117 protein-coding genes and 2 pseudogenes (1 of these 119 only partly in view) are annotated in these 112,746 nt (G+C 62.9%); 82 read left to right on the top strand and 37 right to left on the bottom strand.

Going from position 1 to position 112,746, the window contains the following annotated elements; translation table 11 throughout:
- From ACMAUO_RS20625 to ACMAUO_RS20605, 5 genes are all read left to right on the top strand, one after another.
- Positions 1-9,953: the 3' portion of an MBG domain-containing protein gene (locus tag ACMAUO_RS20625; protein ID WP_420358825.1), read on the top strand. 607 nt of this gene lie to the left of the window's left edge; 9,953 of the gene's 10,560 nt are visible here — the last part of the coding sequence; its start codon lies beyond the left edge, outside the window; its stop codon occupies positions 9,951-9,953.
- Between the two features lie 12 nt (positions 9,954-9,965).
- Entirely contained in the window at positions 9,966-11,741 is a 1,776-nt protein-coding gene (locus tag ACMAUO_RS20620; protein ID WP_420358783.1) for a ShlB/FhaC/HecB family hemolysin secretion/activation protein, read from the top strand.
- 388 nt (positions 11,742-12,129) lie between these two features.
- Positions 12,130-12,939, top strand: a complete 810-nt coding sequence (locus tag ACMAUO_RS20615) for a hypothetical protein (RefSeq protein ID WP_420358782.1) — start codon at positions 12,130-12,132, stop codon at positions 12,937-12,939.
- 134 nt (positions 12,940-13,073) lie between these two features.
- Positions 13,074-13,913 carry a phage Gp37/Gp68 family protein gene (locus tag ACMAUO_RS20610; protein ID WP_420358781.1) on the top strand — a complete coding sequence of 280 codons (840 nt, stop codon included), beginning with the start codon at positions 13,074-13,076 and terminating at the stop codon, positions 13,911-13,913.
- A 48-nt stretch (positions 13,914-13,961) separates the two neighbouring features.
- On the top strand, positions 13,962-14,228 hold the full coding sequence (locus tag ACMAUO_RS20605; protein ID WP_420358780.1) for a hypothetical protein: 267 nt from the start codon (positions 13,962-13,964) through the stop codon (positions 14,226-14,228).
- 42 nt (positions 14,229-14,270) lie between these two features.
- On the opposite strand, the gene ACMAUO_RS20600 is transcribed toward ACMAUO_RS20605, so the two are convergent.
- The 4 genes from ACMAUO_RS20600 to ACMAUO_RS20585 are packed head-to-tail and all read right to left on the bottom strand — an operon-like array spanning position 14,271 to position 19,908.
- Positions 14,271-17,465, bottom strand: a complete 3,195-nt coding sequence (locus ACMAUO_RS20600) for an error-prone DNA polymerase (RefSeq protein ID WP_420358779.1) — start codon at positions 17,463-17,465, stop codon at positions 14,271-14,273.
- Positions 17,437-17,685, bottom strand: a complete 249-nt coding sequence (locus ACMAUO_RS20595; protein WP_420358778.1) for a hypothetical protein — start codon at positions 17,683-17,685, stop codon at positions 17,437-17,439. The genes ACMAUO_RS20600 and ACMAUO_RS20595 overlap by 29 nt, the downstream gene beginning before the upstream one ends.
- Entirely contained in the window at positions 17,685-19,217 is a 1,533-nt protein-coding gene (locus tag ACMAUO_RS20590; RefSeq protein ID WP_420358777.1) for a DUF6504 family protein, read from the bottom strand. Before ACMAUO_RS20590 ends, ACMAUO_RS20595 begins: the two co-directional genes overlap by 1 nt.
- Positions 19,108-19,908: an ImuA family protein gene (locus tag ACMAUO_RS20585; protein ID WP_420358776.1), complete on the bottom strand. Its 801-nt coding sequence runs from the start codon at positions 19,906-19,908 to the stop codon at positions 19,108-19,110. Before ACMAUO_RS20585 ends, ACMAUO_RS20590 begins: the two co-directional genes overlap by 110 nt.
- A gap of 139 nt (positions 19,909-20,047) precedes the next feature.
- Here ACMAUO_RS20585 and ACMAUO_RS20580 point away from each other — a divergent pair, with 139 nt between their 5' ends.
- A complete protein-coding gene (locus tag ACMAUO_RS20580) occupies positions 20,048-20,692 on the top strand; it encodes an SOS response-associated peptidase (protein WP_420358824.1) in 645 nt (214 codons plus the stop codon).
- Between the two features lie 908 nt (positions 20,693-21,600).
- Here ACMAUO_RS20580 and ACMAUO_RS20575 read toward each other — a convergent pair.
- Entirely contained in the window at positions 21,601-22,383 is a 783-nt protein-coding gene (locus tag ACMAUO_RS20575; RefSeq protein WP_183010745.1) for a hypothetical protein, read from the bottom strand.
- 779 nt (positions 22,384-23,162) lie between these two features.
- Positions 23,163-23,750, bottom strand: coding sequence for a hypothetical protein (locus ACMAUO_RS20570; RefSeq protein WP_420358775.1), 588 nt, complete (start codon positions 23,748-23,750; stop codon positions 23,163-23,165).
- 419 nt (positions 23,751-24,169) lie between these two features.
- On the opposite strand from ACMAUO_RS20570, the gene ACMAUO_RS20565 reads away from it, so the two are divergent.
- The 3 genes from ACMAUO_RS20565 to ACMAUO_RS20555 are packed head-to-tail and all read left to right on the top strand — an operon-like array spanning position 24,170 to position 25,755.
- Positions 24,170-24,622 (top strand): antitoxin PaaA2 family protein, encoded by a 453-nt coding sequence (locus ACMAUO_RS20565; protein WP_420358774.1) that lies wholly within the window; start codon positions 24,170-24,172, stop codon positions 24,620-24,622.
- Positions 24,619-25,443 carry a hypothetical protein gene (locus ACMAUO_RS20560; protein WP_420358773.1) on the top strand — a complete coding sequence of 275 codons (825 nt, stop codon included), beginning with the start codon at positions 24,619-24,621 and terminating at the stop codon, positions 25,441-25,443. Before ACMAUO_RS20565 ends, ACMAUO_RS20560 begins: the two co-directional genes overlap by 4 nt.
- 3 nt (positions 25,444-25,446) lie before the next feature.
- On the top strand, positions 25,447-25,755 hold the full coding sequence (locus ACMAUO_RS20555) for a type II toxin-antitoxin system RelE/ParE family toxin (RefSeq protein ID WP_420358772.1): 309 nt from the start codon (positions 25,447-25,449) through the stop codon (positions 25,753-25,755).
- 326 nt (positions 25,756-26,081) lie between these two features.
- On the opposite strand, the gene ACMAUO_RS20550 is transcribed toward ACMAUO_RS20555, so the two are convergent.
- The 8 genes from ACMAUO_RS20550 to ACMAUO_RS20515 form a co-directional block, all read right to left on the bottom strand.
- Positions 26,082-26,918 (bottom strand): hypothetical protein, encoded by an 837-nt coding sequence (locus ACMAUO_RS20550; protein WP_420358771.1) that lies wholly within the window; start codon positions 26,916-26,918, stop codon positions 26,082-26,084.
- Between the two features lie 258 nt (positions 26,919-27,176).
- The gene (locus tag ACMAUO_RS20545; RefSeq protein WP_420358770.1) at positions 27,177-27,440 is read right to left on the bottom strand and encodes a hypothetical protein; all 264 of its coding nucleotides are present in this window, start codon (positions 27,438-27,440) and stop codon (positions 27,177-27,179) included.
- 214 nt (positions 27,441-27,654) lie between these two features.
- Positions 27,655-28,017, bottom strand: a complete 363-nt coding sequence (locus ACMAUO_RS20540; RefSeq protein ID WP_420358769.1) for a hypothetical protein — start codon at positions 28,015-28,017, stop codon at positions 27,655-27,657.
- Between the two features lie 24 nt (positions 28,018-28,041).
- Positions 28,042-28,293: a hypothetical protein gene (locus tag ACMAUO_RS20535; protein ID WP_420358768.1), complete on the bottom strand. Its 252-nt coding sequence runs from the start codon at positions 28,291-28,293 to the stop codon at positions 28,042-28,044.
- 24 nt (positions 28,294-28,317) lie between these two features.
- Complete coding sequence (locus ACMAUO_RS20530) at positions 28,318-28,587, bottom strand: host nuclease inhibitor protein (protein ID WP_420358767.1); 270 nt, start codon at positions 28,585-28,587, stop codon at positions 28,318-28,320.
- Positions 28,588-28,604: 17 nt separating this feature from the next.
- A complete protein-coding gene (locus ACMAUO_RS20525; protein ID WP_420358766.1) occupies positions 28,605-28,772 on the bottom strand; it encodes a hypothetical protein in 168 nt (55 codons plus the stop codon).
- 38 nt (positions 28,773-28,810) lie between these two features.
- Entirely contained in the window at positions 28,811-29,035 is a 225-nt protein-coding gene (locus tag ACMAUO_RS20520) for a hypothetical protein (protein WP_420358765.1), read from the bottom strand.
- Positions 29,036-29,110: 75 nt separating this feature from the next.
- The gene (locus tag ACMAUO_RS20515; RefSeq protein WP_420358764.1) at positions 29,111-29,680 is read right to left on the bottom strand and encodes a hypothetical protein; all 570 of its coding nucleotides are present in this window, start codon (positions 29,678-29,680) and stop codon (positions 29,111-29,113) included.
- Positions 29,681-30,100: 420 nt separating this feature from the next.
- On the opposite strand from ACMAUO_RS20515, the gene ACMAUO_RS20510 reads away from it, so the two are divergent.
- From ACMAUO_RS20510 to ACMAUO_RS20430, 17 genes are all read left to right on the top strand, one after another.
- Positions 30,101-30,463 carry a hypothetical protein gene (locus ACMAUO_RS20510; protein WP_420358763.1) on the top strand — a complete coding sequence of 121 codons (363 nt, stop codon included), beginning with the start codon at positions 30,101-30,103 and terminating at the stop codon, positions 30,461-30,463.
- Positions 30,464-30,594: 131 nt separating this feature from the next.
- Entirely contained in the window at positions 30,595-31,275 is a 681-nt protein-coding gene (locus ACMAUO_RS20505) for a hypothetical protein (RefSeq protein ID WP_420358762.1), read from the top strand.
- Between the two features lie 494 nt (positions 31,276-31,769).
- Complete coding sequence (locus tag ACMAUO_RS20500) at positions 31,770-31,991, top strand: hypothetical protein (protein WP_420358761.1); 222 nt, start codon at positions 31,770-31,772, stop codon at positions 31,989-31,991.
- A gap of 199 nt (positions 31,992-32,190) precedes the next feature.
- Entirely contained in the window at positions 32,191-32,349 is a 159-nt protein-coding gene (locus tag ACMAUO_RS20495) for a hypothetical protein (protein ID WP_420358760.1), read from the top strand.
- 51 nt (positions 32,350-32,400) lie between these two features.
- Positions 32,401-32,724 carry a hypothetical protein gene (locus ACMAUO_RS20490; protein WP_420358759.1) on the top strand — a complete coding sequence of 108 codons (324 nt, stop codon included), beginning with the start codon at positions 32,401-32,403 and terminating at the stop codon, positions 32,722-32,724.
- Positions 32,725-32,760: 36 nt separating this feature from the next.
- On the top strand, positions 32,761-33,351 hold the full coding sequence (locus tag ACMAUO_RS20485) for a hypothetical protein (RefSeq protein ID WP_420358758.1): 591 nt from the start codon (positions 32,761-32,763) through the stop codon (positions 33,349-33,351).
- A 134-nt stretch (positions 33,352-33,485) separates the two neighbouring features.
- Positions 33,486-33,728 (top strand): AbrB/MazE/SpoVT family DNA-binding domain-containing protein, encoded by a 243-nt coding sequence (locus ACMAUO_RS20480; RefSeq protein ID WP_420358757.1) that lies wholly within the window; start codon positions 33,486-33,488, stop codon positions 33,726-33,728.
- A 1-nt stretch (position 33,729) separates the two neighbouring features.
- Positions 33,730-34,059, top strand: a complete 330-nt coding sequence (mazF, locus tag ACMAUO_RS20475) for an endoribonuclease MazF (protein ID WP_420358756.1) — start codon at positions 33,730-33,732, stop codon at positions 34,057-34,059.
- 10 nt (positions 34,060-34,069) lie between these two features.
- Positions 34,070-34,324 (top strand): hypothetical protein, encoded by a 255-nt coding sequence (locus ACMAUO_RS20470; RefSeq protein WP_420358755.1) that lies wholly within the window; start codon positions 34,070-34,072, stop codon positions 34,322-34,324.
- 27 nt (positions 34,325-34,351) lie between these two features.
- Complete coding sequence (locus ACMAUO_RS20465; RefSeq protein WP_420358754.1) at positions 34,352-34,540, top strand: hypothetical protein; 189 nt, start codon at positions 34,352-34,354, stop codon at positions 34,538-34,540.
- A 33-nt stretch (positions 34,541-34,573) separates the two neighbouring features.
- Positions 34,574-34,837 carry a hypothetical protein gene (locus tag ACMAUO_RS20460; RefSeq protein ID WP_420358753.1) on the top strand — a complete coding sequence of 88 codons (264 nt, stop codon included), beginning with the start codon at positions 34,574-34,576 and terminating at the stop codon, positions 34,835-34,837.
- A complete protein-coding gene (locus tag ACMAUO_RS20455) occupies positions 34,827-35,126 on the top strand; it encodes a hypothetical protein (RefSeq protein ID WP_420358752.1) in 300 nt (99 codons plus the stop codon). The genes ACMAUO_RS20460 and ACMAUO_RS20455 overlap by 11 nt, the downstream gene beginning before the upstream one ends.
- Positions 35,127-35,334: 208 nt before the next feature.
- Positions 35,335-35,880 carry a DsrE family protein gene (locus tag ACMAUO_RS20450; protein ID WP_420358751.1) on the top strand — a complete coding sequence of 182 codons (546 nt, stop codon included), beginning with the start codon at positions 35,335-35,337 and terminating at the stop codon, positions 35,878-35,880.
- Positions 35,881-36,567: 687 nt separating this feature from the next.
- Entirely contained in the window at positions 36,568-36,726 is a 159-nt protein-coding gene (locus ACMAUO_RS20445; protein WP_420358750.1) for a hypothetical protein, read from the top strand.
- 126 nt (positions 36,727-36,852) lie between these two features.
- Positions 36,853-37,326 (top strand): Ros/MucR family transcriptional regulator, encoded by a 474-nt coding sequence (locus ACMAUO_RS20440; protein ID WP_420358749.1) that lies wholly within the window; start codon positions 36,853-36,855, stop codon positions 37,324-37,326.
- 326 nt (positions 37,327-37,652) lie between these two features.
- Positions 37,653-37,922, top strand: coding sequence for an HU family DNA-binding protein (locus ACMAUO_RS20435; protein ID WP_182973625.1), 270 nt, complete (start codon positions 37,653-37,655; stop codon positions 37,920-37,922).
- Between the two features lie 3 nt (positions 37,923-37,925).
- Positions 37,926-38,741: a hypothetical protein gene (locus ACMAUO_RS20430; RefSeq protein ID WP_420358748.1), complete on the top strand. Its 816-nt coding sequence runs from the start codon at positions 37,926-37,928 to the stop codon at positions 38,739-38,741.
- On the opposite strand, the gene ACMAUO_RS20425 is transcribed toward ACMAUO_RS20430, so the two are convergent.
- Positions 38,694-39,815, bottom strand: coding sequence for a hypothetical protein (locus ACMAUO_RS20425; RefSeq protein WP_420358747.1), 1,122 nt, complete (start codon positions 39,813-39,815; stop codon positions 38,694-38,696). The two genes, ACMAUO_RS20430 and ACMAUO_RS20425, sit on opposite strands and share 48 nt — an antisense overlap.
- A 9-nt stretch (positions 39,816-39,824) precedes the next feature.
- Positions 39,825-41,111, bottom strand: coding sequence for a hypothetical protein (locus tag ACMAUO_RS20420; RefSeq protein ID WP_420358746.1), 1,287 nt, complete (start codon positions 41,109-41,111; stop codon positions 39,825-39,827).
- Between the two features lie 193 nt (positions 41,112-41,304).
- On the opposite strand from ACMAUO_RS20420, the gene ACMAUO_RS20415 reads away from it, so the two are divergent.
- The 3 genes from ACMAUO_RS20415 (at position 41,305) to ACMAUO_RS20405 (ending at position 44,176) form a co-directional block, all read left to right on the top strand.
- Positions 41,305-41,985 (top strand): hypothetical protein, encoded by a 681-nt coding sequence (locus ACMAUO_RS20415; RefSeq protein ID WP_420358745.1) that lies wholly within the window; start codon positions 41,305-41,307, stop codon positions 41,983-41,985.
- 103 nt (positions 41,986-42,088) lie between these two features.
- Entirely contained in the window at positions 42,089-43,411 is a 1,323-nt protein-coding gene (locus ACMAUO_RS20410) for a site-specific integrase (protein ID WP_420358744.1), read from the top strand.
- A gap of 210 nt (positions 43,412-43,621) precedes the next feature.
- The gene (locus tag ACMAUO_RS20405; protein ID WP_420358743.1) at positions 43,622-44,176 is read left to right on the top strand and encodes a hypothetical protein; all 555 of its coding nucleotides are present in this window, start codon (positions 43,622-43,624) and stop codon (positions 44,174-44,176) included.
- A 325-nt stretch (positions 44,177-44,501) separates the two neighbouring features.
- Here ACMAUO_RS20405 and ACMAUO_RS20400 read toward each other — a convergent pair whose 3' ends face one another.
- A complete protein-coding gene (locus ACMAUO_RS20400; protein WP_420358742.1) occupies positions 44,502-45,641 on the bottom strand; it encodes a GGDEF domain-containing protein in 1,140 nt (379 codons plus the stop codon).
- Between the two features lie 499 nt (positions 45,642-46,140).
- Between ACMAUO_RS20400 and ACMAUO_RS20395 the strand changes: the two genes are divergently transcribed.
- Positions 46,141-47,064 (top strand): replication protein RepA, encoded by a 924-nt coding sequence (locus tag ACMAUO_RS20395; protein WP_420358741.1) that lies wholly within the window; start codon positions 46,141-46,143, stop codon positions 47,062-47,064.
- A 722-nt stretch (positions 47,065-47,786) separates the two neighbouring features.
- On the opposite strand, the gene ACMAUO_RS20390 is transcribed toward ACMAUO_RS20395, so the two are convergent.
- Both ACMAUO_RS20390 and ACMAUO_RS20385 read right to left on the bottom strand, forming a co-directional pair.
- A complete protein-coding gene (locus tag ACMAUO_RS20390) occupies positions 47,787-48,536 on the bottom strand; it encodes a hypothetical protein (protein WP_420358740.1) in 750 nt (249 codons plus the stop codon).
- A complete protein-coding gene (locus ACMAUO_RS20385) occupies positions 48,533-49,186 on the bottom strand; it encodes a ParA family protein (RefSeq protein WP_415528733.1) in 654 nt (217 codons plus the stop codon). Before ACMAUO_RS20385 ends, ACMAUO_RS20390 begins: the two co-directional genes overlap by 4 nt.
- Positions 49,187-49,685: 499 nt before the next feature.
- Here ACMAUO_RS20385 and ACMAUO_RS20380 point away from each other — a divergent pair, with 499 nt between their 5' ends.
- The gene (locus ACMAUO_RS20380; protein WP_420358739.1) at positions 49,686-50,111 is read left to right on the top strand and encodes a hypothetical protein; all 426 of its coding nucleotides are present in this window, start codon (positions 49,686-49,688) and stop codon (positions 50,109-50,111) included.
- Positions 50,112-50,237: 126 nt separating this feature from the next.
- The gene (locus ACMAUO_RS20375; protein WP_420358738.1) at positions 50,238-55,364 is read left to right on the top strand and encodes a helicase-like domain-containing protein; all 5,127 of its coding nucleotides are present in this window, start codon (positions 50,238-50,240) and stop codon (positions 55,362-55,364) included.
- A 157-nt stretch (positions 55,365-55,521) separates the two neighbouring features.
- On the opposite strand, the gene ACMAUO_RS20370 is transcribed toward ACMAUO_RS20375, so the two are convergent.
- Complete coding sequence (locus ACMAUO_RS20370) at positions 55,522-57,273, bottom strand: AIPR family protein (RefSeq protein WP_420358737.1); 1,752 nt, start codon at positions 57,271-57,273, stop codon at positions 55,522-55,524.
- Between the two features lie 362 nt (positions 57,274-57,635).
- Between ACMAUO_RS20370 and ACMAUO_RS20365 the strand changes: the two genes are divergently transcribed.
- The 18 genes from ACMAUO_RS20365 (at position 57,636) to ACMAUO_RS20280 (ending at position 70,620) form a co-directional block, all read left to right on the top strand.
- On the top strand, positions 57,636-59,150 hold the full coding sequence (locus tag ACMAUO_RS20365; protein WP_420358736.1) for a DNA cytosine methyltransferase: 1,515 nt from the start codon (positions 57,636-57,638) through the stop codon (positions 59,148-59,150).
- 23 nt (positions 59,151-59,173) lie between these two features.
- Entirely contained in the window at positions 59,174-59,476 is a 303-nt protein-coding gene (locus ACMAUO_RS20360) for a hypothetical protein (protein WP_420358735.1), read from the top strand.
- A 211-nt stretch (positions 59,477-59,687) separates the two neighbouring features.
- A complete protein-coding gene (locus ACMAUO_RS20355; protein ID WP_420358734.1) occupies positions 59,688-61,565 on the top strand; it encodes a ParB/RepB/Spo0J family partition protein in 1,878 nt (625 codons plus the stop codon).
- Positions 61,565-61,849: a hypothetical protein gene (locus tag ACMAUO_RS20350; RefSeq protein ID WP_420358733.1), complete on the top strand. Its 285-nt coding sequence runs from the start codon at positions 61,565-61,567 to the stop codon at positions 61,847-61,849. Before ACMAUO_RS20355 ends, ACMAUO_RS20350 begins: the two co-directional genes overlap by 1 nt.
- A 429-nt stretch (positions 61,850-62,278) precedes the next feature.
- Positions 62,279-62,482, top strand: a complete 204-nt coding sequence (locus ACMAUO_RS20345) for a hypothetical protein (RefSeq protein WP_420358732.1) — start codon at positions 62,279-62,281, stop codon at positions 62,480-62,482.
- A 587-nt stretch (positions 62,483-63,069) separates the two neighbouring features.
- Positions 63,070-63,723: an LPD29 domain-containing protein gene (locus tag ACMAUO_RS20340; RefSeq protein WP_420358731.1), complete on the top strand. Its 654-nt coding sequence runs from the start codon at positions 63,070-63,072 to the stop codon at positions 63,721-63,723.
- A gap of 71 nt (positions 63,724-63,794) precedes the next feature.
- Positions 63,795-64,418: a hypothetical protein gene (locus ACMAUO_RS20335; RefSeq protein ID WP_420358730.1), complete on the top strand. Its 624-nt coding sequence runs from the start codon at positions 63,795-63,797 to the stop codon at positions 64,416-64,418.
- 75 nt (positions 64,419-64,493) lie between these two features.
- Positions 64,494-64,799: a DUF5983 family protein gene (locus tag ACMAUO_RS20330; protein ID WP_420358729.1), complete on the top strand. Its 306-nt coding sequence runs from the start codon at positions 64,494-64,496 to the stop codon at positions 64,797-64,799.
- A 4-nt stretch (positions 64,800-64,803) separates the two neighbouring features.
- Complete coding sequence (locus tag ACMAUO_RS20325; protein ID WP_420358728.1) at positions 64,804-65,244, top strand: hypothetical protein; 441 nt, start codon at positions 64,804-64,806, stop codon at positions 65,242-65,244.
- Positions 65,245-65,567: 323 nt separating this feature from the next.
- Positions 65,568-65,792: a hypothetical protein gene (locus tag ACMAUO_RS20320; protein ID WP_420358727.1), complete on the top strand. Its 225-nt coding sequence runs from the start codon at positions 65,568-65,570 to the stop codon at positions 65,790-65,792.
- A gap of 83 nt (positions 65,793-65,875) precedes the next feature.
- Positions 65,876-66,853, top strand: a complete 978-nt coding sequence (locus ACMAUO_RS20315; protein WP_420358726.1) for a hypothetical protein — start codon at positions 65,876-65,878, stop codon at positions 66,851-66,853.
- 120 nt (positions 66,854-66,973) lie between these two features.
- Positions 66,974-67,906, top strand: a complete 933-nt coding sequence (locus ACMAUO_RS20310) for an ArdC family protein (protein ID WP_420358725.1) — start codon at positions 66,974-66,976, stop codon at positions 67,904-67,906.
- A gap of 4 nt (positions 67,907-67,910) precedes the next feature.
- A complete protein-coding gene (locus tag ACMAUO_RS20305; protein WP_420358724.1) occupies positions 67,911-68,294 on the top strand; it encodes a hypothetical protein in 384 nt (127 codons plus the stop codon).
- 200 nt (positions 68,295-68,494) lie between these two features.
- Positions 68,495-68,674 carry a hypothetical protein gene (locus ACMAUO_RS20300; protein ID WP_420358723.1) on the top strand — a complete coding sequence of 60 codons (180 nt, stop codon included), beginning with the start codon at positions 68,495-68,497 and terminating at the stop codon, positions 68,672-68,674.
- Entirely contained in the window at positions 68,671-68,892 is a 222-nt protein-coding gene (locus tag ACMAUO_RS20295) for a hypothetical protein (protein ID WP_420358722.1), read from the top strand. Before ACMAUO_RS20300 ends, ACMAUO_RS20295 begins: the two co-directional genes overlap by 4 nt.
- A gap of 4 nt (positions 68,893-68,896) precedes the next feature.
- Positions 68,897-69,679, top strand: a complete 783-nt coding sequence (locus tag ACMAUO_RS20290) for an N-6 DNA methylase (protein WP_420358721.1) — start codon at positions 68,897-68,899, stop codon at positions 69,677-69,679.
- Between the two features lie 27 nt (positions 69,680-69,706).
- On the top strand, positions 69,707-70,105 hold the full coding sequence (locus ACMAUO_RS20285; protein WP_420358720.1) for a hypothetical protein: 399 nt from the start codon (positions 69,707-69,709) through the stop codon (positions 70,103-70,105).
- Entirely contained in the window at positions 70,102-70,620 is a 519-nt protein-coding gene (locus tag ACMAUO_RS20280; RefSeq protein ID WP_420358719.1) for a hypothetical protein, read from the top strand. Before ACMAUO_RS20285 ends, ACMAUO_RS20280 begins: the two co-directional genes overlap by 4 nt.
- Positions 70,621-70,665: 45 nt before the next feature.
- Here the strand turns inward: ACMAUO_RS20280 and ACMAUO_RS20275 are convergent, their stop codons facing one another.
- Positions 70,666-71,178: a hypothetical protein gene (locus tag ACMAUO_RS20275; RefSeq protein ID WP_420358718.1), complete on the bottom strand. Its 513-nt coding sequence runs from the start codon at positions 71,176-71,178 to the stop codon at positions 70,666-70,668.
- A 380-nt stretch (positions 71,179-71,558) separates the two neighbouring features.
- On the opposite strand from ACMAUO_RS20275, the gene ssb (ACMAUO_RS20270) reads away from it, so the two are divergent.
- Together ssb (ACMAUO_RS20270) and ACMAUO_RS20265 are read left to right on the top strand one after the other, a co-directional pair.
- Entirely contained in the window at positions 71,559-72,050 is a 492-nt protein-coding gene (gene ssb, locus ACMAUO_RS20270) for a single-stranded DNA-binding protein (protein WP_420358717.1), read from the top strand.
- Positions 72,051-72,125: 75 nt separating this feature from the next.
- Positions 72,126-72,359 carry a hypothetical protein gene (locus ACMAUO_RS20265; protein WP_420358715.1) on the top strand — a complete coding sequence of 78 codons (234 nt, stop codon included), beginning with the start codon at positions 72,126-72,128 and terminating at the stop codon, positions 72,357-72,359.
- On the opposite strand, the gene ACMAUO_RS20260 is transcribed toward ACMAUO_RS20265, so the two are convergent.
- Positions 72,324-73,172 carry a hypothetical protein gene (locus ACMAUO_RS20260; protein WP_420358827.1) on the bottom strand — a complete coding sequence of 283 codons (849 nt, stop codon included), beginning with the start codon at positions 73,170-73,172 and terminating at the stop codon, positions 72,324-72,326. The genes ACMAUO_RS20265 and ACMAUO_RS20260 overlap by 36 nt on opposite strands.
- Between ACMAUO_RS20260 and ACMAUO_RS20255 the strand changes: the two genes are divergently transcribed.
- Both ACMAUO_RS20255 and ACMAUO_RS20250 read left to right on the top strand, forming a co-directional pair.
- Complete coding sequence (locus ACMAUO_RS20255) at positions 73,095-73,799, top strand: DNA/RNA non-specific endonuclease (RefSeq protein ID WP_420358823.1); 705 nt, start codon at positions 73,095-73,097, stop codon at positions 73,797-73,799. The genes ACMAUO_RS20260 and ACMAUO_RS20255 overlap by 78 nt on opposite strands.
- Complete coding sequence (locus ACMAUO_RS20250) at positions 73,796-74,047, top strand: hypothetical protein (RefSeq protein WP_420358714.1); 252 nt, start codon at positions 73,796-73,798, stop codon at positions 74,045-74,047. The genes ACMAUO_RS20255 and ACMAUO_RS20250 overlap by 4 nt, the downstream gene beginning before the upstream one ends.
- Here ACMAUO_RS20250 and ACMAUO_RS20245 read toward each other — a convergent pair whose 3' ends face one another.
- Positions 74,048-74,323, bottom strand: coding sequence for a WGR domain-containing protein (locus ACMAUO_RS20245; protein WP_420358712.1), 276 nt, complete (start codon positions 74,321-74,323; stop codon positions 74,048-74,050). It lies immediately after the preceding gene.
- Positions 74,324-74,931: 608 nt separating this feature from the next.
- Here ACMAUO_RS20245 and ACMAUO_RS20240 point away from each other — a divergent pair.
- The 13 genes and pseudogenes from ACMAUO_RS20240 (at position 74,932) to ACMAUO_RS20180 (ending at position 86,681) form a co-directional block, all read left to right on the top strand.
- Positions 74,932-75,900, top strand: coding sequence for a DUF3991 and toprim domain-containing protein (locus tag ACMAUO_RS20240; RefSeq protein ID WP_420358710.1), 969 nt, complete (start codon positions 74,932-74,934; stop codon positions 75,898-75,900).
- Positions 75,897-76,934, top strand: a complete 1,038-nt coding sequence (locus tag ACMAUO_RS20235; protein WP_420358709.1) for a hypothetical protein — start codon at positions 75,897-75,899, stop codon at positions 76,932-76,934. The genes ACMAUO_RS20240 and ACMAUO_RS20235 overlap by 4 nt, the downstream gene beginning before the upstream one ends.
- The gene (locus tag ACMAUO_RS20230; protein ID WP_420358708.1) at positions 76,897-78,957 is read left to right on the top strand and encodes an ATP-dependent helicase; all 2,061 of its coding nucleotides are present in this window, start codon (positions 76,897-76,899) and stop codon (positions 78,955-78,957) included. Before ACMAUO_RS20235 ends, ACMAUO_RS20230 begins: the two co-directional genes overlap by 38 nt.
- 190 nt (positions 78,958-79,147) lie before the next feature.
- Positions 79,148-79,684 (top strand): DNA glycosylase AlkZ-like family protein, encoded by a 537-nt coding sequence (locus ACMAUO_RS20225; RefSeq protein ID WP_182987454.1) that lies wholly within the window; start codon positions 79,148-79,150, stop codon positions 79,682-79,684.
- Complete coding sequence (locus tag ACMAUO_RS20220) at positions 79,677-81,020, top strand: DUF1173 family protein (protein WP_420358707.1); 1,344 nt, start codon at positions 79,677-79,679, stop codon at positions 81,018-81,020. The genes ACMAUO_RS20225 and ACMAUO_RS20220 overlap by 8 nt, the downstream gene beginning before the upstream one ends.
- Positions 81,017-81,466: a transcriptional regulator gene (locus ACMAUO_RS20215; RefSeq protein ID WP_420358706.1), complete on the top strand. Its 450-nt coding sequence runs from the start codon at positions 81,017-81,019 to the stop codon at positions 81,464-81,466. The genes ACMAUO_RS20220 and ACMAUO_RS20215 overlap by 4 nt, the downstream gene beginning before the upstream one ends.
- 52 nt (positions 81,467-81,518) lie before the next feature.
- A complete protein-coding gene (locus tag ACMAUO_RS20210) occupies positions 81,519-81,764 on the top strand; it encodes a DUF2312 domain-containing protein (RefSeq protein WP_420358705.1) in 246 nt (81 codons plus the stop codon).
- A 41-nt stretch (positions 81,765-81,805) separates the two neighbouring features.
- Positions 81,806-82,153, top strand: coding sequence for a hypothetical protein (locus ACMAUO_RS20205; protein WP_420358704.1), 348 nt, complete (start codon positions 81,806-81,808; stop codon positions 82,151-82,153).
- 46 nt (positions 82,154-82,199) lie between these two features.
- Positions 82,200-82,853 (top strand): HD-GYP domain-containing protein, encoded by a 654-nt coding sequence (locus ACMAUO_RS20200; RefSeq protein WP_420358703.1) that lies wholly within the window; start codon positions 82,200-82,202, stop codon positions 82,851-82,853.
- A 371-nt stretch (positions 82,854-83,224) separates the two neighbouring features.
- Positions 83,225-83,722, top strand: a complete 498-nt coding sequence (locus tag ACMAUO_RS20195) for a hypothetical protein (protein ID WP_420358702.1) — start codon at positions 83,225-83,227, stop codon at positions 83,720-83,722.
- The gene (locus tag ACMAUO_RS20190; protein ID WP_420358701.1) at positions 83,719-84,411 is read left to right on the top strand and encodes a hypothetical protein; all 693 of its coding nucleotides are present in this window, start codon (positions 83,719-83,721) and stop codon (positions 84,409-84,411) included. The genes ACMAUO_RS20195 and ACMAUO_RS20190 overlap by 4 nt, the downstream gene beginning before the upstream one ends.
- A 307-nt stretch (positions 84,412-84,718) precedes the next feature.
- A pseudogene (locus tag ACMAUO_RS20185) lies at positions 84,719-85,381 on the top strand (transposase).
- A gap of 121 nt (positions 85,382-85,502) precedes the next feature.
- Positions 85,503-86,681: a hypothetical protein gene (locus ACMAUO_RS20180; protein WP_420358700.1), complete on the top strand. Its 1,179-nt coding sequence runs from the start codon at positions 85,503-85,505 to the stop codon at positions 86,679-86,681.
- 299 nt (positions 86,682-86,980) lie between these two features.
- On the opposite strand, the pseudogene ACMAUO_RS20175 reads toward ACMAUO_RS20180, so the two are convergent.
- Positions 86,981-87,109 (bottom strand): annotated as a pseudogene (locus tag ACMAUO_RS20175) (transposase); the annotation flags it as partial.
- Positions 87,110-87,659: 550 nt separating this feature from the next.
- Here ACMAUO_RS20175 and ssb (ACMAUO_RS20170) point away from each other — a divergent pair.
- The 11 genes from ssb (ACMAUO_RS20170) to ACMAUO_RS20120 all read left to right on the top strand — a co-directional run bounded on the left by ssb (ACMAUO_RS20170) (position 87,660) and on the right by ACMAUO_RS20120 (position 95,590).
- Positions 87,660-88,220 (top strand): single-stranded DNA-binding protein, encoded by a 561-nt coding sequence (gene ssb, locus ACMAUO_RS20170; protein ID WP_420358699.1) that lies wholly within the window; start codon positions 87,660-87,662, stop codon positions 88,218-88,220.
- Positions 88,221-88,265: 45 nt separating this feature from the next.
- Positions 88,266-88,526: a type II toxin-antitoxin system Phd/YefM family antitoxin gene (locus ACMAUO_RS20165; protein WP_473965187.1), complete on the top strand. Its 261-nt coding sequence runs from the start codon at positions 88,266-88,268 to the stop codon at positions 88,524-88,526.
- Positions 88,516-88,803 carry a type II toxin-antitoxin system RelE family toxin gene (locus ACMAUO_RS20160; protein WP_420358698.1) on the top strand — a complete coding sequence of 96 codons (288 nt, stop codon included), beginning with the start codon at positions 88,516-88,518 and terminating at the stop codon, positions 88,801-88,803. Before ACMAUO_RS20165 ends, ACMAUO_RS20160 begins: the two co-directional genes overlap by 11 nt.
- Complete coding sequence (locus ACMAUO_RS20155) at positions 88,803-89,204, top strand: hypothetical protein (protein WP_420358697.1); 402 nt, start codon at positions 88,803-88,805, stop codon at positions 89,202-89,204. Before ACMAUO_RS20160 ends, ACMAUO_RS20155 begins: the two co-directional genes overlap by 1 nt.
- Before the next feature lie 380 nt (positions 89,205-89,584).
- On the top strand, positions 89,585-90,379 hold the full coding sequence (locus ACMAUO_RS20150; protein WP_420358696.1) for a hypothetical protein: 795 nt from the start codon (positions 89,585-89,587) through the stop codon (positions 90,377-90,379).
- A complete protein-coding gene (locus tag ACMAUO_RS20145) occupies positions 90,379-90,981 on the top strand; it encodes a vWA domain-containing protein (protein ID WP_420358695.1) in 603 nt (200 codons plus the stop codon). The genes ACMAUO_RS20150 and ACMAUO_RS20145 overlap by 1 nt, the downstream gene beginning before the upstream one ends.
- Positions 90,982-91,246: 265 nt before the next feature.
- Positions 91,247-91,741, top strand: a complete 495-nt coding sequence (locus tag ACMAUO_RS20140) for a hypothetical protein (RefSeq protein ID WP_420358694.1) — start codon at positions 91,247-91,249, stop codon at positions 91,739-91,741.
- A 587-nt stretch (positions 91,742-92,328) separates the two neighbouring features.
- Entirely contained in the window at positions 92,329-93,003 is a 675-nt protein-coding gene (locus tag ACMAUO_RS20135) for a hypothetical protein (protein WP_420358693.1), read from the top strand.
- Between the two features lie 53 nt (positions 93,004-93,056).
- Positions 93,057-93,329 carry a hypothetical protein gene (locus tag ACMAUO_RS20130; protein ID WP_420358692.1) on the top strand — a complete coding sequence of 91 codons (273 nt, stop codon included), beginning with the start codon at positions 93,057-93,059 and terminating at the stop codon, positions 93,327-93,329.
- A gap of 3 nt (positions 93,330-93,332) precedes the next feature.
- Entirely contained in the window at positions 93,333-93,458 is a 126-nt protein-coding gene (locus ACMAUO_RS20125) for a hypothetical protein (protein WP_420358691.1), read from the top strand.
- Positions 93,459-94,936: 1,478 nt separating this feature from the next.
- Positions 94,937-95,590 (top strand): hypothetical protein, encoded by a 654-nt coding sequence (locus ACMAUO_RS20120; RefSeq protein WP_420358690.1) that lies wholly within the window; start codon positions 94,937-94,939, stop codon positions 95,588-95,590.
- 191 nt (positions 95,591-95,781) lie between these two features.
- On the opposite strand, the gene ACMAUO_RS20115 is transcribed toward ACMAUO_RS20120, so the two are convergent.
- The 3 genes from ACMAUO_RS20115 to ACMAUO_RS20105 all read right to left on the bottom strand — a co-directional run bounded on the left by ACMAUO_RS20115 (position 95,782) and on the right by ACMAUO_RS20105 (position 98,165).
- Complete coding sequence (locus tag ACMAUO_RS20115) at positions 95,782-96,423, bottom strand: hypothetical protein (protein ID WP_420358689.1); 642 nt, start codon at positions 96,421-96,423, stop codon at positions 95,782-95,784.
- On the bottom strand, positions 96,411-97,193 hold the full coding sequence (locus ACMAUO_RS20110) for a hypothetical protein (protein ID WP_420358688.1): 783 nt from the start codon (positions 97,191-97,193) through the stop codon (positions 96,411-96,413). The genes ACMAUO_RS20115 and ACMAUO_RS20110 overlap by 13 nt, the downstream gene beginning before the upstream one ends.
- 87 nt (positions 97,194-97,280) lie before the next feature.
- Complete coding sequence (locus ACMAUO_RS20105) at positions 97,281-98,165, bottom strand: hypothetical protein (protein WP_420358687.1); 885 nt, start codon at positions 98,163-98,165, stop codon at positions 97,281-97,283.
- Between the two features lie 475 nt (positions 98,166-98,640).
- On the opposite strand from ACMAUO_RS20105, the gene ACMAUO_RS20100 reads away from it, so the two are divergent.
- Positions 98,641-99,066: a helix-turn-helix domain-containing protein gene (locus ACMAUO_RS20100; RefSeq protein WP_420358686.1), complete on the top strand. Its 426-nt coding sequence runs from the start codon at positions 98,641-98,643 to the stop codon at positions 99,064-99,066.
- 341 nt (positions 99,067-99,407) lie between these two features.
- Here the strand turns inward: ACMAUO_RS20100 and ACMAUO_RS20095 are convergent, their stop codons facing one another.
- The 3 genes from ACMAUO_RS20095 to ACMAUO_RS20085 are packed head-to-tail and all read right to left on the bottom strand — an operon-like array spanning position 99,408 to position 101,265.
- A complete protein-coding gene (locus ACMAUO_RS20095; RefSeq protein ID WP_420358685.1) occupies positions 99,408-100,628 on the bottom strand; it encodes an RNA-guided endonuclease InsQ/TnpB family protein in 1,221 nt (406 codons plus the stop codon).
- A 57-nt stretch (positions 100,629-100,685) separates the two neighbouring features.
- Entirely contained in the window at positions 100,686-101,030 is a 345-nt protein-coding gene (locus ACMAUO_RS20090; RefSeq protein WP_420358684.1) for a hypothetical protein, read from the bottom strand.
- The gene (locus ACMAUO_RS20085; protein WP_420358683.1) at positions 101,020-101,265 is read right to left on the bottom strand and encodes a type II toxin-antitoxin system prevent-host-death family antitoxin; all 246 of its coding nucleotides are present in this window, start codon (positions 101,263-101,265) and stop codon (positions 101,020-101,022) included. The genes ACMAUO_RS20090 and ACMAUO_RS20085 overlap by 11 nt, the downstream gene beginning before the upstream one ends.
- A gap of 147 nt (positions 101,266-101,412) precedes the next feature.
- On the opposite strand from ACMAUO_RS20085, the gene ACMAUO_RS20080 reads away from it, so the two are divergent.
- Genes ACMAUO_RS20080 through ACMAUO_RS20070 form a run of 3 tightly spaced genes read left to right on the top strand, consistent with a single transcriptional unit; the run spans position 101,413 to position 105,638 of the window.
- Positions 101,413-101,685 carry a hypothetical protein gene (locus ACMAUO_RS20080; protein ID WP_420358682.1) on the top strand — a complete coding sequence of 91 codons (273 nt, stop codon included), beginning with the start codon at positions 101,413-101,415 and terminating at the stop codon, positions 101,683-101,685.
- Positions 101,682-104,882, top strand: a complete 3,201-nt coding sequence (mobF, locus tag ACMAUO_RS20075) for a MobF family relaxase (RefSeq protein ID WP_420358681.1) — start codon at positions 101,682-101,684, stop codon at positions 104,880-104,882. The genes ACMAUO_RS20080 and mobF overlap by 4 nt, the downstream gene beginning before the upstream one ends.
- 33 nt (positions 104,883-104,915) lie before the next feature.
- Complete coding sequence (locus ACMAUO_RS20070; RefSeq protein ID WP_420358680.1) at positions 104,916-105,638, top strand: hypothetical protein; 723 nt, start codon at positions 104,916-104,918, stop codon at positions 105,636-105,638.
- A 17-nt stretch (positions 105,639-105,655) separates the two neighbouring features.
- On the opposite strand, the gene ACMAUO_RS20065 is transcribed toward ACMAUO_RS20070, so the two are convergent.
- The 7 genes from ACMAUO_RS20065 to ACMAUO_RS20035 all read right to left on the bottom strand — a co-directional run.
- Positions 105,656-105,910 (bottom strand): hypothetical protein, encoded by a 255-nt coding sequence (locus tag ACMAUO_RS20065; protein WP_420358679.1) that lies wholly within the window; start codon positions 105,908-105,910, stop codon positions 105,656-105,658.
- Positions 105,907-108,159: a type IV secretory system conjugative DNA transfer family protein gene (locus ACMAUO_RS20060; RefSeq protein ID WP_420358678.1), complete on the bottom strand. Its 2,253-nt coding sequence runs from the start codon at positions 108,157-108,159 to the stop codon at positions 105,907-105,909. Before ACMAUO_RS20060 ends, ACMAUO_RS20065 begins: the two co-directional genes overlap by 4 nt.
- 541 nt (positions 108,160-108,700) lie before the next feature.
- On the bottom strand, positions 108,701-109,069 hold the full coding sequence (locus ACMAUO_RS20055; protein WP_420358677.1) for a hypothetical protein: 369 nt from the start codon (positions 109,067-109,069) through the stop codon (positions 108,701-108,703).
- On the bottom strand, positions 109,066-109,314 hold the full coding sequence (gene icmT / locus ACMAUO_RS20050) for an IcmT/TraK family protein (RefSeq protein ID WP_420358676.1): 249 nt from the start codon (positions 109,312-109,314) through the stop codon (positions 109,066-109,068). The genes ACMAUO_RS20055 and icmT overlap by 4 nt, the downstream gene beginning before the upstream one ends.
- Before the next feature lie 46 nt (positions 109,315-109,360).
- On the bottom strand, positions 109,361-110,482 hold the full coding sequence (locus tag ACMAUO_RS20045; RefSeq protein ID WP_420358675.1) for a type IV pilus twitching motility protein PilT: 1,122 nt from the start codon (positions 110,480-110,482) through the stop codon (positions 109,361-109,363).
- 351 nt (positions 110,483-110,833) lie between these two features.
- Positions 110,834-111,970 carry a secretion/conjugation apparatus DotM-related subunit gene (locus tag ACMAUO_RS20040; protein WP_420358674.1) on the bottom strand — a complete coding sequence of 379 codons (1,137 nt, stop codon included), beginning with the start codon at positions 111,968-111,970 and terminating at the stop codon, positions 110,834-110,836.
- On the bottom strand, positions 111,967-112,746 hold a 780-nt coding region (locus ACMAUO_RS20035; protein WP_420358673.1), incomplete at its 5' end, for a type IV secretory system conjugative DNA transfer family protein. The genes ACMAUO_RS20035 and ACMAUO_RS20040, both read right to left, overlap by 4 nt.

Genomic DNA, 112,746 nt, shown 5'->3' with positions numbered 1-112,746 from the left:
TGGAGAATCTCGGCCTGCTAGGGGGCGAGGTCGTGCGTAGCAGTAGCAGTAATGGCTCCATCGGTGGGCTTGTCGGCAGAAACCAAGGCTCGATCAGTAACGTCTACACCACGGGAACTGTTTCCGGCGCCGGCGACGGTCGTAATAACGTCGCGGGGCTTGTCGGATACAACCAATCAGGATCGATTAGTGCAGCCTACGCCACAGGAACGATTTCCGGGGGTGACGGCAGTTATGTCGCGGGGCTTGTCGGAAACAACGTTGGCACGATCAGCGATGCCTACGCCAAGGGAACTGTTTCCGGGGGTGACGGCAGTTATGTCGGGGGGCTCGCCGCAAACAACTCTGGTACGATTAGTGGCGCATACGCCACGGGCGCGGTTTCCGGTGGCAACGGCAGCTATACCGGAGGATTGGTTTCGGTCAACTCCGGTGGCGCACACATTAACGATGTCTTTGCTGCGGCGGTATTTCCAGACGATAGCAACAGCCATGTCGGCGGGCTTGTCGCACTCAACGAGCCCGGGGGCACAATTACCAACGGGTATTTCGATACAAATACATCCGGAACGAAAACCGGCATCTATTTGAATTTTGATTCCAACAACCCCAGCGCTAGTGGCTTGACCACTGCTCAGTGGGTCGCAGGTAACTACAGTTTTGACGATGGTTCGCATTGGGTATCTGGCTCGCCTTATCCAGTTCTGGCCGCGTTGCCGTATGACGTTGTTACCGTCAACAACAGTTCTGTTTATGGCAGTGCCCCTGGCAGCGGGGGATGGTCGAACAATGCCGATGGCCTAACCACCCCCGTTCAAGGGTATCAGACATTGGCCACGTCAACGTCATCGGTCGGCTCCTATGCAGCGTGGGGAGCGGGTGCGACCAAGGCTGGATATCAGATCACATACTCTGGGACGGACACTGTAACCCCGGCTAGTTTGGTCATCACGGCAGGAAATCTGTCCAGCGTCTATGGAACGACACCGAGCCCTTCGGCCACGAATTACTCATCCAGTGGCCTCGTCAATGGCGATACGATAACGTCTGTCCGGATCACGACGGCGGCGACCGGAGCTGTGCCAGTCGGTGTTTATCCCGCCGGGGCGGTTGCTGTCCGAGCAACCATGGCCCAGGGAGTGGGCCTCTCGAACTATGCGATCTCATACGTACCAGGCACGCTCACCATCAATCCGGCCTCGTTGACGATCACCGCGCTCAACCAAACCAGCGTTTACGGCACTACACCAAATCTCGGAACCTCAGCGGTTTCATCGGTCGGCCTGGTCAACGGCGACACCGTCTCCGCCGTCACCTTGGCAACGCCGGCGAATGGCGCCAGCAATGTCGGCGCCTACGGCATCACCGCCAGCGGGGCGACCGGCACTGGTCTGTCGAACTATACCGTCACCTACCGGGGCGGCACGCTGACGATTGACCCGGCCGCGCTGACCGTCACGGCGCTCGATCAGGCCAGCACTTACGGGCAGACGCCCGCGCTCGGCAGCTCGGCTTTCTCGACGGCCGGCCTGGTCAATGGCGACACCGTCTCGGCCGTCACCCTGGCCACGGCCGCCGGCAAGACCAGCGCCGTCGGCACCTACGGCATCACCGCCAGCGGGGCGGCCGGCAACGGCCTGTCGAACTATGCCGTGACCTACCAGGGCGGCACGCTGACGATCGATCCTGCCGCGCTGACTGTCACCGCGCTCGACCAGACCAGCACCTACGGCAACAACCCCGCCCTCGGGAGCCGCGAATTCTCGACGGCAGGCCTCGTGAATGGTGACACCGTCTCGTCCGTGGCACTGACCACAGCGGCCACGGGCGCCAGCAGCGTCGGCACCTACGGCATCGCCGCCAGCGGGGCGACCGGCAGCGGCCTGTCGAACTATGCCGTGACCTATCGGGGCGGCACGCTGACGATCGATCCGGCCGCACTGACCGTCACCGCGCTCGACCAGTCCAGCACTTACGGGCAGGCACCGGATCTCGGTACCAGCCAGTTCAGCACCAGCGGGCTGGTCAACGGCGACACCGTCTCGGCCGTCACCCTGGCAACGCCGGCGACTGGCGCCAGCAATGTCGGCGCCTATGGCATCACCGCTACCGGCGCGACCGGCACTGGTCTGTCGAACTATGCCGTGACCTACCGGGGCGGCACGCTGACGATCGATCCGGCTGCGCTGACTGTCACCGCGCTCGATCAGGCCAGCACTTACGGGCAGGCACCGGATCTCGGTACCAGCCAGTTCAGCACCAGCGGGCTGGTCAACGGCGACACCGTCTCCGGCGTCACCCTGACCACGGCCGCCACGGGCGCCAGCAGCATCGGCACCTACGGGATCGCCGCCAGCGGGGCGACCGGCACTGGTCTGTCGAACTATGCCGTGACCTACCAGGGCGGCACGCTGGCGATCGATCCTGCCGCGCTGACTGTCACTGCGCTCGACCAGACCAGCACCTACGGCAACAACCCCGCCCTCGGCACATCTGCGTTCAGCACGACCGGTCTGGTCAATGGCGACGCCGTCTCCGCCGTCACCCTGGCCACGGTCGCCACGGGCGCCAGCAATGTCGGCGCCTACGGCATCACCGCCAGCGGGGCGACCGGCACCGGTCTGTCGAACTATGCCGTGACCTACCAGGGTGGCACGCTGACGATCGATCCTGCCGCGCTGACTGTCACCGCGCTCGACCAGACCAGCACCTACGGCAACAACCCCGCCCTCGGCACATCTGCGTTCAGCACGGCCGGCCTGGTCAATGGCAACGCCGTCTCCGCCGTCACCCTGGCCACGGCCGCCACGAGCGCCAGCAGCGTCGGCGCCTATGGGATCGCCGCCAGCGGGGCGACCGGCAGCGGCCTGTCGAACTATGCCGTGACCTACCAGGGCGGCACGCTGACGATTGACCCGGCCGCCCTGACCGTCACGGCGCTCGATCAGGCCAGCACCTACGGCAACAACCCCGCCCTCGGGAACCGCGAATTCTCGACGGCAGGCCTCGTGAATGGTGACACCGTCTCGTCCGTGGCACTGACCACAGCGGCCACGGGCACCAGCAGCGTCGGCACCTACGGCATCGCCGCCAGCGGGGCGACCGGCACCGGTCTGTCGAACTATGCCGTGACCTATCGGGGCGGCACGCTGACGATCGATCCGGCCGCCCTGACCGTCACCGCGCTCGACCAGACCAGCACCTACGGCAACAGCCCCGCCCTCGGCAGCTCGGCCTTCACCACGGCCGGCCTGGTCAACGGCGACACCGTCTCCGCCGTCACCCTGGCCACGGCCGCCACGGGCGCCAGCAGCGTCGGCGCCTATGGGATCGCCGCCAGCGGGGCGACCGGCACCGGTCTGTCGAACTATGCCGTGACCTATCGGGGCGGCACGCTGACGATCGATCCGGCCGCACTGACTGTCACCGCGCTCGACCAGACCAGCACCTACGGACAGACGCCCGCACTCGGCACCAGCAAGTTCAGCACGGACGGGCTGGTCAATGGCGACACCGTCTCCGCCGTCACCCTGGCCACGGCCGCCGGCAAGACCAGCAACGTCGGCACCTACGGCATCACCGCCGCCGGCGCGACCGGCGCCGGGCTGGGCAACTACACGGTCAGCTATGTCCCGGGCACGCTGACGATTGACCCGGCTGCGCTGACTGTCACCGCGCTCGATCAGGCCAGCACCTACGGGCAGACGCCCGCGCTCGGCAGCTCGGACTTCACCACGGCCGGCCTGGTCAATAGCGACACCGTCTCCGCCGTCACCCTGGCAACGCCGGCGACTGGCGCCAGCAGCGTCGGCACCTATGGCATCACCGCCGCCGGCGCGACCGGCGCCGGGCTGGGCAACTACACGGTCAGCTATGTCCCGGGCACGCTGACGATTGACCCGGCTGCGCTGACCGTCACCGCACTCGATCAGGCCAGCACCTACGGCAACAGCCCGATCCTCGGGAACAGCGCGTTCTCGACCGTGGGCCTCGTGAATGGTGACACCGTCTCGTCCGTGGCACTGACCACAGCGGCCACGGGCGCCAGCAGCGTCGGCACCTACGGCATCGCCGCCAGCGGGGCAACCGGCAGCGGCCTGTCGAACTATGCCGTGACCTACCGGGGCGGCACGCTGACGATCGACCCGGCTGCGCTGACCGTCACCGCGCTCGACCAGTCCAGCACTTACGGGCAGGCACCGGATCTCGGTACCAGCCAGTTCAGCACCAGCGGGCTGGTCAACGGCGACACCGTCTCGGCCGTCACCCTGGCAACGCCGGCGACTGGCGCCAGCAATGTCGGCGCCTATGGCATCACCGCTACCGGCGCGACCGGCACTGGTCTGTCGAACTATGCCGTGACCTACCGGGGCGGCACGCTGACGATCGATCCGGCTGCGCTGACTGTCACCGCGCTCGACCAGTCCAGCACTTACGGGCAGGCACCGGATCTCGGTACCAGCCAGTTCAGCACCAGCGGGCTGGTCAACGGCGACACCGTCTCGGCCGTCACCCTGGCAACGCCGGCGACTGGCGCCAGCAATGTCGGCGCCTATGGCATCACCGCTACCGGCGCGACCGGCACTGGTCTGTCGAACTATGCCGTGACCTACCGGGGCGGCACGCTGACGATCGATCCGGCTGCGCTGACTGTCACCGCGCTCGATCAGGCCAGCACTTACGGGCAGGCACCGGATCTCGGTACCAGCCAGTTCAGCACCAGCGGGCTGGTCAACGGCGACACCGTCTCCGGCGTCACCCTGACCACGGCCGCCACGGGCGCCAGCAGCATCGGCACCTACGGGATCGCCGCCAGCGGGGCGACCGGCACCGGTCTGTCGAACTATGCCGTGACCTACCAGGGTGGCACGCTGACGATCGATCCTGCCGCGCTGACTGTCACCGCGCTCGACCAGACCAGCACCTACGGCAACAACCCCGCCCTCGGCACATCTGCGTTCAGCACGGCCGGCCTGGTCAATGGCAACGCCGTCTCCGCCGTCACCCTGGCCACGGCCGCCACGAGCGCCAGCAGCGTCGGCGCCTATGGGATCGCCGCCAGCGGGGCGACCGGCAGCGGCCTGTCGAACTATGCCGTGACCTACCAGGGCGGCACGCTGACGATTGACCCGGCCGCCCTGACCGTCACGGCGCTCGATCAGGCCAGCACCTACGGCAACAACCCCGCCCTCGGGAACCGCGAATTCTCGACGGCAGGCCTCGTGAATGGTGACACCGTCTCGTCCGTGGCACTGACCACAGCGGCCACGGGCACCAGCAGCGTCGGCACCTACGGCATCGCCGCCAGCGGGGCGACCGGCACCGGTCTGTCGAACTATGCCGTGACCTATCGGGGCGGCACGCTGACGATCGATCCGGCCGCCCTGACCGTCACCGCGCTCGACCAGACCAGCACCTACGGCAACAGCCCCGCCCTCGGCAGCTCGGCCTTCACCACGGCCGGCCTGGTCAACGGCGACACCGTCTCCGCCGTCACCCTGGCCACGGCCGCCACGGGCGCCAGCAGCGTCGGCGCCTATGGGATCGCCGCCAGCGGGGCGACCGGCACCGGTCTGTCGAACTATGCCGTGACCTATCGGGGCGGCACGCTGACGATCGATCCGGCCGCACTGACTGTCACCGCGCTCGACCAGACCAGCACCTACGGACAGACGCCCGCACTCGGCACCAGCAAGTTCAGCACGGACGGGCTGGTCAATGGCGACACCGTCTCCGCCGTCACCCTGGCCACGGCCGCCGGCAAGACCAGCAACGTCGGCACCTACGGCATCACCGCCGCCGGCGCGACCGGCGCCGGGCTGGGCAACTACACGGTCAGCTATGTCCCGGGCACGCTGACGATTGACCCGGCTGCGCTGACTGTCACCGCGCTCGATCAGGCCAGCACCTACGGGCAGACGCCCGCGCTCGGCAGCTCGGACTTCACCACGGCCGGCCTGGTCAATAGCGACACCGTCTCCGCCGTCACCCTGGCAACGCCGGCGACTGGCGCCAGCAGCGTCGGCACCTATGGCATCACCGCCGCCGGCGCGACCGGCGCCGGGCTGGGCAACTACACGGTCAGCTATGTCCCGGGCACGCTGACGATTGACCCGGCTGCGCTGACCGTCACCGCACTCGATCAGGCCAGCACCTACGGCAACAGCCCGATCCTCGGGAACAGCGCGTTCTCGACCGTGGGCCTCGTGAATGGTGACACCGTCTCGTCCGTGGCACTGACCACAGCGGCCACGGGCGCCAGCAGCGTCGGCACCTACGGCATCGCCGCCAGCGGGGCAACCGGCAGCGGCCTGTCGAACTATGCCGTGACCTACCGGGGCGGCACGCTGACGATCGACCCGGCTGCGCTGACCGTCACCGCGCTCGACCAGTCCAGCACTTACGGGCAGGCACCGGATCTCGGTACCAGCCAGTTCAGCACCAGCGGGCTGGTCAACGGCGACACCGTCTCGGCCGTCACCCTGGCAACGCCGGCGACTGGCGCCAGCAATGTCGGCGCCTATGGCATCACCGCTACCGGCGCGACCGGCACTGGTCTGTCGAACTATGCCGTGACCTACCGGGGCGGCACGCTGACGATCGATCCGGCTGCGCTGACTGTCACCGCGCTCGACCAGTCCAGCACTTACGGGCAGGCACCGGATCTCGGTACCAGCCAGTTCAGCACCAGCGGGCTGGTCAACGGCGACACCGTCTCGGCCGTCACCCTGGCAACGCCGGCGACTGGCGCCAGCAATGTCGGCGCCTATGGCATCACCGCTACCGGCGCGACCGGCACTGGTCTGTCGAACTATGCCGTGACCTACCGGGGCGGCACGCTGACGATCGATCCGGCTGCGCTGACTGTCACCGCGCTCGATCAGGCCAGCACTTACGGGCAGGCACCGGATCTCGGTACCAGCCAGTTCAGCACCAGCGGGCTGGTCAACGGCGACACCGTCTCCGGCGTCACCCTGACCACGGCCGCCACGGGCGCCAGCAGCATCGGCACCTACGGGATCGCCGCCAGCGGGGCGACCGGCACTGGTCTGTCGAACTATGCCGTGACCTACCAGGGCGGCACGCTGGCGATCGATCCTGCCGCGCTGACTGTCACTGCGCTCGACCAGACCAGCACCTACGGCAACAACCCCGCCCTCGGCACATCTGCGTTCAGCACGACCGGTCTGGTCAATGGCGACGCCGTCTCCGCCGTCACCCTGGCCACGGTCGCCACGGGCGCCAGCAATGTCGGCGCCTACGGCATCACCGCCAGCGGGGCGACCGGCACCGGTCTGTCGAACTATGCCGTGACCTACCAGGGTGGCACGCTGACGATCGATCCTGCCGCGCTGACTGTCACCGCGCTCGACCAGACCAGCACCTACGGCAACAACCCCGCCCTCGGCACATCTGCGTTCAGCACGGCCGGCCTGGTCAATGGCAACGCCGTCTCCGCCGTCACCCTGGCCACGGCCGCCACGAGCGCCAGCAGCGTCGGCGCCTATGGGATCGCCGCCAGCGGGGCGACCGGCAGCGGCCTGTCGAACTATGCCGTGACCTACCAGGGCGGCACGCTGACGATTGACCCGGCCGCCCTGACCGTCACGGCGCTCGATCAGGCCAGCACCTACGGCAACAACCCCGCCCTCGGGAACCGCGAATTCTCGACGGCAGGCCTCGTGAATGGTGACACCGTCTCGTCCGTGGCACTGACCACAGCGGCCACGGGCACCAGCAGCGTCGGCACCTACGGCATCGCCGCCAGCGGGGCGACCGGCACCGGTCTGTCGAACTATGCCGTGACCTATCGGGGCGGCACGCTGACGATCGATCCGGCCGCCCTGACCGTCACCGCGCTCGACCAGACCAGCACCTACGGCAACAGCCCCGCCCTCGGCAGCTCGGCCTTCACCACGGCCGGCCTGGTCAACGGCGACACCGTCTCCGCCGTCACCCTGGCCACGGCCGCCACGGGCGCCAGCAGCGTCGGCGCCTATGGGATCGCCGCCAGCGGGGCGACCGGCACCGGTCTGTCGAACTATGCCGTGACCTATCGGGGCGGCACGCTGACGATCGATCCGGCCGCCCTGACCGTCACCGCGCTCGACCAGACCAGCACCTACGGCAACAGCCCCGCCCTCGGCAGCTCGGCCTTCACCACGGCCGGCCTGGTCAACGGCGACACCGTCTCCGCCGTCACCCTGGCCACGGCCGCCACGGGCGCCAGCAGCGTCGGCGCCTATGGGATCGCCGCCAGCGGGGCGACCGGCACCGGTCTGTCGAACTATGCCGTGACCTATCGGGGCGGCACGCTGACGATCGATCCGGCCGCACTGACTGTCACCGCGCTCGACCAGACCAGCACCTACGGACAGACGCCCGCACTCGGCACCAGCAAGTTCAGCACGGACGGGCTGGTCAATGGCGACACCGTCTCCGCCGTCACCCTGGCCACGGCCGCCGGCAAGACCAGCAACGTCGGCACCTACGGCATCACCGCCGCCGGCGCGACCGGCGCCGGGCTGGGCAACTACACGGTCAGCTATGTCCCGGGCACGCTGACGATTGACCCGGCTGCGCTGACTGTCACCGCGCTCGATCAGGCCAGCACCTACGGGCAGACGCCCGCGCTCGGCAGCTCGGACTTCACCACGGCCGGCCTGGTCAATAGCGACACCGTCTCCGCCGTCACCCTGGCAACGCCGGCGACTGGCGCCAGCAGCGTCGGCACCTATGGCATCACCGCCGCCGGCGCGACCGGCGCCGGGCTGGGCAACTACACGGTCAGCTATGTCCCGGGCACGCTGACGATTGACCCGGCTGCGCTGACCGTCACCGCACTCGATCAGGCCAGCACCTACGGCAACAGCCCGATCCTCGGGAACAGCGCGTTCTCGACCGTGGGCCTCGTGAATGGCGACACCGTCTCGGCCGTCACCCTGGCCACGGCCGCCACGGGCGTCAGCAGCGTCGGCACCTATGGCATCACCGCTGCCGGCGCGACCGGCAGCGGCCTGTCGAACTATGCCGTCACCTATCGGGGTGGCACGCTGACGATCGACCCGGCCGCGCTGACCGTCACCGCGCTCGACCAGACCAGCACCTACGGCAACAGCCCCGCCCTCGGGAGCAGCGCGTTCTCGACCGTGGGCCTCGTGAATGGCGACACCGTCTCGGCCGTCACCCTGGCCACGCCGGCGACTGGCGCCAGCAATGTCGGCCACTATGGGATCACCGCTGCCGGCGCGACCGGCACCGGGCTGTCGAACTATGCCGTGACCTACCGGGGCGGCACGCTGACGATCGATCCGGCCGCCCTGACCGTCACCGCCCTCGATCAGACCGGCACCTACGGGCAGACGCCCGCACTCGGCAGCTCGGCCTTCACCACGGCCGGCCTGGTCAACGGCGACACCGTCTCCGCCGTCCGCCTGACTACGACCGCCACGGCCGCGAGCACCGTTGGGACCTATACGATCGCCGCCAGCACCGCGACCGGCGATCGTCTCGGCAACTACCACGTCAACTACCGCCCTGGCGCTCTGTCCGTTGTGATGGCGCCGTCGTCCGCGACGGCAGGGCTGTCCGCCGATCTCCGTTCTCAGGGCGTCGACTCCCTAACTGGCATCGTTAGCCAAGGGTTGAATACGGCTTTCGTTGCCGACCACGTCAGCGCGATCGCTACCCTCTCCGGAATCTCGTCCGCCCACGAGACTTCAGGAAGCTCGACGGTTGTGTGGCCACACGAGAGCGCGGGTCCTGACGAGGTCCAGACACCAGAAGCCAGATCGACGGTCAGTCGACCCGCCGAAGAGGCACGCTCTGCAGCGCCGGCGCGCGCGCTTCCCCGGACGGCATTGCGCGCACATCTGCCGGCCAGACTCACATCCCGGAATGACGGGAACATCCTCACCCCACCCGTGTCTGCTCGCAATCAGATCGCGCGGTAAGGAAACAAACTTATGCCGAATCTAAATCGGGCCTTATTGGCGACATGCGCGGTTATCAGCCTTGGAGGGCTCGTTAGTAATCGCGCCTTTGGTCAAGCCTATGAACGCGACAAACCAAAAAATCCCGCGCCGCTATCGACGCCCGATCAGATTCAAGAGCCACCACGGGAGAGCGACGTCCTGCCCGACACCAAGAAGGTCGTTGTCTCCCGACTGGCCGGGATAGCGTTCTGGGACAATCCGGAGAAGATGCATAAGGATGGGGTAACCCTGCGCGCCAATGGTATTTGGCACGATCCAAGCCTCGACCTTCTCGATACAGCTTCCTTCCAGAGCGAAATCGCAAAATATCTCAATAAGCCGCTCACACTTGCTGATATTAATAGCATCGTCTCTAAAGTGAGCGACCTGTATCGGACGCACGGACGCCCCTTCGTCTATGTTGCCATTCCGCCCCAGTTTCTTGGGAGCGGTGTGGTTCATTTCGTCATAATGGAATACCGGCTCGATAAAGTTTCCGTAAACGGGAACCACTGGTTTTCAAGCGAGCAGATTTCCCGAATGAGCGGGCTGAGATCGGGAAAGATACTCACGCTCTCCGACGTTCGGTACGGAATCGAGCGTCTCAACGATAACCCGTTCCGGACAGTAAATGCCGTCTTCTCCCCGAGCACAGAAAAGGGCGAAACTAACGTATTACTCCAGACAACAGACCGGTTCCCGTTGAATTTGTACGGCACCTTCGACACGGGAGGATTGCCAACCCTCGGACGGGAGGAGTGGGAGGTAGGTGGAACATGGGGCAATGTTTTCGGTTTAGGCCACACTTTGTCCTATCAGCTTACCCATTCAGTAAGCGAGCTTTACAATAGTCATTCGATCAATTACTCCGCGCCACTTCCGTGGGGCGACCAGATCCATGTCTTCGGATCCTATGCCTGGAACCGCCCCCGGGAGACTCTGAACGGGACCGAATTTGTCGAGAACGGCCACTCCGGACAGGCGAGTTTTCGTTATGTCCACGACTCACATCCGATTGAGGTATTCGGCCAAAAAGCGACATTGTGGCAGCAGATCTCGGCGGGCTTTGATTATAAAACGACGAATAACTCAATCGAATTCGGGGGAATTTCAGTCTACGCCACCAACGCTGAGACTGTTCAGTTCCCAGTCGCTTACCGACTGACGTTACGCGATCCCTTTGGCGAGACCCAACTCCGGAACCAGGCGACATTCAGTCCTGGCGGGCTCACGGACGGCAACCACCGACACAGTTTTTCTCTTCTCGTTCCTGGTGCGAGCCCCCGCTATATTTACGATACCATGACGCTGGCTCGGACGACCTGGCTTCCGTGTGATCTTTCGTGGACGGTACAAGCAACGGGGCAGATCTCAACCACCAATCTGATGTATGCAAATCAGATCGGGCTCGGCGGGCTCTATACGACAAGAGGATACTTCACGGACACGATCCTCGGATCCGAGGGGGTGACCGTTGCGAATGAGGTCCACTCGCCGGCTTGGCACCTTCTCCGGGATCAGGACCTTGAGCAGATCGGGGTCTTCTTTGATTACGGCCACGTCTCCCAGGTGCGCCCGATTCCCAATCAGGTCAATTCGCTGGACCTCTCGAGTGTTGGATTGGATCTTCACCTTCAGGAATCCAGTTACGTCAACCTGTCATTCAATATCGGATGGCGGCTACGCTCGTTGCCCACCGTCAAACGCAATGAAGGCTACGGAAACAAGGGAGCGTTCGGTAATATTTCTATCACCGTAGGGTATTAATGAATGCGGTTACCCCTGACTGGCGGCCTTCTTCTTTTGTTCATCTTCGGCGAGTTGCGCCTCTTGGCGCTCAAGTTCGCTTTCAATTGCGCGGCGGATGAACTCAGCCATACGTCTTGGGCCCACCAACGCTTCAATCCTTTCCCGAAGAACGTTCGGAAGTCGGACATTTGTGGAGCGAAAGTTGAGTGGTGGGCGTCCCATGTGCGGACGCTATGCCCCAGCGCCCGTTCCGTCAATCTTCCATAAACGGCACCGTTTATTGACATGGATAAACGGTGCCGTTTAATCTCTCCATGTCTTCACTCTGCGGCCTTCAGGACAGAAGGCTCACCTGCCAGCATCGCGGCCCATGGCTATCCGTGCGGCTATCCAAAGGAATCTTCGTATGCGTCTTCAGAGTAATCCGCTCCTCCTTCTTGCCGGCTCGGTTTTCCTCCTGAGCGGTTGCGGCGGCTCCACACCAGCACCTGAGCCTGTTTTGCTTAGCCAGTTCAGCGCGAACACGGACCGCTTCACCGTCGTCAGCGCCGTCGGCAAACCCGACGGCTCTATTCAGAAGGATGGGCGCAACTGCGACATTTACCGGCTCTATACGACCGGGCTGACGTCGGGTGGCCGCGCCGCGGTCAAGGCCGCAGAGGTGTTGACGAGTGTCGCCACATTGGGCGTCGCGCAGATCGGCTGGGCGATCGGCAAAGCGGGCACGCGACCGCAGGTTCACACCGTCCTTTTCTGCTTCGCGAGCAACGACAAACTTGTCGATATCTACGACAAGGATCCGACGAACACGTCTATTGCGGTCCATCGTATCGTGAACCGTGAAGCGTACAGTGCGCCGGTCGTAATGCAGGCGGCTTCGTCGCCGAGTACGATTGCCGAGGTTGCGGCATCACCAGCGCCACCCTCCTCGCCGGATACGGGCCCGACGACGGATCGTGAAGGGGCGGGCGCTACTGTCACGACCGATCCCTCAACGGGCGCCGAGGTGATTCACGAAAAGCCCGTGGCGCCGAGAGAAGCCGCCGAGGCCGGATCGATCAGTTTGGGCAACGTATCGCAGGAAGCAACAACCGGGGTCGCACAAGTGCCCACGGGAAAGGTGGTTGTGAAGGCCGACGCGACTGCTGACGACCTCAATGACGTCAGCGCGCGCCAGTCGGAAGTCGCGAATAAGGCGGCGTTGCACAGTCGGTGACTGGCGAGGCTACTGCCTGCCGGTAGCCGGGGTTCGGGGAGACACAGAGGCGATCTGCTCTCTCCGATCTTTGCCACTCCGCCAGCATCGAGACGGCGAAAATACGACATGCTCTTCTTGATCGAGAGATTTCAATGGGAACGAATTCGGGTATCGAATGGACAGACCACACTTTCAATCCGTGGGTAGGCTGCACGAAGATTAGTGCTGCTTGCGATCACTGCTATGCTGAAGGGTGGGCGAAACGTGCTGGGCATCCAGACCTATGGGCAGGTAAACGCCGCCGCACCTCAGAGAAGAACTGGAACCTGCCCTTACGCTGGAACCGGGAGGCGCAGGCCTCAGGGGTCCGCGCCCGCGTCTTCTCTGCCAGCCTTGCGGACGTGTTTGACAACCAGGTTCCGCCTGACTGGCGGACCGACCTATGGAATCTCATTGCCGCAACCCCGGGGTTGGACTGGCTTCTCCTGACTAAGCGGCCACAGAACATCTCAGGGATGCTCCCGCCTTGCTGGCAGGATGAGCCATGGCCCAATGTCTGGCTGGGCACGACGATCTGCAATCAGGAGGAGGCCGACCGAAATGTTCGCCATCTCACTACAATCCCGGCGGCGTTGCGCTTCCTCAGCATTGAGCCGCTGCTGGGTCCACTGACCTTCCGCTGGGCACGATGGGTCGACCAAGAGGCCACGTTGCGGAAGTTCGGTCGGCTCGGCCATCTCGAGGGGCTCCGGGGGATTCACTGGGCAATCGTAGGCGGTGAATCGGGCCCGCACGCGCGCCCGATGGATCTCGCGTCGGCCAGGGCGCTTCGCGACGAGTTTCAGGAGGCCGGAACCGCATTCTTCTTCAAGCAATGGGGGGAGTACGACGCGAGCGGCGTCCGCGTCGGAAAGAAGCGTGCCGGCCGGCTGTTGGACGGCCGCATTTGGCAGCATGTGCCTGGGCCTCGTTCGCTGACAACGTTGCCGTGAGGGACCGGGCGGTGATAAGAACATACAGGGAACAATGGAGCCACCCCCGTGACAGCCTCGGTCGAGACAAAGATTCTTTTCCAGCCGTATCGATGGAAGAGCCAGAAGCGTGGTCCTGACCGCCTGGAGGCGGCTCCTGCCATCGAATGCAAAATTATCGGTGACGGGTTACGCAGGATCGAAAAGATTCGCGCCGGTGGCACCGGCTTCGCGGGTGCGCAGCTCGTGCGCATCTCGGTGGATGTCGAAGCCGGAGATTACGGCGAACCCGAGTTTCTTGACGAGGCCGGGCATGTCCCGGCCCGGGACGAGTGATTGCCCTTTCGATCACTACGCGATCGATTGCAGGATACCCTGCTACCGGAAGTCCCGAGCGCGTTGGAGGGTTCTGTCCGAAGCAGGGCCGTCTTCCCGCCCGATCTTGCCGAGGTCGGCCGTGAGGTCCTCGAACCGCACGGCGACGACGTGGATGACGTCGCCTTCCCGTTGAAGGAGCCCTTGTACGGCGATCATGGCGGCGCCGATGACGATCCGCCGCTGCGCCTCCATCCGGTCCTTCCAGACGACCAGGTTAGCAGTGCCCGTTTCGTCCTCGATCGTCATGAACAGGACACCTTTCGCTGTGCCTGGGCGCTGCCGCATCAGCACGATGCCGGCGACGGAGACACGGCGACCGTCGCGCAGCGCGCCCAAGGCGCCACATGGCGTCAGCCCGCGGCTAGCCAAATTCTCGCGTAGAAACGCCACCGGATGCGGGCGAAGGCTCAACCCTGTCGTATGGTAATCTTCGACAACCTCGCCCCCCTCAGAGAGATCCGGCAGGACGAACATCGGCTCCACAATTTCCGGCTCCGGCCGGTTGCGTAGAGCGTCCGCAGCGGCAAACAGCGGCAACGGGCTGTCGGCCAACCCCTTGATCTCCCAGAGCGCCGCGCGTCGATTCAGACCCAGGCTGTGCAGCGCGTCCGCCTCGGCAAGGCGTTCGATCGCCGAGACCGGGATGTCGGCCCGCCGCCAGAGGTCATCCACGCTCTCGTAGGGCGAGGTCCGGTTTGCGATGAGCTGCGCCGCATGGTCGTTGGAAAGTCCCTTCACCAGGCGAAAGCCCAGGCGGACAGACTGCCGTGGGGCGCCGGGTCGGCCTTCGAGTGTGCAATCCCAGCGCGACCGGTTGACGTCGATCGGCCGGACATCCACCTCATGCTCGCGGGCGTCACGAACGATCTGCGCCGGCGCGTAGAAGCCCATCGGCTGGCTATTCAGAAGCGCGGCGCAGAACACATCGGGGTGGTGGCATTTCAACCAGGCCGACGCATAGGCCACCAGTGCGAAGCTGGCCGCGTGGCTCTCCGGGAAGCCGTAGCTGCCAAACCCTTCGAGCTGGCTGAATGTGCGCTCGGCAAATGACTGCTCGTAACCCCGGTCGACCATCCCCTGCACAAGCTTGTCGCGGAACACCGAAACACCGCCCGTGAATTTGAAGGTGGCCATCGAGCGACGAAGCTGGTCCGCCTCTCCGGGCGTGAAGCCCGCGCAATGGATCGCGACCTGCATCGCCTGCTCCTGGAACAGCGGCACGCCAAGGGTCTTCCCGAGAATGGCTTCGAGGGCTGGCGAGGGGCAATCGGGGTCTTCCAGTCCCTCGCGCCGACGGAGATAGGGATGAACCATGTCGCCCTGGATCGGCCCAGGCCGGACGATCGCCACCTGCACGACCAGGTCATAGAAGGTCTTCGGCTTCAGGCGCGGCAACATCGACATCTGCGCCCGGCTCTCGATCTGGAATGTGCCGAGTGTGTCCGCCCGGGAGATCATGGCATAGGTCCTGGCATCCTCGGGCGGGATGGCGGCGATATCCATCCTGATCCCGAAGCGGTCGTCGAGCAGCTCGAAACACCGACGCAGGCACCCCAGCATCCCGAGGCCGAGTATGTCGACCTTCATGAAGCGCAGGACGTCGATATCGTCCTTGTCCCAGGTGATGATCTGCCGGTCCTCCATGGCGGTCGGCTGGACCGGCACCAACTCGTCGAGCCTGTCGCGAGTCAACACGAAGCCGCCCGGATGCGTACCGAGCTGCCGAGGAAAGCCGATCAACTGGCGGGCCAGATGCAACGTCAGCGCCAGTCGGCGATCGCGCAGGTCGAGATTGATTTCCTGTGCCCGGGCCCGCAGCAGATCGGGATCGTCCAGCGCGGAGCCGAGATGCTTGGCCATCTGCGCGGTCAGATCGTCCGCAAGTCCGAGCACCTTGCCGACCTCGCGCAGCGCGCCGCGGGGCTGGTAACGCATCACCGTCGCGCACAGAGCGGCGTGGCTCCGCCCGTAACGCCGATAGATCCACTGGATCACCTCCTCCCGTCGGTCGCTTTCGAAATCGACATCGATGTCGGGCGGCTCGTTCCGCTCGGCCGACACGAACCGCTCGAACAGCAGGCCGCTGCGGACGGGATCGATCGCGGTGATGGCCAGCACATAGCAGACCGCGGAATTGGCGGCCGACCCGCGCCCCTGGCAGACGATACCGAGCGAGCGTGCGTACTGAACGATCGTGTTCACGGTCAGGAAATAGGGCGCGTAATCCAGCCGGCCGATCAGATCCAGTTCGTGTTTGAGCTGCGCCAGGACACTCTTCGGCGTGCCGGCAGGATAGCGGCGCGGCAAGGCTTCGCGGACCAGGCGCGTGAGTGTCGCCTGCGGGGCTTCGCCGGCGACGTCGCTCTCAGCCGGATACTGATATTTCAGGTCTGCCACGCTGAAGCAGCACCGCATGGCGATCGTGCGCGTGGCCGCAAGCGCCGGCTCAAACCCCCGGTAAAGGGCCACCATTTCGTCCGGCGATTTCAGGTGCCGATCCCGGAAGGGTTCACGGTCTGCCCCGAGCTGATCGAGCGACGTTCCCACCCGGATCGCCGTCAGAACATCCTGCAGAATATGGCGCTGCGCGTCGTGGTAGAGCACGTCGCCGATGACGACGGTCGGCACACCCGCTCTGCCCGCGAGATCCGCCAGTGCATGAAGGCGCGCCAGATCCCCGGGGCGCCGACGCAGGGTCAGCCCAAGATAGGCGCTGTCGATCCTGCCCTTCCGCTCCTGGTCCCCGAGGCAGCTCAGGGCGCGGGTCACTTCGGCATCCGCCATATCGGGGAGCAGGATGACGACGAGCCCGGCGCCGCCCGCCTCCAAATCCTCCCACGTCAGCGTGAACACCTGCCGCTCGCCCCGCTTGTGCCCAAGCGTCAGCAGACGGCACAGTCGACCCCAGGCGGCCCGGTCGGTCGGATAGGCCAGGAGTGCGGTCCCCTCGGCAAGGTCGAGCCGTACGCCCGGGACCAGGCGCACGCCATGTTCCTCGGCTGCCACATGCGCGCGGATGATCCCGGCAACCGAATTATGGTCGGTCACGCCCAGAGTGTCGTAGCCGAGCGCGGCCGCACGGCCGAATAACTCGTCCGGGTGGCTCCCGCCCCGCAGGAAGGAGAAATTGGTCGCCACCTGCAGTTCGACATAGGGGGCGGCGCTGTCAGGCATCGTCGGGCTGGCGGTCGGCATTCGGATGCCGATGCCGGCTGGTATCAGGTAGCGCTGCGCCGGCGCTGCAGCGCACCAGTCGGAAGCCGCAGCGGCGCAGATGTTCGACCAGGCGCTCCGCGACGATGCGGGCCATCAGCTCGTCGGCGTCATGGACACGCCGTCGGCCGTCATAGCGCAGCGCGTGGCTCAGGGCGTCCGCGATCTCGGCCGGATCCGCCGGCTTCAGCTCTTCCCCCATTAGAGCATCCCATGGACGAACCAGGAGAGGTCGCCCGACCATTCATGGACCCCGTCCCCATGGCGGAACAGCCAGAAACGGCCTCCCTCATCGTCCTCGACGACCCAGTAATCGCGGACCGCGCCATATTCGTCGGCGTCGTGCCACCATTCGCCATGGATCCGCTCCGGGCCATCGGCCGCCCGCACCCGATGGCGCTCGCCGCGCCATACGAACAGGCGGGGCGGGTCGGCCGGTAACGTGCTCAGCACAAGGATCGGTTCGGGCGTCGGAAACAGCCGGGCAGGGCGCTGGGCGTTCCATTGCCATGCAATCGGATTCCTCTTCCGCCCGCTCGCGTCGGGCAGCGCCACCCGAACCTGCGTGCGCTCGGGGAGATGTGACCCGGCCTCAGCGAGGCGATAGATCTGCTCTATACCCTCGCGATTCCGCAGCCGATCGATCAGGCAGCCAAGATCCGCCGCCCCGTGTTCCGCAGCCAACAGCCCTCGCATGCGACCGTCGGCCGGGATCGGCTCGATCCGGACAACGACGAGCTGCATTGCCTCGATGCCGAATCCCGGCTCGATCGTCTCGATCCGTTCCCGCAGCAGCCGGGCAATATGCGCTGCTTCATGGACCGGTGCGGCCAGACCGACCCGACAGACCTGCACCGATGCGTCCACGCGCTCGCACCTCAGATCGATCAGCCGGGCACCCATGCCCCTCCGCACCAGCTCCTGCGCGGCATCGTCGACCAGGACGTCGATCACCGTGGCGATCGCCTCGGCCGTCCCGATCGGCTCGACGAAACTGCGCCGAGGCGCAATCGCATCCCTTGGGCGCAGCGGCTGGATCGGCTCGAAGACGGTGCCCATCGCCTGGTCCAGACGCCGCATGAGGTCGGCACCAAAGCGCCGCGTAAGGGGCGCTCTCGGGGCGGCCTGGAGAGCGCCGATCGTCCGCAGGCCGAGCCGTTGCAGGCCCTCCTCCGTCTGGCCGGCCAGGCGCAGGCCTCCGACCGGCAGTGCGGCCAATGCGGCGCCCTGGCCGCCGGCCGACAGGATGATGCGGTCATTCCGCCCGTAGCGGGCAAGCGCATGCGCTGCGCCCGGCGTCTCGGCGAGGGAGAGGCGACAGGTCAGCCCCAACGACGCCAGACGACCGGCCAGCGTATCGAGCATCGGGGCTTCGCCGCCCTGCAGGTGATCGCATCCCGTACTGTCGATCCAGATCCCATCGGGCGCATCGATCGCAACCAGGGGCGACAGCCACAGGCACCATTCGGCAAGGCGCTCAAGAGCATCCCCATCGGCGTCTGCATCGAGCAGGGGCGCAGACAGGTCCGGAACCAGCGCCCGAGCATGCGTCAACGCCATCCCGGGCACGACCCCGGCCGCCCGCGCGACGCGGTCCGCCGCGGCCACGACATGCCGGCGTCCATCATGCGTATGCAGCGCCAGTCCCGACTCTGCCGGCTGGTCCTGATTGCGCCGGCGCCATAGATCCGTGTGCCAGTACGGGAGCCAGAGGGAGATGATGCGGCGTGACATAAGGCGGAATCTCACAGGACCAGGACGCGGAACGGCCGCCGCGCTGACGCAGCAGTTCGATCGTCCAGCGCTCGGGACCAAGGGCGGGAAGAGACGGTGAAGCAGAGAACGGCAGAACGCACGGCTCTCCACGGACCCTCCAGCGGGTCTGGCAGGCACTTGGCGGCAGCCGGCCTGTATCGGACGGCGCAGACTCGCGGTGCAGCAGAAAGCCGGTCGTATCGCCTGCCTCTGATGCGAGCTGCAGCCGCCGAGAGGCCGTCAACGAGAGAGGCGCGTCCATATCTGCCACCACGGCCGCCACTGCCCGTTCGCGCAGAATATCCTCACATAGGCCGGGCACGTTTTCGGGCCTCGTCTCGATGCAGATCACCCTGCCGGCGTCCAGTCCGGCCGCCCGGATGCCGGCCAGATGCAGATCCAGGTAGCGTCCGGAGATCCAGACGATCTGTCCCTCGGTGTCCGCCAGGATCGAGGCTATGAAGCGGGATGGCTTGGCCGCCACACGCAGGTCGCTGCCGGCGCCGTAGAATTCATGCACGACGCCACATGGCAGGCCGCCTCCGAGGTGCCGATCGACGTCGGCCAGGCCGGTGCGAAGATGGCGTGCTGCGTCGGATATCTTGGATCGGCGTTCGATCCGCGCGATCTGCTCGCGCAGCAATTCCATCGTCTCTCTGTGCTGGTTCATCGCCGCTCGCTCCCGCTCCCTCAGGATCGGCCGGATCATAGGCAGGAACAAAAAGGGAACACAAGCGATTCATTCGATGGACGGCGACGCCGGAAGTACGCTCTGCTCGCCCAGGGCCGCAGTCGGGAGAGGTGGGACGATGTGCAACCTTTACGCCATGGAAAGCGCGCCATCGGCGATCCGGGCTGCCGCAGCCGCGATGACCGATCGCACTGGCAACCTGCCGGCGATGCCCTCCATCTATCCCGATTATGCCGCCCCGATCGTGCGGAACGGTGCGAACGGCCGGGAACTGGTGATGGCCCGCTGGGGCATGCCCTCTCCGGCCTTCGCGCTGAAGGGTCACAAGGTCGATCGGGGCGTCACCAATATCAGGAACACGGAATCACCTCACTGGCGCCGCTGGCTTGGCCCGGCGCATCGCTGCCTGGTGCCGTTCACGGCCTTCGCGGAGAACGGCCTTCTGCCTGATGGGCGGATCCAGCCGGTCTGGTTTGCTGCCGCGGAAAGTCGCCCCCTACGGTTCTTTGCCGGCCTGTGGACGTCCTGGACCTCTGTTCGGAAAGTGCGCGAAGGCGAAATTACCGCCGACCTCTTCGGCTTCCTAACGACGGAAGCCAACACTGTTGTGGCGCCCGTTCATCCGAAGGCGATGCCGGTCATTCTCGAGACGGCCGATGAGATTGCACTTTGGCTGGAAGGAGACTGGGAGGCCGCGTCTGTACTTCAGCGTCCCCTCGATCCTGATCACCTGATGTCACTGCAAGCAGGCTCCGCCTTGTGAGGGGCGGACTGTGCCTTTTCGGGCGCAGCCGACCAGCCAGAACGCTGCGCAACCTACCTCACGTTCGGAATCTCTTTCCTGGAAGGGCACGCATACGCTACGGCTATACAGCATAGTCCGTGAAGTGGAAAATTATGGAAGCGTTAATAGGTCCAAACGGTAGAATATGGCACCAAAATAGTAATGAATTTTTAAGATATATAGGATACTTTGGTGGCGATTTCGATCCGATTTCGTATTCTATACGGAATCTCGGGTTCGTTGCCATCGGTATGTTTGCGCGTTATACACGCGTTCGCTTTCGGCCTGCCTTGTTTCCAAAACCTTGCCTGCAGCGAGTGCTGGAGATCCTTCTCTATCATTCACCGGCGAGCATCGTCCTCGAACGTGCCGGTACATCCTTCGTGCCGTTGGAGGTTCTTCATAACCTCAATGACGCCGTTGCCCGCCTGCGCACCCTCCAGGAAGCCACTCCTGACGACGACATGCCTTCTGCGTCACCCGCTATCATACGCCTGTCGCTGGACCGGCTGCGGGATCCGAAGAGGGCGAGTATGAGATCGGCGTTCGAAACGTGGAAGAAGGCCCGGCGATACGCCAGGACCCATAATGTCGCTCAGATCGCCGCAGATCCTCTGTTTGGGGGCGGCGGAGTAGCGTGGATGCCTGGCCAGGATCGCTGCCTGATTGAGGCATGGCCACAGACATATGGGAAGTATGGCAAGCTGCCTTACGACAGCTTGCTTGGCCGCGACGTGCGCGACCTTCCCGACGGCAGGTACCTGCTGCCTACGACGCGGAGCTATTTTAACGTTGCTCATGACCAGTCTCCGCGTCTGGAACTCATCGAGGCACTGGTCACGCACCCCGATGGTTCCAAATTCTGGTCTCGCTACGAGAGGCTGCTTTTACCCTGGCGAACCAGCATGTCGGACACGTTCGTCAGTTCCATGCCCCTGCTCAGGCTCGTCAGGAGTCTTTAAATTATTCCGAATATAGCGCGCCAGGTCTCCCGGCGTTTCCCATATGAGGTTGCAGTCGAAAGTGCGCCAGGGACTGACGATACGCATCCCCGGCTGGACGACGGGATGGCCGTAGAGGGGTAAGAGCACGCGGGTCAACGCACCTTGCTCCACCATGCCGATGGTGAAATCCGGTCCCCACATCGCGAGCGAAATGCTTCTCATCATACCGATGGTCAGAACCGGAAGCCGCTTGCGGCGATAGTAAGGATGGCACCACAGACCGCCGGCAAACACGACCCGTCCTGCAATATCGGCTGCCACTGGCGCAGCGGCTGTCCACTTCTCATTCGGGCTCATCTGCGTGGCCGGGTCGCGATAGGCGAAGCGACCGGACTCCCATTCTTCACGGAGTGTGCTTGTTGGCCAATCATAGCGGCGCAGAATCAATGTTACGACCGGCTCTCCATCCGCCTGTCCCTCCACGTAAATGATGTTATCCGGATTTATATCCGAGATGGCAGGATCGTAGATTGGTGAAAGCGGCTCCCATGTATCGAGATTCTTCCGATTGACCTCAACCAGCCGGGTCAAATCACGTCCCATACGCCACGATATGCCGAGATGGCGAGCCGCCTCCGCAATCTGGAGGAAGAACCGACCGATTTCGATTTTGGGGCCATGGTTTATTTCAACCGCATCCAGAAATGGACGAAGTACTTCTGACATAGTTAGCCTCTTTTACGGGCGGAATTGCCCGAAAAGAACGCTACTTATTTATTAATGATATCACCTTGACTGCTCTCATTTACATTTCAGGCGTTTATTTTTTATTAACTATTGATGGCGCAAAAGCGCCAGAAAGAGCATTGGGTGGGTAAGCAATGTGTAAATCGATAGACGAAATTGCCAGGGGTGTCCGTCCTCAGGAGCCCCGCCTATCGCCGTCGTCGGCGATGGCCCGCGTCCTGCGTGACCTTTATCGGGGCCTGCCGCCGTGGGCACATTGCGAGGGTCGCGCGATGCCCGGTGGTACCGGGCGAACAGAGGAAGCGTTGCGCCAACGTGGTTTAGTCACCGGCTTCGGTCGAAATCTCACGCTGACAGAGGCGGGGCGTCAATGTGCCGCGCGGCTGGCTCAGACGGGAATTAACCAACCCTCGCATGATGGATCGCAAATAAACAGGCGGCTCAGATTTGGTTGATGGGACTAAACGGAAAGCCGAGCGTATCGCTGCCTGGCGCCCGGCGCCGTTCAGGACCTTCGCGGAGAACGGCCTTCTGCCTGACGGGCGGATCCAGCCGGTCTGGTTTGCTGCCGCGGAAAGTCGCCCTCTACGGTTCTTTGCCGGGCGGATGCTTCAGCGCCCTCTGGATGCGGCCCATTTGAGACGTCTCGAATCAGGACCCGCCTCTTGACCATGACCCGGCGCGCCAATTTGGACACACATCCGCTTTTTCTCGATCGGGTTGCTGGTTGACTACCGACGCGGCTACCTCGCGCCTGCTCAGCGGCTATCGGGCAATGGTTTCAAGGAATCTTCTGGATAGCGACCGCCCCTCGCGCGAAAATCCATCCACGTCTCATATCCGAGAGGGCTGATCCCAAGCAGCTCGGGCGATGTGTGCAACACTTGCAGCAGCCCGAGCCGGAGCAAGGGCTGGATCGTGCGATCTCCGAACTCGTCCGTGAGATTTCGCGAACCTCCGACGATCAGTCGCCAGCCCGGTGTCCCGCGAACCGTCGTGATCGGTTGCAGACAGCCGCTTGATTCTACTTGCCCATCCTCGCCCAGAATGAACAGGCAGCACGTCCAGAAGGCGTTGCGAGGGCGAGGCGGAATCAGCAACCAGCCTATCGGACCATCATGTCCTGATCCGGACGGAACAGTCGACGCAAATGTTTCATCAGCTTCGTGCGCGGCGATGAAGCCTTCTCGAAACGCGCGTTCCAGCGCTCTCGCGACAGCACCGGCCGTATCTACCGAGAAACCTTCCCGCCGGTCATTGCGATCCTTCGCAACGATCCCTCGGGCAATGTCCCGGAACTGCGCGGTTCGGTAAGCGTCCCTTCTGGGACGGCGGCTCTCAGCCATGCCCCTCACCATGACATTTTGACCAGACGCATCGTAAGTCGCCCGCAAGCCTCGCGGTCAAGATCGAAATAAGGTTCATTGAAAAGCGAGGATCTTCCTTGGGGTTCGGGTGCCAGACCGGCGCAGCGACGGGAAGCGCCGCAATCGCCATTTCACTTGTGTCCTCAACGATCATCCGTGCAGTCGCAAAATTGCCGCCCTTGGCCCCTGTACCGAGCGGCGCTGAGGGCATCGGTCAGTGCGATGTTCTTCCCGGCCTGATTTGTGGTCCAGGCGGCAAAGTTCAGGGCGATCATGCGGGCCACAACGTGCATGCTTCAAATGACAAGGGGACGGGTTTCATAGATTGCGTTTGCATGTTTTATAGATTCTATGCACATTGAACCAAGATGTTATCACCCCCCTATAAGGAGTCAGTCATGCAGACCATGACGCTTGAGCAGCTTCGCGCCGCAAGCGATTCCGGCGGAGTGGACGGCGTGACCCTGAAAGGGCGGGGCGGGGCGTTCCTCGTGCAGATCGCCACACGCAGCGGGGCCACCGCCTTGCTGGCGAAGGCCCGCAGCAACGAGCCGCGCCGGTTCGGTAATCCCGTTGCCGCCTTGAACGTCCTGCGCGACGTGGGCATCACCTTCGGCCAGTTCGACGCCAGCGAGTGGAACCCGGCCGAGAAAGAGGAAACCGCCGGCAACCGTGGCCGGGCCGAAGCGATGCGCAAGGCGCACCAAGCCGCCGCCTACACGGGATGGCTGGCCGCCGAGATTCAGGACGCCATCGACGACCCCAGGCCCAGCATCCCGAACGATGACGTCATGGCGGGGATGGATGCCCACATTGCACGCCACAAGGCAGAAGGAGGGCAGCGCGTATGAGCTTCGATGTCTTCGCCGCGCTCGCTCAGCCCGGCGCCTCCGTCACCGTGCACAACGTCCGGCTGATCGATGTGCAGCCGGCCGAAGGCGGCCATGAACTGCTAACCATCGAGCATGCCAGCACCACGCGCGAACTGATCGGCGGCGGGCCGTGGAACCAGGAACACAGCCGCCGCAATGTGGGGAGGTTCGGCTACATCGTGCCGGCGCCGCCCTTCGGCCGCGAGATACCGGCCGGCGCGTGCTACTTCCGCGACTACATCGACCAGAGCCTGCAGCGCGTGCCCGAGTTGGACAGCCACGAGCGGACGACCCGTGACGACGGACCCGCTTTGGACGTCATCGGCTGGCGATGCGATGCACGGCCGAACGGATTCCGCGCGCCTGTCGGCATCATCCCCGGCGAGGCCGGGCGCTTCGTGCCTGATGAAACTGTGGCCGTTACACTGCGCGTGCCGCCGGAGTTCGTACGGGCGTGCCGGCGCGTGCAGATGACGCCCCAGGAGCTGCTCCGCAGCTTTGCGGGCGATCTCGCCGGCATTCAGAACTTCGTCGCGTGCCCACGTGCAGACGGCTACGGCAGCAACGGCAGTGATGAACGCGAATACGCCGGTGCCTGGCTGCATCGAGCGCACGCCGTAAACGCTATCGACCTGGACGAGCACGACGCCCGCCAGGCCGAGGCCGAAGAGAAGCAGCTCCAACGCGACGACTTCGCGGCCCTGCTGGACGATTTCGAGAACTACGGCGGCAAAGCCGATGAGCTGTTCGCGACCGTTCAGGCGCTTGTCGATAAGCAGGCCGAGACGGACGCCGATTGATCGATGGCGAAGGTCAAGCCCCCTTTCCGCATCGTATGGCGTCCGATGGCTGAGGTCGATCTGGACACCATCATCGACGCCATCGCCCAGGATAACCCGACCGGGGCGGAGACGTTTGGCCAGGAGCTGCGCGGCAAGACCTTGCCGCTTGCGCAGCAGCCGAAAATGGGCCGCACCGGCCGGCCGGGCTTGCCCGCCTCCGTGCATGAGCTGGTCGCCCATCGGAATTACATCGTGTTTTATCGCGTGCTGGACTGCGCCGGCACCGTGGAGGTTTTGCGGGTGAAGCACGCGGCGCAGCAAATGCCGTGACGCGGTGACAAGTGGATCTCGCCGGCGAGGTCTAGGTGTCCGATGGCAGAGAGAGGACCGGCGACCGCTCCCATCGTGGACCGCGCGTGGCAAACTGGACCATCTGTAATATCGTGCCGTCCGGTCTGATAATGTGGCGCTGCCCATGATATTCGAACGACAGATTACCGTTCGTGGTCCTGCGGGCAGTCACGGTGACTGTGCGCTGGTCAGGCCCACAAAGCGTGATCCTCTCCGCGTCATCTACGAGTTGAGTGGCGCTCATGGCCGTCTCCGCGGGGCTAAGTTGTCTCACGGGCTATTTTGTTGTCATTTTGGCATCGGCATTACGAGCGCATATGCGCCCAAATATCTTCAATAGACCGGATGGAGATGACAAGACCGTTCACGCACAGACCGGCAGAACCATACATCCGCCGTGTCTTCTTTTCTCGGATCGAGGCGCTCGCCAGCCCAGCCGAAATAATCCCTTCAAGAGCTGCGGTACTCGCATCGCAATCGCGAACGTAATAATCTCTTCCGCCGTCCTCATTTACCAGAACAAGGCCGCGTTGACCCATCCGCTCGCGCCATGTAGCCATGACCTGCCCTCGACCAATGCGGCCGCAGGCTTCGGCATTCTCCAAATCGTCCAATTCAGGGCACATCAAAGAGAGCTCGACCTCACACGAATACTCGCCGAAATTGATCGACGAAATATGAGCGAACCCGCAGGATCTCCACCACTTTCTCAAGGCTCCGCACGCATCTCGCAGGGAGCATTGAACCTGAGTTCCACTCAGCTCGCCACCGAGTTTTTCTTCGAGCGATCGAATCATCGTGTTGGCCTCACGCAGAGCGGCATGTCGCTCCTCGACCTCCCGCGCAACGGCGGACGGAACACTCATGAGCGTCGCGAGATCAGCCCATTTATGTTCAACGACGCTCATGGCCGGCGCAATATCGATAAGGGGAATATCCAATCCGTTCTCGGACTTGCGGGACTCGATCTGATCCCGGATGAACGCAAGGGCATGCAGTCCTTCTGTTACGAGACGAGTTGCTTTTCCGAGAGATTCCCGGTCGAGGGAAAGCTGCTCACAGCCAGTCGCGTGCACTCTAAAAGCAGGGGGCATAGGGTCGATATCCGCAAGCTCGGGTGTTTCAGTGAGAGGTTCGGGCAATCGGGACGATGCTCCCTCCCGGGTTAGGTGGATTTTGGCGCGGACGCGATTGCGTTCTGCACCTGCTGGTCATTCCAACCGGTAAGCTGGATCAGCCAGTGGCGGAGTGCAGCCTTCTCAGTATCGAGCTGTTCCACCTGGGCGACCAGGCTGGCGATTTCATCGCAATGGCACCCGTGCGGGTTTCGGCATTCGCCCCGCGGCCCCCGGTCATCACACGACCACATAGGATTATCGGGCATCAATGGCCTCCGGGGGTTAGGTGTTAGCGCCGCGCATCAAGGGGCCGAGCAAGGCCCGCCTCGCGTCGCGTAGGGCCATCTGCATGGCTATCCGGGTCGGGTCGAGGTCGTCGCGCCACAGGGCGCCGCGCACGACGCGCTCCAAGTCCGCCTTTCTCTGCTTGGCCACGCGCGGCGGGCAGATCGTCGGCATGTTGCGCAGCGCTTCAACCAGAACGGGCTTGCTGTCAGTCAGCATCCGAGAGGCCCGGCGGAGTTCACGGTGTTCGAAGCGGGTCATGGGTCTCTGTCCGGGGTTATCTTGACACGCCATGGCGATATGCCGCGACTTGAGCAAAGCCGATAACTATGGCTCCGGCGACTGCGAGGCCAATTGCCCTGGTGCGGCTCTGACCTTTGTCGGGCAGCTCGTATCTGCGGCCGCAGACGAATACGGCTGCGGTTCCAAGGAGTAAAAGAAGTGCAGCAGTCTTGAATGATCGGACTCCGCGCGATTATTTGTCACATCCACTGGTATCTAGTCCGCCTCCGGCACTCGCGGGCAGCAACACGCTGCCCTCCCGCATCCTATGGAGAACTTCGGTTATTGATTTCTTCAGCATCGTCGGGACCATAACATGAGGCTTAGGATCTGCCTCGACAATCAGCGCCCTGGCAACGTCGAGATAAAGCCAGCCTTCCGGTGTGGCGTGGATTGCAATTCGGTCAATAGTTTTTCCGGCAATTTCGCTGTCTACATCGCCTATTCGTTCGAACACCAAAGAATTAACGCAGTCTACTGACACAGCCCGAGATGCCTGACGGCGGCAAACGAGACCCGTCGCGCCATCTCGCTGTGGTTGAGTAGCTTCACCCATCAAATCTCTCCGGGGGCTACGTTGTCAGGACGGGTGCGACGCCGTGAGCGGTTGACTGGATGCGGCCTCCTGCGCACGCATGTAAGAGAGCATTGCGCGATCGCCGAACTCACCGACGGCCATAAATCCAACCCAAAGCGCCACGCCCATGATAACGAACCGCGCCTTACTCTTGCTGCTCAGCGAGCCAGAAGCAGCTTCTTCCCTATACTGCCTCCTCACCATAATCGCGCTCAGAACAGCGCCGATGGCGCCGAGAAAAAGATCAATACCCATAGTTTCTACTCCGGGGTTTGGGTGTCAGGTGCGAACCGGCCAGCCATTGCGACCTTCCAGTCGCATTGCAATCAAGTCGCGGAAGTAGCGCCATGCCGCTTGCGCTGCGTCTTCTGTGTCTGCCTCGGGGACGCCGGGAACCAAGAGAGCCTTTCCGTCATAGGCGTGGCGGGCATTGACCTCAACAATTTCACGGAGTTTCTTCGCGCTCCGGGCCTTTCCGAGAGGAAGAGCGCCTTCGGGCAACGCTGTTCCAAAGTCGATTTCGCCAGAGCGGAAGCAGTATGCATGCATAGTTATGGTCTCCGGCGTTAGGTAGACAGTTTCGGAAAGGCGACGCTCTCGCGGAACTCCCATGAGGCGACGCTGACTAACGCGCCTTCGCTCCACACTTCTTGTTCCAGTTCATACACATCTCCTTCCGGCGTCACGGCGAACCATTTATCGTCCTCGCGCCAGACCGATTTGAACGCCTCCATGGCATGAGCCTCCTTTTGGAATTTTCCCACCGACCGGGTTAGGTGGGCGCTGCCAGGGCCGCGCTGCCGGAATCAGTCAGCGCGGCGCTCTTCCCGACCTCGCTTGTGGTCCAGGTGGCCAAGCCCAAAGCAATCACGCGGCCCACAACGCTCGGGTGGATCGGACCCATGATCCGCCACGACGCATACCCCGTCTTCCGCATCGTGACGGCGCCTTGCTGGATGGCAGCAAGCGCCTTCTTCTGATTCTCGGTCAGCGTCATCCCTGCGGCTCTCCGGCATTAAATGGACGGAGCGTGGTCAAGAGCCACGCTACCCTCGGCGTTAAGGGCCATAGCTCAAAGAACCTGAGCCTCTTCGGTGATCACGATCCGCTGGCGGGACGTGCGATCTTCCCCACCGTTGATCATGTAAAGCGTACCCGGCTTTAGGACCGCCGTATCGACGATCCTGAAGGAGGGAATAGTATCGCCCATCATCCCTTGTTGTCGCGTCTCATGATCGACCGAAAGGACGACATCCCCGGCGGTCCCGGCAAGATGAGGTGTGACCGTTGACTTGTATTGACCGGTCGAGTTCTCCGCCGTTACACCATCAAGTGTGATGACGTCCTGCGAATACAGCTGCTCCACCTGGCCGTGTTCCGACAGGGCTTTTGCGAAACTCGAAGAACTGTCGTCAACCGATTGATTGCGCCCGTTCGCCTGCGGCTGACGCTTCATGATCGTTCCAGAGGCCGACCACTCGCCGTGGTCACCTCTGACAAGATAAATGTTCGTCGTGATTTTGATCATTTTCCCCGCTCCGGTGTGTGGGAGATTCGCCTCCTGTGCGGCGGACGGTGATGGGGATGCGGCCGAGGTTCCAACGGCGACGGCCGAGATGAACAGAACGGACAAAATACGCATGCAGAAATTTCCTTCCAAATGGTTGAACACTCCAACCGGGTCAGTGCGGCCGCAGACCCGAATCATGCGGGTGTCGGCATCGGCATTGTGCACGGGTCGTTTGTGACTGCTGCTCAGCGCGCCGCGGCAGGGAGCATGTCCAGCTTTTCGATCCAGTCGGTGCTCACGGCAAATGGCTTCCTTTAGGTGGCTTAGTGGACCTTTAGTCCTGCGATATCTTTATCTACGAATAGACATAATACGCGCCATTGACGGAAGCAAGGTTTTTATCTACGTTTCGCCAAAGTGCAGACGAAAGGGCCGTCCTTGCGACCAGACGCCAAAGCGGTTCAAGAACCTACCAGATGGGCGTGCGTCACCCTGCACTCGTCGCTGCCGTCAGAGGCTGAGCAAATAGCCGGCGCTAGGGCGTGGGGCGCGGTGAGAGACTGGCTGGGCGAAATCGGCGTGTCGAGAATCTTCACTGATGACGTACGTTCCGTCCGCCGCACCACCAATTGGCGCGCGAAACTGCCAATGCGGGAAGCATTGATTACCGCCCTTTCTGTAACACCAAGTCCTCTGAACCATGTTTTTTTTAAGTCGCCGCTCTGTATCGGGTTTAGCGAAAAGCACGCAACCGAGGTTATACACAATATTTGGAACCAACAGGCACTCGTTTTCGTCCAGTCGCAATTTGCACTTTATCGGGTGGGAGACGACATATCCGAACTTATCGAAGCTGTGGGGCGTGACGCCAAAGCAGCAAGGCAGCGCCGTTACCGTGCGCTTAGACCCGACTAACGAGCATAGTTGCGAGAGTTCCGCCTCCGACTGCCGCTCAGTCGTCCTATCGCAAGTTCGAAAAGAACTGGATGCTCTTAGTAAAAGCTGCTTTCTCGACTAGAGACAAATACCCCTGCAAGGATATGTTTATGGATATTAAGAAACTTACGCTCGGTGATTTCCTGTGCTCTGGTGAGCAGCAAGATACTGCAGTGCATCCGGACATCTTTTCTTTCGGGGCGCCAGGGTTTAAGGATCTTGTTGGTTCTGAAATTATCGCATTAAAAAAAGGGTATGCAATCCATCACCTTAATACGTCCCACGGCGATGTTGCTCTTCTTCATAATAACAAACTGGTAGGCTACTACGCGGGTGAGGTTATTGCGATTTCTGAGGATTACCAAGGCCGTGGCCTCAGCGTCCCGATGATACTAGAAGCGGTGAAGATGCGACCGAGTCCGCAAAAGCGAAATTTATCCCCAGCCGGGCGGGCGGCCCTAACCGCTGCCTGGAAGGCCGCTCACAATCAAACAAAAAATCAATGGTTGAAGGAACATAAAATGACCCAAAAGCACGTCATGAAAACAATTACGAGAATAGTTCGCGCAGAATTTATACCAGGATCGTCTATTGTCAGTATATTTTTCCGAGGAATATTCCAACTCGTAGAGTGTTTTATTGCGCTCTATGTCTCTATGATTCTTTTCCAACAACTCGTATTAACGGGTCTGGCCCACGTCACATATATTGCCTATCTCCTTCTTGCGATTATTATCATGATTCTGATTTACGCACTTGGACAGCCACGTGAACTTCCAAGAGATGATTGACGGTGACACCGTCGGTTATCTATGCGGCATGGGCGGACGCCCGATGTCCCGACGAATTCTTCATGCGAACTGTGGCAGACTCGGCGAGTCCAAGTAAGGAATAAATCATGCCAATTCTCCTCACCACGAGTTCAGCAACCGTGCCGGCGGACATATCGGCGGCATTGCGCGATCTTACCGCCGCCTGCCGAGCATGGCCGTCGCCCCTCAACCTTCATGGTGGACCAGGCGGCGGCCCGGTCTTTCTGCCGCCAGGCGTAGGACGCGCCAACGAGGTGTGCGGTCATATTCTCCGCCCTCACCAATGCGACCAGTGGCTTTACGTGTTGGGCGCCTTCGCCCTGTTGGGCCTTATTTCGGTGCCGATGTGGCTGGTGGGGACGAACCGACTGATGCGGTCGTGCACGCGGTTGATCGTACAGACTATCAATCGCGGGCGCGGGGTGACGCCGCACGGATAGGGCTCTGGCCGATCCACATAAGGAGCGAAAACGATGCCCGACATGAAAATGACCGATGAGCCCGATGTCGAGGCGTTCGCGGTCGCCACGCCGGATGGACAGAGCACCGATGAATGGCAGGCCGCATTTCAAGATTTGCTCGACCAGGCGAAACGGGGGCGCTCTCGCACCGATGCCAACTTCTTCGCGGCCCCGCACGGACCCGGCGGCACAATGAGCAATGTGTCTCTGTATTTACACCTGAGGTCCAAGTAAGGAGCAATCTGCGAACGCCCTGGGCGCGCGAAACGGGGGAGCGCATCAAGTCAATTTGCGAGCGCGCCCAGCGCGCAATTCTGGCTAAACAGGACAATGATATGAGGGGGATCGGTATATGACTGGTGACACTGAATCGACTTCAGCACTTACTCCGCCATGTGCAAATGACCCTGCTACGCAAGCGGCTCAAGACATAATGGACGCGACCAGCCTTGATGAAGAGGCAGAGGCAACTAAATGGTCTGGCGACCAAATGCTTTTTTCTGAGAAGCACAAGGAGGCCAACGAATTGCGCGCGCGCGCTTTCAAGACTGATGCCCTGGCGGCCAAGGCCACGAGAAGGCTTAGTAAATAATGGCTGACAAGCAGACAACCGGGAGTGGGATATTCATGCCGCCCCATTACTATGACGATTGCTCGTGGCAGCATTGGCCACCTGAAAGACGCGCTGCGTTCGATAAGCTCTGTCGAACTGTTCATACAGGCGGTGATCGAGGAGATGACGTCAAGGAGAAGGGCGATGACTGACAACCAGACGACCCCACCCCAGAGGCACGGAACTGAACTGGCTATCACCATTCTCGGTACCCTAGCCGTCGGTGGTGGTCTGATATTTCTCTCGGCCTGGTCCGGCTTGAATTTTGTGGGCTTCGGCGGGGCAATGCTCATGGTCGCGGGGGTTGGGCATGCGGGCCGCCTTGCAAAGCGAATGATCAAAAGGGACGCATGACGTGGCTGACAAGCAGGCGACCGGGAAGGAACGAGCATGAAAAAAGTAAACCTCGCGATCGCCCTTTTCTTGCCTCTCTCCACTTGCGGGTGCCATGCGGGGACACCGGTAATCGGCGCGTCGCACCAGGCACAGGCCGCCACTGGAAGAACGAAATTCTCAAGTGTGACGTTCGATGATTCGATCATCGCCAAGGCGTTCGCCGGTAGCGATAGGGCCCGCCCAGATATATCTCGCACGCTGCACAATGCATATTCAGGCTTCGTGCCCCTCTCGAATGATATGGTTTCGGCCATTCAGAGAGCCATCGACGCCAATCCTGCCGGTGTTTACCACACGAAGTCACTGGTTTTTGGGAATGTCCGGAATCCCGGCGTTATGCAGATTGGTATGTCTCTTGACGTGGTTGGCATCCAAACTGCTTCGTCAACTATGCAAATACCCGATGTCCACACGATTGCACTAGCCTCCGATGTCGCCAGCATCGCTGTTGGACAAGCATTCCTGACCGCGATCGATACAACAAAAGTTTTACCCGCCGCCGAAAAGCCGGTCATAGGTATGCATGGCCATCGCGTTTGGGTTCTCGCTATCCCTGAACTCCCAAACGCAGTGAGAAGCCCTTAAAGGTAGCTGTGAAGCAGGCGACTGGACGCGCGGGCGAGATTTTGGAAACAACGTGCACGCCCGATGTCGATACGACGTTGACACACGGAGCGCTGGAAGCGTAGTATCAACACAGTTGGTACTAGGAGTTGAGCATGAGGGCCGTCGTAAAAAAATGGGGGAATAGTGCGTCTGTCCGCATCCCCGCCTCTGTGATGGCCGCCGCGGGCTTGAAGCTGGATCAGCCGGTTGATGTTCGCGAGGAAAGCGGGCGTGTGGTTATCGAGCCGGTCAGCCAGATCGAATATGACTTGGCTGAACTCCTGTCGGGCATCACCCCGGGCAATATCCATGGCGAGGCCGATTTCGGCGCACCGGTCGGCCAGGAGCGCCTCTGAGATGGCGGCCTATGTGCCAGACGCCGGTGACATCATCTGGCTCGAGTTCTCGCCCCAGGCGGGTCATGAGCAGGCGGGCCATCGCCCGGCGGTCGTCCTATCGCCGGCAACCTATAACCGAATTGGGCTGCTTTTGTGCTGCCCCCTCACGACCAAGCAAAAGGGCTACCCTTTTGAGGTGGCAGTCGACAACGATCGTCAGAGCGCGGTGCTCGCGGACCAGGTGAAATCGCTCGATTGGCGAGCACGAGGCGCTAAGCGGAAGGGGCGCGTTTCTGAAATGGAACTTGCCGAAGTCCGCGCGAAGGCTCGGGCCCTGATCGGAAAATAAGGAGGCCGAGATGGCTGACACCCAAACGACCCGCAGGAAGGCTCTTATCCGCTCGGTGATCGTTTTCGTTCTTGCGCCTGTGGCCGCGAGCATCGCCCTCATCGTGGGGGTATTGCATATGACAACATATGTCGGCCCAGATCTCCGACAGTTCGACCCCAAGACGGAGATGGCATTGCGCAACTTCGGCCTGGCTGTTCTTGGCCTCGTCGGCGTCTATCTGGCGGGCCGGTGCATCGCAGCCTCACGCCGAAGAGGGAACTGACCATGCCTGACAACGAGGAGCATTGATATGCTGTCAAGAAAATTGGCGACAATGGCCGGCGTGGCCACCGCGATGGCCACGGGGATAGGCGTTGTGGCACTGGCCGGCGCGATTACGATGGCTGCGCGGCATCAGGCAATCGGGGCAGAAATCTGCGCAGCGGCGATGATCTCAGCCGTGTTCATCGTGAGTCTGATGACGGCGCGGTTTGGCTAGGCTGCCGGCAGGCAGAAGAGGCGACGCACAGTAATGACCAGTGACAAGCAGACGACCGAGAAGGCATTCCCGCGCGTTGGGCCGAAAGACTTTACGATGGGCGTGCTCTGGGTATTGGTGATTTCTGGCGTAGGCATCGTTGGCGTCAATTTGCTGTACCATGTACGCGCCCCGGCATGGGAAGCTGGTGTGCTGTACTCAATTTGGACGCTCGCACTTGTCGCGATGGGCGTTCTGACACCTTTTTACGTGATGACGCACATGCGGAAGAAATCGGAGCATCGCGGTGGCAGGTGACAACCATACGACCGATGGCCGTTCTTCGGTCGACGCCAAATCCGCCTTCGCGGAAGCCCTTGGGCTGTCGCGCGAGGTGATTGCGCGCGCTGAGGCGGGCGACCAAGACGCGATGAAAACGGTCTACGCAGCGTCCGGCCGTGGGGACGTTGAGAGCCAGCCAATGCCGACCGACGGCGTGGCCGGTCATCTGGCCCTGGCAGTCACGAATGCTGCCGACGGCACCACTACCGTGTGGATCACCGCCCGGCCGGCCACACCCAGCGTCCCAAGGAGCGCGAATGACTGACAAGCGAACGACGGATGAACATGTGAACTCCGATCAGGCGAACGCCGAGCAGCCCGTCTCAGAAGGACGTGCTCTCACCATATCGAAAGTATGCGCAGCGATATCGGTCATCTCCGCATGTGTGTCGGCCTCCGTCTTTTTTTGGAATCTTTGCCGCTGAGATACTAATCCCGGGGCGACAATCAGACGACCCATGAAAGGTGATTCTATGAGGAACGCTACCCGCCTGATCCTCGCTTCCCTGTGGCTCGTGGGTGGTTGGGGCGGGATGGCCCAGGCGCGAACGGGTGACGCCGTTGTCCCGGCCTATGGTACCATTCATGCGGCCGATGGCCTCGCTAACCGCCCCGATCCGTCATTGCGGTACCGGGTCGCATTCGACACGACGCGGGCCCCGGCCGATCCGGAGCAGATCAATCCAGCGCTGGAGCGGATCGCTCGCTTCATGAACCTCCTCGCGGCCGAAGGAGTACATCCCAAAGCCGGCGACGTCGTAGCGATCGTCTACGGGGCGGCCACACCGTCTATCCTCTCCGACGCGGCGTATCGGGCGCGTTTCGGTCGGGACAACCCCAACACCGCTCTGCTGCGCGCGCTGGGCAAAGCGGGGGTCTCGATCGAGGTGTGCAGCTACGCTCTGTCGGGACAGAAGATTGCACGGGATGCCGTCGCCGACGGGATCCAGGTCGATGTGTCCGCCATGGTCACCCTGGCCAACTTGCAGTTGAGGGGCTGGGCCGTAATCTCGGGATAGAGGCTGCTTTCCGCTGGCCGCTACGCGCGCCGGCATAGGAGGCTGGAGTGGATTACGTAACGTCGACGGTTGCACTGGCCGAGATGGCGATCGCCACGATCATTCTGACGCCATTTCACCTCCTGAGGCACATCCGGAAGCAAACGGAGCATCGGAATGGCAAGTGACGGTCATACGACGGTGACGAAGTTTCCCCAGCCAGCCGATCGGATGGCAACCGTGTGCATGCCGTGGCATGCACGCGAAATCAGAGCTAATTTTATACGGGCAGCGAAATGCTTCGTGTGCGGGCGGGATGTCGCCGCTCCCACACAGGCTTGCCGATCGATTTGCCTTTATTGTGCAATGGAGAGGGGTCAAATCGAGCCTGTGGAGAAGGAACCTCCAGAATGGAGAGGAAGGTGTAAAGGCATGACCGACAGCCAGACGGCCAGGAGACCGGAGCAGTGAGCCTCGCCCGCGCCATTCTGATCCGCCGGGAGCGCCAGCGCCAACGGCGGGACGGAGCCAGTCGAAAGGAAAGGCTCTCCGTGTCGCCTCTCCTTCGGAACACTTTTGCCGCCGACAAGCAGCTTCAGCGAGCATGGAGGGCGGAAGGCGTGCCCTTTTGGAAGCGCCTGCTTCGGGCCTTCTTGATTCAGGGATGACGGCCATCGCAGACAAGCAGACAGCCGGAGAACCGACACAATGAATGTGGAAACCGTGCCTGATGACTGGATGCACAGATGGTTTGATCTGCCAACCGGCCTTGTCTGGGCTGTAGGGATGGCGATGGTGGCTGTCTGGCTGGGCTTTGTATGGTGCTGGCCGAATATCCAGAAACTACGCAGGAAAGCTGGTGACTGACATGCATACGACCGCCCTGCCGGGCCGGTGGCGCGAGCGTGGTCCACCCAGCCGGAACTGCCGGGCATCACCCGGGATGACGACACGCGCCACCGCGTGCCTCGCGAACAGAAGTGAGAAGTATCTTTGTCCACGCAATTGCATGTTCTGACCGCCAAAATCGCCGCCGCCTATGTCTCTCACGTCAGCACGCCGCCTGACGCACTGTCGCCCTTGCTGACATCGCTCTATGACACGCTCGCTGGCCTGGGCGCGGCGGTCGAGGTTCCGCCAGCGCTCACCCCGGCGGTGCCGCCGAAGAAGTCGGTGTTCCCGGACTACATCATCTGTCTGGAGGACGGCCGGCCGTTCAAGACCCTCAAACGCCACCTCCTGAGTGCCTACAACCTGACCCCGGACCAATACCGGGCGCGCTGGAACCTGCCGGCCGATTACCCGATGGTGGCGCCGAACTACAGTGCTCACCGGACCCGGCTGGCCAGGGCCGCAGGGCTCGGCCGCACGGAGGCTCCGCCAGCGGAAACCCCACCCGATATCGTCGAAGGCGTGGTGGTCACCAGAATTCCTGCCGCCAGGCGCGGCCGGCGGCGCAAGGCTTGATCGCGCCGCCTGACAGCAGGCCAGATCGCCGCACGTCCTCGGCGGGGCGCTACAACGGTTCGCGAGCAGATCGGTGATGCCCTGTTCGCCCGGAGGACGCCGGCTCCACTGCCCGTGGATATGTGCATCGTCCTGCGGACCGCGCTCTGCCCGTGGACAGTCCGTGGACAACGTGACGTTGCCCACCGATTGCCCACCGGCGCCACGCTCGACACACATCTCCACCGGCACACCAGCAGCAGGATCTTGTATTTATTAACTTGGCGTTTACCAAGATGCCGCAGCCTTAGGCTGCGGCATCTCCTGTCCCAATTCCGAGCAGAGCCATGAGCAAAGCATTTATCGCCGCCGTCCTTCAGGATTCCCTCGACTGCACCGGCGTTGCAGCCGCCAGGGGCGCCGACGCACTCCTGGGCGCGATCGTCGCCGAACTGCAGCACGAGGGAAGCTTTACGTTACCGTCCTTCGGAACATTCACGGTGCGCGAGACCAACGCGCGCCAGGCGCTCAACCCCCGCACCGGCGAGCCCGTCTCGGTCGAGGCAGGGCGGACGGTCCGCTTCAAGGCCAGCCCGCTGCTCAAGAAGGCGGTCTGATTGATGCGAGGGACCGGGAGTGGGCCGACAATCCCCAGCCCGCCTCTGGTCCTGGTCGTCCGCCCGCGCTGCGCGCCTGACGCACCGCAACTCGCGCGGATCCTGATCAATCAGGAAGAGAGCCACGTCCGCGACGAGACCGGCGCCATCGTCTCCGCGCAGCTGACGATCACCTATCGGCGTCTCGCCGACCCGCCAGCCCGGCACGCGTACCCGACCCGGCGGTTCCTGGCGTGCTACGCTCAGCAGTGGGACGGGCGCGGCCGTGTCGGCCTCACCTCGCACCGCCCCACAGGGGGCGCGGTCTTTCTCGACCTGGAGGGGCTGGAGGGCAACCGCATCGGCTCTTGTCTGATGAATCTCGCCGTCACCTGGGCCCGGCAATGGCCCGACGCCGAGGTGAACCCGATCACCCTGCTTGCGCACCAGGCCCGCGGCGACAATACGATCCGGCGCAACCGGTTCTACGAGCAGTTCGGCATCGTGTTCGCCTATACGGACGATACCAGGGCAGCGGGTACCGCCAGGGAGATGCGTGCCGGCGAACTGCAACCTTGGGAGCACCTTCCGGAGAATCTGTCGGTGCTGCCGCTCGAGGCGGCGTTCGACGAGCAGCAGCGCGAACTCGCCACCTTGCGTCAGTCCCAGCAGACCATGCAGCTGCGCGACCGGGCTCTCCGTGGTGAGCTCCAGCGCGCGCTGGCGCATCCACTGCGCTTCGCCGCCCGGCAGATCTGGTATCGTCACGCTCCGCTGCTGGTCGGCGCGGCATCACTCGCGGTCCTCGGCGGCCTCTCCCTGCTGGCACGGGTGCGCTGACCCGCCGCAGCCTCCGGGCCCCCGGAGGCCGAGGGCGTCCAGTCGGCTACCCGCATTGCGCACCGCCTGATCCGCCGCCGCGATCGCCGCTTCGAGATCCGCATAATCCGGCTGCCAGCGCGCCAGCGGTGACAAGGTAGCCGGCACCGACGCGTCCTCGGCCAACGCTTCCTCGACTGCCGACGCACGGATCCGGCCGCCGGCGCGCCGCGCCCGACGCGGTAGGGCCACCTCCGCGGCCAGCGGCGCCAGGCCCTTCAGCCCGAACAGCCGGCGCGCGCTGCGATGCGTGACCTCGACCACGACGCCCTGGTCAGCGAAGCGGTCGAGCAGCGCCAGCGCGTTCTTCGGCGCCATCCGCAAGCACCCGGCCAGGGTGCCGGCCGAGATCAGCGGCGCGGCCGCAATCAGATCCAGCGCCGCCGGCGCCCGCGAATTGCGGCGTCGGCCGGTCGCCACGATCTGGCGCGCCTGACGCCACGCCTGTTCCAGCAACCCGAGCTGGCGCAGTGCGTCACGCGCCTCTGCGGCCAGCGCCTGCAGGAAGAGCGGCGCCCACGCGGCAAAGCCCCACGGCACGTCCGCCTGCAGCGCTGCTGCCCCGGTCAGCGGCAGTGGTGTCCGCAGCAGGGTGGTGCCGAGATGGCGGACGATCGCGGTGCGCATCGCCGGCCGCGCGTGACCGGCCTCGAGCCAGTCATGCAGCCCGCGGGCGACCCCCAGCAGCGGGCTTTCCGTCAGCGCGCCACGCGCGAGGACTGCCATCGCCTCCTGCACGGCGCCCTCCTGGTCGAAATCAGGAGACACCAGCCACTGATATTGCGCGAAGGCATAGCGGGCCGCCTCGAACACCCCGCCACGGTCCGCGTCGCCGAGACGCAGCGGCAGATGCTCGATCACCGCGGCCAGATGCCACGGGTCGATCGCATAGCCGTCGACCGCGGCCTGCCGGCGCACCGCATCCAGGCGCATTCGGTGCAGCGCCGCCGGCAGCAGCGGATGGCCATGCAGCGCCTGGTCGAGGCGGCCGAGGGCGAAGGCGGCGCCGCCGATCGATGCATTGAGTGTCATCATCTTGACCGCTCAAGGCCGTTGCAGGTTCGATGACGGGCCAAAATCCGAATGGCTATCGTCCGGGCCGGGTACGGGCGGCTGGTCAATCGGCGGTGCGCATCCGCTTTGCGCGACGCCGCATTCGTACAGCAACTCACAGGCGATTTGACGCCGGCTCGCGACGCAGCCCCAGACCAGGCTTGGCAGCTGCTCGCTGATGATCCCGGTGAAGGCCGTCAGTTCCTCGCGCGGCAGCAGCAGGCCAATCGTGTCGTCGGAACTGGAAAGCGCCGCCGTGAGGACGTCGGCAAACGGCGTACTACCCTCATAAGCATTCCCGTCTGTCGCCAGAGCGCGCTCCAACGGCACCGACCATGGTGCGCCGGCGCGGCGATTCATCCACTGGACATAATGGCACCAGCCGCCGCGCAGCGTTGTCGCGCCCGGCGTCATCCAGCCGCGCACTGCGGTTGCCAGGAAGACATCGCATTGCAGGTAGGAAAACATGCGGGTGAACAGCGAGCCTTCGCCGCGGCGAAGGACGTCTTCGCGAACCTTTTTGTTCTCTTCAAGCACGTTAGTAATATACTGCCGATCGTGTCCATCGCAGATCCACGATTTGAGCGCCTTGATCGCAGCCATCTGGGCGACTTGTGTGCGGTACTCGGACCAGTGCGCCTGCAGCAAGGTCAAGACGTTGCGTCTGTCCGAGAGGACCATTCCCGCGCTTTGGTCTGCCCCGTGTTCGGCATACTCGACGTTTACTTCGCTCATTGTGACAGCGAAGCTCAAAGCCTCGGCGCTCTCCGGTAACGCGATGCCGGTATTCCCTCTGACTTTGTGCGTGAGTGACAGGCGTCGCCAGTTATGGTGCAGCCCTGGTCGCTTGGCCTGGAACAGCGTGAGCTTGATCCTGCCGTCCTGAAAGGGCGTCACAATGCCGAAATCGTAGCCGGTTTCCGCCTCCTGGCTTTTGCTCTGATGCACCCAATAGCGCTTGCGGGTTGCTGCGTCGTCGGGCGCCTTACCCGCCGCCTCCGTGGACGCCAGATAGGCATCGTCGAGCACGCCGGCATGCCAGAAGGAACTGGCGAGCAGGCCGTAGAGGGCCTCGGTCTGCGGCTCCTCCAGAATGCCATGCCTCCCCAGCTGGCAGGTCTGGGTGAGCACAGAAAAGCGGGCCGCATAACCGACGAGTGCTTCGCCCGGTGCGTCCGCCAGCCAGGCCGCCATCCTCTCTCTGAACGAGGCGCCCTCCGGCGGCGGAGGCACCGCACGATCATAGGCTTCCGCCAGGGCAAGGAGAGGGTGCGGCATGGAGGCGGGTCCGTCAGCAATTGCGCACGAAGAGTACGCTATCAAGCCGTTTAGGTAAATCTCGGCGGACACTCCAAAATCCGCCCCCTCCCCCGCGCCTACTTCCGATAATGTCCCTTGTCGGAAGTAGGTGGCAGGCCGGGCCGTTCGCTGCTAAACCACGCTGAACCGCCGCAAGGGAGGCCCGCAGCCGATGCCGAACACACTTCTGCCCTCCATCAGCATCCGGGGCCTGGCCTACCAATCCGGGCTGGACGCGATCCGGCTGGCCGCCGTTACCGCAGAGGCCAGCCTGAACGCCGAGCTGGCCTGCAAGCGCCTGGAACTGGACGCCTACGACGCCAGGCCCGGCTTCATCGGCGAACGTGAAGACGGGCATATCCTGTGGGAGCTGGATCAGGTGCTCGAGATGGACATCGCGCGCCTGGAGGAAGCGCTGCCCGAGCTGCGCCGCGCCTTCGCCCTGTCGGCCTATCACTACTGGGAGACCGCCGTTTACCGCTGGCATCACCAGGAGCACGGGGATGATGCCAAGAAGAGGCTTGGACCACACGATGACCTCGTCGAAGAGATCCGCAGGCTCGCGCAGAACGCACCGGATCTCTCGTTCAGGGTCCACCCCGACCTCGAAGCCGTCGCCAAGCTGGCGAACGTCATCAAGCATACCAGCGCCGATTCATGGCAATGGCTGATCGGGCAGTGCCCGGAACCATTAAAGCCCCTGTTCCCCGCACCCCCGGCGCCCTCGGACCGGCACACGCCGGTGATGCTGACAGTCGCCCAACTCGCCTGGGTGTTCGAGGTGGTCAGCCAGTCAGGCCCGGCCGGCTACCCCGGCGGTGCCGGCGCGCCGAGGACAACCGATGCTCAGTGACATCCGGATCCTCGGCTCCCGCGCCGCTGCCCGACGCACGGTCGCCGCGCGGGTCGATCGCCTCACCCGCACCCGCCTCGACCTCGACCAACTACAGCAGGCGGTGCGGGCCCTCTCGGTCGCCCGCTTCGATCCGCCGCTCCCGCTGATCCTGGCCGGCATCGAGCAACCGGACGGCAGCTACACCGCGGACCGGCCGCTCGCCCCTGCCCTGCCCCACGCCGCCGCCGCCCTCGACGCCGCACGCGAGGCCGTTGGCGATGTCCCGGCCGGCCACGAACTGCTGATCGCTCTGGAGATCGACCAGGGCGCGCCCAGCTTTGTCGCCTGGCTCCGCCGCTGCCCGCCGGCCGGGGCGGTGCCCGACCTGGACGACAAGATGCCGCCGGCACCGGTCGGCCAGCCGGCCGCCAGCGTCGCCCAGTGGTTCGCCCTCGCCTCCAGCCAGGCGGTACCGAACCATGACGGCAGCCTGGGCACCGCCCGCAAGGCGGTGGAGGCCTTCGTCCAGCGCGGCAAGGCCGACAATACCCGCCGCGCCTACCGCGGTGCCGTGCGCGCCTGGTGCCAGTGGGCCGCCGGCCACGCCCTCCCTGCCCTGCCCGCGCGGGCCGAGGATGTCGCCGCCTATCTGGCCGACATGGCGCTGCGCAAGCGCACGCCGCGCACCATCGACCTGCATCGCGCCGCGCTGCGCTATCTCCATCACCTGGCCCGGCTCGCCATTCCCACGAGCCATCCGCTGGTCGCCGCCACTCTCGCCGGCATCCGCCGCGAGGCGCCGGGCGCCGGCCCACAGCAGAAGACGGCGCTGACCTGGACTCCGCTCACCCGGGTGCTGGAAGAGGTGCAGGGCGACGATCTGGCCTCGATCCGCGACCGCGCCGTCCTGCTGCTCGGCTTCGCCGGCGCCTTCCGGCGTTCGGAGCTGGCCGGCCTCACCGTGGCCGACGTCAGCGTCGACGATGACGGCATGGAGATCCGCCTGACCCGCTCGAAGGGCGATCCCAACCGGGACGGGGTGCGGGTCGGTATTCCACGCGGCGTCACCCGCCACTGTCCGGTTCGCGCCTACGAAGCCTGGCTACGGGCGGCCGCAATCACCGAGGGCGCCGTGTTCCGCCGGGTATGGCTTGCCCCAGACGCCACGGCAGGTGCTCCCTCCCCGCGCCCGAAAATCGGCAGCGCCGCCCTCTCCGATCGCGCGATCGCCGAGATCGTCCGCAAGCATTGTCAGGCCGCCGGGCTGGAGGGCAGCTTTGCCGGCCACAGCCTGCGCCGCGGTGCCATCAGCACCGGCGCCGCCGACGGCTACGACCTCCTCGAGCTGAAGCACTTCTCGCGGCACCAGAGCCTGCGCATGGTCGAAACCTATATCGACGCCGCCAGCATCAAGCAGCGTCATCCTGGGCGGAGCAGGTTTTGATCTTTCGCACGAAGGGGGCCACCACGCGCCTAAGGCGTTAGTGTCAGTAAGCCCCTCTTCCACCCGTTACCGCGGTAAGGGCTATTTCTTCGCATCCCTGTAGTAACACGCCGAACGCTCCGGCGGATGGGTAAGCGACTTGGAAGCCCGCGCCGCCACGCGATTCGAACTTGCTTTCAGTTCCACATCTGGTCCAGACGTGGGCCACGCATGGAACTGAAAGTGACCCAACGCATGAGCACCCCAGAAGCCCTCCCCAACGGCTTTCCGACCAGATCTCCCGAACAACATCGCCAACATCTCGTCGAGGCTTTAGCGGAACTGCGATTGATGCCGTTCGACCTCGCGGCAAAGATGGAGAAATTTGGCGACGACAGAACGCCTCAAGCGATTAACCGAAGCATTCAACGCATGCTCTCCGGAGAGACGAATGTTTCCCCTGAAATGACCGTCATCGTTTCTATGCTGCTTCGGCAGCAGCAGCGTCTCAAGGAGCGCCATCCCGATCTTAAATGGGAGGAGACGCCGCACGGTGCCTACCATACCAACGTCGAGAACTGGCACGTCTATCTCTCACCACAAACCCGAGGGCGTTGGATCCTTTCATGTGCAGCCGGTCAGAACAGGAGTGATTACAGTCCGCCGTTCGGTCGCTGGCTCGACACCCTGGATGAAGCGAAACACAAGGCCCTCGTGGAAATTGAAGAGGGAATGAACGATCTTGCTGAGCTAAATCACGAGCGTCGCAAGCGTGGGATAGATTAGATTCAGACGCAAACACCGTTCGCGCTTTCCATGCCAGCCGGCCGAGCCTGAAGGCAGCTCCGCCGGCCACAGGCTGCGTCGCGGCGCCATCAGCACTGGCGCCAACGACGGCTACGATTTTCTTGAGCTGAAGTGCTTCTCCCGCACCAGTGCCTGGTCGAAATCTATATCGATTCCGCCAGTATCAAGCTGCGTCATCCTGGGCACGGTCGATTTTAGCCGCGCTCGGAAGCCCGGGTAAAAGCTGACTGGACGGCGATACTGATTGAGCACGTGACGCCGGAGGCGTGCGACCGCGCTCTGTGCGCCTGGGGCCTGACCGGCGTTACGGCCCCGCTTCGCCCCTTGCCCGTTTGGCCGCATAGAGCGCGGCATCAGCGCGCTCCAGGAGCACCTGAAATGAAATCGACATCGGTCGTCCCACGGCTATGGCCGTTCCGACGCTCAGCGTCGCGTTAATAGGCCCACCCGGTAGCAGCCGCGCATCGTGCCGGAACGCAGCCGTGAGGCGGTCCGCGATCAAGCGGACGTCATCCTCAGCCGTGAGGGGAAGAATACCCAGGAACTCGTCACCGCCGATCCGATAGATCGTCTCGCTATCCGGCAGCACACGGCGAGCGACGTCGGCGGCCATTCTGAGCAGCTGGTCGCCGGTCGCATGCCCGTGGGTGTCGTTGATCGACTTAAAATGGTCCAGATCAAAGGTCTGGAGCGCAATATCGCCCGGGCAGCCGCCCCGGCGCGCCAGCCATTCCTCCAGGGCGCGTCGGTTTCCCAGATCGGTCAACGGATCCCGCCTGGCAAGGCGGAGGTGCTCCGTCGCCTGACGCTCGCGCGGCAGCGCGATCAGCCGGGCGGTGACCAGCAACACCTCGATCATCGCCTGCGCGTTGAATGCAAGGACCGCCCACAACGCGGTCGGTTCCGCACCGAGCGGTTTCGGTAGCCAGGCCGCAAAAGGCACGCGCGTCCATTCGAGCGCCGCGTAAATGCCAAGCACCCAGGCTAACAGTCTCGCCGCAGGAATGGCCGTGCCAGATGCCAGCGAGACGTCGCGGGCGGCCAAGGCATTGAAGCCTCCCACCAGCATGATGCGTGACATCGCACAAACGACGTCGCTGGTTCTTCCGGGTTCAATGACGAAGGATAAGGCGGCCGTCGCTAAACAGCACAGCATCGCGGCCCCGATCCGTGACCGGTACCCGACCTGAATGCGAATGGCCAGCCATCCAAAACCGTAGGCCAGAGTCAGCAAGAACGCCCCAACCGGGATCCCGGCCTCACCGGGCAGGATCCACGGCGCGGTCAGAAAGAGCCCCCCTGCCCCGCCGATCAGGAAAGGCGCCGCCAGCCAGCGAGCTTTGGAAGAACGCCTGCGGCTCACCCCCGACACGAGAAACGCAAGCCCGATCAGCAAGGTGACTGCCGTGCTGTAACCGATGATAGCCGGGGCGTAGGCGGTCATGTGGCGTTTGGTTGCTGTGTTATGACGGACATTCTGGCGTCTTCATGACTTACGAACGGCCGTTTGCGCAACCAAACTCGATAGCCGAACAGGATGCCCATAAACCACACCGGGTCATTGCATCACCCGAGCCCCCGCCCCACGAGGACAGCAAGGCGCTACCGCCGGACGAGTGAGCCGCCCAATCTGCCGTCCGCCCCAAGAGTCCACGCCGGACCTAAAACTGTGCAGCGCTTGATGCGAATCGGAAGGGTGTGGGCTTTTGGGGCGAATAACTCTGTGGCGGCCACGTCGTTCATGTGGACTTTCAGGGCGCAACCTGAGGACTTTTAGGGCGGGCTCTTATCCGGAAATGCCTAAAACGCAGTAGCTTAACCAGCTTCGTCCCGTGGACTTTTAGGGCACAAACTAATAAATAGATTCAAATAATCTCCAAATAGCTCTTCGCCCCTAAAGTCCACGGCGACATAATCGTGCGTTACCCTCTAAAGGATGAGACATGGGACGTGTCCACAACCTGATTGAGCAGCATGGACGGCAAGGGGCTCTCTCCTTCGTCGAAGATCGCAAAGAGGTTGACGTCGCTTTTGATTTTATGAGCGACGAGACAGGTGGTGTTGGGTTTCTTTTCAGCGGGTGGTGTCAGGCCGCGCTACCACACAGAAAGCAGCCCGACGACCACGTTTGGGTAATCGAGACCGACCACACAAAATTACTGGTCGAACCAGGCTCCCTACACACAAGCAAGGGCGTTGTCCGGGTCGGAGTTCCTTATGGTTCGCGCGCCAGGCTCATTCTCCTCTATCTGCAAACCGAGGCTATAAAGACAAACAGCCGTGAGATCGAACTCGGTCGGAGCCTAAGAGTATGGCTCGGGAAGCTGGGGGTCTCCATCGGTGGCAAGAGTATGAAGGAGGTCAGAGATCAAGCTCTTAGGCTTTCAAGATGCCGGATGACATTCCAGGTCGCAAAGGGCAAACAAACAGGTATCGTCAATCAAAATATCGTCGACACGGCTCTTTTCACTAATGACGATACAGGTGCTCTACTTGAGACTGTAAAATTGTCGGAAGGTTTTTTTGAGCAGTTAAAGCATCACCCCGTACCACTGCAAGAGTCTGCTATCCGTGCCATCTCGAACAATAGCCAGGCACTTGATATCTATTGCTGGCTTGCCTATAGGCTCCATGCTCTACCATCCGATTGCCAGATTTCATGGCCCGCGCTGTACGCCCAATTCGGGCGCAGTTATGCACGGCTGAGAAAATTCCGTGAAAACTTTCTGGATAGCTTGAAGATTGCCCTCGCGGTTTACCCGGAGGCCGACGTTACGGCCAATGAGCACGGATTGATACTGCGGCAATCGCATCCTGCCGTCCCAAAGAGGCTTGCCAGAAAGGCGGGCCTGTTAATTTCTGATTAGCACGCTAATCAACGGTCGGCGGATCATGAATCCGATTAAAGTGAGTCCTAAATAGAGCGCGAGTATCGTCCTCACCGCGCCCCAAAACCCCACGCGGGATGGCCTCCACAGCATTGCAATGGGATATCAGACTAGGGCGCAGTTTCCGGCGCTTAGGTCTGTCATGCGATCAAGCTACGCCCTAAAAGCCCACACCATATAATTGGCGGCACGTTGCCGACGACGGTAACGCGAGACCTGCCCTCCGCCCTCAAAGTCCACGGATTGATAGTGGCTCACGGCGCAAGGCATTTCGACTTGAAGATATCAAACTCGCTCAGATATCTGCCCTAAACTGCGGATCGCCCCAAAAGTCCACAGCTCCCAAACCGCCGGCGGCATCAGATCGCTACCATCAAACCGCGTCTGCTTTGTCATGGCGCCCCAAGAGGCCACACACTGATTAATCTCGCAAAGTGCGCATTCAAGGCGCCCCAAAAGCCCACGGGACTCGCTCCCGTCGTCTTCACCTGAGGGGAGCCCGACGGTGCCGAGCGCAATGCACGCCAGCAATACCCATCTTGACCCCTCGGCGCCGCACCTGGGCTTTTAGTCTTGCTTCCCTACCGTCACCCGCACAGCGATGGCGTCCGAGGAGGTTCCAATGTCCGCCCCGCTGAGAGTGGTGGTGGTCCCTCCGGCGGACTGTGACTCAAGGCCTGGTGTTGTTGCCCGTCGAAGTCTTATTCCGACCGCTTCTGAAGCTTCGCGAGTATCTGAGATATTTCGCGCAACTCCCGGCTCAACTCGAAATACTCCGCCGAAATCTTCCGTCGCCGGGAATTCAAGCGGGCTCGCTGAGAGACAAGTTTCTCAATATCGATTACGCTTCCCTTCCCTCCACCGTCAGCCCTCGCCTTCTCTCGAAATTCTTTTCGAAACTTTAATAGTCTGGGCCGACCTACTTCAGGCCGAATTAATCCATTCGACTTCGCGGCTTCGAGCTCGATATCCGTCATACTCGTCAGGACATAGGCGGCCGAATAACTCGCAGGTAGCTGCTCCTCCGGCACTTTTCCGGCGTGGACAAAGCGAGCCACGCTACGCAGCATCGATGCAACAGTGTCGCCAAATGGCAAGATCTTCTCAGAACTGCCTTTGAGGCGATCTCTCTGCTCTTCGCTAAGGGACGCGTCGAGATTCAACAGCGCGTTTCCCATGGCAAGGGACGCGTGGCCAGACTTTATGAAATTTCTATAGATGATCTTACGTTGTGTTATCAGAACGCGGAGCTTCGCTTCGTCCTCAATCAACCCTGTGTCACCAAAGACCTCCCGTAGGGTCGTCAAAAGTCCTTCGTCGATCTCGATTAATTCGTTTTGTGCGACACTGCGCATATCGGACGCCATAATTTCCGACGCCTTCTCCGCAGTGAGCGGCTCATCATTACCTTTGAGTTTGCGAGCCGCATTTCTGGAGATCTTCACGTTCACAGGTCCACCTCATGCTTAATCAAGTCCCACAAAAGTTCGACGTCCTTGGACCCTCGCGCGTCCTTGATGTCGACGGCTGTGAGCCCGCCATCGTTATGAACATGCATGTCTTCAGCCACGGGTATTTCGACAGGCAAGACCCGAGCAAATTTTGCGATCTGCTGCCTTGCTTGCCTAAAGCTCTTCGTCTGACGATTAACCCTAGAGAACACCACAAACGACCTTATGCCGGCTTTCTTTAGCGAGAGCAGGTATGGCGTATTGCTTGATATATCGTCGTGAGTTGATCCGGTGGGCACTAAAACTATATCAGCCATCTCCGCAAGGCCTAGGAATGCGTCCGCGTTGTTCTCCAGTGCTGGAGGTGTGTCGATGATGACGATTTCATGTTCGTCAACGACGTCCTCCGCTCCCCTCCACTTGTTCAGAGGCATCGCAATGACGGGGAAGTCTGCAACGCTAGGTATTACTTTCTTCGTCTCGTGCCGTGCGCTCGACCACTTTGAGAAAGTCTGCTGCGGATCGAAATCGATCCCGGCCACGTCAAGTCCTTCCCGTGCGGCGCACACCGAGATGCAGCGCGATAGAGTAGATTTTGACGTCCCCCCCTTCACGCTCGCGATAAGAATGGTCTTTGCTTCTGAAGCCATTGCTAACCCCATAATTCTGTGCGCACGGGCGGTCATTTTTACACATGTAAAAAGTCCAGACAGCCATTGACGCACGTGGCACCGGTGAACCTCGTGGGTCATTTTTACATGTGTAAAAATGACCTGCCTGGATACGTAAATACAGGTCCACTTGCGGTGTCAACGTGAATGCGTCGACCCGCGTTCGTTTTTTTCTCGTGCCCGCCGATCTGAGAAAACGCCGCACCGACAGGAGCCCTCTTGTCGTTGCCTCTATACACCCCCCCTACCCCGGCACATTCGATTGTCGCAGGAGGGGAATGAAAAAGCGGGGAGAAGAGAACGGAAGGAATGGACACGCACCACATGGTGGGGAGGGGATCAATCGGGTGGGTCCTCGCCATGCTCGCCGGCTACGCCGCCTGCGCGTGCCTGCGGTCCCGGCGCAAAGCGCCGCCGTATGATCCCCTCCCCACCATGTGGTCGCGCGAATGGGTCAAGAGAGAAAAGGACCCAGACAGTGACGCTCCATATCCTCGCCCATGGCCTGCCCGATCCAGACGGACCCGCACGACCGGTCGCCGGCCGCCAGTTCGAGGCGCTCAGTGAGCTCGAGACACTGGCCGGTGTGACCGACCGGGTGGCCTTCTGGCGCCGGTTCAGCCACCTGCCCCTGCAATATCGCGTGCGGCGGGGCCAGGAGGTCCTGCATCAGAGCGTCCATGAGCGGATCGCGAAAGGCGAGCTGACATCCGAAGAGACCCCGAAGGAGCGGGCCCTGCGCGCGCTCAAACGGGCAACGACGGCTTTCATCGAGCCTAGTGATCCGACCGCGCAACCGCTGCCGGACGTCGTCGACGCACTCGCCCGATCGGCCGACGCGGCACGCGACGCCGGCGCGACGGCGCTCGAGATCATCGATGCCAGCGAGGGGCTGGAGCATTAGAGCCTCCCCGCCCCTGCCCTCAACACCCTGACCCATCATAGCGGCCACCTCCAGGTGGCCGTTCGTCTTTTCGCGCCCCCGGCCAGCTCGCTGCGCCGGGCGATCGCGCATGCCCGGAGCCCTTCCATGGCCGATTTCGGAACCCAGTTCAGCCTCTTCGACAGCACGCCCCTCAGCGGGAAAGATACCTGCCTCTATTGGGGCGACCTGGAAGGAGAAGACGCCGACGCCGCGCCGGTCGCGCTAGCCAAGGCTCTCGCCGAAGCACCGGCCGTCGTGCCGCAGCGCGATTTCCGCCTGACGGGCCTCCGTGGCCTGGCCATGGGTTGGCAGGCCCGCGCGCGGGATAACGTGGCCGCCATCCGGCTGCTGGGAGAGCTTGAGCGAGACGAGCGCAACGCGACCGCGGCCGAGCAGCAGATCCTCAGTCGCTTCGTCGGCTTCGGCGCCGGCGATCTGGCCAACAATCTGTTCCCCCGCGCAGGCGACACCGTTGGCCGCGGCTGGGAAGAGATCGGCGTCGAATTGACCGCCTGCACCAGCGAGACCGAGCGCGCGGCGCTGGCGAGGGCGGTGCAATACGCCCATTACACCCCGGAATATATCGTGCATACGATCTGGGACTTCCTGCTCGCGCGCGGCTTCCAGGGCGGCTCCGTGCTCGAGCCCGGATGCGGCACCGGGCTGTTCATCGCCACGCGACCCGCGAAGCTCGACGGCAGCATCGCATTCACCGGCATCGAGATGGACGCCGTGACTGCGCGGATCGCCCGGCGCCTGTATCCCCGGCAGTGGATCCGCCAGGAGGATTTCACCAAGGCGAAGCTCGACAGCGGATACGACCTCGCGATCGGCAATCCGCCGTTCTCCAACCGGACCGTCCATAACGCCGACGACCGTGCCCTCTGGGGCTTCAGCCTCCACGACTATTTCATCGCCCGGTCGATCGAGGCCCTGCGGCCAGGCGGGATCGCGGCGTTCGTGACCTCGCGTCATACGCTCGACAAGAGCAGCACGACGGCAAGGGCACACATGCAGGGGATGGCAGACCTGCTGGGTGCGGTCCGGCTGCCGGCAACGGCGATGCGCGCCGACGCCGGAACCGACGTCGTGGTCGACGTCCTGGTCTTCCGTCGTCGCGGAATCGGCGATCTGCCGGGCGATGACCGCTGGCTGGAGAGCGCGGAGATTCCCGACACCGATCTCGGCGAGGGCGCTCTGCACGTGAACCGCTACTATCTGGATCATGGCGAGCAGGTCCTCGGACGGCATGCCTGGACCACGACCCAGTTCGGGCCGGACTATACCTGCGAGCCAATCGCCGGCATCGCCCTGGACGAGGCGCTGCCGATCGCGCTCGGCCGCATCGCACCGGACGTCCGTTTCCCGGCACCGATCGACGGTCGGATCGTGGCGCCGGCGGCCGACGGCCGCCAGATCGGCACCGCAGCGGATGGTGCCGACCTGAAAGAGGGCAGCTACTTCCTGGAAGGCAGCGTGCTGCACCAGATCGTCGCCGGACGATCGAGCCGGGTCCTGATCCGGAAAGGCGAGCAGAAGGAGGGCCTGTTCCAGAAGCACGCGCGCATCATCGAGGCGCTGATTCCGGTGCGTGACGCTGCCCGGCGCGTGCTGCGCGCCCAGATGGAAAGCCAGCCGTTCGCGAAAGGGCAGGGGGACCTGAAGCGCGCCTATCAGGCGTTCGTGCGGCAGTTCGGACCGATTAACCTGACGAAGACGACGGTGCGGGTGAATGAGACCTCAGGCGTCGAGACCGAGACGCAGCGGCGCCCGAACCTGCAGCCGTTCTACGATGACCCGGATGTGTGGCTGGTCAGCTCGATCGAAGAATATGACGAAGCGACGGAGACGGGCAGGCCCGGTCCGCTGTTCACCGATCGCGTCATCCATGCGCCGGTGGAGCCGGAAATCCATTCCGCTCACGACGCCCTGGCGGTCTCCCTGCACGATACCGGCCGCGTCGACATTCCGCTGATCGCGGAGCTTCTCGGGCGGTCCGAGAGCGACGTGGTGACGGAACTCGGCTCGGCGATTTTTCTCGATCCCGCCTTTACCTTCCCGGGCCGGGATTCCTACGTCACGGCCGATGCCTATCTCAGCGGACCCGTGCGGACCAAGCTGGCGAAGGCTCGCGAGGCCGCCAGCCATGACGGCCGCTACGCCCGCAACGCGACGGCGCTGGAGGCGGTGCAGCCCGAAGACCTGCGGCCCTCCGATATCACCGCCCGACTGGGCGCCCCCTGGCTTCCGGTGAGCGACGTCACGGATTTCGTTCGCGAGGTGCTCGGGGTGGAGACACGGATCCACCACACCGCGCAGGTGGCGTGCTGGAGCGTCGATAAACTGCCGTTCGCCGGAAAGGCCGAGGCGACGTCGGTCTGGGGCACGGAGCGCCGCCACGCGGGCGAACTGCTGGAAGACGCGCTGATCCAGGCCAGTCCGAAGATCTACGACACCTGGACCGACCAGGACGGCGAACATCGTGTGCTGAACACGCAGGAGACGGAAGCGGCCAAGGAAAAGCTGGCGGCGATCAAGAGCGCGTTCTCAACGTGGGTGTGGCAGGACGCCGAGCGCGCGGATCGCCTGGTGCGGCTCTACAACGACACCTACAACAACCTGGTCGCCCGCAAATTCGACGGCGCGCATCTCCGCCTGCCGGGCGCCAGCACGACGATCCGGCTGCGCGAGCATCAGAAGCGGGTCATCTGGCGGATCATCGCCACGGGGGGCACCTACATCGCCCACGCCGTGGGGAGCGGCAAGACGTTCTCGATGTGCGCGGCCGTGATGGAGCAGCGCCGCCTCGGTCTGATCTCGAAGGCGATGATCGTCGTGCCCGGGCATTGCCTGGCGCAGATGGCGCGCGAGTTCCTGATGCTCTACCCGACGGCGAAGATCCTGGTCGCCGACGAGACCAATTTCGTGAAGGAGAAACGCCAGCGGTTCCTGGCGCGCGCCGCGACAGGGAATTGGGACGCGATCATCATCACCCACGATGCGTTCAAGTTCATTCCGGTCGAAGCCGCGTTCGAGCGGCAGATGATCGAGGCGCAGATCGCCTCATACGAGGAACTTCTCGACCAGGTGGACGGCGAGGACCGTCTCTCGCGCAAGCGCATCGAGCGGATGAAGGAGGGTATGGAGGCGAAGCTCGAAGGCCTCGCTGCCCGCAAGGATGACCTCGTGCATCTGGGCGAGATCGGGATCGACCAGATCCTGGTCGACGAGGCGCAGCAGTTTCGCAAGCTCAGCTTCGCGACCAACCAGTCCGACCTGAAGGGCATCGACCCGAACGGCAGCCAGCGGGCGTGGGACCTGTTCGTGAAGACGCGCTATCTGGCGGAGCAGAATCCGGAGCGTCCGCTGATCCTGGCCTCTGGCTCCCCGATCACCAACACTCTTGGCGAGCTCTACACCGTGCAGCGCTACATGGCGCTGGAGAGCCTGCAGGAACGCTATCTGCACGAGTTCGATCCGTGGGCGGCGAATTTCGGGGAGACCCGCACCGAACTCGAACTGCAGCCGAGCGGCCTTTACAAGCCGGTGACCCGCTTTACCGAGTTTGTGAACGTCGCCGATCTGATGGCGATGTATCTGCATTTTGCCGATGTCGTGCAGCAGGAGGACCTGCGCCGCTACGTGAATCTTCCGGCAATTCATGGCGGACACCGCGAAATCGTCGTTGCGCCGGCGAATGACGACTTCCGCGCCTACCAGAAAGTGCTGGCCGAGCGCATCCGCGTCATCGAGAACCGGAAGGCGCGTCCCCAGAAAGGCGACGACATCCTTCTGTCGGTGATCAACGACGCGCGGCACGCCGCGATCGATCTCCGGTTCGTCGAGCGCGACCCCGCGAACGAGAATGCGCCCAGCAAGCTCGACGTCATGATCCGCAACGTGTTCCGGATCTGGCAGGAGACGTCGGAGAACCGCTACACCAACGCGGAAACCGGCCGTCCGTATGATCTGCCCGGCGCCGTGCAGATGGTGTTCTCCGATCTCGGCACCGCAGCCGCCGAAGGGAAGCGCGGCTTCTCGGCGTATCTGTGGATGCGCGACGAGCTGGTGCGGATGGGTGTGCCGCGCGACCAGATCGCGTTCATGCAGGACTACAAGAAGGCGGCGGCCAAGCTCCGCCTGTTCGGTGACCTGAACAGCGGGCGCAAGCGGATCCTGATCGGCTCGACGGCGACCATGGGGACGGGCGTGAATGCCCAGCAGCGGCTGATCGCACTGCACCACCTCGACGTGCCCTGGCTGGTCTCCGATATCATCCAGCGTGAGGGGCGGATTGAGCGCCAGGGCAATCAGAACCCGGTCATCCACATCTATGCCTACGCCCAGGAGGGATCCGTGGATGCCACGAACTGGCAGTTGCTGGAGCGCAAGCTGCGCTTCATCTCGCTCGCTATGTCTGGGGACCGCTCGATCCGACGCATCGAGGACGTCAACGACGACGGCAATCAGTTCGCCATGGCCAAGGCGCTCGCGTCAGGCGATGCGCGGCTGATGCAGAAGGCAGGGCTGGAGGCGGAACTGGCCAGGCTCGAACGGCTCCATGCCGCGCATTACGACGACCAGTTCGCGGTGCGACGCGCGATCCAGGCCGGCGAGCGGGACATCGCCAGGGCGAACGAGCTGCTTCCGAAGATCGAGGCGGACATCGCGCGTCGGGAACCGACGCGGGGCGACGCATTCCGCTTCGAGGCGCCGCGCGGCGCGATGGCAGAGCGGGAGAGGGCAGGGGCCTTTCTCCTGGGGCAAGCCCGGATGGCCGAGAAGCAGGGAGAAGAGGGACGCTGGGTCCTCGGCCGCATCGGCGGTTTCGACATCGTGCTCGAAGCGTGGGTGCAGCGGTTTCGTCTGGACGAGAAGCGCAAGGTCGAGGCCACGCTGGCGATCGATTTCAGCCACGGAATCGCGGGGGTAGAGTTTGACACAGAGACCAAGCCGCTCGGGATTGTGTCCAAAATCGAGCACGCGCTTCTGCGTCTGGACTCTACTCACGCCGAGGTGCTGCGCAGCCGGGCGGACGCCGAGGCGCGTGTGCCCGCGTATCGGGCCCGGCTTGACGTCCCGTTCCGCGAGCAGGCGCTTCTCGACGAGAAGTGGAACGCGCTGGCCGAACTGGAGGCGGAGCTTGCGGCAGCAGGCCACCCTGCCGAGAACGACAATGATGCGGACCAGGTGAACAATGCAGCGGCCGGAGAGAGTGCGGTTGCTGCGTAGGGGAGGCAGCGATAAATACAATGTCTCGGCGTCTTTGGACGACGCCCGTTTTACCAATCTGCTAGATTACGGAGGCCGTCGCTTACGGTGGCCTCCGCCTCATGTCGACCATTGTAACTCTTAAGATTTTTGCCTGGAAGAGGAAATTGAAGTTGGCCTAGCCACCCTCTGCAGTGGATGCAGAGAGGGCTGCAGCGCGCCGCGCGGTGGCAATACGCTTTACTTCATCAACGAGTGGACGAGATTTAGCGCTGTCACGGGCGACCGGCAATCCTAACGCTGCAAGTGCGTGACGGATTATTAGCACCGCTTCATCAAAGGCGTTCTTGGCTTTCGACGTATCGGCCAAGTATTCTAAAAGTGCATTGCTATAAGCCCTGATCTTCTTGTTACCAGCACCAGGGAAGTCGTTCTTTTCAAAACGTGACCTAAACGCATAAAGTAGGAAGTATTTGAACGGGCGAATATCGCGCTCTTCGTTGGTAAGTTTACGCAGGGCGAATTCGAAGCGGTACGCCGCCAAGGCAGCGACGAAATACGACTCGGGGTGATGAGAGGACTGAAAGACGCGATCTTTCACGGTCTTCAATAGTGTCCCCTGATAACGACTAGCCTGATTAGGGGAATCTAAAAACATGGACGCGTAGCACTTCAACTGGTTCCCAATGGTGACTATGCGGCTTTTTTCGATTGCCCCATCGCTAGCATATTGCTTTGCCCGCCGTTCGTAGAATAGCTGAGTGTCGCCTGTCACTCCTTGATAAAAATCTTCCAGGTCGCGTTGAAACTGTGTAAGCGCCAAGAGGTCGTTTTCTTCAACGTTGGTCTGCTTGTTCGTCGATTTGATAATGCTCTGCGCGACATCATCACTGACGGTATGGATCAGTTTAATAGGGACGTAGAGGTCTCCGGTTATAACGTGCTGGTTTGCGAAGAGGACGTGGCTGGTCTGGCAGCCGTTTACGATCTGATAGTCCTCGAGCATATATTTACTTGAAGTTACCCTGATTTCTCGAGCGACAACGGTTATTCCGTTGTTTCGAAGTACAAACTGATCGAAAAGGCCGTCTGTAATGGTCTTCGCTATGTCGGCGTTAACAGGATTTTCACCTTGGAAGTCCCGGACATTGTCAACGAACACCGACTTGAGGATGTCGCCATCATTATCAGTAAGCAGTTTGAGGAATTCTGTTACCGGAAGAACGCCAAGGTAGGAGGCGCTCACGCCGTCAATTGTAGGTAAAGTAAGGAGCTTTTCAAATTTCACCTCACGCGAAATGCTCGTCTTCGTGGCGCGGTAAAGTGCTTGAAGCTGGCGGGCGCCTAATGCCTCAAAAACGACATCGGAGAACAAATTAGTATCAAGGAGGTCCTGCCTTTTACGCTTGATTGCCTCCACTAGGTAAGCATCTTCTGTCCAGTTCCCGGTGCAAACATAGTATACACGGCAAACTGGATTGTCCTTCAGGCGGGACGCGTTTTGGAGAATGCGCTCTTTTATTTCAATGAGCCTCTTCACCTCGTCATTTACCGGGAGCTTCTGACTGTCTGAAAAAACCTCGTTGACGAGGTTATCCCCCAACGCAATGATTGCCGCGCCGTCGAAACTTGAAGAGGATTTTGCCTGAATGATAATGAACTCAGCGTCCAAATACCCGTTCAGTGCTAGTACATCATTGATGTAATCCGCATCATCGGCAATGCGACCATTCACCTTTACGGCAAAAGCGTCGACATTGAGGTCTTGGCCGTCACCTACAACTAAGTCGGAAGCCTCGAACTCCCCAGTATAATGAGAGCTAACGACGCTATATGCGGCAAAATGCTCAAATTGCTTGTCAGCAGACAACCCCGTCAGCGCGTGGCTTTCAACGAAATCTTTCACTAGAGCTTGGGTAACCGAATCCATCGAGCGTTCTCACTAACTGTTACCTATAGGTTACCCGACGGCGCATAATAATCAAGAAAGATGTACAACAATCCGATCCGCATGTAGGGTATCGATCACGTCTCTCTTCCCCGATTGGCTCACTAAAGCCTACCTTCCGGTTCGCCGCGTTTAACAGAGGCAAGTGTAGACGAAAACCAAAGGGAGATAATAGGTAGAGGAGACTACAAGCCAGACCACCCCGTCCGCACCAAGTGGTGGGTGCTCCCCATGCTCGCCGGCTACGCCGCCTGCGCGTGGGTTGCGCTCCCGGCGCCAGGGCGCCGCACTTGGCCCGGCCGGGCTGGCCCGGCTCCCTGACCCTGAAAAGGGAAGGGAAAACGATGCTGAACGGCAGCACGCACCATACGATCCTCCATGGCCACCTGTTCTGCGGGCTGGGGGGCGGCGCAAAGGGCTTCAATGCCGCCAAGGCCCGGCATGGGACGCTCTCCGCCGATTTTGAATGCCTCGGCGGCATTGATGTCGATCCGGCGGCGATCCGAGATTTCGAGCGCCTGGCCGGTGTTCCCGGCACGGTGCTGGACCTCTTCGATCGGGGCCAGTACCGCACGTTCCATGGAATGGAGCCGCCGGCGGATTGGCGGGAGGCTGGCCCGCAGGACATTCACCGGGCGTTCGGCTTTCGCCGCCCTCATATTCTGTTCCTTTCTGCGCCGTGCAAGGGATTTTCCGGCCTGCTCTCGGAGCGCACCAGTCGGACGCCGAAATACCAGGCCCTGAACAGACTGACGCTACGTGGCATTTGGCTGACGCTGGAAGCGTACAAGGACGAACCGATCGAGTTCATCCTGTTCGAGAACGTTCCGCGTATTGCGACGCGGGGGCGTGAGCTGCTCGATCAGATCGTCGCCCTTCTGCGCGCTTACGGTTACGCGGTTGCAGAGACGACGCACGATTGCGGCGAATTGGGTGGGCTGGCGCAGCGGCGCAAACGCTTCCTGCTGGTCGCACGGCATGCGCAGAAAGTCCGCCCCTTCCTGTGGGAACCCCCGAAGCGGGCGCTGCAGGGTGTGGGCGATGTGCTGTCGCGCATGAAGCTGCCCGGCGATGCCGGCGCCGGGCCGATGCACCGCATTCCGCGGCTGCACTGGCAGACCTGGGTGCGCCTCGCCTTTGTCGAGGCCGGGAAGGACTGGCGATCGCTGGAGCGGCTTGCCGTCCAGGACGGATTGCTGCGCGACTACGCGCTGGTCCAGGACACGCCCGGCTGCTCACCCACGGCGTCCGAGATCCCCGATCCCCGGCCGAGCAATCACCGGAAGTTCGCCAACATCTACCGGGTCGTCGCCTGGGACGCGGCCACGTCCACGGTTATCGGCCGCTCTCAACCCAGCGACGGCGCGATGAGCGTCGCCGACCCACGGCCCGGCCTCGCGCGCGGCAAGGGAGACGATTATCTGACGGCCGGGCATTACGGCGTGGTCCGGTGGAAGGATGGCTGCGGTGCCGTGAGTGCCGCGGCCGGCCACGACAACGGCCGCTGGGCCGTGGCGGATCCTCGTCCGCCGTTGCCGGCGCACGATGACCGCCTGATTTCGGTCATTCGCGCGGAAGATGGCACCTGGCACCGGCCGTTCACGACCGCCGAGCTGGCGTGCCTGCAATCCCTCTTCGACCCGGAGGAACTGGCCGAACTCGATGGCCTGAACGACACGGCGTGGCGGGAGCGGATCGGCAATGCCGTCCCGCCGGACGCAGCACAGGCGATCGCGGAGGCAATGGGCCGCACGCTGCTGGCCGCCTGGAGCGGAGAGAGCTTCATGCTCAGCGCGGCGCCGATCTGGGTCAGGCCGATCGCGATCGCAGCCAGCGTCGACCTTCCTCTCTATCAATAATCTATGCCGATCAGGAGATCATCATGGCCGAGTATCGGGTCAAAATCGGGTTCTGGCTGCGTGCATACGACAGCTTCACGATCGACGCCGCCTCACCGGAGGAGGCGATCGAAATCGCGAAGCGGGAGGCCCGGAAGGAAATCGAGAGCAGCGGGAAGCCGGAGCATATCGAAACCGACGAGCGGCGCGAGGGCGTGATCCTGTACGTCGATCGCGTGGGCGCAGCCCTCGATGTTGCGACAATCGCCGAGGATGTCGCGTTTGATGACGATCGGATTCATCCGGCGGGGGAACGCCCGGCAGAGCAGGAAATCCAATCTGCCTGACAAACAGGAGAAGAGGCGGAACAGGGAAGAGAAGCAGAAGAGAGAGGTGGCTGCCACGACCCCGGCGCGCGCTCAAGGCCAAGGCGAGCGCGGCGTTGCCGCGGCCTTGCCCGCGCGCCGGGCCCGTGCCCGCCGGAGATTATCAGGCAGGAAAGTGATGGCAGGGTGCCGCCGCTTGTCCGGAAGCCTGCGCTCTCCGAAAGGCCGAACCATGACCTCTGAATTTCGCGAAGTCGACCCGCGCACGCTGATCCCCAACCCGAACAACCCGCGCACCTCGCCGCCGAACGAAGAGAGGGACCGCCGCTTCGCCTTGAATATCCAGATCGTCGGCGTGCTGCAGCCGCCGGTTGTGCGCGAGCAGGCCGACGGGACGCTGATGATCGTCTACGGGCACCGACGGGTGCGTTGCTCGATCATGGCGAAGCTCAAGATGATCCCGGTGATCGTGCGGTCTGGCGACGAGAAGCTCGACGACCTGGCGGCGGGCTCGGAGAACATGATTCGCGAGGACATGTCGCTGCCCGACCAGTGGCGGTACGTCGACCGGATGCGCCGCGAGAAGAACTATACCGAGCGGCAGTTGTGCAAGGCGCTGATGGTCACGCCTGCCTATCTGAAGCGACTGTCGCTGCTGGCGGGCCTGCATCCGCCGATCCTCGACGCGATCGAGATCGATTACGGTCCGGACGAGCGTGCCCTGCGGGTCATCGCGCGGACGCCGGCGGACGAGCAGAGAGCCGCCTGGGCTGAGATCTGGTGCGAAACGATCGCCGACGACGCCGACCCGGCCGAATATCGCATGACGGAGGACGAGGCGAAGGATTTCGATTGGACGGACTTCGCTCATGCGCTTGAACACACCCAATTCTTTGCCCGTGATGCCTCATTCGACGATGCTCTCGCCCGCAAGCACGGGATCGCCTGGGAAGAAGACCTGTTTGCCGAGGGCGGCCAGGATAACCGCTACACGGTGGACCGTGAGCGCTACGCGAACGCGCAGCGCGCATGGATCGAAACGCAGTTCGGCGAAGACGATGTGTTTCTTGATACGCATGAATATGGGCACCCGAGGATGGAAGACGGCATGCGACGGCTGTGGCATGCCGAGGAAGGCCCGCGCGCGTTCTACCTGGATTCCCGGACGCTGAAGGTCGGTTACGTCTTCTTCGAGCGGTGGACACCCCAGCCCGGCGCAGGGGCGACCATGGGGTCGTCGGCACCGGCTCTGAAGGTCCGTGGTGACATCTCGGGCACCGGTGAGAAGATGATCGGCCAGATCCGGACGCGCGCGCTGCATAGCGCCCTGGACGCTGCGTGCGCGACCGCAGAGCCGTGGGACCTGGTGGGGGCTCTTCTGCTCGCCTTCTGCGGAGACAATATTGCAGTCCAGGGAGATCCGACAGGCGGATATGGGGAGCAGTCCGCGCGCGATGCCGCCACTGCCGCCCTGTTCCCGGAAGGTGTGCTGGTCAGGGATCCCGATCTCCTGCGCACGCATACGATGGCGGTGCTCCGGAGCGTGGCCAACTGCGATGTGAGCCTCCACAGCGGTAGCGGGATCGCGGCGCAGCTGCTCGGTGTGCTGTTCGATGCGGACGTGCAGATGCCGAACATGGCGTTCGATGAGTTCCTGAAGACGTTCAGCAAGGCCGGCATCACGACTGCGGTCGAGGCAGAGGGCCTGGCCGCCCAGTCCACGGGAAAGCTGATGCGCGCGGCGCTGATCGCCCATGTCGGGGAGGGACGCTGGGTGCCGGCGCCGGCAGGCTTCGCGCAGTCGACAGCCGCGTGGAAGGCGAAACTTGCGAAGGACGCGCACAATGCGGCGCGCCTGACGGCGGACGACGATGACGGGGACGAGGACGATGAGCCGGCTGACGCCGGCGACGGTGACGACGTGGTGTCCGTAGAGGATGAGACGGCGTTGGAGGACCCCAATGCAGCTTGCGTGAGCGCGGCTGCGGACACTGACGGGGCAGGGGAGGCGTTCGACGCTGTTGCCGAGCGGCTGCGGGATGAGTTTGCCTCGACCTCCGAGGGGCGCGCGCATTTCGACAGCCACGTCGTGTTCGTGAGGGCGGCGTGATGTCGGGGATCGCCAGTTGGGGCAGCGAGACCGAGCCGTTCCAGTTTGCGGGGAGGAACCCGATCCCGCGCAATGATCGGGACCCGACGATGGCCAGCTACACGGCTGGCCATCTTGGCTTCCACGGTTGGATGCGTGCGGTCGACCGCGCGATCTGGAGGCGGACCGGGCTTGGCGTATTCGATTTGCCCGACCGCTGCTGGCGTGATGCCTACGAGGAGCAGATCCCGCCGGCGGAAGCCGCACAGGAGGCCCTCGAGGACGAGGGATGCCCTCTGGCATAGGCGAAGAGCGGAGAAGGACAGGCGAAGAGCGTGGGGCTGCCAGAGCGGGCAGGCCCTGCCGAAAGGTGGGTGCTCCCCATGCTCGCCGGCTGCGCCGCCTGCGCGTGGGGTGCGCTCCCGGCGCCACGGCGCCGCTTTCGACAGGGCCTGCCCGCCCTGGCGGCCGATGGGCATTCCAGAAGGAGAAGACCGATGTCGAATGTCTCTTTCCGCTCGTCCGGGGCTGGCCCGCGCCGGCCGGCTCCGATCCGCTGGGCATGCACCTCAGGGCCAGTCACCTGCAGGCGGTGCTATGCCGCCTTCGAGGAAGGTGACCCAGCATATCGGGTGGCCTGTCGCGGCTGTGCCGCGGCGGCAGGCGTCCCTTGTCGGCGGCCTCGCGGAGGGAACGAGCGGGTCTGCCATCAGCGCGATACCGATGCCATTGGGATGGGCCTGCTCGATCCATGCGACGGATTGAGCTGGGACGGCCGTCACGACAAGCCGCTGCCGTTGTTCGCGGTGCCGGTCGCCAACGCGTGCCGGGTGGTCACCGGCTCGCCGGCGAATGCCGACCCGAATGGTCTTCCGGCTGCGGCGCCGGCGGATGGACGGAGAACGAGCCTGCCGCTAGAGAAACTCTGGGCCGCCTGAATGAGCCGGTAGCGGCGAAACGGGCGATGCGTGGCTACGACATCGCCCGTCGCGGCCCCATGATCGTAGCCGGGTCAGGCACCTCGGGGCCGTGGTGCCGAAGCCCATCAGAAGAGGAGTGTCCCCATGATCGTCCTGATCGTGGTGGACGGGAAGTGGCTTTCGAAGCTTCGTCGTAAGATGAAGAAAGCTCTCCAGGCGGCGGCAACCGTCCTGAAGAGCCTCTCCGAATAGTCACATTCCTGCACCGGCCGAGGGGTTATCTTTTCCCGGATGCCCCTCGGCCACCTCTGATGATGGCAAGCCCGGCTGCGATTTTCAAGGGCGGTGTGTCCGGTGGACATGCCGCCCCTGGCTTGTACCGATCCGCGCGCCGCAGGCCGTCGCGTGCGAGGAAAACAGCGAAAAGAGAGAAAGGCGGAGAGGAGGGGCGTGCCAGAACATGGCGGCCGCCGCCAGAGCGTCGCCATGCTCGCGCGCTGCGCGCCCTGCGCGTGGCTCCGTGAACGGCGCTGACGCGCCGCTCTGGCCCCGGCCGCCATGTCCCGCCACGCGGGAAAGCATCCAGCAAGAAAAAGGAGAGCCGGATGTCCGTGCAAAACAACCCGATCGAGGTCGGCACCATGGTGTCGAGTATCCTCTACAACCGTGGTCGCGGCTACGTGACGAGGATCCATGGCGCGCAGAGGCCCGACACTGTAAGGCGGCTGTCAGGCACGGCGATCACCGCCGGCGGCGCTGCCACGTTCGACATCGTGTTCGAGTCCGGGAGCTACTCCCGCCTGCTTCCCGAGGCGATCCTGCATGGCGTTCAGTGGACGATTCATGACCGGGAGGAGGGGTTTGCCGACAAGGAACAGCTTGCTGCCCTGTGTCGCCATGCAGACGAGGTGATCGCACAGCAGGTAGCCCAGGCAGAGGCCGCGCAGGCAGCGTTTGAGCAGGAGATCGCCAGGCTGCGTGCAGACACGGCCCACGCCATGCTGACGCAGGGCGATACGGGCGACGGAACAATCGCCGCGAAGAACATCCGTGTCCTGCTGAAGGAGGCCTTTCCCGCCGTGAAATTCTCGGTGCGCAAAAGGCATTACGGCGCGCTCACCGTCAGTTGGGCGGAAGGCCCGGATTCCAATGCTGTCGAGGCTATCACCGACCTTTTCCGGAGCGGACACGATGGCAACGCCACGCCGTGGATGATGGTCTTCGGCCACGCGGAATACATTTTTGCCTCCCGCTCCTGATCGGGGGCATCCCCGAAACACCGCATCAAGGCCGCCCGTGAGGCGGCCTTTTTCGTATCTGGAGATACAGCATGCCGACAATCATCCTCTCCGCTCACCCAGCCCGCCGCTATAAAACGGCGTCGCTGAGCGGCACCCAGATCGAGTTTGGCCGAGAGGTGGCGCCCTCTGTTCGCATCGAAGCCCGTGCATTGCCGGAGATTGCCGAACAGGCGCTCGCCTTCGGCGGGTCTGTTGCGACGGCGGCGCCGCGTGTGTCCTTCATGATCTCTGTCCGGGTGGCCAGCGGTGAGCGGAAGCCGCGTGGCTTCGATGCTGCCGATCGCGCCGGCCAGTTCCACAATGCGGACTGGATCCACACCGAGATCGAGTGCCCTGTCCGGCACGTCGACGGGCCCGGCGTCCGCATGTGGGGAAGCCGCCTCGCACCATTCCAGATGGATGGGCAGGACCCATTCTGGCCTGGTGAAGAGCCGGACGACTTTACCTCGCCCGCCGATGGATCCATCGGCCTCTATGGTTATCTGCGGACGGTCAACGCGCGCGTGCAGCGCCGCACCGACAGTTGGCAGAGCCTGTTTTCCATCGTGCATGAGGTGCCGCTGGGCGACCGCTACGCCGCTCGCGTCCATCCGTTCGATGTGGCCGCCGAACTGTTGGCCGGCCGGCTGTCGCCGACCTCAGCCGCGGCCTGAAGAAACGCAATGCAGCGGGGCCGTGATGTTCCGCCCCGCTGCCGCAACGAAAAAGCCGGATAGGCGGAGCGAACCATGCCGAAAGCAGAATCCATCCCGCGTGGGGTGCGCAAATTCCTCGACTTGAGCACAGGCCATCTGCCTGTGTCTGATCGCGTGCTCATGGTGTCCTCAGCAATTGAGGCGCTCTCGTTCAGTGCTTTTGCCGGGCCCTATGGATGGTTTGTGCACGTCCCAGAGGATGGAGCCTCCATCTGCTGGACAGGGAGCGGGGCACTGAACGCCGTGTTCGCGCGCGCCCGCGAGCTGGACTGCGATTACGTGCTGCTCGACGCGGATGGCCCGCGGGACGAAGCGTTGCCATGGTTCGATGAGGATTAAGAGAATGGCCGAATATTTCACCAGATTCTCAGCGCGCCTCCCAATGACAAGCGAGAGCGCTGCGCATGAGGCTTTGCTCGCCCTGGATGGGCGGCGCAAAGCCGGAGAGGCCCATGGCGATCCGAACCCTGAGGGTTTCGAGGCGGCGTATGACCATCTTGATGCAGCCGGAAGGCCGGTCGTTTGGCTCCACAGCCGTGCAGGCTCGCCCGATAACGTCGTTGCCTTCGTCCAGGATTGCGCAGAACGCGGTCTGACCGAGCCAAGTCTGTGGACGCTCATATGGTCGTTCGATTGCAGCAAGCCCCGGTTGGACGGCTATGGCGGCGGCGCCTGCATCGTCGACCTGGCGACGGGCGCAATCGTGGAGAGGATCGACCTGAACCATTGGGCCAGCGTCCAGACAGCACGACTGCGCGCGACGGAACGAGACGGATCGAGCTGAGCCTGCCGTCCTTTGGATAGCGGCTCGCAAAACGGGCGCCCGCGCGATCTGATCGCCCAGACTCCGCGAGCCATTTTGGACACAAATCCTCCGATGTCGCGGGCAATGGCAAGGCGGCGCCGACGTCGGAACGGTTTTGGAATGGGAGAAGAGAAGACAAGGAGGAGAGAGGAGAAGGGAGAGCAGGAGAGGGGAGACCGCTCTCATGGGGCGGGGGACGGTGCAAGGGTTCGTCGCAAGCTCCCGGCTGACGCCGCCCTTGCACCGTCCCCCGCCCCATGAGGCTGCCGATCAGGTCGAAAACAGACTTGAGAGAGGCAGAAATGACGCGGAATACCAGCGATCCCGACCTGAACGCCGCGCGGGCGGCAGCACGACGGTTCGGTTCCGAAGCGATGATCTTTGAGGATCTGGCGGTCGGGGAGCGGTTCTGTTTTGCCGGCAGTTCGAGCGAGACGGTCTGCATCAAGATCCGTCGCAGACGATACAGTCTGGACGGTCGGGTCTGCTACGCGACGGCCACGCGCGCGGTCGTCAGAAGCGCGTAGCCAGCAGAGACCGCACTTCTCGCCGCACTCTTCAGGCGCCCGTCAATGGGCGCCTTTTTCGTATCAACACAGGATTTCCCGCCATGACGACCGATCCGCGGTGCGCAGAAGCCCACGGGCCGAAGGCGCGCGCGCCAGGCCCATTTTCTGGGTGCGAGCACGGTTGCCGCCTCCGCGTGACGCTCGCGAGCGGACATCCGGTCGAGGGTGAACTTCAGATCTTCGGCGGACACCGCATGCTCATTATTCGGGATCCCGCTGCCCCGATGGGTCACCGGGTGGAAGGGCCGCTTCGTCGGGCCGACGTCACGAGCGTCGAGATTCTGCAGAGCCGGGAAGAGGTGCGCGCGGAGCAGCGGGCGCAGCGTTTTGGCAAGCTGGTCTTCACCTGGGAGCCGAAGACGCGGGAGGATAACCGCGCGCAACTGGAGGGGATTGCCCGCGCTATTGCCGATATCCCGCGCGGCGGCGATTTCCACCGCCGGCTTGAGCTGGAGGCTCAGTTCGCGCAGCTGGCCGGCCGCATCGGGCTTGGCCAGGCCAAGCGCGCGTGGATACTCGCGGAGGCAGCGTGGTATCGGGCTCACAACCGTCCCCCCTCGATGGCGGATCTGTGGGGAAGCGACCTCGCCTCACCGTCCTGCTTCCGCCGGCCCCGCGAAGCGGATTTCGATCCGGATCCGGCCGTTCGCAACCGGCCGGTGCCGGTTCCCACCTGGGTTCTGCAAGATCCGCGCTCGATCAGGAACATGCTCGCCGCCATGGAGGAAGCAGGCTTGTCAGCCCGCATCCATCGCCTCGGCGACCCGCCTCATGAGCATGGAGGCATCGTGGTGAAGATGCCGGTCAGCGGGCGCGCCCAGTTTGCGTTGATCGGACGAAGAAATGGCGCCGGCGTCATGGACTGGACCCACGCATGGGACGTGCTGGACACGCCGACCGGCGCCAGGCGCCTCGGCGCGGTGCGGCGATGCGCTGCGTACCACCGGATGCTGGAGGTGCTTCAGGTCGGACGGGTCGCGCTTCAGCTCGATTTCGCCACCATGCTCGAATGCCTTTGAGGTGGATCGGTCTGCCGCACGCGCGCCATCCGCAATCGAGCCATTTTGGACACAAATCGCTTCGGCGTCGCAGGCAGACGGCCGCGCGCGAGGCAGCCAGAAAAAGAAGGAATCCGTAACATGGCAACCAGGGCCGCAGCCTCTGCCGTAAGCTCTTCGGGTGAACGCGCCGACATTTACCAGGAGGTCACGGACCGGATCGTCGCTGAACTCGAGAATGGGCGCCTGCCGTGGGTCCAGCCGTGGTCGAACACCGTGGCGGCGCCCTCGGTGCCACGCAACGCCACCACAGGACGTCGTTATTCCGGGATTAACGTTCTGTTGCTTTGGGGCAGTCTCCAGCAGCGCGGGTTCGCAAGCCAGCGCTGGCTGACGTTTCGCCAGGCATTGGCCGCCGGCGGGAATGTTCGCAAGGGAGAGAAAGGCACGACGGTATTCTTCGCGAATACGTTCGTGCCCGAAGGGCAAAAGCTGGAAGCCGAGCCGCGGGCGGTGCCCTTCCTTAAACGGTTCACGGTGTTCAACGTCGATCAGTGCGACGGTTTGCCCATCGAGATGACGGCGGCGCCGTTACCTCAGGCCGATGGTGACATTGTGCCGCGAGCGGAGCGTCTGATCTGCGCGACGGGAGCGGATCTGCGTATTGGAGGTGACAAGGCTTTCTATATGCCTGCCCTGGATTACATACAGGTTCCTCCGCGATTTGCGTATTTCGACCAGGTAAATTGGTATCGAACCGTCATGCACGAGGCCGGGCATTGGAGCGGCCATGTAAAACGTCTTAACAGAGACCAGACCGGGAGTTTCGGCACCCATGCCTATATGGGCGAGGAGATCGTGGCCGAGCTGACAGCAGCTTTTGTTCTTGCGGAACTGAGCATCCAGCCGTCGGTGCGCCACGCTGATTACATCGGCGCGTGGATCGATATGCTCCGCGACGACAAACGCGCAATCTTCAAGGCCGCGCGGCTCGCCACGCAAGCGGCAGACTATATTCTGGCCTTCGAGGCCGCAGCGGTCGAGCAGACCGGTCCCGATCAACTGGCGGCATAGGAAGATGCGCGCCGTGATCACCGTGTTCTGGGGCAATCCCTGCACGGTACCCCCGCCCGATATCCCGACACTCGACGACGGACGGACGCGCTGGGCCTGCACGCTCCTGTCGGCAGGCGATAGCGAGGCGGTCCGGGGTACACATGCGCCGGCGGTGCGGCCTGGCCTCGGGTGGTGCCATGGCTGGTCCCCCCTGCTGGATGCCCCCAGGCGCTGGAGCGGCGAAAGGAAGGCCGCCGCACGCCGGCGCAATCTCCGGCGCCGTCTCGATCGCGCGGTGCCGCTGTTCGCTGATCAGCTGGAGGCAGACGAACTCGCAAGACGCCCCGCCTATTTCGATCCCAGCAGTATCGAAGACGAGGAGAGAAGAAGAGAGGAGAGAAATTAAGGAAGAGGGCAGGTCGCTCTCATGGGGTGGCGGCCGGTGCAAGGGTTCGTCGCAGGCTCCCGGCGCAAGCGCCGCCCTTGCACCGGCCGCCACCCCATGAGGCGCGGGAAGCATCGAGGAGAAGAAGAAAGAGGGGTCAGCGCCGTCTGCCCTGTCTTCGGCTCCCGATGCCTTTCCATCCGAGCCGCAGGAGCGCCCTCATGGCAGACCATCGCAAAACCCCGACACGCCTGACCGATACGTTCGAAGCCATTGCGCTGATCGGTGGTGGCGTTGTGATCGCATTGACCGCATGGCTGATCATCGCCGCGCCGGCCTTTCTCGCCGGGATTCCGTCGGATCTGGATCACCGGCACCCGGTTCAGGTAGCGGCCCGATGAGCGGACACGCCGAAGCCCACGACGGGTCGGGGGGCGCCATCACGGCGTCTCCCAATTCCTGCACCGGGACAGTGGATGCGCTGGTCGATGAGGCTCTTGCCTACCAGGCCGAGGCCTTCGACGCCGATGAGCCGATCGACGGCGGCGATCTCGTGCAGTGGTTTGCGGCCTGGCGGATTGCGCTGCGCCGGGCGCGACGTCACGAGCGGCAGGCGTGAGCCGATGTCCGTTCGGATCAAGACGATTGCGAAGCTGCTGGAGGCAGCCCGGTATCGGCACGACCTCTACACGACGTTCTCCGATTGTATGGAGGCAATGGCAATTTCCGTGGCGAACGCCGTCGACCTGAAGCAGCGCGACGAGCGGGAAGCCCGGTATCTGAAGATCGTCGGACGTTATGACCGGCAGACGATTGAGGCTTGGCCCCAGATCCTTGCGGAGGTTGCCCTCGCGCTGGACGAGAGCCCGACCGACATTCTCGGTGCTGTCTTCGGGATGCTGGAACTGCACAATGCGCATCGGGGGCAGTTCTTCACGCCATTCGAGGTATGCCGCCTCATGGCGGGAGTGCTGATCGGCGATGGCGGGAAGGCCCGGGGAATCATCGAGCAAACCGGGTTCGTCACGGTGCAGGAGCCGGCCTGCGGTGCCGGCGCCATGGTTATCGCCTTCGCCGAGGCATTGCGGGACGCCGGGATCAATTACCGGCAACACATGCACGTCACCGCGATCGACGTGGATCCCCGCGCCGCGCACATGGCGTTCGTCCAGTTCTCGCTGCTGCATATCCCGGCGACCGTGATCGTTGGCAATTCGCTGACGCTGGAGACCCGCGAATACTGGTTCACGCCGGCACATATTCTCGGCGGGTGGTCGCGCAAGCTGGCCGCAAGTGCTGCCGCTGCGCCTGAGGCTTCAGCCCCGGTCGCCCCCGTGGCGACGCCAGGTGTGCCCACCCAGCCAGTGCCCGCCGAGCGCCCGCTGCTGCAACTTTCCCTGTTCTGAACCGCGCCGAAGCGCTGGAGAAACGCCATGATCCGCCAATATTACGCCTCCCCCTTCCAGGGGGGCGATAACCCGCTGCGCGTCGGTTGCGTTGCGGTCGGCACAATCTTCCGCCTGCCGGCGCCCAGGGAGCGTTACGCATCCTGGATCGTGGAGGCGTTTCTGAATGGCCAGTGCATGGCCTGTGCCTACAACCGGCGCACCGGGCGCTGGGAGGACCGCTACCTGTCCCGCCGCTCTGACACCGTGGTTATCCGCTCTCTGGCGCATGGCAAGCGTGTGACCGTCGCCTTGCGTTGGCTTCTGCACGAGGGAGGGGACGACGCGATCGCCGCGCCCTATCCCGACCTGCCCGACGTGTACCGCTTCCATGGCGCCTATCGCCGTGCGGCCGGGGCCCCGTGCGCGGGGAGGATCGCGGCATGACGGTCGGCATTCAGTTTCCCGCCCTTCGGCGTCCGGCGATGGCCGCCGGGGGCTTCACCGCGACGCGCTGGCACAGTGCCGAAGAGAAGGCGCGGATGGGCGACGCCATCCTGGCCTTCATTGCGCGGGGCATGCCGAGGTCGGGATGGACGATGGCTCTCTATAACCGGCTGTCGCACATGTTCGGCTTCATCGCGCACAACGACCTGCACGGCTACTGGCACACCCATTTCGCCAGCACGGCAGGGCGGGTCGCGTTCCTCGAGCAGATCGCCGGCTATCCGTGCTGGGGGCAGCCGACGGCAGTCTGGTCGGATGTCGAGCGGGAGATCCGGGCTCGCATCGTCGAATCCGGGCTGATTGCGGCCTACCGCACCCAGGAGAGGCAGGAGACGGCCCGCGCGGAGCGCGAGCAGCTCGCCCACCTGCTGGCGAAATATGGGGGCCCGACCCACGGCGAACTGCCCGCTGTCGCGGTCCCGACGCAGCATGTGTCGCAACTCGCCTTGCTGTAGGGGGAATGCACCCGGCCGGAAGCATAATCCCGCCGGGTGCAAGGGTCATGCCGCCTTCGCGGCAACCAGATGGCCATGGTCGACCAGGCCCGCCTCCATGAACGGCACCGCCATCCGTGGCACGCCGCGGATGATGAATTCGGCGCCGGTTGGAACCGAAAGCCACCAGCCCAGGCCCTGTTGCTCCAGACGTGGCTCGGCCTTCACAAAGCGGATGCCCTTTCCCGGGCGGGCAATGGTGCGAGCTTTCAGAACGCCGGCGACCTGCCTGCCTCCGAGGTAGATGTCGGCGTTGAAGCGGCGGAACAATGGGTAGGCGACGCTACGTTCATTCACGGCAACCGTAAGGTCGATCTGATCGGCAACCGTCTCCGGACGCCCGTCGACGCCAAAGAGCAGGCGGCACATCGCCCGCAGCTCGGGTTCCCATTTGGGGTCGAACCGCCATTTCCCCTTGCCGACGAAGCGGCCGCGATAGCGGCCGGCTTGGCAGGCCAGTTCGGGATGGAACGGCGCGTCAAGCGTAATGTAGGCCCCGTCGACCGAAAGTATCGCCATGATGATGACCTCAGCGTGAGTCGAAACTGTCGTGATTCTATTGGCGCCGATTCGCGATGTACAGACAAAAATGTACGGGGCAGCAGAAAAGATCGTGATTGAGCAAAGAGAGTCACGAAAAAGAAGGTAGGGGTGGGGAAGGCAGTGGCTGTAGCCGCGTCGCCCTCGGGTTGCTGCGGTCTGGACCGGGCGGCACTCCCGTTAATCCCCGGCCTGCGGCCGCCTGCGGTTCCGGCGTCACCGTGAAGCGGCAAGCCGCTTCCGCACCACTGACGCCTCCAGGGATCAACACTCGCTTTCCGCCCGGTCCCTGTCGACCGCACCCGAGGGAGACGCGGCTACCGCCCCGTCCGGGAAGAGAAACGAGAAGGAAATCAGAGATGGCCGGAAGCGTGAACAAGGTGGTCCTGGTCGGCAACCTGGGCAAGGACCCCGAAGTCAGGCATGCGCAGAATGGCGCCAAGATCGTCTCCCTGACTCTGGCGACCAGCGACACCTGGAACGACAAAGTGTCCGGCGAACGGCGCGAGAAGACCGAGTGGCATCGCATCGTGATCTTCAACGAGCGGATTGCCGACGTTGCGGAGCGTTTCCTGCGCAAGGGACGCAAGATCTATCTGGAAGGCGCGCTTCAGACGCGGAAATGGACGGATCAGTCCGGCCAGGAACGCTACACGACCGAAATCGTGGTCGATCGCTTTCGGGGCGACCTTGTGCTGCTGGACAGTGCCGGGAGCCACAGTGACGAAAGCCGCTACGGGCTCGACGACCGGCCCTCGCGTAGCGCACCGGCCCGCGATAGCGCGTTCGGTGGCGGCAGCGCCGGCGCCGGGCTCGATGACGAAATTCCCTTCGCGCCGTGCGTCGACTGAAGCCCGTGCCGCCGTGTCGCCGGACACGGTGGCAGGACCGCTGACGCGGTCGCATCTGGAAAAGGAAGAGTTGCCATGTGCCAGTTTTCTACGGGGCTCGATCCCGTGCTCTCAGCGCCCGTTCTCCATCGTGCGACGACTGCCGGCATTCGCATTGGCGCCGCGCGCCGTTCATTCGCTGAAGCGGCGCTGCTGGTGGACGAGGCGGCCGATGCCGCCGTCAGCGCGGCGGCCCGCGCCGCGTGGCGGCGTGAGGCGAATGCGTTCCATCGCTCAGCGCGTCGCTTGCTGCGTGATGCGGCCCATTGATGGGTCGGCATGCGCGATCAGGGCCTCGTCCAGCACCGACCACGCGGCAAGCAGCCGGGTCCCCGTGCGCCAGGCGATCATGGTGGTTCTTGCCACCCGGGCCTGATACGCCTCATTCCAGATCTCGCCTCTGGTCTGGCGTTCGGCTTCCCATGTCAGGTCGCGCAGCTCGCTGAAGCGACGGAGCATGCGTTCAACGAGCGGTTGAAACCAGCGGGTGACTTCCTCACGCGCGGCTTGCGGATTCGCAGGCAGCGTGATGTCGCCCAGCATTTTCATGCCGGTGCGACGGCCTTGTGCCTCGACAGCAGCGGGTTCCGGGGGGGCTCCCAAGCCGTGACGTGCAAGCCGGTTGTACACCGTGCCGTATTCGGGCAAGAGGTTACGAATCAGCTCTGCAGTGGGCGTCGTCCGACGCTCGACCGGAAAGCGGAGCAGGGTGCGTTCGGTCCGGTCGCGTTTGATCAGATCGCTCATGGAGAGCATAGAAGACTCGCCAATGCGATAAAGTAAAGGGATAACAGTATGTTGCGTGCATCTTTGCAGGCGCTCGCCGGCTTGCTTGCCGGTACCGCCGTCCTGTGCACGGCGACGAGTGCCTTGGCTGGGGAATGCGACGGGTTCGGCGCCGGGAACAAGCTCCCGGCGCTCGTCAATCCCCGGTTGGCGCCGCGAACAACGCTCCTGTGCAATAGGGCTTACGCGTCGCTCAATTCCGGGCTTGCCCACGAACCACTGTGGTCCGCTGAACGGCTGGCGGAAGAAGACCTTGAAGGGGCGGAACGGATCGGCCGGGTGACGCGATATTTTCATGTCGAACCCCGCGTTCCCGAGGGTGATCAGGCGACGCTGTCGGATTATCGGGGCTCCGGCTACGATCGAGGGCACCTCACGCCATCCGGCGACGCGCCGGATGCGCGCGCGCAGGGGCAGACATTCTCTCTCGCGAATGTCGTGCCCCAGACGCCGGCGCTGAATGAGGGGATCTGGGCCGGTGTGGAGATGGCAGTACGCGACCTGGTGCGGCGGGATGGCGTCATCTACGTCGTCACCGGGCCGGCCTTCCATGGACAGAAGCAGGCGATCGGCAGCGACAATGTGCTGGTGCCGAGTTCGACCTGGAAGGCCATCTATGACCCGGTGGAGGAGAAGACCGGGGTCTATGTGTGCAAGAACAACGATGCTCCGACCTGCACGACCGTCAGCGTAGCAACGTTGATTCAGGAGGTCGGGATCGATCCCTTCCCGGGTCTTTCGGACACCTTGAAGGCGCAGGCTCCGGATCTTCCACAGCCCGAGGCCAGCCCCTATGCTCCACGCGCGCGAGCGAGGCGGACGGGCTGGGAAGGTGCCGAGAGATCCGGCATGCTTCGCGATGCAGAGCGGGCAGGAACAACGGCGCTGCACGGATTGGCGCGGACATTGGAGGGCGGCCAGTGAGCTTCACACCTTTTGTCGATGATGGTGAGAGCCTGTCGGTCGACGGCCTGACGATCGAGAATGGCGAGGAGCGTGTTGCGCTCTATGGACGTCTGTCTATTGGCAAGGATCAGGCCGGGCTGAAGGACGTGAAAGCGCTGAAGGCGATCGTCGACGCGCTGGTCGCCCGTCTGGAGCAGGAACCCTCCCTGCCGAGCCATCTGCCGCCCGGAGAAAAGGCGCATCCGGTCGACGACCCGTTCGCCTGATCAGGCTGCGGTGTAGCCGCGGCGCCGACGAATGACGACCTGGTCGGCCAGCGCGTTCACCGCCGTGCCTTCATCGGGGTGCAGATCGAGGCGTTGCGTGCCTCTTGTGCCGATCCGTCCCCATTGGCGGACCAGGACGGCGCCGCCGAACAGCTCCGGCTGAATCGACAGTGAATAGAAGCGCCATTCGTTCTTCTCGGGCCGGATCCGGCGGAAATGGGCGCTGACGGGAAACAGATCAATCTGGGAGGCAGCCGGCCGGCGTTTACGGGTCATGCTCCTCTGGTCTCCGGACTGTTTGGCCCAGGACCTATCATGTCGCGATTCCGGGTACCAGAGAAATCGCGCCTGCGCGCAGTCACAAACGCTTCCTCCATGATGCGAGGAAGGCGTGGACTGCGGAGAGGACGCAATGGAAACACAGACGGGGATGGCGGGGAGAGGGACGACGATCCCCGGAATGCTGCCGTGTGCTGCGCGGGAAGCAGTGGGTGCCACAAGCCTCACTCCGGGCAAGACGCCTTCCACCCCATCTTCCTCCGCTGCGCTCCGTGCAGACGGGTCCCCTGAGAAGGCATCTTGCCCTGCGCTGCGTTTGCGGCGGTCCTGAAAGTGTCGGGACGAAAGGCGTCGCTGCGCATCGCTTTCGCCCTGTCGCCTCCGGCTCGGGTCGAACGAAAGGCTGTCGTCTTCTTTTTCTTCGCGCAAGCGGTAAACGCGATGCGATGTGGGTATTTTTGTTGCGGGTATCCGGTATTTATGAAGTGAATGGCGGTTTTATATTGTAATTAATGCGGTGACTGCCTATACTGATTTTGAAATCAAGCGGGTGTTGAGGCTCACCTCCGAGAAGAGCGCCACCTGGACTGCGAAAGGGATCCGAAATGGCTCGCTTCGAACTTTCCGATGATGACCGGGCGAACATCGCCAGTGGTGTTCCCTGCGCAGCTCTCCTCGAACGGCATGGCTACGCCCTCGATCGCAGCGAGAGCACCCGCAATTGCCTCAAGTATCGTGCGGCTACGGGCTATCCGATCATCGTCAATCACCATGGGCGCGGCTGGTGGGACACCGGGTCCAACGAAAAGGGCGACGTGTTTGACCTGATCCGCCGCCTGGAGCCGGCGCTCAGCTGGCGGGATGCCTGTGCCGAACTGGGAAAGATGATTGGTGTCGAGCCCGAAGGCGCGGTCTTCGTTCGGGAACGCAAGGCAAAGGGTGGATGCGATGCGCCACCGGCGCCGCGCTGGGAACGGTGCGCGGTGTTGGCGCCAGGTAGTCAGGCGTGGACCTATCTGACCGTTGAGCGTGCGCTGCCGGAATGGGTGGTTCGCCGGGCCGTGGCCGCCGGCGTGGTCCGGGACGGGCTGCATGCCGCGTGGTTCTGTCACCGTGACGCCGAGGGCCAGGTTTGTGGCGCCGAGCTGCGCGGCCCGGAGCGTCGTCTCTGCCTGAAGGGCACCGTCAAGACGCTCTTCCGATATATGCCGGGAGGTGCTCCGGTCGTGCGGCGCCTGGTCGTCACCGAGGCCGCACTCGATGCGCTGTCCTTTGCGGCCCTCGATGGTGGCCGCACGGTGGACACGCTCTACACGTCCACGGCCGGCGGCATGGGCCCGGAAACCGAGGAAGCCCTCAGGGCGCATCTGCATGCGATGGCGCGCGAGCCGGGCGCCAGGCTGGTCATTGCCACCGACAACGACAAAGCCGGCGATCGCTACGCTGCCAGGCTTGCATCCCTGGCGGATGACGCCGGCGTGCCTTGGACGCGCGAACTGCCGGCATGGGGCATGAACGACTTCAACGACGTCCTGCGCCGTGTGGTGGCCGAGCGCGCGGCCACAGCCGCATGATGATGACCGCACAGGAGTTCGAAGTATTGCGGGAGCGTTTCCTTGCACACCCGCGCGCTGTCTCGATCATGAGACGCTGGCCTGGCGGCGAGGCGCAGGCGGTCTGGGTAGCCGTCGAGTGCGAGAACATCGACATCACCGCACGTGGTCTGGTGGTGGGCGGAGACGTCGTCGACGGGGACTGGGACCTCGATGGACGATTCCTCCTGTTCGACATTGATGACGATTCCGCTGGCGCATTTTACACCGTGAATGGTTGGTGTGGCTCCGTAAAGGAGATTGCTCGCCTCGATCCCGATGGCGCAGGCCACGGACCGACGACCCTTATGAGAGATGGAGGAACGAACATGGACTCTGAACAGACTCGCCGGGAAATGGACGCACTGTTTCCGGGCCTTGAGCAGAATGAGACCCTGCAGGCTGCATTTGAGGCGCATCCCGGATCGGCGGCCTTTCTGGAGCGGCAGCCGGAACTGGGGCGGACCATCCCCTGGGTGCTGGTCGGGTGCGATGTGAATGGCCGACAGATCACGGGCCTGGTCGTCGATGGGATCGTCGTCCGGCACGGTTGGGATCTCCGTGAGGAGTTTGTCCTGTTCAGCGCGGACATGGAACCCGCCGGGCGTTTCGTCACCATTCCGGGCGGTGAGGCGACCGTGTCGGTCATCGGGACCACCCCGGCGGCCGTCGGGTTCGGCGAGAGACCGGACGCATCCGCATTGCTGCGGGAAATGGCGGAAGTAAGCGCCGCCTGGGCGTCGAACGCCGAACTCGTCCGGTCCTGGCACGCATGCGCCGTTCTGCATCGGCTGCCGAGCTATCCTGACTGCTTCGCGGAGTTCCACAGGGACTGCGAGGTAACGCGTGGACTCGTGATTGGTGGGCATCTCGATCGGGACGGGCAGTGGGACTTCACCCAGTATGTCCAGGTGATCGTCCGGTCGGGCGAGACGGTCGTGCTCGATCCTACCCAGGCGGACAATATGGAGATCCTCCATGGACATGATGTTGCCATGCCGGCGCGGCGGGGCTGAGATGTCGGCGGGTCTGACAGGCGCGCAGAGTGACGCGGCCCGCGCTTCGGGCCCGATCGTGGTGTTGGCTGGCGCCGGAACAGGCAAGACGCGCACGCTCGTCGCCGGGTTCGTCGACCGCATCATGCGGCGCGGGATGCGGGCGAACCGCATCCTCGCCGTCACATTTACCAACAAGGCCGCCGCGGAGATGAAGTCGCGGATTGTCGAAGCTCTTGGGTCTGGCGTTGCGCCGCAGTGGGTTGGAACCTTTCATGCCCATGGCCGTCGGCAGCTTCGGACCGACCCTGACATCGCCGGTCTGCGGCAAGGTTTCGATGTGTGCGATGCCGAGGACAGCCAGAAGATCGTGCGTCGTCTGTTGGAGAAGGCCTGTGCAGCCGGCCTTTTCGAGGTCGAGGATAGTGAGGTCTTCCGCCGCCGGGTGAAATCGATCACGGCACGCATCGCCATGCTGAAGGAGGAACTGATCCTGCCCGACGTGGCGGCCGCCGCGACCGAAGGGCTTATCGCCAGCCGAAAGCTCGCCGATCCGGACGACATCATGGCCTGGCGCGATGCCGCCGCTGTCTACCCCGCCTACCAGGCGCTTCTCCGGGAAGCGAATATGGCCGATTTCGCTGATCTGCTGCTGTGGCCGACCATCACCATGCTTCGGGACGAGACATACCGCCGGGATTGGGCCGCGCGCTTTGATGCGGTGCTGGCGGACGAGTTCCAGGACGTCAACCGGCTCCAGTTCCTTTGGCTGAAGGCGCTGTCGCGTGACCATGGCGAGTTGTTCTGCGTCGGCGACGACGCGCAGAGCATTTACGGCTGGCGTGGGGCAAATGTCCGCATCATTCGCAACTTCCTCAAGGACTTTCCAACCGGTCGGATGATCGCCCTGGAGGAGAATTTCCGCTCGACCGGCCACATCCTCTCGGCCGCCAATGCGGTGATCGCCAGGGACCCCAACCGGCTGAAGAAAGAACTCCACACGGCCGCCGGCGACGGGAAGCCGATTGAGATCGTGTCGTGGTCGGGAAGCGCCGAGGAGGCGAAGGGGATCGCGGCCGAGATCGGGCGACGCGCGATCGAGGGTGTTCCCTATTCGGATATGGCGATCCTCTATCGGTTCAATTTCCTGTCACGCCTGGTCGAAGAGGAACTGCTCCGGTCGAAAATTCCCTATGAGCTGGTCAACGACACCGCGTTCTGGCAACGGGCCGTGGTCAAGGATGCGCTCGCGCTGTTGCGTCTTTCCTGCTGTCCGGATGAGCGCCAGTCCGACGAGGCCTTTCGTCGGGTCGTGAACCAGCCCGCTCGTGGCATCGGTGCGAAGTCGATCGCCCGGCTTGAGCAGCTGGCGGACGACGAAGCCGTCTCGCTGTTCCGGGCGGCCGAGATCTGGGCCGGCTCGGCCTCCGGCAAGACCCCGGAACGCCTGCAGGTGTTCCTCTCGTTCATCCGGACGATGGAGGGCCGCGGGGAAGCCTCGGAAAACTCTTTGAGCGCCCGTATCAGGACCCTGCTTGAGGACAGCGGCTACGCCGATATGCATCGTGCCGCCGGTGAGGACGGACGTGCCGCTCTCGAGAACCTGCACGAGCTGCTGGAGCTCGCTCAGGAATTCGCCGATGCCCAGGACCTGTTCGACCACGCAGCTCTCGGATCCGCCACTCACGGGGAGGATACCTTCGGCCGCGTGAAGCTGATGACCATCCATGGGGCCAAAGGGCTCGAGTTCGGCCACGTCTTCCTGCTCGGCTGGGAGGATACGGTTTTTCCGTCGCGCAACAACGCCGATCCGGATGAGGAGCGACGCCTGGCGTATGTGGCCCTGACCCGCGGCCGGCGACAGGTTTCGATATCCTGGTGTGCCTTCCGCAATGGGCGTCCTGCCGACCAGAACTGCTTCGTGGATGAACTGCCAGTCGCTGCCAGGCATGAGGGATGGCTGCGTGAGGTCGGTCACAATCGTCGGTTTAGTAGCGGCCGCCGCAGTAGTGCGGCCGAACAGAATGCGGCACTTGGGTTTTAGGGTTAGAACTTAAATTACCAAAAATCAGTGGGTTGTGCGGAGTTACAAATGAATGCCGCACAATCTCACCCATGAGACGCGATGATTCCCCACCCGATTCGGCCCGGCGGCGGGCCCTGTCGTGCATTGGTTGCCCGCGCGGCGGGCTGGCCAGATCCCGAATGCTGTTTCCGCTCGCCCCGATGGTGTCATGATGGGGCTGCCGGATCCTCGGCAGGTTGCTGCCCGACCCTATGCCGCGCTCGGTGATGACGAGCGGGTGGCCGTCCATAGCCGAGTGATGTGTCACGTTCGGCGGGCACTCGATCGCGGCCCTCATGGCTTACTAGAACTCCGCGCCGGCCTTTCCGCCGAGGAGGCGGGTGCCTTCCCGGTTGTTCTCGCCGACATGGTGAGAGCCGGCGAAATTACCGCGCTTGGGCACAGTATCTACGTCCGAGTGCCCTGGATGCCGGCAACACGTCCCGTTACGTCGACCCCCGTGCAGGATCTCGTCCTCGCCGCGCTGACCCGGCATGGAACGCCGGACACTTTGGCCACCTGGCTGGGCCTGACCCAAGAGGCTGTCAAAGCGGCCCTCGCTGCCCTTGAACGTGCTGGTCTTGTCCAGGAGAGTTTCGGACGCACGCGCCGGGGACACTGGCGTATCGTGTCGCAACGCATGGCGTCACACATCCGCCGCGGTGCTCAGGACCGAGTGTTCGCAGATGTGGCTTCTCATGAGTGACTGGGTGACGTTCCCGGACGGCCGCCGAGGACGGCTGGGATGGGCTTGGGACGCAGAGCGCGCCGCGTTGTGGCAACGTATGCTCGCCAGCGCGCATGGTGATCCCAGACGACCGATCTGCGATTGCGTTGCGGGCGGCCGTCGTCTCGAGCTCGCTGTGCGCGAACTGATACGTCGCGACGACGGACGTCAGGTCCGACGCTATTGTCTCGCGCGCATGCCCCATGACGGCACGCTCCATCAGGCTGATTGCCCCTTTCACGAGACCGATGCGCGCCGAAGCGGACGATCGGGATATCAGCAGGGCGTGATACGCGAATTGCCAGACGGCCGGTTGAGGATCGCGATTGCCGGGGGCCTGGAGGTGCGGCAGCCGGCTCCAGAGCCGGTCGCCGCCCAAGGCGCAGAACCCGCGAATGGAGCGGCGCGGCCCCGGCAGGCACGCATGAGCCTGCTGGGGCTGCTTCACTTGCTATGGGAAGAAGGCGGGCTCAACGCGTGGTCTCCCGAGGATCGCCGGCGCCGTACCTGGTGGCCCACGGTACGTGGAGCGCTCGATGACGCGGCCGCTGGTATAATTGCCGGACGAGAAGCGCTGTCCGATGTCTTCGCGACAGTGGGCTATCGGGACGCAGATGGACCCCACCTGTTCGCCGAGGTGGCTCAGCAATGCGGCCAGAGTCGACGCATCGTCCTGGTGGGTCTTGTGAATCAAATTACGCGTTATCAGCCGCAGGTTGCGGACGGGCAACCTCCACGGCCCCCTCGCCTGCGGGTGGTCTTTGATGGTGTCCGGAACTACGGGCTCTATGTCGCGGCTCCGATCGAAGCGGAGCGCCGGCTTGCGCGCAGCTTCCCCTGGGCGTGGAAGGCCCTCGGCCAGGATCCGCGGGATCGGGCCATCCGTGTCGTCGCCGTCGTTGCTGCGCGGATCCAGCCGACAAGGAGCGGCACGCACTTTACAGCGTGGGCGGATGGCATTGCATTAATGGAAACGGCACCGTCTCTCGTGCCGGTTGCAAGTTTCCACGAATTGCGTGTGCTGCAGGCATTGCAGCACGAGGGAAGGCGGTTTCGGAAGCCGCTTCGCTACGATGCTGAGCGCCAGGTCGTCCATCCCGATTTCGAATTGCTCGATACCGTTGATCCTCGCGGGACGCCTATGGAGGTGTTTGGCAGGGACGATGAGGACTACACCGCCCGGGCAGCCGAGAAGCAGCAATACTACGACGCCGTCTATGGTATCCGCGGGTGGTGGTCCTGGGATGCTACCCGGGCAGACCACTGGCCACCTTTTCCGCCAGCCTCCCAGCTTACTGCGCGGTCCACAAAATGACTGCATGCGGCTTCGAAACGGTGGAGGACGATTTGGAGGCAATCGGGTGGGGGCTGCGCCAGGTGTCCCGACGCTCGGGCTTTTCCCGCGCTCGTATCACGCGGCTAAAATCGACCACGCTTGAACATGATGGTAGCCAGGCCGAACGTGCATTCCGCCGTTGGATTGCGGATCTCGCGCGCCTGCACCGGAGGTTCTACTCCCCGTTGTCGCCCGCCGTCCCGCCCCCCGGAAATCGGCCTTGCCTGAACGGCGCCGGCGTGAGCCGTGCCTTGATTATCATCGGGTGGTCCGAGCGTTTTCTTGCAGAGAGTCTGGCCATGCATCGCACAGAATTGCGAAGAGTCCTTGAAAACGGAGGAGAGTTGAGCCCGCGGCCGTCGCGCTGGCTCGACGTCCTGTGCGACGGACACATCGATCTGCCGCGCCCTGATCTGACGGATTGAGTCGATGGAAAGCCACAGTTCGCAGGAGCGACGGGATTCTGGATCTGGACGCTTGAGCAATACAGCCGGAGGTATTGCGGTTGAGCGCCTGAGGTCAATCATTGAACGTGTCGAGCGCCTCGAAGAAGAGCGCAAGGCGCTTACAGCGGACATCGGAGATATTTTCGTAGAGGCGAAGTCAGCAGGCTTCGATGTGAAAGTCGTGCGGCAGATAATCCGTCTTCGAAAGCGTCAACCTGCCGAAGTGGAGGCGGAAGAGACTTTGCTCGCTATCTATCGGCAAGCCCTGGGGATGTAGGGATGGAGTATCGGGCCCTCGTAAAGCAACTCACACCGGCCGTGTCTATCTCCCTGCCGGACGCCGTCGCCCGCCGCGCTTCACGTCCGCCGCATGGGGGACGGGGACTCGTATGGGCGGCAGCGGCGGCCCTGCTGTGCGATTTGTCCGATGGCTACATTCTTGCGGACCAGTTTGGGGCACCCGGTCGCTTTGCCCTCTCAATACTTGGGCCGACCCGGCTGGTCCTGCCGCCCTGGATCTGGCTGCTTATCGCTGTTGCCTCCCTCAGTGCCGGATGGTTCCTCGATCTCGCCCAGCGTGGGCGTGCACGACAGCTGCGTTTGATGGTCAGGGCATTGCGTTTCGGCGCTCTGGGGGTGGGTGCCTTCCTCCGCCTGGCCAGCTGATCGGCGATCGGTTCGGAGTCACAAACGATGGGCGTAGCCTGATCCGATGTTAGATTTTCCGCCGCGCCTGTGGACTGGTCTGGCCAGTGGCCTTCTATTGCCGCGCGGGCTTCTCGTTCATCCGGATCTCGATCCGGATGGTCACGGGGCGAGGGTAGGAATTCTGGCGCGTGCGATAGGGCTGCCGTTAATGCCAGGTACCCCTGGTGATCGCCTTGAGCTGGCCGGTTGCACGCATGACGTGGGGAAAATATTCGTCCCCCCAGAAATTCTCAACAAGCCCGGTTCGCTCACGGTGGACGAGCGCACGATCATGAACAGGCATCCGGTGGATGGAGCCTGGTTCCTCAGCGCTGTCCGTCCCGATCTCCACCGAGACGTGCTCGATGCCGCGCTTTATCACCATGAGGACTTTGACGGGCGCGGCTACCCATGTGGGCTTACGGCCCAGAGGATCCCTCTTGTGGCGCGGATTATTGCCGTCGCTGACGCCATTGATGCGTTGCTGTCCCCTCGCGTCTATCGGCCAGCCTGGGTTCCAGGACGCGTCCGCCATTACCTCGCCGATCGTAGCGGGACGCGCCTCGATCCGCTCGTCGTCTCAGTCGCGATCGAGCGGTTCGATACGCTGCTAACGCTGCGCCAGGGGCGCGGGAAACGGCGGGCGAAGCTCATACTTCTTGCCGAAAGGGAAACATAGTTGTGTTGCGAGCCTTCCGGGACTGGCGCTTTCTCCTAGACACGGCCAGCGGCGCGGTAGCCCTCGCGTCGTTTGCGTCCTCTTGCTGTTTCGCGTTGGCACAATTGTGGCATATCGCGATACCGGCTTATCGGTTTTATTTACTTGCCGGCGCGCCCTACGCCGTCGGCGTCTTCTTCGAGGCGCGACTGAGATCCAGAAGAAGCGGCGTTATGCCATTTGAGAAGGCGCTCAGGCGAGAGAACTGACCTGCAGCCACAACTGGCGGTGCGCCGCAATGGCTCGCCCAAGGGCTGGGCGCAAGCGCCCGCCATTGCCCCGCCCCGCCAGCCGTGCCCGCCGGAATGGGATCAAGAAAAGGAATTGATCCCGTGCAAAATAAAAACTTCAAGATTTCCAGAGTCTTCGTCGGCAGACGATCTGCGCTTCCTGCCGATATGACCGTTCCGCCTCTGTCAGTTTCCGTGTTGCCGGGGGACGCGATCGCCGATATTCGCGAACGTCTTACAGATGATGTCATCCGAGTCCTGTGCCCGGAGGATTGGCGGGCGCAGAGGTGCGAGCGATGGTGCGGGGTACTCCGCCCGTGGGTAGAAGCAGCTATTCCCGGGCCGCCGGCAGCGTCTGCCGACCCGGCGGCACCGCCGGCACCGTTGGGGGCGGTGCCATGGCCTCTTGCACCTGATTCGGAGGCTTACGGTGATCACGCCGGATGGTGGATTGTGGTTGACGCGACCGGAGAGCATGAGCTCAGTGAGGCCTATCCGACACCTGAATTGGCCGAGCGTGAAGCACAGAAAATAAACGGCGCGGATCCGCACGCCGAATGGTATCGGCATTGGTTCGCCTTCCATGGAGGCGTGTCGTGAGCAACTGCGCCATCAACTGGTTCCAGCTTATCGGCCCGGGCGCCAGCCTTCAGGCTGCTGCCGATCACCTGTCGCTTGCTCCTCCAGCAGCGGAATGTCACGCGTTCGAATTCGATCTGCCGGGTTGGTACGATGGATCCGCGTGGCATGTCGCTGACGATCTTGCAACACGCTTCCCGGATCTTGCCGTGCGTTACGAGTTTCGGCCGGAATTCGACAATTTCGCCCTGCATGGTGTTGGTGCGTGGGAGGGCGGGACGGCGCTCTATTGCGCACCGCTCGATATAGTCGATAGCTGCTGCTATTCGACTCCCGCGACGCAGGGTGCACAGCATACAATCCCGTTGATGCGGCGCACCGAAGCGCTCACGCGAGCGGCTTGCCATTTCCCGCTTCAACACCATTTCGAAACAATCAGACGGATACCTGCCGGTTCGGACGGGTGGCGGGTTCTCGAAAGCTATCCGCCGCACGAGTTCAGCGCCATTTACCTTCCGGATGTCGGTGCGACCGGTCAGGTAGTGGTGCTCTACCCGGAGATACACCGCGCTATGCTGTTCCAAGGCGTGAACGCCGTGGGCGCGTTCGAGGCGAACCGCACCTTGCAGACTGATGAAGTTCTGATGCTGACGTGCTTGCCGGGGTGGGCCGTCGAGAAATGGGCGGTGGCCAGCGGTATTTCTGCGTAATCCCGGATCGACCCCGAATGCGCAGCGAGGGCCGCCAGTGCTGGAACACTGGCGGCCCTCTGTTTCCGCCCCCAGCCTCCACCCCTGAAGTGACCAGAGGAGGAACGTCACGGCTCATAACATTTGGCGCCATCATCAGCAATGTTCGGCGGAGATCGCGACGCCGATCAGGCCAGAGACGCATGGGCGCCCCTTCGGGGTTCGCTCGCCCAGTCCTAGGCGGCCGAGCCGCCTAGGACTGGGACCCATAAACTGGATTCCCAGGACGCCACCGGTGTGATTTAAAGTCTCTGCAAGGAGACCTCCGTTGGACCGAGACCATTTCTGGATCAGCGATCGCCAGTTCGCCCGACTCGAGCCGCATCTGCCGACCGACACGCGCGGAAAGCCCCGCGTCGATGATCGGCGCGTGGTCAGCGGCATCACCCATGTCCTGCTGTCCGGGTGCCGGTGGAAAGACGCGCCTGCGGCCTACGGGCCGCGCAAGACGCTCTATAATCGCTTCCAGCGCTGGGCAGCCAAGGGCGTTTGGTCGAACCTATTTTACGCCTTGGCGACAGCCGGCGGTCCGCCGGCCGAGATCCTGATCGATTCCTCCGCTGTTAAGGCCCGTGACTGTCGCCCGGTCGCCTTTCTGCTGAGCGGCGGCCAGGTCGCGGATTGCGTCGCTGCCGATACCCTGCTCGAACAGGTCACCGCGACCGAACTGGTGCACGGCGACAAGGGCTAGGGCACCAACGCAGTGCGACAGAAGATCGAGGCAAAGCGCGCCGCTCCGAACATCCCGCCAAAGGTCAACCGCGTGTGGAAGAACTGCTTCTCACCCTACCTTTACCGAGGTCGGAACGCCATCGAACGCATGTTCAACCGACTGAAGGACTTCCGTCGGATCTCCACCCGATACGACCGCCTCGCCATCAACTTCCACGCCGCATTCTGCATCGCGGCCGCCGTCAGCTACTGGTTATGAGTCCCAGCGCTAATGCTCCAACTCCGTCTCGACAGCCTGCCGGAATCAGATCTCGCCGCAGCCAGCTATCTCCATTACGACAGCGTTAAGAGACAGCCTCTAAGAAACAGGAAAGCGCGCGATGGAAGATATCCAGATCTATGAGTTGGCATATGAGGTTTTGGGTGGCATCACTCATGAACTAAATGAAGGGATATACGCCCAACTGGGCGGAACATTGTCGATTGCTTGGAGTGAGGAGGAAATTTATGGCGCCTACGCCTCCTCTCTAGGTCAAAGCGACAAACCGCCGAAGCACAGCATCACGGTGTACTACGAGTTTGTGCGACAGGTGTGGCGCGACGTCGAAAAGTTTTGCGAGTTCCTGCGAAGCTGGCCAGAAGGCGCTGACACCGACAAACTCTACGAGTTATTCGACAATCGCGAGAAACTCCCCATCTGCTTTAACGAAGAGGAACACGTCAGGAACATGTTCGTCGCGGCGATCACGTGGGTGTATTTCCATGAGCTCGCCCACCTCATGCAAGAGCATGGCATCATACGCTACGAGTTCGGGCCGAGGGGAGATGCAGCCAAGCAAACGACTGACGTCCACGATTGCGAGGTTTCGCACCACAAACTCATTAATGGCCGAGAAGCGCTGGTCTCTCATGTTACGGAACTTGCCGCCGACTTCGAGGCGACGAACTTCTACGTCATGGAATTGATTCGACATTTAATTGACCCTGGCTTCGCCGACGACCAGGAGCGGCCCGAAGTTTTTTCCGGGACACTTTACCTAATGGTGTGCGGCCTCTCTTTGGTCTTTTTCCGTTTCAACGGAAATAAGCCTATTGTTCCGATAGCGGCCGTTGAAGGCTCTCATCCGAAGCCCTTGACTCGACTGGAATTTCTTTTACCTCAGATCTGCGAGAACTTGGACCTAGACATATTTAGGACGGAGGCAGGTCACGCCTTAGATCGAAGGCAACTTGTCTTGCTTTGCACAAAGGCTGCTTTTTCGGCCACTCTGTATTGGTCGATGACCAATACAGAAAACCGCGAATTTGACGATCGCTTCATGCTGAAAGGCATTTATTCCAGTCCGACCATTCTGCAATACCTACAGCCAATCGTGGGGATTTGGGATGAAATGTTGCCCAGAATCAAGGAGGTGCGCCGCTTTGGCTTGCCCCGTGGTTTGATGAATTTTACGGACACGTACAGAGCGAGAATTGCCGGCGTGATTACTTGGGGCAGCGGTCCGGAAGCGAACGCCACCGCCACTGCCCCCTCACCACCTGATGCAGCAACCTCGTAGATCTGCATCGGTCATTACTTGTGGCGGGATGCATCACCGCTATACAGCGGACATCGCTGAAGCTCCGGCGGGCTCCTGAATATCTGATTTTCGGGCGGCCGGTTTGAAGCCGCGACTGGCTCTTTCGAGTAGATAACCGATCCTTCCATTGACGTCTCCCGCTCGCGTCCGCTTTCGCTGCCCGTTGCCGCCATCGGCAGCGTTTTTACCGAACGGCTGCTATGGCCGAGTAACGGCCAAGTTTTGGCATCCGTGACGTTGCCCCGGACGCGCCCTCAGTTTTGAGCTGGGGTCTGGACTCACAACCAGCATGTGACGGTTGCGACGATGTAGACGGCGCCGAGGAAATTGGCGCCGAGCTTGTCGTAGCGTGTCGCGATGCGGCGATAGTCCTTCAGCCTGCAGAACATGCCCTCGACCGCATTGCGGGCAATCAGAACAGGTCGGACATCTCAGTCTCCCGGTCTCAACCGGGCAAGCGAATCACACCGCCTCGCGTCGCGCCAAGGATTTAATGGGGCCGGGCCCTGATGCTCTCCGCCGGGCCCGTAGGCTGTACTGCGTGGCGGCGGGGCAGGGGAGTAATGGGGTGTTCGGGGAGTGTGACGGCTCCTCGACCCCACTGACACGCCTGCGGCGCGTTAGGGGGGCACGCTCCGGGGATTACGCACCGCATCCAGCTCCAGTGTGACAACAGGCCGGGCGGTCCATCCCCTGCGCTCTCGTTACCGTCGCGGGCGCTCGCCGCCCCGCGCCCCGGCAGCGATGTGGTCTAGTAAAGCAATCGGTTTTATTCAGTATCTAAGGCAGGAAATGCGGCACTTAGTTAAATAAATATCGCCATTATTGGCTGTTTCCTGCCGTTTTATCTTGCTAGTGCCGTGCGATTTGTACTATTCTTTTCTTGTCGAGAGGGATTGGCCCTCGGCAAGGCCAGAATAGCTGGTTCGGAAATACTGTAGCTGTGGAGTGTAGATAATGGCCGGTTCCGTCAACAAAGTGATCCTCGTGGGCAACCTGGGCAAGGACCCCGAAATTCGTCACGCGCAGAGCGGTGCGAAGATCGTCTCCCTGACGCTGGCGACCAGCGATACCTGGAACGACAAGGCGTCCGGAGAGCGCCGCGAGAAGACGGAGTGGCACCGCGTGGTCATCTACAACGAGCGCATCGCCGATGTCGCGGAACGCTTCCTGCGCAAGGGGCGCAAGGTCTATCTCGAGGGATCACTCCAGACCCGCAAGTGGACCGACCAGTCGGGCCAGGAACGCTACACAACCGAGGTGGTGGTCGACCGCTTCCGGGGTGACCTGGTGCTTCTGGACAGCAACCGGGGCGAGGGTGAGGACTTTGGGGGCGGACAGGGTGGTGCCGCTCCGGCCTCCCGTGCCGGCACCAGCCGCCCGGCGCCGACCGGGGGGCGGTCCGATCTCGATGACGAGATCCCACAGAGTGCCTCGTTTTTCCACGGCTGCTGGCCGCCCTCGGGCGGTCAGCGTCCCTCTGCCATAGGGGCCCACGACCTACCACGGCGAGCTTGAAGAGACCTGTTTACCGTCCTATTATCGGCTCTCTTAATCGCTATCATGGTGATGCAAATGGTTTACCCGATCCTTGCCGATGTCGCGGCCAGTGTCTCCGAGCTCAAGAAAAACCCCATGGCGACCGTCGCCGCTGGCGACGGTGCTCCTGTCGCCATCCTCAACCGTAACGAGCCGGCCTTTTACTGCGTGCCCGCGTCCGTCTATGCCAGCATGATCGAACGTCTTGAAGATGCCGAGCTCAATGCAATTGCGGATGCTCGCAAGGGCGAGCCCGTGATCCCGGTCGTGCTCGATGAGCTATAAGCTCGCCTTTCTCGATTCCGCTCTCAAGGAATGGGGCAAACTGGACGGGACCACGCGCGGAGCCTTCAAGAAAAAGCTCGCCGAGCGTTGCGAATTGCCGCGCGTACCGTCAGCACAGCTCTCAGGCAGCCGCGACAGATACAAGATCAAACTCAGGGGCGTTGGGTACAGGCTCGTTTATGAGGTCCGCGATACGGAAATCGTGATCGTCGTCATTGCCATCGGACGACGCGACCGCAACGAAGTCTACAGGACCGCAGAGCGGAGAGCGGACTGATGCAACGAATGGCAATGTCGATGTCAGCCAGCGACGCAGCGTCGGGCGCGTATCAAATAAAGGAGAAGCGTTTCGGCGGCCTGGCGGCAGAGACCTTGGTCGCCGCAGGTGAAGGATTCCTGATGGTGCAACTTTATAAGGCCATCGGGCGCCTGAGTGGATTGGATGACGCGATCAGCGAAATGAAATCGCGGGCGCCAAAAGCGGTTGACGACGGAAGCATCTTCGGGAGCGAGCCAGCTGCCGATCCGGATCTGGACGCTCATATCGCGGCACTTCAGAGGCAAGCTGATTTCCGATCGGCTTCCCTCGAGGAAATCTTCCAGGAGGCTTCTGCCGTCGCCGACCGTATTCTCGCACGTATCGCGAATGCCGAATGGGTCGATGAGGGTCTTGCCTGACGTGTTCACCGGTCTTCAGGCCGGTGAACACGTCAGTGTGGCGCTATACCAGCCATCCCTGGCCACGTCATCGGCGCGCCGGCGATCGGTCGATCCCCTGCGCTACGCTCCGGGTCGCGCGACACAGTGTCTGGCTCGCCCTCGCCCATGGTGGGACCGTAAGTGAGTTCCGTCCTGACAGGTGAGGCGCGGAGGGTCTTGTCCAGAAGTAAAGGTGGTGTCTAACGGGATCGAACTCTACACTAAATGCAAATTATCTCGGTGATTTTCTCGCATTAATATTGACTATGGTTAGATTATTGTACTACGATTACAGTATTCGCAGAGAATGTAGGCGAAACGGGCGCCTCGCCGTTCATCAGGGGCAGGAACCATAGCATATGGACCTCGGACTCAGCACGCTGACCGATGACCAGCTCGTCGAGCTGGTGCGCGCCATTTCGGCCGAGATGGCCCAGCGAAATCCGTCTGTCCTCGACGCCGCCAAGCGAGCGATGATGGACGTTGTGGCCCAGGCCACACAGAGCCAGGACACGACCTGGTCGATCAAAAAATGGCTCGGAAAGATGGTGGTTGACCATCTCGGCGAGGGCTGGAAACTCAACGTCTGGAATGCACGCGATCGGGACGAAACCCGGGTTTATCTCGAGCACGCGGGTACCGACCGGCGTGGGCGCGACGCCGTGAAATATTGTTATTACGTCACTGGTGGTGAAAAATTCCCGCCCGGCTCGCTGTCCCTTGTCAATGGCAGCAACAACAGGACCGCTGACAACACCATCGTCAAGATTGTCGCGAAAAGCGCATTCGCGCGCTTTCCCACAGGCGTCACCATCGAGTGCGACCGGGCCGCACAGACAGATTACGTTACACCCCCAGAGCCGGTTGAACTCACCGAATATGTTGAGAAACTTGCCATCCGGGCTCGTTACGACGCGGAGCGCGATGCTGAGCGGGAGCGGATCTGGGCCGAGGAACTGGAATCCGTGCGTGCCGAAATCGCTGCGCTTGCAGCGCAGCGCGGCCGGCGCATATGGGGCCCGTATCCGACCGTCAACGACCTCGGGACAACTGACCCGGACTACACTCGTCTCAAGCAGGATATGGACGCCGCGACCGAGGGGGCGCGCGCCAGGCTGGAAGCGTGGGATGCTGAACACCCGGAGCCAAACTGATGGATAATCCGAAGGGCAGGGGCGCATTGGCGTCCCCTCTCGCCGCCTTGGTGGCCCGTGCCGCGGCCAGTCTCCCGACCGAGACTGGCGCGACCGCAGCCGCCGGCGCCCAGCGCCAAAATGGCGAGTTTACCGTAATTCTTGCCGACGTTTCGTCATCAATGGCGGATTATGCCGGCGCGCGTCGGAAATGCGACATTCTGGAGGATGCCATCGCAACGGCCGTCAGGGACGGGGCCCACGTCGTCGCTTTCGGGAGTTACGTCAAGGACCTGCCAGCAGGGGCGCGCCTCCCTCCGCCGGCAGGAAGCACGGCGCTGCATCTCGCTCTTCGTCACGTCGAGGCCACGCGTCCGCGCCGCCTGGTCGTCGTCAGTGACAGACGACCCGACGACCCCGCCGCCGCCCTGCGGGCGGCCGATCGGCTCGGATATGTGCGCATCGACGTGATCTACTGTGGACCCGATCACGATGGCGAAGCGCTGCGATTCATGCAGCGCCTCGCGCGGGGCGGCGGCTCCGCCTCTGCTCACGATATGGCACGCGAGCCCCAAAGGCTTGCCAACACCCTCAAACGCCTCGCCGGGCCAGCCGGAAATTGACGAACCATCCCAACCGCCGCCCAGGTGCCGAGCATGCAAACCGGCATCTCGTGCGCAGGACATATCTCGCATTCTGCATCGGGGCGGGCCTTCAGCCCGCAGACGTCGAACGCCTGCTTCTCGCTCGCGGCCATGCCATGACCGCCAACCGGCTGCGCGCTCTCGGCCGGCAAGCCGACCCTGGCGCGGTTATCACAGCCACGGAGCTCTACGATCTAGTCTCCGCATGGGCACAAGAGCAGGCCGCGAAGCGAGGGGACCAAAAATGACGAAACTAACTCACCTTACGCTTAATACCGGCCATCTCACCCGCACATCCCGCGAAGATGTCGACCAGGCCGTCGTCGATGCGCTCCTCCCGATCGTCGACGCGGACGGTGGCGCTATTCCAGGCATCCCCGGCTGGTATCTCGACGTCATGCGTCCCCTCAACCAGGACCGATCCGCGCCGGTCAATGGTGCGGCCTTCTTCCAGATTGCCGACCAGCCAGGGCGCAGCCCTCTTCCTGCCGTCCTCGCTGTCGCGTGCTGGCAGGAAAACATGGCGCCCGCAGCCTGGAAGCAGATCATCCAGGGCTATACCAGCCTCGAGCCGGCACTCCGCTCCGCCGGCATCTGGCGCGCTCCGCCTCCCGCACACCCACGCCATACCCCCTGGCTCGTGGTCGCCCTCACACCCTTCATCGCCCTCGCAGACGCCGAAAACGCCAAGGCTTTTGGTGATCTCGAGCGCGCTGTCGCCTGGGCCCTCGCCCTCTGATCTGCCTACCCGGCCCCGGCATCGGCCGGCCGGCGATCGGGCGTTCCCCTGCGCTGCGCTCCGGGTCGCGTGACCCGGGCTCCGCCCCGAGCCCCCTGCGGGGTCTCGGCCATTCGGCGGATCCCGCTAATGCGCTGCGTGGGCGGCGCCGCGTGGCAAGCATGCCGGCAGAGTAATGGGCGGCGAGGGGAGGAAGACGGCTCCTCGAAGCCGCCCGTGAGCAGTCAACCGTTGTTCGGCAGAGCCATGTCCGGCGTGGACGCGCTTCGCGCGGCCTACGGCTGCGGCGTGCTACGCCGCATCCACGCTGCGAGCGTATTGTGCAGTGCTATACTGCCTGCTTAAGAAGCGTAGAAGCCTGAAATACCATGTATCCGTCAATGGGATAATCTCGTTGTCCGATTATTATTTATAATGGCATGAGTTTAGTACATGCCTTAACGGTTAGCTATGCAATAATACTTATATTCATTTGGCCGGAATACAGATATTCTTCTTCTTGTCGAGAGGGATTGGCCCTCGGGACCAACGCCCCGGACGGTGCTGTAACACCAGTCCGGGACTTCGCCAGAATGAAGGATAATTTCATGTCAGACGCAGCCAACGCTATGACCCATGCCATGACCTCCGCGCAAGAGAAGAAGAGCACGCGCAAGGGTGCCCCGCAGGCCCGCAAGGCCGCCGCCGCCCGCCAGCGCACGCAGGCCCTTTCCGCTCCGACCCTCGCCGATATCCTGCGCCTCGTGCCCAACGACGACCAGATGACCAAGATCATCAATGCGTTCGGCGTGGAGAGCGGTGACGTGGACGAGCTGACCGGCGCGGGCTCGAACCTGATCCGTGACCAGTATGCGCTCCTGTCGCCCGTGCTCGTCTCCACCATCCGGGGGGAGGCGAATTATCAGGGCCTCAAGCTCCATCTCGATCGCGTCGTGGATGGTCTGATCCGCTCGGCCTACGGCGCCGCCAATTTCTACGAAAACCGCCGCATGATCGCCAAGGATGCCGCCGATAGCTGGGCAAACCAGCACCGTGACGAAGACCGCATGGGCGTGGACGGCGGCGAAAACCGCGTCGCAGGCCTCCGGCGCATCGCCGCCGAGAACGGCGCCAAGGCATATGCGCTGGCCGCACTCGCCGCCGGTGCCTGCGCCGCATACGCCGAACTCATGGGCGCGGAGTGGAAACCCTACCAGCGCGACGACGGCCGCACCCTCGACCAGAAAGTGGCCGCCGCTCAGGCCGAAGCCCTCGGCTTCTGAACAGTCGATCCGGCCCTTCGGGGCCGGACCTCCCCCTAGAAAGGAGGACACGCTTGAAACAACGGTTAAAGCGTCTGCTTCGCGCCGTACTTCCGCCCCGTCAGGTCCCTAAGCATCGCGAGGACCGTTTGAAGGCACTGGCGGGGGCTTTCCAGACCGTCGCGCTTGCCATCGTCGGAATTGGCCTCATCAGTCCCGAATTCGCGGCTACCGGCCCCTTACCGGTCTGGAAGGCTTTGGCGGCCGCAGCCGTCGCGGCTGTCGCCGAAATGGTTTCTCTCGCTCTGTTAGCCTATATCCCGTATGATCCGCCAAAGGAGGACTGACACATGGACGATTTTTTGCGCGCGATCGTGCTTGTCGCCGTGCCGTTCTGCCTCGCAGTCGGCCTCTTCGCCGTCGCTCTGGGGCCAATTGCCAACCGGCTTTCCCAGTTCCGCGAGACGCTGCGATAGGATCACTAGCAGCATTTTTCTACGAAAGGCGGCCGTCGGCTGCCTTTTTGTTTTCTGGCCTTCAATTGAAGGCCCGTCGTGCGCCTGATCGCGATACCGTTCTTCCCACGGGCCGCGTTGCCCCCGTTTACCACATATCCACCGGCCGCGATCCTGACTCTTGGCGGTCGATCGCGGCCGGTGGATATGCTCCGGCGCCCCTACGGGACGCCTCCGTCCCTACGGGCTGGAAAACGCGGACAACGCTCAGGCCGAGGGGCTCAAGCTCCATCTCGATCGCGATGTCGACGGCTTGATCCGTTCGGCCTGTGGCGCTGCCAATTTCTACGGAAACCGCCGCACAATCGCCAAGCAAGAGACATCGGGTCCGATGTCGCTTATACTGCTTGTCTACGTCCCATATGTTGACGCGAGTAAGGGAGGCTAGAGCATGGACCCCGTGACTCAGGGATTCCTTTATATCCTCATTCCGGCAGCCGTGCTCACCGTTTGTCTCGGTCTCGCAATCGGCCCCCTTGCGGATCGCCTTGCGAAGTATCGCGCGACGCTGCGGTAGCAGCCCAAGACAGATCCTCTACCGAGGGCGGCCCGCAGGCCGCCTACTTTCGTCTCCGTGGCGTTCTCTCAAACCATCCAGGGTTTCGATCGGCACGGCGGCGCTTCGCCCGGTCGCAAAGATTGCTGCAGCCAGGGCTGCGCCCTGGCTCCAAGCACCGACCCGGATAGCGGACCTGGTTGCGAAACCTGCCCGTAATGCAGAGAAGGGCGTTCCCCTGCGCTTCGCTTCGGGTCGCGTGACCCGGGCTTCGCCCCGAGCCCCCTTCGGGGTCTCGGCCATTCGGCGGGTCCCGCTAACGCGCTGTGCGGGCGCGGCCAGGCCATAGAGCGGGCAGGGGAGTAATGGGGTGTTCGGGGAGCGTGACGGCGCCTCGACCCCCCTGACACGCCTGCGGCGCGTCAGGGGGGCACGCTCCGGGGATTACGCACCGCATCCAGCTCCAGTGTGACAACAGCCCGTGCGGTCTATCAACAGGGGAACGACCCTCGCCGCGCCTGGGCCACCCCGCGTTCATCGCAGGCCCTGCGGTCCTGCGCTGCCCGCAGGGCGACCGGCTTGCTCAGGCCGCTCCCCTGTTGACAGACCACCCGGCCCGTCGTCTTGCCGAAGGCAGGATGTGGCTCAGAAAAGCGCTCCATCCCCTGCTCTCTCGTTACCGTCGCGGGCGCTCGCCGCCCCGCACCCCGGCAGCGATGTGGTCTAGTAAAGCAATCGGGTTTGTTCAGTAAAACAAGCAAGAAAAGCGACAAAAACACAAATAAACATCGCCATTATTGGCGGTTTCTTGCCGTTTTCTCTTGCTGGCATCCGGCAATCTGTACTATTCTTTTCTTGTCGAGAGGGATTGGCCCTCAAGACAAACGCCCCGGACGGTGCAGCAACACCAGTCCGGGACTTCGCCAGAATGAAGGATAAGTTCATGTCCGACGCAGCCAACGCTATGCAAGAGAAGAACAGCCCGCGCAAGGGTGCCCCGCAGGCCCGCAAGGCGGCCGCTGCCCGCCAACGCACGCAGGCCCTGTCCGCTCCGACCCTCGCCGATATCCAGCGCCTCGTGCCCAACGACGACCAGATGACGAAGATTGTTGCCGCGTTCGGCGTGGAGTCCGGTGACGTGGACGAGCTGACCGGCGCGGGCTCGAACATGGTCCGTGACCAGTACGCCCTCCTGTCCCCCGTGCTGGTCTCCACCATCCGGGGCGAGGCGAACTATCAGGGTCTCAAGCTGCATCTCGATCGCGTCGTTGACGGCCTGATCCGCTCCGCCTACGGCGCCGCCAATTTCTATGAAAACCGCCGCATGATCGCCAAGGACGCCGCCGATAGCTGGGCCAACGGCGACCGCGACGAGGACCGCATGGGCGTGGACGGCGGCGAAAACCGCGTCGCCGGCCTCCGCCGCATCGCCGCCGAGAACGGTGCCAAAGCCTACGCACTGGCCGCTGTCGCCGCCGGTGCCTGCGCCGCCTATGCCGAACTCATGGGCGCCGAATGGAAGCCCTACCAGCCCAACAACGGCCGCACCCTCGACCAGAAAGTCGCCGCCGCTCAGGCCGAAGCCCTCGGCTTCTGATCGCCACACCGGGCCGCTTCACGCGGCCTGGTGCCGCGCCACCGGCGCGCCTGGCCATGGCTGTCTGGCGAAAGCGGACAACGGCGCTGACGCGCCGTTGACTTTTGGCTTCGGCCCGCGCAAGGCGCGGGCATTCTGTCGTCCGACGAACGACGGTGAGCCAAAATGGACACATTTCGTCCGTGCTGGCCTCAACGTTCGGCTTTGGTTTCGCCGACTTCCGCGTTCCCCGCCGGCGGCGGTTCCAAGGCACACCACTTCATGCCGCTCGCTGGATCCCGGTGATAATTGTCCTCACAGAAGCGCCCGGTACTTGCAGCGTGCCAGTTCCACGTTAGGCCCGTGCTGAAGCCAAGCGCCACCAGGACCGCACCTGCTAGAATCATGCGGACGTAGGCCGCCCAACGTGCTTCCTTGTAGAAACGATGCTCATTCGCCGGAATCTCCTTGCGGAGCGCCTCGAAGACGCGCTCCTTGAGATCAGCCATGAGTCCGGACACGAGCCCGTCCAGCGCCACCTGGAGCTCGCGCTTGCGGAAGAGTTCCTGCTTACGCAGGTTGCTCTGCGCCACTACACCCAGTTCCTTCACCTGCTCGCGGCCCTCTTCGAGGTCCGCTCGCAGCTGCGCCAATTCCTGATGGGACTGCCGAAGCAACGCGCCGGCGGTTTCCGTAGCGTGGGACATCTGCTCGCATGCATCTGCCGTCGCTTCGCACTGTCGAATGAAAAGGATTCCCAGCGGGCTGTCCCGCTCTATGCCCGCGTCGTGGAGGCTTCGGAGCAGCTGCTCGCGCGTCGTTTGCCGCGCGTCCGCCGCCGTCACGGCAGCCACGGCAGGATGCCCTCCTCCTCGATGTTCGCCCGGAAGTCTTTCAGCCACTTGATCGTCATGTGACGCCACAGCGGGTTGACCTGGGAGCCGTCCGCCTTCGGCTTGCCGGCGATCACGTCAAAGACGTTCACACCGTCATTCTCCAGATATTTCATGCATGTGAGGGCAGGGAACACCACGACGCGCACACCGGCCTTCCGCATTCTACCGAAGCGGCTATCGTCCTGGATCCAGGCAAACGGATCCGTAGAGCGGGACGTCGACCGATATAGCCCCTCGTTCAAGAACAGAACCGAATCACCATCTCTGAAGGCCGACGAGTCCCAGATCCGGAAGACATGATCAAAGTCGTCGCGCTCGGGGCCGGTGAAATACGCGAATGTCGGTGCCACCCCGTTGTCCCGGAGAAACGCGCCCAAATCCGATTCAGCTGCGAGCTCTTCGCTTACCCGGTCTCCGCCTCCCATATCGATCACAATCGACGCTTTCTCCGAAAGTGCTTCGGCAAGCGTGTTGGCGAGCCATATCTTGCTGGCTTCCAACTCAGCGGTGATCGGGCGCTCAACCCCATAAGGACCGTCCGAGGGAAACAGTTTCGACAGCGTGGGATTGTTCGGGTCACCATCGGCCGCCAGAACCGGACGTCCCTCCTCAATCGCCCAGTGCGTGAAGCACGAAAGGCCGAGACTGCCGCCGCTCCGTCCGCGACCGATCCGCCAGACCACCCGGCGCTTGTGCTGCCCGTCGTCCTGGTGTGTGTTGTCCGCCATGATAGCGCCCTCTCCCTGCATCGCTGCTGGCACCGTGCCAGCACTACAGGCAGGTTAGAGTCTCCGTTTGTGACTGCGGGCCGGCGGCTAATACAGGTTCGGTATTCGGGATTTGGCGGTCCTCATGACGTAGCGTTCGTCATCCGTCATCGTCAGGTTCGTCGGGTGTTTTGCGCGCAGTAGCCGCCCTACATCACGCAGCCAGTCTTTCTCGTACTCATAGTGCCTTTTGCTCGGATAGCCGGGGAGGTCATCTCCGATCTCCCATTTTATTCCGGTCGCTTTGCAGATGTCGCCCTTCTTCACGGGCGGCAAGGACGGATCAAACGCGCGGTATGCGCGCTCCGACACATAGGGCGCGTCAAATTGAGGCAAATCGAGAGTGACGAGGCCAGGCTCGCCTTCTTCTCGCTCCGGGACGACCGCAGCGGTGGCTTCAACAGGCACACTTTCCGAGCCCGGCAAGAGGCCATTGGCTATCTGTCGGGCTCGCAGATGGGCCGTCGCCTCCCGTAGGTAAGGCGCGTCTGAAGCGGCTTTCTCACGCCGCCACGTTGCCGCCCGCTCGGCTCCGTCGATGCGTGCTGCCAAGGTACGCGCACTTTCTGCCTGCCGCACTCTCTCGGCCCTGCGCTCTTCCTTCATCGAAGCTTCACGGGCTTCGCTTTCTTCCCGCTTCTTTGCTTCCCGTTCTCGCAGCGTAGCAACCGCCTTTCGTACGCGATACCATGTTTTCCGGAGCGTCTCGCCTTTCGGCTTTTGCCCGTCACGGGTGGTCAGGCCGTCAGAAATAGCTGCTTCGCTCAGCTTCTCCCAGCGGACTTTCTTTCCCGTGATGGCGCGCGACATGGCCTCGTGGTTGTCAACCATCCACCGATATAGCGACGAATGAGCCCAGGCGCCGCGCTCACAGTCCTTCAGGGCCGCGAATAGCGCACCACTTTCCCCGCCCAGCGCCGCCCCCACCGCCATTGCGCACAACCTCCTCACATCTCCTGCGGTCCCAGGTATCACCTCCTGACGGATCGGGTCAACGTTCGCCCACCGTTCGACCCGCTACCGCTTCAGAGTCGTCCATGCATCGGGTTAGAATCGGGACAAGAATCCCCCTTCTCCATACACAAATGCACCCTTTCGGGTGCGGCCCCTGCGGGGCCACATTGCATCCGGTTGGGGGGGCGTCGCGGCGATGCCCACGCACGGGCTATAGTGACGGGGCCGGTCGCCGAGGACCGGCGATTTTTGGCCCTCCGAAGGGCGGTCCAGAGCTCGCGGAAAGGGAGTGCGCCGGATGACACCATCGGACCTTGAAGATGCGATCGCCCGGCTAAAGGGGCAGAATCAGGCGCATGCCATGCTGTTGACGATCGCGGAGATTATCTGCCAGGGGTTGGGGAGGTAGGCGCCGAAAGCTTTACGGCTCGCGCCGGCCGGGCGAAAAGCGCGCATGAACCACACGCATCTGCATAGCCGGCGTCCACGCAGCGACATGGCCCGGGAGATCGGCACTCGGATCCGCGAGAGACGGGATGTGCTAGGCCTTACTGTTGCCGAGGTCAGCCGGGCGCTTGGCCTCAGCAACGGGGCGGTTTCGCAATATGAGACTGGTCGCGCCGCTCCGAAGCAGGAGAAGATTGAAGCGCTTGCCGAGGTGCTGGGCACGTCGCCAGAGTGGCTCATGACCGGGCATGAGCCGGAGCACCTTGGCTATGCAAAGAACGCAGCCGAAATTCGCATGCTGGCTCTCATGAGAAGGATTCCGGCGAGACTCCACCCCATTGTACTTGCTGCGGTGAAAGGTATCGCTGATGCGGAGCCGTCTCCAGAAGGCCAAATGGCACGCCCGGGCCGAGGTGATCGCTCGCCTTCTTGAGTGCCCCGCCAATTGCGGCTGTGATGCGCTTCTGGGCGCATCATTGGCAACACGAAAGCTGCGTGTTTCCAGGCGGAGCGCAAGCGCACTGTTGAACCCTTGGGTAACCGCATGGCACCGGCCGGGCCGCAGTTACAAAGATGCTCCGGACAATACCTGCCGGGGCCACGTGGCATCAGGTTCTCTTTGAAACACGTAGCGTCCTCGCGTCGCGGATGGCTTTGAAGGCCAGGACAATCTGGTCGCTGAAAGTAGGGCTGAACTGTCCGCGCGGGGACCGGTCATCGAGCGTCTGACATGCTCACCGGCCTGAAGGCCGATGGTTCCGGGATGGGCGTGCATTAAGCTGCCCTCCTGGTGCTTCCTGCTTCGCCGGGCCGCTTGTTGCGGTGTCCCTCCACAGGCTTCAACGGGCTGTCCGCCCGCCGTAGGATGTTTTTCGCGGCGTTGATATCCGCGTTTTCGGTGTGTCCGCAGGTGGTGCAGACGAAGCGTGCCTGGCTGACCCGGCTGGTCGGGTCGAGGCTTTCGCAGGCCGAACAGGTCTGGCTGGTGTAGGCGGGTGGCACCTCTACGAGCGATCCACCCCGTTCGGCCAGTTTGTATCCCAGCAGGGTGCGGAATAGCCGCCATCCCTGATCGAGGATGCTGCGGTTGAGCCCGGCCTTCTGCCGGACCTTGCGGCCCGGTTCATCGACGGTGCCTTTGGCGGATGCGGACATGTTCCGCACCTGCAATGCCTCCACAACGACCGTGCCGTGGCTCTTGGCGATGGTCGTGCTGATCTTGTGGAGGAAATCCTTGCGGGCGCTGGCCACGCGGGCGTGCAGGGTCTGCACCCGCCGCACGGCCTTGCGCCGATTGGCGCTGCCCTTCTTTTTGCGGGAGACGGCTCGTTGCGCCTTGCGCAGCGCACACAGGGCCTTCCTGCCAAAGTCTCCCGGCGCGACGGTCTCTCCGCTGCTCATGGCGGCGAAGACGGCCACGCCCATGTCGATCCCGACCGGAGCCAGAACTGTGGGCGCAGGCTCCTCGACCTCGCGCGCCCACTGGACGGATGCGAACCACTGCCCGGCCCGCCGGGAAATCGTGATGTTGCGGATCACACCGGGCAGTTCATACCAGCCCCGGAAGGCGACCCATCCCAGCTTGGGGAGCTTGATCCGCCCGGTCCTCTTTCCTGTCCGCTCAACGCCTAGCGAGCCCGGCTCCGGGAAACGGAAGCTGTCGTGCAAGCCCTTGCGGCGTGGTGAGGGATAGCCTGCCCGGCCGGAGAAGAAATTCTGATACGCCCGGTCGAGATCACGCAGGGCCTGCTGAAGCACCTGACTGGGCGCTTCGCGCAGCCAGTCCACCTCTCGGCGCAGCTCGGTGAGCTCACGACATTGACCGGCAAAAGAGATGGATCGACCCGTCCGGTCCTTATGGCGCTGCCACCAATCGCGCCGCTGCTCCAGCGCAAGATTGTAGACCGACCGGCACGCACCGGCGATCTGGGCCAGAGCCTCGCGCTGTTCCCCATCCGGGTATAGCCGATAGGTGTTGGCCTTGCGTTGGATCATCCACAATATGTATCGGCATATTCCAAGTGGTACAAGCCAAAATCACAAAAATCAGCCTTATATCCCCGCCCTGAACGACGGGGCTTTACGGCTGGCTCGGTAAGAGGTTTCGAGAATGTCGTAATTCACCTCGTCCACGATCACCCATAAAGGGATGCGGGTATCGAGCTTGGCTCTGCGGGCTTCCGTTTCCGGAATAGGGACAGCCTGACGTCCTGCGGCCGGCTCCTTGCTGGTGATCGGCAGGAGGAAGAGATGATGCTTGCCGTTCCGGTCGATGGCGACCACGACCACGCAGCTTGGGCGCCTCTTGCGCCCTTCCGTCTCGCCGCGTGCATCCTGCCATTTCCAGAGGTAATGGTAATCGATGACCTGGCCAACGCGCGGAAAGTCATCTGCCATTCAGGTAGTCCGCGATGCCCTCATCGCACAGGGCACCGATATCCTCGGGCATATCGCCGACATCAAGCGCCATCTGGCTGCCCGCAGGAGGGCGGGTGAGATTGGCGTATTGCTCCATCGACATGACGATGAACCGTGGCTTGCGGTGCTTCGTGATTGCGACGGGGGCGATAGCTGCCGCTTCAAAGAGATCCCCCGTGTTGCGGGTAAGGTCGCCCGCTGCAAACTGCTTCATTAGCCTATCCTTTCGCGACAGCATATTGGGAATATACAGAATATCCTAATATTATGCAAGCGCGGATGATGCTGCCGCGCCCACCGTCCGCAGTCACAAGCCGCCCAGAAATAATAGCGGTGTCATCCACCGCCTGGAGCACATTACGTGACAGCCGATAATTCGAATATGGCGGCCACCTTGGCCTCTTTATCCCAGGGACAGCTCCACATCATCGCCGTGCTTCAGCAGCATGGGCAGGTCCTGGCCGAAATCCATCAGATGGTGAGCCCGCCGGAGACCCGCGACGAGCCGACTTTGCGTGACATTTTAGGGCGTATGGCGGACGCGCTCGATCGGCAGATCAATGCGCTTGAGGCATTAACCGAGCAGGTCACACGGATCGACATCGGCGCGTCAAAGCGCGAGGCCGCCGAATGATCACCTACCGTAAGCTTACAGCCGCCGGCGCTGGCAAGTTGATCGTCGCATATCTCCGTGAGCATAAGCTCGAGCCGGGCAAGGACGCACGGTTCGAAAGGGACCGGAGCGATGTGGAGACAGGGGATCGCCTGAACACCTATTACACCGGTCGGGACGGAAAGGGCGCCTGGGGGCCGAATCTTGGAACCAGGATCACTGACGCCCTTGGGATCGACGTTGGGAAGATCCCAACGGATGAAGCATTGGCCCGTCTGTTCGAATGCAAGAGGGCAGACACCGGCGCGGAGTGGGCGGGCGCTCATGCAACGAGAACCATCTCGGGTTTCGATTTCACCGCCTCGCCGGATAAATCAGTCACTCTTGCGGCCGAGTTCGCAGCCACGAAAGCCGAGCAAGCCCTGATCTGGCTGGCGATCCATCGTGCCAATGACCGGGCTATGGCATTCATTGCCAAGGAAGTCGGCGTTGCCCGACGCGGCAAAGGTGGAATGTCGTATGTGGAGGCAGGTGAAGTCGCCTGGGTCTCCTTTCGCCATTATACGGCCCGACCGGCCATGAAGATCCAGGACGGCCCGAACGGCGCGACTGCGGCAGTGGAGATCCCTGTGCCGGGAGACCCGCAAGCGCACATCCATAATATCATGCTCAATGCCGTTGCGACCGAGAGCGGACATCTGGGCTCCCTCGATAGCGCGCGGATCACGAAGACGACCTCGTTCATGTTCGGCGCCTATTTCCAGGCCGAGCTGGCACGGGAGTTGCGCAGCCTCGGCATCGAGGTGAGCGTGGACAAGAAGGGCCGGGCGATCGTCATCGACGGAATTCCCCAGGAGGCGAAGGAGCTCTTCTCAAAGCGCAACAAGCAGGCGTCGCAGATGGCGAAAGCGTACGCGACGCGCCAGGGGCTCGACTGGAATGAGATGAGTGCCGCGCAGAAATTCTCCATCCTCCACACGGCAAATCTCGCTTATCGCTCGAAAAAATACGACGGATCGAACGATCGCGAGATCTGGCGCGAGCAGGCGGCCGAGATCGGGTGGCACCATGAGACTGTGCTGACAGACGCCGCTTACGGAGAACGGAGCGACGCACAGCGCTTCGACATGGCATATGGCATTGCGGCGGACTTGCTCGCCAAAGAATTTGCGACGGCAGCAGTGATCGACCGGGATGCTTTTCGGACCCATGCCGCACACGGGCTCATCGCCGCAGGTATTCGCGAGCCCGAGGACGTTGAGCGGGTGGCGGATCTGATCGAGGCACGGGGCATCCAGATCGACGGGAAGCACGTTGCTTTCATCAAAGAAGAGCAGGAAGGGCGTGTCCGTGTCGCCACGACGGAGCAGCTCCGGGTGGAGAAGGAAATGGCGCGGCTCGCTGCGGTCTCATCGAGGACGCGGGCCGGCGCGCTCTCCGAAGCAGCCCTCGCGGCCGCGATCGAGCGATCTGGGCTCGATTTCGATCGGGAGCCCGAGCACGGCCGGGCCCAGCTTGCTGCGATAAGATGTCTGGGTCTGGCCGGAGGGCTCGCCTTTCTAACGGGCGTGGCAGGTGCCGGCAAAACGACGCTTCTGCGTCCTCTCGTCGACGCATGGCATTCGGACGGCCGTCGCGTCGTTGGAACTGCCATTGCGTGGCGGCAGGCCGAGGCCCTGAAGGACGCCGGGATCACTGAGTGCTACGCGCTTTCCCCGCTGCTCAAGCGGATGGCCTCGGGCGAACTGGTCCTTGGAAAAGATAGCGTTCTGGTGATCGATGAAGTGAGCCAGGTATCGCCCCGGCAGCACCTGCAACTCCTGGAGTTTCAACAGGAGCAGGGGTTCGCGCTGCGTATGCTGGGCGATCGCGAGCAGGGCCAGGCCATCGAGGCCGGCGACGGAGTTGAACTCATGATGCGCGTTCTGCCGGCGGAAGCTCGGGCGGAACTGCTTAGTACGGTGCGCCAGAAGTCGGCTCGGGGGCGCGAGATCGCCGGGCATTTCCGGTCCTCGGGTCGGGACTTGTCCAAGACAGAGGATGAACAGCGGCAGGCTGACACCGCTCGCGCGCGGGCGGCAATCGACATGAAGCGCGAGGACGGCACGATACGCCTGGTCGGCGGCGATCATGACCAGGTCGTCGCGCATATCGCGGATCTCTACTTGCGCCGCCGGGATATCCTCATTCAGGCCGGTATGACGCGCGGTATCACCATGTCCGCGCCGACAAACGAGGACGTCATGGATTTGAGCCGTGCTGTTCGCGAGAGGTTGCGTGCGCGAGGTGAAATTGGCCGCGAGGAGATCGTCAGGGCGGCTATCGATCAGCGCGGCGAGATATACGATCTGCCAATTTCTGTAGGTGACCGGCTCCGCCTCTTCAACAGAACGCACGCACAGGTCGCGACGCATCGAGGCTCGAGGTGGCGTGAGTTGGGATCCAATGGTGACTTCGTGACGGTCAAGGGATGGTCAGACGAGGGGATCGTGTTGGAGAACGCCAAGGGACGGGTGGGATTGGTGCCGTGGTCCCGCCTGGCCGATAAAGAGTCCGGACGGCTGCGCCTTGGCTTTGGCCACGCGATGACCCACGATTCCGCACAGGGGATCACCTCGGACGAGCACGTAAACGCGATGCCGCGCGGGTCGGCCGGGGTCACAGGCTTTACCACCTATGTGGGCGAAAGTCGGCACGTCTATGCGTGCTGGACCGTGGTCGCGGAAGGTGCTCTGAGGGAAGCCGAAACATGGGCCCGGCCGCTTGGTGATATTCGCCCCATCACGACGGAAGACCTTTATACCCGTCTGGCCGCGGATATGGGACGCCACCCATACAAGTCCCTCGCCGTCGATCTGGCAAAGGCTGATCTGGCAGCCGATGAGCAGACCGCGCGCTGGATCCGGCAGTCCCATGAGAACGAACGCGCGCAACAGCGTGGGCAGGAACCTGGGTGCCAGATCAGACGCGAGCTTGATGAGCGTCCGGTCCACGGGATCAAACCCGAGCAGTGGGATGACGTCAGTCGAAAGCTACGGAAGGCTGGCTACGCCACCCAGGCGGCTCTGGACGCCGCTCGCCGGTCGAACGAGAGGACGCTTCGATCCGCACACCGTGGCCCGAACAACGCGCCCCCGCCGCCTTCGCCGGCGCACTCACATCCGGACCGCGATAGGGGGGGCGCCTCCAGGGTTCCATCGGCCGACCGCGACCTTTAGGCTCTCACGAGGTCCAGCGAAGGGAGCGGAACATTGGCTGAAGGACGTAACCAGGTATTCTCACCGGCTGACGTGCACGAACTCGCAACATGGCTCTTCTGGCTTCGGGTCCGCTCAGTCGGCGTTGCCGCATGCAAAACCGAGGTGATTGAATCGCGTGGCGTCTCGCTTCTGAACCGAGAGAACCTCGAATTCGTCCTGCGCGCAGACGTGAATCAGAAAGTCGGGGAGTGCCTTACCGATCCTGCCCACGCCCAGGACCTGGTGACGGCGGCTGCTGCTGAAGCTTACGCCTACTGTTCCGGAGACGCCAACTTGAACGGTATGGTCTACGCCGACGAGGCTATGGGCGGCCGTGATCTGTTCGCCGGGCGCTTCCCTTACCCAGACCTTCCCGTTGGGCCCGCCAATATTGAAGTGGTGGGGGCCAGCATTCCCACAATGGGGCAACTGCTGGTGCGCACCCCGCTGCCGGCGGCTGTCGCCGTGCGGACGCCTGAGGTTCCTCCGCTCTTCTGGGTCCGGGACACCACGGCCGCCCTGGGGAAGGCATATCCGGTCCTGTTCATGAAAACCGGCGTGGCGCAACTCGCGCAGGACCTCTGGTGCGTTCACGGGTATTGCAACATTCCTGTCCCCACCTTGGACTGGGGAGATCGGTTTTCGCTCGTGATTCCCAACGGCATGTTCTCATTGGAGCGTCATGTGTTCACGGGCGATGCCGGCATTATCGAAGCGCGCTACGACTGGCGCTGAACGCGCCGGCCGGGCCGCTATGAGTGACCTGACGAACGCAATCTCCGGGCGACGACACTGGCGGCGTTTCTGCCGCCTCGACTGTCGCTGGCCGAAGACGGGATGATGATCGCTGCCTTCGGATTCTCCAGCGGGAGCAGACGAACGTGCTTTTTGGTTTCCACCACGTCGAAGCCGAAGGCGCGCAACCGGCGGCGGAGCGCCGCCGTCATCTTGCGATAGCCTCGCAGCATTCGCCGAAGTTCTGCGACGCGATCCACATCCTCCTTCATGCGGTGCCTGAGCGGTGCTTGTGCGTAACTCGCGCGTGAAGGTTGAGCGCGTGGACGATCCTGCCTTTCGCCGTCGCCTCCGACGCTCCCATGGCCATTTCAAAAGCGACCAGTTCGTCGCAGAGCGCCTGGTCGACCGAACGATCGAGCGGCTCCTTCGTCTCCGGCGTTTGCTCCGCCGGTTGGATCAGGTTTCGGAATAGCCCCGCAAATGGGTCTGGAGCAGGTCTGATTTCCTCCCCGTTGAGTGTGAGGAGGTCTTCCGCGTCCTGAAGAGGTGATGCATCCTCGCCGACGATGATGGCCAGGCGCGAATACAACGCCCTGAGACCGCCGGTGAGGCCCGGCAGGCGGTCCGCTTCGACAAGATCCGCCCCTGCCGCAAGATGACGGGCAACGCTCTCTACGAGCGGAGATGAAGACGAGGCGAGGCGCTCAGGCACAGGGGGAAGCGTCGGGAAAACCCGGTTGACGCCTTCAGGGCGGACGCCGGCATAGAAGAGTCGTGCATAGATGCGTCGTCCGCGGAACAGGATGATGGCCTGCCCCTGCCTCAGTTTCTGGATGTCGCTCCACGACACCCTTTTTACCTCCCGGATATCGGCGCGCTGCTGGTCGGCGTAGAGACCCAACGGGGAAGAGTTGTCGTAACCTGGGAGCACCGTGACCGGCATTGTGCCCCCGGATTCCTCGATCCACTGCCGGGTCGGACCTGCGTCCTCGACGTTCATGAGGATCTTGAGCTTCGGGTTCCCCAGAAGGGGCACGGTAAAGTCGCGACCGAGGGTCGCATAGAGCGTGCCGACCTCCTGGAACGAGATGAGGAGGAAGACATTCAACTCTCGGCCGAGTGCCATCATGGAATCGATACCTCGGGTCGCGAACTGTCCGACTTCGTCCAGCACCATCGGATACGGCACTTTTGATGAGGATGGTCGGTTGGCAACGAGGTCCTCGTAGTCTCCCTCGATCGACGTACCCAGTGCGGCGGCGAGCGCGTACCGAAGAGCGGTGATAACTGCTTTGCCGAGCGCGCGGTTCGTATCGGGATGATTTTCGAGAGACGGCAGAAGAACGACGAGAATTCGCCGATTGTATATTATGTCGCGGAAGTCGATGTCACCGACATTACAGCCGAAGACATGGCCTAGAGTCGACGACATCTGAGTGAACGTCTTGCCGAATCCGCCGACGACGTATGAGTGCTGCTCCCGAACCTTGTCCTGCTCGCTGACGTCTTTTTTGTCCGAAAAGCCGCCTGTCTCGCTGACGTAATCCCTTACCGGATTGAGCAACGAAGTGGGGAAGTGTTCCGGGAGTATGGTCTCACACGCGACGCCCTGATCCGCATCGTAATAGCTGAAGCGCCTTTCGCTATACAGTAAGCGCAGCCGGTCAATATCGCTGAACATTGTCCGGACAGTCTCTGCGGTGATGGGAACGCCGAGATTGTCTCGGACCCACACGAAGACGTAGGCCATGCCCCGGATGAGAGATTCAGCACGGTTGCGGAAATGGTCTGAATTTCCGCCGCCACCCTTGCTTTCTTCAGGAACGAATAGCGTAAGAAACAGTTCGGTCATGCCCTCCGCATTGACCGATGCAAACATGTTCCAGGTATTTGTGCGCCGATCTCCGCCGGAAACCATCAGGTTGATGATCCGGACATTCGCCTCCTGGCCCCAGCGCCGGGCCATTGCCATGATGGTGAAGGGGAGGTTGTTGCTCGCCTTGCCGTCGACGATCGTAAAGCCGGTGCCTTGAGCCAGAGCGTTGCACAGCAGGCTATAGATCAGTTGGGTTTTGCCAGATCCGGTTGCGCCTGGCGCAACTCCATGCATCGTCAGGTCATTGCCGGACAGCCAGATTTGCTGGCCGGTGACTTCGTCCCAGCCGAGTAGCCAGTCTCCGGTAGGGGGGCCCGGAATCTCGACACCTGGTCTCTTTGGGTCGGGCACTGGGTTCCCGTAATCCTTCCTCCCGGCATTCGCCGGCAGCCGCAGCGGAAGCGTCACCGGCCTTGTCATGACGTAAGCGGCGTAAGCAGCCGCCAACGGGAGTGTCAGTGTGGTTAAGGCGGGTACCACGGCCGTCAGGATCGCGAGTGCGACGAGGCCGACGGCGGAAAAGCTGGTAGTGAGAAGTTCACCGACATGCTGAGAGAGGCGCCGGGTGTCGCGATAGGACAGGCCACCCGCTTGCTCGTGAAAGTCCTGAGGGCCGTCTATCTGGCGGCGGATGACTGCCATCTTCTAGTCAAGTCCGAACGCTGCGTTCGGCCCTCCCGGGTTCGGCTGACCGGGCGGGACCTGACGGATTGCTGGCGGGGGAGTGTCCGTCGCGGCGTTTGGCGCCCGTATAGTCTCCCCTACGGTTCGACGAACAAGCGATGCTGAGTCCGCGGAGCTACCGTCATGCGCAGAGCCCGTCGCCCAATGCCATGTCAGGCCGCACACAAGCGCAAAGAGACTGGCCGATACAAGAGTCCTCAGTCTTGCTGGCGCAAGCACGCGAGGCGGGTCTGTGCGCAGCGTCGACGGCGGAGCGGCCCAGTCGCCCGGCAGCGGAACAGCGGCGCTGCGGCCGTTCTCCCTCTCGACCGGCGAATGGGCGCCGTTCGGCGTCCGCTCGATTGTGACGATTGTCGCGTCGCCGTTCCGTTGGATCGTCACGACTGCTTCACTCGACGGGGCAAGAATAATCATAGACACCTCTCCGCTGTCAGAATTTCAGCGTAGAGGCCCCGTTTGTAACCTCAGATTCTTCCCGTCCGCCGGCGGGCGGCAGGTGTCACCCTGCGACGCGCATGGCCTCGCCGGCAAGAGCGTCGAGAGTGATTACATGGTCGTCAGCCAGTCGCTGCAGGACGGCGTCGATCGCCAGCAGCGCGATCGCGGCAGGGACGTGGAAAAGACCGATCAGCCGATGACCTGTCAGACTGATTTCGTCCGGAACGATATGAAGGCCGAACCCGCTGCCGCCAGTGTCTTGCCGCCATAATTCCTCTGCCAGGCGAAGGAAGACGGGAAGGAACATATCCGGCTGGCTGATGCGCCATGACGGAATGGTCTCGAGGCCGGGTATGCCGGTTTCAAATCGATAGCCTCGCGCGTCGAGCATGATGTGAAGCGCACGCGCGAAATCGTCCGGATCGGTCATGCGTAGGCCCGCTTCTTCCTGGAGGGAAGACGAGGGCGTCGGGGGCCGCACACAACGACACGGAACATTCTCCAGGCAACTGGTAAAGTCAGCCCGAGCCATGCGAGAACGGCGAAGAAGATCACTCCAGCTACAGCGGTTATCAGCGTCCAAAGACGCATGTGGACAAGGAAGAGAAGCATCGGAGCCATTGCCCGAGCGTCGACAATGAACAGCCGAACGGGGTCGGCCGAGAAGCGCCACATTTAGGAGTAACCTCCGGAAGCGAGTGCGTTTGTTCCCTTAGGCATTTCATTGCTCCTGTTGCATCGCTGCCGCTGCCACGGCTTCGGAAATCCGGCCGGCTTGGAACGCCTTCGTTATCGCCTGTTCAAATGTCTGGCCGTGGTTGTGTACAGCTTCGCGTGTCAGCCGCGGCCACTGGTCACGAGGGGCGTCAAGCAGTGTGTTGCGGATGGCGCGGTTCACGGGAAGGAACTCACGGATCGGTGTTCGCTTCCCATCGGTAGATGGGAGCAACCTCTGGTTCACCAGCAGCCGGAGGTTTTCCACGAAGGAGATGGTAAGGTTGTCGCGCTGGTCCCCTGGACAGAGAGCGGCGACGCGACGGATGGTGGACTGGCAGTCGAATGTATGCAGCGAGGACGTCAGGCGGTGCCCTGAAATGGCTGCCTGAATAGCACTCTCCATCGTGTCGCTGTCGCGGCACTCACCCACTACAATGTCAGTGGGCTCGCGGCGCATAGCTGCGCGGATGAACTCTCCAAACGTCGCAACATCACGGGGAACCTGGCATTGCGAGATTGTCGAGTTCCTGCGTTCAACCAGATCGTAGAGAAGTTCGAGCGGCTGCGATCCCTCGATTATGTCACAGTGGATGCCGGGATCTTCCAGGCGTGCCCGGTTCACTCCACCCATCAGGGTCGTTTTGCCGGACCCCGTGGCGCCGCAAATGAGGTACATTCCCCGGTCTCCAGCGAGCGCCTCCATCAATGCCGGCTCGACGTCCTGTTCGGACAGCGGCCGCGGTATGTCGGCGAGCGGCCGGAAGGTCATCGAGATGCCGGTCTGCGATCCGACCTGAGTTCCGATGGCATTCAGCCGGAAGGAGTGCCGTCGCGAACGTCGATCGAGACGGATTGTGTGACTGAGATCCAGGGGCGTGCCCTTGCGGAGTTCAGCGACGCCGGTCGCGGATCGAAAGACGTGGGTGACCGCATCCTCCACATCGAGCGGCAGGCTCGCGTCGCGGGTAACCTGCCGGTTTCGGCCATGCACCCGTATTGTAACAGGCATCTCCGTTTGGATTTCGATGCGCGAGGCGTCTTCCTTCGCGCACCACACAAGGAAACGGTCCAGATTCTCGCTTCGCAGGTGGCTTCCGTCCTCGGGCCAGTAATTGTCTTCACCCATCGCCACGCTTCCTCTGGGGCCCCTCGACGACCCTGATGACCCGGCGATGCGCACGGATGAGCGACTGCGGGAGTTCGGCGCGGGCACGTTTGGCTCCTCCGCCGCGTAGCGCCGTCATGTAGGCCTGTATGGGCGTTCGGAGAGACGCTGGGGCTGCTGATACGTCATAACCAAAATAGACGTCGAACCTCGCGGCCTGGTCGAGTTGAGGGAGTACGGTGACCATCGCCGCGTCGAGATGCGTATCACCCAGGTTGTACCTGCGGACCACCCATTCCCGAAGCTCGAGGGCGGCCGTCCTGGCGGTGATGAACAAAATCATGAGGTCGGTCGGCGGAGGGGGAGGCGTGATCATGGCTGGTCTAGTGCATGGAGGATTGACGTGAAATCCGGCTGGACGAGCGGGCTTCCCGCTCGACACTCTGCGCCCCAGTGCGCGATGGCGGCGGCGGCCTCAGCGCATGGTGCGATAGTCATGTCATGAGCCGGCCGGCCGTCCCGGGGATAGGAGGCAGCCGCAAGGACCAGCCACAGGTTGCGATCCACGAGCTGCACAGAGGCAAAGATGCCCGGGTTCACGACGCCGGAGCGGAGGCGTGCTTGTTGCATGAGCGAGAGCAAGGCGGGCCGCGTCCAGGCATGCTTGCCTATCAATGCGAGCGCTGTTGGGAACCTCTCCTTCGAGAGGCGCCGATCAATAGATCGGACATACCGTGCGGGCAGCGTCGCGAATGCCGTCGGGGCTCCCTTCAGCCGTGGGTTCGACAGCGCCCTCGATAGCTCCTCAAGGACCGCCAAAGCTTCATCCTTTCTCCGCTGGTCAAAAAGGGCGAACACGAGGAACAACGTCCGCTCTATCGGCGAGAATGACGTCAAGCTTTTCAGTTCGTGACCCAACTGCGACCTGAGGGCCAGGCTGCCTTTGATGAACCGCTCATGTCGCGTCTCTCCCGTCATGTGCCGCTCGCGCCATTCAGAGGCACGTAGTGCCGGGTCCATCGGGCGTAGCGGCTGGTTCGCCGGCGCGGGCTCAGTGAGCTTGGTGCCGCGCCCCATCCACGCCAATCCAAGCGGGTGGATCCGTGCAAGGGCGGCCTGCATGCCATCAAGACCGAAGCGTCGACGGTAGCGCTCGCGGGGAGCGCGCGTGAGGCACAGGAGAGCAAGAGCAACAATAACGGGAATGGCGACCCAGCGTAAAACGGACCCGGTAATGGTGCACAGTGTCCAGAGCGTTCGGGCGGAGACATGTTCCGGCTCTGCGTCGCGGAGATGCTCCCGCAAGGGATCAAATTGGTGCGTGAAGGCTCCGATGACCTCCAGTTCCAGCGCCTGCACCGCCAATATGGCGGTGGCCATCTGCGTATGGAATTTCCACCACAGAAAGAAGGCGAGCAGCGCCGTGCCGATCGTCATCCCGACGAACAGGCTGCTCAGGCGCTCAGGATCGAGGGTTCGTGTGCCCGCGTCAGGGGAGAAAGGCTTCATTGCCCGTCTTCCGTCACACGCCAATGCGCCCGGTTCGCGTCGAGGCCTGGCTGCATTCGAATTTTCACGTCGTCATTGCTGAGACGCATGATGTCGTGCCCACCCTCGACGTCTACATGCCGGTAGCTGATCTCAGGCGGCGCAACCTTTCCGGCACGGAGTAAGAGTCGGTAGCGGGCCATTCCCATCACGTCACGTTCAAGGCGGCCGAGGTCCGCGAGGAAGATATCGACGGCCTGCCGTTCGCCTGAGGCCCAACCGTAAGCGAGCCCGGTTTTCCAGATTTCCACCTCGTGCGGCGTGCGCGGACGCAGAACGTCGGGAGGGGGGGCGACGGCGCCGACGGTGCGGACAAGCCACGTCCTCCATTGGGGCACGGCAGAGACGAGGCGGGCTTCTCGCGTGATCTGGTAGACTGTTGCAGTTTCACGCGCCGTTTGGCCTGTCGGATCGAGAGCAAGTGCCATTTGCGCTTCGGTGACCACGGGCGGCCGAAGCAGCGTCTGCCCGTTGCCGGCGGGAAGTACGAGCGTGCGGAAATCGATCTTCCGATCGAGGATAGGCGCGTAGCGGCGGAGCATCTCGTTGATTGCGAATGACTCTGCTGCTCGGCCGCCCTGTGCGCCGGCTGCCCAGGCTGCCTGACGAACGGCCTCGTCCCGGTCGTGGCCCTCCTCCTTTTTTGGGGAGTAGCCGGGCCGGATGGCCATCAGCGCTTCAAGGGATGGCGGCCGATCGACGTCCGGAATATCGGGAGCTTCGGAAGCTCCCGCGAT

The sequence above is a fragment of the Gluconacetobacter brunescens genome (genome assembly GCF_048695475.1).
GTDB lineage: Bacteria > Pseudomonadota > Alphaproteobacteria > Acetobacterales > Acetobacteraceae > Gluconacetobacter.
This window is presented reverse-complemented; position numbering and strand designations above follow the sequence as displayed.

Bases quoted from the DNA above. Each gene is read 5' to 3' on its own strand.
- ACMAUO_RS20620 (WP_420358783.1), top strand. From the start codon at position 9,966: ATGCCGAATCTAAATCGGGCCTTATTGGCGACATGCGCGGTTATCAGC.
- ACMAUO_RS20615 (WP_420358782.1), top strand. From the start codon at position 12,130: ATGCGTCTTCAGAGTAATCCGCTCCTCCTTCTTGCCGGCTCGGTTTTC.
- ACMAUO_RS20610 (WP_420358781.1), top strand. From the start codon at position 13,074: ATGGGAACGAATTCGGGTATCGAATGGACAGACCACACTTTCAATCCG.
- ACMAUO_RS20600 (WP_420358779.1), bottom strand. From the start codon at position 17,465: ATGCCGACCGCCAGCCCGACGATGCCTGACAGCGCCGCCCCCTATGTC.
- ACMAUO_RS20595 (WP_420358778.1), bottom strand. From the start codon at position 17,685: ATGGGGGAAGAGCTGAAGCCGGCGGATCCGGCCGAGATCGCGGACGCC.
- ACMAUO_RS20590 (WP_420358777.1), bottom strand. From the start codon at position 19,217: ATGTCACGCCGCATCATCTCCCTCTGGCTCCCGTACTGGCACACGGAT.
- ACMAUO_RS20585 (WP_420358776.1), bottom strand. From the start codon at position 19,908: ATGAACCAGCACAGAGAGACGATGGAATTGCTGCGCGAGCAGATCGCG.
- ACMAUO_RS20580 (WP_420358824.1), top strand. From the start codon at position 20,048: ATGTGCAACCTTTACGCCATGGAAAGCGCGCCATCGGCGATCCGGGCT.
- ACMAUO_RS20575 (WP_183010745.1), bottom strand. From the start codon at position 22,383: ATGTCAGAAGTACTTCGTCCATTTCTGGATGCGGTTGAAATAAACCAT.
- ACMAUO_RS20570 (WP_420358775.1), bottom strand. From the start codon at position 23,750: ATGGCTGAGAGCCGCCGTCCCAGAAGGGACGCTTACCGAACCGCGCAG.
- ACMAUO_RS20565 (WP_420358774.1), top strand. From the start codon at position 24,170: ATGCAGACCATGACGCTTGAGCAGCTTCGCGCCGCAAGCGATTCCGGC.
- ACMAUO_RS20560 (WP_420358773.1), top strand. From the start codon at position 24,619: ATGAGCTTCGATGTCTTCGCCGCGCTCGCTCAGCCCGGCGCCTCCGTC.
- ACMAUO_RS20555 (WP_420358772.1), top strand. From the start codon at position 25,447: ATGGCGAAGGTCAAGCCCCCTTTCCGCATCGTATGGCGTCCGATGGCT.
- ACMAUO_RS20545 (WP_420358770.1), bottom strand. From the start codon at position 27,440: ATGACCCGCTTCGAACACCGTGAACTCCGCCGGGCCTCTCGGATGCTG.
- ACMAUO_RS20540 (WP_420358769.1), bottom strand. From the start codon at position 28,017: ATGGGTGAAGCTACTCAACCACAGCGAGATGGCGCGACGGGTCTCGTT.
- ACMAUO_RS20535 (WP_420358768.1), bottom strand. From the start codon at position 28,293: ATGGGTATTGATCTTTTTCTCGGCGCCATCGGCGCTGTTCTGAGCGCG.
- ACMAUO_RS20530 (WP_420358767.1), bottom strand. From the start codon at position 28,587: ATGCATGCATACTGCTTCCGCTCTGGCGAAATCGACTTTGGAACAGCG.
- ACMAUO_RS20525 (WP_420358766.1), bottom strand. From the start codon at position 28,772: ATGGAGGCGTTCAAATCGGTCTGGCGCGAGGACGATAAATGGTTCGCC.
- ACMAUO_RS20520 (WP_420358765.1), bottom strand. From the start codon at position 29,035: ATGACGCTGACCGAGAATCAGAAGAAGGCGCTTGCTGCCATCCAGCAA.
- ACMAUO_RS20515 (WP_420358764.1), bottom strand. From the start codon at position 29,680: ATGCGTATTTTGTCCGTTCTGTTCATCTCGGCCGTCGCCGTTGGAACC.
- ACMAUO_RS20505 (WP_420358762.1), top strand. From the start codon at position 30,595: ATGGATATTAAGAAACTTACGCTCGGTGATTTCCTGTGCTCTGGTGAG.
- ACMAUO_RS20500 (WP_420358761.1), top strand. From the start codon at position 31,770: ATGCCCGACATGAAAATGACCGATGAGCCCGATGTCGAGGCGTTCGCG.
- ACMAUO_RS20495 (WP_420358760.1), top strand. From the start codon at position 32,191: ATGGACGCGACCAGCCTTGATGAAGAGGCAGAGGCAACTAAATGGTCT.
- ACMAUO_RS20490 (WP_420358759.1), top strand. From the start codon at position 32,401: ATGACGATTGCTCGTGGCAGCATTGGCCACCTGAAAGACGCGCTGCGT.
- ACMAUO_RS20485 (WP_420358758.1), top strand. From the start codon at position 32,761: ATGAAAAAAGTAAACCTCGCGATCGCCCTTTTCTTGCCTCTCTCCACT.
- ACMAUO_RS20480 (WP_420358757.1), top strand. From the start codon at position 33,486: ATGAGGGCCGTCGTAAAAAAATGGGGGAATAGTGCGTCTGTCCGCATC.
- mazF (WP_420358756.1), top strand. From the start codon at position 33,730: ATGGCGGCCTATGTGCCAGACGCCGGTGACATCATCTGGCTCGAGTTC.
- ACMAUO_RS20470 (WP_420358755.1), top strand. From the start codon at position 34,070: ATGGCTGACACCCAAACGACCCGCAGGAAGGCTCTTATCCGCTCGGTG.
- ACMAUO_RS20465 (WP_420358754.1), top strand. From the start codon at position 34,352: ATGCTGTCAAGAAAATTGGCGACAATGGCCGGCGTGGCCACCGCGATG.
- ACMAUO_RS20460 (WP_420358753.1), top strand. From the start codon at position 34,574: ATGACCAGTGACAAGCAGACGACCGAGAAGGCATTCCCGCGCGTTGGG.
- ACMAUO_RS20450 (WP_420358751.1), top strand. From the start codon at position 35,335: ATGAGGAACGCTACCCGCCTGATCCTCGCTTCCCTGTGGCTCGTGGGT.
- ACMAUO_RS20445 (WP_420358750.1), top strand. From the start codon at position 36,568: ATGAATGTGGAAACCGTGCCTGATGACTGGATGCACAGATGGTTTGAT.
- ACMAUO_RS20435 (WP_182973625.1), top strand. From the start codon at position 37,653: ATGAGCAAAGCATTTATCGCCGCCGTCCTTCAGGATTCCCTCGACTGC.
- ACMAUO_RS20430 (WP_420358748.1), top strand. From the start codon at position 37,926: ATGCGAGGGACCGGGAGTGGGCCGACAATCCCCAGCCCGCCTCTGGTC.
- ACMAUO_RS20425 (WP_420358747.1), bottom strand. From the start codon at position 39,815: ATGATGACACTCAATGCATCGATCGGCGGCGCCGCCTTCGCCCTCGGC.
- ACMAUO_RS20420 (WP_420358746.1), bottom strand. From the start codon at position 41,111: ATGCCGCACCCTCTCCTTGCCCTGGCGGAAGCCTATGATCGTGCGGTG.
- ACMAUO_RS20415 (WP_420358745.1), top strand. From the start codon at position 41,305: ATGCCGAACACACTTCTGCCCTCCATCAGCATCCGGGGCCTGGCCTAC.
- ACMAUO_RS20405 (WP_420358743.1), top strand. From the start codon at position 43,622: ATGGAACTGAAAGTGACCCAACGCATGAGCACCCCAGAAGCCCTCCCC.
- ACMAUO_RS20400 (WP_420358742.1), bottom strand. From the start codon at position 45,641: ATGACCGCCTACGCCCCGGCTATCATCGGTTACAGCACGGCAGTCACC.
- ACMAUO_RS20395 (WP_420358741.1), top strand. From the start codon at position 46,141: ATGGGACGTGTCCACAACCTGATTGAGCAGCATGGACGGCAAGGGGCT.
- ACMAUO_RS20385 (WP_415528733.1), bottom strand. From the start codon at position 49,186: ATGGCTTCAGAAGCAAAGACCATTCTTATCGCGAGCGTGAAGGGGGGG.
- ACMAUO_RS20375 (WP_420358738.1), top strand. From the start codon at position 50,238: ATGGCCGATTTCGGAACCCAGTTCAGCCTCTTCGACAGCACGCCCCTC.
- ACMAUO_RS20370 (WP_420358737.1), bottom strand. From the start codon at position 57,273: ATGGATTCGGTTACCCAAGCTCTAGTGAAAGATTTCGTTGAAAGCCAC.
- ACMAUO_RS20365 (WP_420358736.1), top strand. From the start codon at position 57,636: ATGCTGAACGGCAGCACGCACCATACGATCCTCCATGGCCACCTGTTC.
- ACMAUO_RS20360 (WP_420358735.1), top strand. From the start codon at position 59,174: ATGGCCGAGTATCGGGTCAAAATCGGGTTCTGGCTGCGTGCATACGAC.
- ACMAUO_RS20355 (WP_420358734.1), top strand. From the start codon at position 59,688: ATGACCTCTGAATTTCGCGAAGTCGACCCGCGCACGCTGATCCCCAAC.
- ACMAUO_RS20350 (WP_420358733.1), top strand. From the start codon at position 61,565: ATGTCGGGGATCGCCAGTTGGGGCAGCGAGACCGAGCCGTTCCAGTTT.
- ACMAUO_RS20345 (WP_420358732.1), top strand. From the start codon at position 62,279: ATGGGCCTGCTCGATCCATGCGACGGATTGAGCTGGGACGGCCGTCAC.
- ACMAUO_RS20340 (WP_420358731.1), top strand. From the start codon at position 63,070: ATGTCCGTGCAAAACAACCCGATCGAGGTCGGCACCATGGTGTCGAGT.
- ACMAUO_RS20335 (WP_420358730.1), top strand. From the start codon at position 63,795: ATGCCGACAATCATCCTCTCCGCTCACCCAGCCCGCCGCTATAAAACG.
- ACMAUO_RS20330 (WP_420358729.1), top strand. From the start codon at position 64,494: ATGCCGAAAGCAGAATCCATCCCGCGTGGGGTGCGCAAATTCCTCGAC.
- ACMAUO_RS20325 (WP_420358728.1), top strand. From the start codon at position 64,804: ATGGCCGAATATTTCACCAGATTCTCAGCGCGCCTCCCAATGACAAGC.
- ACMAUO_RS20320 (WP_420358727.1), top strand. From the start codon at position 65,568: ATGACGCGGAATACCAGCGATCCCGACCTGAACGCCGCGCGGGCGGCA.
- ACMAUO_RS20315 (WP_420358726.1), top strand. From the start codon at position 65,876: ATGACGACCGATCCGCGGTGCGCAGAAGCCCACGGGCCGAAGGCGCGC.
- ACMAUO_RS20310 (WP_420358725.1), top strand. From the start codon at position 66,974: ATGGCAACCAGGGCCGCAGCCTCTGCCGTAAGCTCTTCGGGTGAACGC.
- ACMAUO_RS20305 (WP_420358724.1), top strand. From the start codon at position 67,911: ATGCGCGCCGTGATCACCGTGTTCTGGGGCAATCCCTGCACGGTACCC.
- ACMAUO_RS20300 (WP_420358723.1), top strand. From the start codon at position 68,495: ATGGCAGACCATCGCAAAACCCCGACACGCCTGACCGATACGTTCGAA.
- ACMAUO_RS20295 (WP_420358722.1), top strand. From the start codon at position 68,671: ATGAGCGGACACGCCGAAGCCCACGACGGGTCGGGGGGCGCCATCACG.
- ACMAUO_RS20290 (WP_420358721.1), top strand. From the start codon at position 68,897: ATGTCCGTTCGGATCAAGACGATTGCGAAGCTGCTGGAGGCAGCCCGG.
- ACMAUO_RS20285 (WP_420358720.1), top strand. From the start codon at position 69,707: ATGATCCGCCAATATTACGCCTCCCCCTTCCAGGGGGGCGATAACCCG.
- ACMAUO_RS20280 (WP_420358719.1), top strand. From the start codon at position 70,102: ATGACGGTCGGCATTCAGTTTCCCGCCCTTCGGCGTCCGGCGATGGCC.
- ACMAUO_RS20275 (WP_420358718.1), bottom strand. From the start codon at position 71,178: ATGGCGATACTTTCGGTCGACGGGGCCTACATTACGCTTGACGCGCCG.
- ssb (WP_420358717.1), top strand. From the start codon at position 71,559: ATGGCCGGAAGCGTGAACAAGGTGGTCCTGGTCGGCAACCTGGGCAAG.
- ACMAUO_RS20265 (WP_420358715.1), top strand. From the start codon at position 72,126: ATGTGCCAGTTTTCTACGGGGCTCGATCCCGTGCTCTCAGCGCCCGTT.
- ACMAUO_RS20260 (WP_420358827.1), bottom strand. From the start codon at position 73,172: ATGAAAATATCGCGTCACCCGGCCGATCCGTTCCGCCCCTTCAAGGTC.
- ACMAUO_RS20245 (WP_420358712.1), bottom strand. From the start codon at position 74,323: ATGACCCGTAAACGCCGGCCGGCTGCCTCCCAGATTGATCTGTTTCCC.
- ACMAUO_RS20240 (WP_420358710.1), top strand. From the start codon at position 74,932: ATGGCTCGCTTCGAACTTTCCGATGATGACCGGGCGAACATCGCCAGT.
- ACMAUO_RS20235 (WP_420358709.1), top strand. From the start codon at position 75,897: ATGATGATGACCGCACAGGAGTTCGAAGTATTGCGGGAGCGTTTCCTT.
- ACMAUO_RS20230 (WP_420358708.1), top strand. From the start codon at position 76,897: ATGGACATGATGTTGCCATGCCGGCGCGGCGGGGCTGAGATGTCGGCG.
- ACMAUO_RS20225 (WP_182987454.1), top strand. From the start codon at position 79,148: ATGATGGGGCTGCCGGATCCTCGGCAGGTTGCTGCCCGACCCTATGCC.
- ACMAUO_RS20220 (WP_420358707.1), top strand. From the start codon at position 79,677: ATGAGTGACTGGGTGACGTTCCCGGACGGCCGCCGAGGACGGCTGGGA.
- ACMAUO_RS20215 (WP_420358706.1), top strand. From the start codon at position 81,017: ATGACTGCATGCGGCTTCGAAACGGTGGAGGACGATTTGGAGGCAATC.
- ACMAUO_RS20200 (WP_420358703.1), top strand. From the start codon at position 82,200: ATGTTAGATTTTCCGCCGCGCCTGTGGACTGGTCTGGCCAGTGGCCTT.
- ACMAUO_RS20180 (WP_420358700.1), top strand. From the start codon at position 85,503: ATGGAAGATATCCAGATCTATGAGTTGGCATATGAGGTTTTGGGTGGC.
- ssb (WP_420358699.1), top strand. From the start codon at position 87,660: ATGGCCGGTTCCGTCAACAAAGTGATCCTCGTGGGCAACCTGGGCAAG.
- ACMAUO_RS20165 (WP_473965187.1), top strand. From the start codon at position 88,266: ATGGTGATGCAAATGGTTTACCCGATCCTTGCCGATGTCGCGGCCAGT.
- ACMAUO_RS20160 (WP_420358698.1), top strand. From the start codon at position 88,516: ATGAGCTATAAGCTCGCCTTTCTCGATTCCGCTCTCAAGGAATGGGGC.
- ACMAUO_RS20155 (WP_420358697.1), top strand. From the start codon at position 88,803: ATGCAACGAATGGCAATGTCGATGTCAGCCAGCGACGCAGCGTCGGGC.
- ACMAUO_RS20150 (WP_420358696.1), top strand. From the start codon at position 89,585: ATGGACCTCGGACTCAGCACGCTGACCGATGACCAGCTCGTCGAGCTG.
- ACMAUO_RS20145 (WP_420358695.1), top strand. From the start codon at position 90,379: ATGGATAATCCGAAGGGCAGGGGCGCATTGGCGTCCCCTCTCGCCGCC.
- ACMAUO_RS20140 (WP_420358694.1), top strand. From the start codon at position 91,247: ATGACGAAACTAACTCACCTTACGCTTAATACCGGCCATCTCACCCGC.
- ACMAUO_RS20135 (WP_420358693.1), top strand. From the start codon at position 92,329: ATGTCAGACGCAGCCAACGCTATGACCCATGCCATGACCTCCGCGCAA.
- ACMAUO_RS20125 (WP_420358691.1), top strand. From the start codon at position 93,333: ATGGACGATTTTTTGCGCGCGATCGTGCTTGTCGCCGTGCCGTTCTGC.
- ACMAUO_RS20120 (WP_420358690.1), top strand. From the start codon at position 94,937: ATGTCCGACGCAGCCAACGCTATGCAAGAGAAGAACAGCCCGCGCAAG.
- ACMAUO_RS20110 (WP_420358688.1), bottom strand. From the start codon at position 97,193: ATGGCGGACAACACACACCAGGACGACGGGCAGCACAAGCGCCGGGTG.
- ACMAUO_RS20105 (WP_420358687.1), bottom strand. From the start codon at position 98,165: ATGGCGGTGGGGGCGGCGCTGGGCGGGGAAAGTGGTGCGCTATTCGCG.
- ACMAUO_RS20100 (WP_420358686.1), top strand. From the start codon at position 98,641: ATGAACCACACGCATCTGCATAGCCGGCGTCCACGCAGCGACATGGCC.
- ACMAUO_RS20095 (WP_420358685.1), bottom strand. From the start codon at position 100,628: ATGATCCAACGCAAGGCCAACACCTATCGGCTATACCCGGATGGGGAA.
- ACMAUO_RS20090 (WP_420358684.1), bottom strand. From the start codon at position 101,030: ATGGCAGATGACTTTCCGCGCGTTGGCCAGGTCATCGATTACCATTAC.
- ACMAUO_RS20085 (WP_420358683.1), bottom strand. From the start codon at position 101,265: ATGAAGCAGTTTGCAGCGGGCGACCTTACCCGCAACACGGGGGATCTC.
- mobF (WP_420358681.1), top strand. From the start codon at position 101,682: ATGATCACCTACCGTAAGCTTACAGCCGCCGGCGCTGGCAAGTTGATC.
- ACMAUO_RS20065 (WP_420358679.1), bottom strand. From the start codon at position 105,910: ATGAAGGAGGATGTGGATCGCGTCGCAGAACTTCGGCGAATGCTGCGA.
- ACMAUO_RS20060 (WP_420358678.1), bottom strand. From the start codon at position 108,159: ATGGCAGTCATCCGCCGCCAGATAGACGGCCCTCAGGACTTTCACGAG.
- ACMAUO_RS20055 (WP_420358677.1), bottom strand. From the start codon at position 109,069: ATGACCGATCCGGACGATTTCGCGCGTGCGCTTCACATCATGCTCGAC.
- icmT (WP_420358676.1), bottom strand. From the start codon at position 109,314: ATGTGGCGCTTCTCGGCCGACCCCGTTCGGCTGTTCATTGTCGACGCT.
- ACMAUO_RS20045 (WP_420358675.1), bottom strand. From the start codon at position 110,482: ATGGGTGAAGACAATTACTGGCCCGAGGACGGAAGCCACCTGCGAAGC.
- ACMAUO_RS20040 (WP_420358674.1), bottom strand. From the start codon at position 111,970: ATGAAGCCTTTCTCCCCTGACGCGGGCACACGAACCCTCGATCCTGAG.